Genomic DNA, 112,320 nt, shown 5'->3' on the forward strand with positions numbered 1-112,320 from the left:
AGCCCTTCCACCACCACGCCCGAAGCGGGTGTGGACAAAGTATGCGTCAAAGCGACAGCCGTCCCCTCTTCATCTATGGCGGAGACGGTGGTGGTGTGGGCAGGCTCGGCCACCACTGTGCCAGGCACCTCAAAGGGCAGGTTGCGGAGCACCTTCTCCCGCCACTGGGCGGCGTGGGCTTTGGACAGGAAAAGGTCTACGGGTACGGGCTGGAAGTCGGGGTCGCCCAGGTACAAGGCGCGGTCCACGAACGACGCCTTCTGGGCTAGGGCCATCGCCCAAACATAGTTGGAAGAACCAAAGGGCATATCGGCGGGATCAAGACCCTCCAAAATGTTCAACACCTCCATGACCTGGACTGGCGACGAGGGCGGGGTTGTCCCCGTGACGCGCATCCCCCGATAGGTGGATTCCACCGGTGTCCGCACCTTGACCTTATAGGTCTTGAAATCTTCTAGGGTGAGGAGGCCCCCGTTGCGGGCGAAGTCGTCTACTATCTTCTCGGCGATCCAGCCCTCATAAAACACCTGAGGGCCGTGCAGGGCCACCTCCCGCAGGGTGTTGGCGTAGTCGGGGTTGCGGAACCACTCCCCCGCCTCGTAAAGGCGTCCCTCTTTGGTGAACAGGCGCGCCGAGGCTGGAGTGGCAGTCAGGATGTCCCGCATCGCCAGAACGCCCTCCTGGGAGGGCGGGCGTCGCCACATCTGGGCCAGTTCGCCGGGGATGGCGAAACCCTGCTCGGCCAGGGCGATGGCCGGCTCCACAACAGCCTTCCAAGGGAGTTTGCCGAAACGTCGGTGTAGTTCCCAGTAGCCGGCGAGGTTGCCCGGCACCGTTACCGCCAAGTAGCCCACCTCGTTGATGTGCCCCTCCAGCTCCCAAAGGTCAAAGCGCAGGCGACGCTTCACTTTGGGGGCCCACATGTCAGGGGTGGCCTTGAGGGGGGCTCGCCCGCAGAAGTCCAGCGCCAGGTGTTGGCCCGAGGGGGCGTGAAACACCAGGGCCATTCCCCACCCGCCCAGAGAGGTCATTTGGGGGTCCACCACGCCCTGGGCGAAGGCCACGGCCACCGCCGCATCCACAGCGTTGCCCCCCTCGCGGAACACCTGGCGGGCCACCTCCACCGCCTCTACCTGGGGTGCAGCCACGACGCCTTTCATAGAAGCCTCCGAGGAGGGTTACAGCAGGTGGCGCTGGGGATCGGTGGTGGGGAAGATGGCCAGGATGCGGGCGGGGCGCGTCCCCACATTTTTCAGCATGTGCTTCACCCCTGTGGGGGCCAGCACCGTATGTCCCCCCGCAATCCGTTGGACGCTGTCGCCCAAGGTCGCCTCCACCTCTCCCTCCAGAATAACGATGGCCTCTTCATGCGTGGGGTGGATGTGCAGGGGGATGAACGCCCCCGGGGCGAGGGTGATCTCGTTGACGGTTAGGCGCTCCGCCCCCACCTCTTTGCGCACCACCCCCCGGCTGGAGACACCCTGCCAGGGCTGTTGGACGGGGCTGTCGGCGTGGCGTAGGATGGGCATATGCGCCTCCTCCTTTTGTGAGGCTATGGTAGCCTGTGCGTGCACAACGGGGCAAGGGGGACAGCTTAGGGCTCTACGACGGGGTCGGGGGCGTGTTGTGCCGCCCACATCTCCGCCACATCCCGACACCGTAGGAACGCTACCCCCGGGAAAGAGCGCATGTGGCGTATCAGGCGCTCCAGGAGCAGAAGACGCCCCGGTCGTCCGATGACTTGGGGGTGCATGGTGAGGCAAAAGGCCCGCCCCCAACGATACACCCCTTCAAAGCCCGCCGCCCATGCGGCAAAGACGGCATCGGGGCTGTGCATCGGCCCCCGAATGTTGGCCGAAGGCGCATAGGCGAAATAAGGGAAGTCGTCCCACTCCCAATGGACGGGGATTTCTATCAGGCGACGCCCTTCTCCGGCCGAGACCCAGTAGGGGGCGTCGTCCCCCATGAGGCTGGAGTCGTACAGGAACCCGCGGCTGGCCAGGAGGGGCAGGGAGCGTTCCGATAGTTCCCACGACGGGGAACGATACCCCAGGGGCTTCTGGCCTGTGAGGGATTCAAGAATGGTGATGCCCTTGTCCAGCACAGCCACCTCCTCCTCGGGAGTGCAAGTGGCGGGGGCCTCGTGCATATACCCGTGGTGGCCCACCTCGTGCCCGCGGCGGACGATGTCCCGCACTAGATCCGCGTGGGTCTCCGCCACGAAACCGGGGATGAAGAAGGTGGCCTTGATGCCGAAGGTGTCCAGCACGTCCAGGATGCGGGGGGTGGCCACCCGGGGGCCGTATTCCCCCATGGACATCAGGGACGGGTAGCGGGCGAAGGCGGGGTTGCGCCGTATCCACAACGCCTTGCCGTCCACATCAAAGGTGAGCATCACCACACAGCGGATGTCCTCTGGCCAGATACCGGCCATGCCCCACCTCCCAAAGCCCTGCAGGGGAGACGTGTTTGCGCGTGCGTTAGGTCTTGGCCGTTAAGGAGCCGTGCACCAGTTTCTGCACAGTATCCACCACCTGCTCCAAGCCGACCATAGTCGCTTCCCCCTTGCTGCGCTCCTTTACCTCGGCAGACTTCTGGCGCAGGGTGCGGGGGCTCACCACCACACGCACCGGGAAGCCTAGAAGGTCCGCGTCGTGCAACTTCACCCCCGCCGATTCCGCCCTGTCGTCGTAGAGCACCTCCATCCCCGCTTCGCGCAGAGCATGGTAGAGGTGCTCCGCCTGTTGGGCGACCTGGCTATCCTCCAGGTTCAGCCCCACCAGGTAGACCTGGAAGGGGGCCACCGACGGCGGGAAGCGCATCCCGACGGAGTCGTGGTTGTGCTCGATCACCGCCGCCAGCAAGCGCCCCACGCCGATGCCGTAGCATCCCATGACGATGGGGCGTTGCTGGCCCTCCCGGTCCAGGTAGAAAGCACCCAAGCGCTGACTGAAAAAGGTGCCCAATTTGAACACATGCCCCACTTCCACACCCCTCTCGGTGCGCAGGGGTGCGCCGCACTTTATACACCCGTGTCCTGTCTCGGCCAGGGCGATGTCCGCGATGGTGTCGGCGTGGAAGTCCCGGGGGTAGTTGGCGTTGCGGAGGTGATAGTGGGGGCGGTTGGCACCCACCACGAAGTTGCTCCCGCTGAGGATGGAGTCGTCAGCAACGATAGGAATACCCTTGAGGCCTATAGGGGAGGCGGAGCCGGCCACCAGTCCTGCCTGGGCCACCTCTGCATCCGAGGCCAGGCGCAAATCAGTGGCCTGCAACACCCGCTTCAGCTTCACCTCGTTCACTTGTAGGTCGCCCCGAATGACTACGAATACGATGCGTCCGTCGGCGTGGTAGAACACAGCCTTGAGGGTCTGGTGCGTGGGGATGCCCAGATAGGCGGCTAGAGCGTCTATAGTCTTGATGTTCGGCGTATGCACCTCTTGAAGGGGGAGGGCCTCGGCCACAGGGACTGGGGGCTTACGGCTCTGGGCGCGCTCGGCGTTGGCAGCGTAGCCACAGGCCCCGCACAGGATGATGGTGTCCTCGCCGATGGGTGTGGGGAGGATGAATTCGTGGGAGTCCTTCCCGCCGATGGCCCCGCTGTCGGCCTCCACCATGATGGCCGGAACACCACACCGATCAAAGATGTTCCTGTAGGCGCGCACCATCGCCTGGTAGGAGGTGTTCAGGCCGTCCTCATCGGCGTCGAAACTGTAGGCGTCCTTCATTTCGAACTCCCGCACCCGAATAAGGCCCCCGCGCGGGCGAGGCTCGTCCCGAAACTTGGTTTGAATCTGATACAGGTTCAGGGGGAGGTCGCGGTAACTGCGCACGAAGGCGCGCACTAGGAGGGTAATCACCTCTTCGTGGGTGGGGGCCAGCACCATCTCCCGCTCCCGCCGATCCTTAAGGCGAAAGAGGATGGGGCCGAAAGCGTCCGCTCGGCCCGTCTCTTGCCAAAGATCCAGGGGTTGCAGGGCGGGGAGGCGCACCTCTTGGGCACCCGCCCCGTTCATCTCTTCGCGGATGATGGCTTCTATCTTCTGCAAGGAGCGCAGGGCCAGGGGCATATAGGCGTACACCCCCGCAGCGAAAGGATAAATCATCCCCGCCTTCACTAGAAGGCGATGGCTTGGTGTTTCAGCATCGGCCGGGTCGGTGCGCAGGGTGCGTGCGAACAGCTGGGACATGCGCATAGGCCTCTCCTTGGGGATGTCTCTGCCCCCCATGATATCTGGGGGAGGAAGCCAACCTCCTGCCTGAGGGCCACCACAACTTGCGAGGACACTAACCTACGCAACCGATGGTCGCCTCAGATGACCCCCTCGGCCTGGAGCCCTTCCAAGGTTTGGGGTGAAAGGCCCAATAGGTTACAGTAGATTTCCTGATTATGCTGGCCCAGGGTCGGGGCCGGCTGACGCACGGAGCCTGGTGTGCTGGTGAGGCGTGGGGTGACCCCAGGGATGCGCACCTTTCCCACTACCGGGTCGTCCACCTCCACCAGGATGCCCCGCTCACGGATGTGGGGGTCGGCACAAATGTCCTCGGCGCTGTAGATGGGGCCGGCGGCGACCCCTGCCCTCTCCAAGATGGCCAAAGTTTCCTGGAGGGTATGTTGGGAGATCCACTGGGCCATCTGGGTGTTCAGTTCGGTCAGGTGTTGGCGTCGTCCTTGCAGGGTGGCGAAGCGGGGGTCGGTGGTCCACTCGTCTTTGCCAATGGCTTGGGCGAGACGGCGGAACTGGTCGTCGGTGGTGACGATGAGGCTCACCCACTTGCCATCTTGGGTAAGGAAATGGTCGCTAGGGGCGCCCGCGGGGTTCACATTCCCCTGGCGCTCCCGAACGATACCCAGCCGGTCGTAAAGGGGGATGGTGTGCTCGGAGACCCGCAGGATACTTTCGTAAAGGGCCAAGTCCAACATCTGGCCCTGGCCCGTCTTCTCGCGCCAGCGCAGGGCGATTAGACACCCGATGGTGGCGAAGCAGGCGGTAAGGTAGTCGGCAAGGGGGAAGCCCGGGCGTGTGGGGGGCCGGTCGGGGAAGCCGGTCACATAGGCCAGCCCCCCGAAGCCGACTGCCACGCGGTCGTAGGCAGCTCTGTAACGGTAGGGGCCGGTCTGCCCAAAGCCGGAGACGCGGACCATAATCAGCGTGGGGTTCACTGCCCGCAGGTTGTCCCAGCCTAGTCCCCAACGCTCCAAGGTGCCAGGGCGGAAGTTCTCCAACAAGATGTCGGAGATCTTGACCAGTTCCTTCAGGAGCGCCTGACCCTGGGGCTTGCGCAGATCCAGGGTAATGGACTGTTTGTTGCGTCCCTCCACTGTCCAAAAAAGGGAGGTGCCGTTGACCAGTTCCCCTGCCTGGCGGGCGATGTCACCGGTGCCGGGCATCTCCACTTTGATGACCTGGGCACCGAACTCGGCCAGGAGGGTGCCCGCCACGGGCGCCGCAATAAAGGTGCCGATATCCAACACCCGCAGGTCTGCCAAGGGCAGAGGGCTCGTAGACATACACTTCGACCTCGTGTGCTGGTTTCCCCTCTATGATAGGGGCGCGCCGGAGGCGGCGTCTACACGCCGTGCCCGGGGTATCAACCGTGCAGGAGGAAGTCCAACAGGACGCGGTTGACCTCGTCGCTCCGCGTCCACAGGATGCCGTGCCCCCCTCCGGAAAGGATTTCCAGGCGCGCGCTCGGGATGCTCTGGGCCAGCAGGCGTGATTGCTCCAGAGGTGTTACCAGGTCCTGGTCGCCACACACTACAAGAGTGGGGGCGGTGATGCGCTCCAGAAGACGCCGCGTGTCGTGGGCCAAAATGGCCTCTCCCTGGCGGAAGAAGGCGTCCAGGGGCATGGGGTTGGGGTTGGCGGCGGCACGTCGGATGGTCTCCTCTATAAGGGAGGGGTTCTGGTAGTCCTGGGGAGAGTAGATCCAGGGAAAGGTCACGCGGTAGTACTCTTCCAGGGAGAGGCGGGCCCGCAGGAGCCGGCGCATCTCCATCAAGGCGCGGTCATAGGGCGTCATGAAGACGAAGGATGAGATGAGGACGAGTTTGCTGACCCTTTGAGGGTAGTGGATAGCCACCTGTTGGGCGATGGCCCCGCCCATACTATGGCCAACTATGTGGGCCTGAGGGATGTGCAAGGCATCCAGCAGGCCCACCACATCCTGTGCCATGTCGAGTGTGGTGTAAGAGGTGGGGGCCTTGCTGGACTGGCCGGCGTCGCGGTTGTCCAGGGAGATGCAGCGGAAGTGCTGGCGCAGGGCGGGCACCTGATAGGCCCAGCCCCGGTGGTCCATCTCAAAGCCCTGAATCAGGACGAGGGGGAAGCCCTGGCCCGCCTCACGGTAGAAGATGTCCAGGCCGTTGGCACGGACATGGGGCATAGGCACACTTTTAAAGACTCAAGGGACTTTTAGCCATTCAATCTTGGTACCACGGAGCATCCGGCGCTCCGCCACGGGCCGATCGTGCGGGTCTCCTCTGTTTCCAGCGTAACGTAGCCGGCAGACTTGAGAAGTGTTTGCACCTGCCAGGAATTAAACGACCCTCTCAATCGTACAGACGATAAGGCGAATTTGCGCCCGGCGGGATAAACCTCCCTTGGGCTGATGCACAAAGATGACATTTATACGCGCCCTCTGCAAAGCCTCGGCGTGGGCTTTCCGAGCCTCTTCGTCGCTGGTGATCCATACTCCCCCGAAGGAGGCCATCCATTGGATAACAGCGGAATCAGGCTCACTCGGCTGGACCGCACGGGCATCAAAGGCCATGGCTTGAAGGACGGTAACAATTTGCGGGGCAGCAAGGCTTTCGTCCACCACCAGGGGCGGTTCACGATACTTTGGCAAGGCGCTTCTCCCATTCCACCGCCGCTTGCACTTTGTGCAAGGGGATGCCGTAGGCCCTGGCAACGGATTCCTCGCTATCGCCTGCGCGCACCATAGACCACACGGCGCTGGTAGGAATACGGGTGCTTTCAATACATGGGGAGCCGAACTGCACCTGTGGGTCAAGAACGATGCCTGGACAGGGCCGCCAGCGGGAGGCCACATGCTTGCCATTCACCTTGCGTTCAAAGGCCATGTCCGCAATCTCCAGCCGGGGCAAGTGCCGAAGCCACGCGCGGACTATCTCAAAGGCGTATTGACCCTCCCGACTGGCAGAGACCAGGCTCTGCTCCATCTGGATAAAGATTTCGGTTTCGCCGAGCCACAAGTCTTGTAAGGCGAAAGGTCGAGGATACCGTGAGGCCTCCTCTAGCCAGGCGTGGACGCGGCGAATGTGTTGAAGGGAGAAACCTGCTTGTCGTAGAGCCACGAGCATGCGGAGAGAGATGAGGTCTTCAAAAGTGACCCACCGCTCCCTTCCGGACTGTGTTGTGGCTAGGGGACGGAGGAGCCCACTGGTAATCCACCGCAAGAGGGAGCGATAGGAGGGCCGACGCATCTCTGGGCCTGTAGCCCACAGGTAGCGAGCCACCTCGGGGATGAAGTAGACGCCGGCGAAGGTCTCCATAGGCTCCCCCGTCAGCCGTTTCTATCGTGGAGCGGAGGGTTACTTTTGTCAACACTTGGCCCTTTGCCCAGCCGAGGTGCACGGCGCGTTCACCGAGGCGGGCTGCGGCCACACGCCCCTATTCCACCTTCAACGCCAATGTGGCTGGCACATCCAGTTTGATGCCTGGCCCCATGGTGGAGGTGAGGGTAATACTGCGGATGAAAACACCCTTGATGTCTTCGGGCTTGGCCCGTTTGACGGCGTCTACAAGGGCGGCCAAGTTCTCCAGCAGGTGCTGTTCGGGGAAGGAGGCCTTGCCGATGGGGCAGTGAATGATGCCCAGACGGTCTAGGCGGAACTCCAGGCGGCCTTTTTTGGCCTCGGCGATAACCCGGGGGAGGTCTTGCGGGGGCACCACAGTGCCGGCGCGGGGGTTGGGCATCAACCCCTTGCGCCCCAGCACCCGCCCCAGACGGCCGATACGGCCCATCATATCAGGGGTGGCGAGGGCCACATCAAATTCGGTCCACCCCTCCTGGTCTATGCGCCGAATGACCTCGTCGTCGCCTATGATGTCGGCCCCCGCTTGACGGGCGATGTTGCCCGCCTCGCCCTGAGCGAACACCAGGACGCGCTTGGGTTTGCCGACGCCATGCGGGAGCACCACTACCCCCCGCACCATCTGCTCAGACCGCTTGGGGTCCGCTGTGGTGCGGATGTGCACCTCTATGGTTTCGTCGAACTTGGCGGTGGCGGTCTTCTTCACGAGGGCGACCGCCTCCTGAGGGGTATAGGTTCGGGTGCGGTCGACCAGGGAGGCGACCTGGGCGTAGCGTTTGCCGTGGCGCTTTTTCAGTGCTTGGACGGCTGGGGATGTGGTCATGCTAGCCCTCCACCACGTCAATGCCCATGCTTCGGGCGGTGCCCTCCACGATGCGTATGGCGGCGTCCAAGTTGGTGGTGTTTAGGTCGGGGAGTTTGGTCTGGGCTATTTGGCGGATCTGGGAGCGGGTGACGCGCCCCACCTTTTGAGCGGGGGTTGCCCCGCTCCCCTTTTCGGCCCCCGCCGCCTTTTTGAGAAGTTCGGAGGTGGGGGGCGTCTTGGTAACAAAGGTGAAGGAACGGTCTTCAAAGATGGTAATCTGCACGGGGATAATGGTGCCCTTCTGGCCGGCCGTGCGGGCGTTGTATTCCTTGATGAATTGCATGATATTGACGCCGTGCTGGCCCAGGGCCGGCCCAACGGGGGGGGCTGGGGTCGCCTCCCCTGCGGGGAGTTGGAGTTTGAGGATGGCCTTGATTTTTTTCGCCATGTGTCCTCCTGAGGAGATGGGCCTAGCGGCAAGGGAAAGGGCCTTGTTGCCGGGGATGGGGGTGTGCACTGCCAAAGCCGGCCGTGCCTGCCCTTCCCGCCTTGGGGGCGTGCGGGGGCGGTATGCGTGGTGCTAGGCGATGCGCTCCACCTCCAGCAGGTCCAGCTCCACAGGCGTCTCCCGTCCGAAGAAGGAGACAAGCACCCGCACCCGCCCCTTGTCGGGGTAGATTTCGTCCACAGTGCCGATGAAGTCCTTGAAGAGGCCACCCACAATTTTCACCTGTTGCCCTTTGGTGAAACCCACCTTCACGAGGGGGTGGCCAGACTCCATGCGTTTGAAGATGGCCTCCACCTCCTGGGGGCCCAGGGGAACCGGCTGGGGCTTCTCGGTCAGGGTATCGGCGGAGATAAAGCCGGTTACCCCCGGGGTGTTGCGGACGGCTGCCCAGGTGCGCTCATCCAAGACCATGCGCACCAGAATGTAACCGGGGAACATGGGGCGGGTCTTTTTAATGCGCTGGCCTTCCCGTATCTCCACCACTTGCTCTAAAGGCACCTTCACCTCCAACACCCGATCGGCCAGGTCTAGGGATTCCACCCTCTGGCGGATGGCTTTGGCCACCCGCTCTTCCTGGCCGGAGTAGGCGTGGACGATATACCAGCGCGCTTCGGCGGGCGCAGGGGAGGGCTGCTCCTTCTCCTCCGAGGGAGAGGTCTGGGTCTGGTCAATGCGGGGTGTGCTCATGGGTGCATCCTCTGCGTCCTATCCCCCCAAGGCGAGGCGTGTCACGAAGGAGAACACCAGGTCCACCACGCCCAGGGCCACACCCACGGCGGCCGAGAGGGCGAGGACTATGAAGGTCAAGCGGACGATATCCTCCCGGGAGGGCCAGGTTACTTTCTTTAGTTCCGCCCAGGTCTCGGCCAGGAAGCGCCACTGCAGGAGGCGCTGGCTGACGGCGGTAACACGGGAAGGGGCCCCACCCCCCGACAGGCGTGCCATGCTAGCGCACCTCCCGATGGGGTTGGTGCTGACGGCACCGTGGGCAGAACTTTTTGCGCTCCAAGCGGTCGGGGTCGTTGCGCTTGTTCTTGGAGGTGAGGTAGTTACGCTCGCGACAGACGGTGCACGCCAGAGTAATGAGCACCCGGTCGCCTTTCTTGGCCATGTGCGCTCTACTCCAGGATCTTGGTGAACACGCCCGCCCCGACGGTGCGCCCCCCTTCACGGATGGCGAAGCGCAAGCCCTGCTCCAGGGCCACGGGGTACATGAGTTTGATAGTCATGCGGGTGTTGTCGCCCGGCATAACCATCTCCACCCCCTGGGGGAGGATGATCTCGCCGGTGACGTCGGTGGTGCGGATGTAGAACTGGGGCTTGTAGCCGCTGAAGAAAGGAGTGTGGCGGCCCCCCTCTTCCTTAGAGAGCACATAGACCTCGGCTTCGGCGACGGTGTGGGGCTTGATGGAACCGGGCTTGGCCAGCACCTGGCCGCGTTCCACCTCCTCCCGGTCTATGCCCCGCAGGAGCACCCCAATGGCATCCCCCGGTTCGGCCTCGTCCAGGGTCTTATGGAACATCTCGATGCCCGTGGCGACGGTGCGTTTGGGCTCTGGGGTGAAGCCGACGATCTCCACCTCCTCGTTGAGGCGTAGCACACCCCGCTCCACGCGCCCCGTGACCACCGTCCCACGCCCCTTGATGGCGAACACATCCTCAATGGGCATCAGGAAGGGGAGATCCCGCGGACGCTGGGGGATAGGAATATATTCATCCACGATGTCCATCAGTTTGAGAATCTGCCCGCACCATTGGCACTCGCGCTTCCCGCATCCGCATTCCAGGGCCTTCAGGGCGCTCAGGCGCACGATGGGGGTTGTGTCCCCGGGGAACTGGTATTTGCTGAGCAGGTCGCGCACCTCCAGTTCCACCAGGTCCAACAGTTCCGGGTCGTCCATCGCATCCACTTTATTCAGGGCCACCACGATGTATGGCACGTTCACTTGGCGGGCCAGGAGGATGTGTTCCCGTGTCTGGGGCATGGGGCCGTCGGGAGCGCTGACCACCAGGATGGCCCCGTCGATCTGGGCGGCACCGGTGATCATATTCTTCACGTAGTCGGCGTGGCCAGGGCAGTCCACATGGGCGTAGTGGCGTTTGGCGGTTTCGTATTCCACGTGGGTAATGGAGATGGTGAGGCCTCGGGCGCGCTCCTCCGGGGCGGAGTTGATTTGGTCGTAAGTGGTCCACTTGGTGGAGTTGCCCGGCTGTTTGGACAGGACCAGGGTGATGGCGGAAGTGAGGGTGGTCTTGCCGTGAGCCACGTGGCCGATGGTGCCCACATTGACATGGGGCTTGGCCCGCACAAACTTCTGTTTTGCCACTGTGTCGCCTCCTTAGTTTTGTGCTCCTGGGGGTCAACCCAGGACGCTTGGTGTCGGTCGGGTATGGAGCCCACAGCCGGGATCGAACCGGCGACCCCGTTCTTACCAAGAACGTGCTCTACCGCTGAGCTATGTGGGCCCGTTGGCAAGTGGAGGGGGTAGGATTTGAACCTACGAAGCCCGACGGGCGCCAGATTTACAGTCTGGTGCGTTTGGCCGCTCCGCCACCCCTCCAGCAAATACCCAGTATACCAAAGGGGAAGGGAGGGAGCAAGCCCGGTGCACCCGGACAGGGCTTCACGCCCACAGCCCGAGGGGGGATTCGAACCCACCAACCTTCCGATTACAAGTCGGTTGCGCTACCGTTGCGCCACTCGGGCATACCTATCCGCCACCCCTCGGTTTCCCCTTGCGATTCGGGCCTGACGCTAGTGTAGAAAAGGGCGTCTGGTGTTGTCAAGGCGCTTACGTGCGGGGCTGATCCTTTGTTGACACCCCTTCCCGTTTGGGATAGCATAGCCCTAGATACATCTGCAGAAGGAGAACCATAGGCCGTTATGGTGCGTATAAGACTACGGAGGGTGGGCAAAAGACACCAGCCGACATACCGCATTGTGGTAGTGGATGCTCGCAACCCACGGGACGGGGCGTATGTGGAGATGATAGGTCTCTACAACCCCCGCACTGACCCTCCGCTCTACCAGGTGGATGCGGAGAAAGCGAAAATGTGGCTCCAACGGGGGGCTCAGCCCAGCCCCGCTGTGGCGCGCATTCTTACCAAACTGGGCATTATGGAGTCCCGCAGTGGCCATGAAAGATCTGATTGAGTATGTCGCTAAGTCCCTCGTCCACAACCCGGACGCCGTAAAGGTAAGCGAATCAGAACAGGACGGTCGGAAAGTGATCATCCTTGAAGTAGCACCCGAGGATAAAGGGCGTATCATCGGGAAGCAGGGCAGAGTAGCCGAAGCGATGCGCGTGCTCCTCCGGGTGGCTGCTGTCAAGGAAGGAACCAAGGCCGCCCTGCAAATCCTGTAGCACAGTTTTTTGCTGGTGTCTCACGGCGTTCCCCCTCCTGCCCCGCCGGAGCGCTTGGTGGTGGGGCGTATCCTGCGCCCCTGGGGGGTGCGTGGTGGCCTGCGCGTGGAAGTCCTTACGGAGCGCCCGGAGCGCTTCCGCGCTGGGGCGGAGGTCTTTATCCAAGGCAAGCCCTATCGCTGCCGCCGTGTGCGCCGCCAAAGGGACACCCTCATTTTGTGGCTCGCCGGGGTAGAGAGCGTTGAGGCAGCCCAGGCTCTTCAAGGCCATCTGGTGGAAGTCCCCTTTGTTACCCCTCCTCCCGGGCGGTTTTATCGTTTCCAGGTGCTCGGGATAGGGGTGTGGGCTGACACAGGAGAGTTCCTGGGGCATGTCCGCGACATTTTGGAGACTGGAAGTAACGATGTGTATGTCGTGCACGGCCCGAAGGGGGAGGTGCTTCTCCCCGCCATAGACACGGTTGTCCAGTGTATTGACCCCGCCCAGGGGCGGATGGTGGTGCACCTGTTGCCTGGTCTGCTGCCCAGCAAGGCGGGCTAGGTGTCCCGTCAGGGCCTTCGGGCAAGGCGGGGGCATGGGTCTGGTCTCGGACAAGACGCGCCCATTGCCAAGGGCGGGGTTTTTGTGTTTTGATAAGTGTGAGGGGCCTTCGCCTCGTGCCGAAGTGGCGGAATGGTAGACGCGGCGGTCTCAAAAACCGCTGGGGCTCCGCCCCATGAGGGTTCGACTCCCTCCTTCGGCACTTTGCGCTGGTGGCAGGGCGGTGAGTCCTGGTTTTGTCTGGGGATGGGGAGTGAGGCAGAGCATACTCCCCGCACATTGACTCCGCACTCGTATCGTGCTACACTGGGAAGGCGCCCAGGAGCGTGTATGCCTGCAGGGGAGAGCTTCCAGCGCTTCCAGGAGGCGGAAGCGCAGTGGCGGCAGGAGACGGCCGCTGCCCCCGAGGAGCCTCGCCACTACGTTACCTTGTCCAATCTGCCGGTAGAGCGAGCGTATACTCCCCTCCACCTCCGTAACACAGACCCCCTTCAGGACATTGGCCTGCCCGGGCGCTATCCGTTCACGCGGGGCATCCACGCCACGGGCTACAGGGGCAAACTGTGGACCATGCGCATGTTCGCGGGCTTTGGCACAGCGGAGGAGACCAATGCCCGCTTTAAGTTCCTTCTCCAGCACGGGGAGACTGGCCTTTCCACTGCCTTTGATATGCCCACCCTCTACGGCTACGACACCGATGACCCCCGTGCTTGCGGGGAGTTTGGTAAGTGTGGGGTGGCCGTCTCGTCCCTGGCTGATATGGAAATTCTCTTTGACGGGATACCTATTGACCAGATAACCACCTCCATGACTATTACAGCCCCTGCTGCCGTCATCTGGGCTATGTATCTGGTGATGGCGGAGAAGCGGGGCATCCCCTGGGATCGCCTGGGGGGAACCATTCAGAACGACATCTTGAAGGAATACATTGCCCAAAACGAGTATGTGTTTCCCCCGAAGCCATCCCTGCGCCTAGTGGTGGATACCATTGAGTTCGCTTCCCGCTATGTGCCCCGCTGGAACCCCATCAGCATTAGCGGATACCACATCCGCGAGGCGGGCTCTACCGCCGTGCAGGAACTGGCTTTTACTTTGGCAGATGGCTTCACCTATGTGGAGCATTGCCTGGAACGGGGCCTCAAGATAGACGAGTTCGCCCCCCGTTTGAGTTTCTTCTTCAATGTACACAACGACTTTTTTGAGGAGATTGCCAAGTTCCGCGCTGCCCGGCGCATCTGGGCGCGGGCCATGCGTGAGCGCTACGGTGCCCAGAACCCCCGCTCGTGGTGGCTCCGCACCCACGCCCAAACCGCAGGGGTGGCCCTTACCGCCCAACAGCCTGAGGTGAACATCATCCGTGTGGCCCTGCAGGCCCTGGCGGCGGTGCTGGGAGGAACCCAGTCCCTGCACACCAACTCCCTGGACGAGGCGTGGGCTTTGCCCACGGAGAAGGCAGTGCTGTTGGCCCTGCGCACGCAACAGGTCATCGCCTATGAGACGGGTGTCGCTCACACCGTTGACCCCCTGGGGGGCAGTTACTTCGTGGAGGACCTGACCAACCGCCTGGAGCAGGCCGCCCAAGACTACTTCCGCCGGATTGATGACCTTGGTGGGGTGTTGGCTTGCATTGAAAACGGCTTCTTACTGCGGGAGATCGCCGAGGCCGCCTACCGCTACCAGCGGGAGGTGGAGGAGAAGAAGCGCATCATCGTGGGGGTCAACGCCTACCAAATGAATGAGCGTCTGGAAATTCCCCTCCTGCGGGTGGATAAGGAGGGGGAACGCCGCCACCTGGAACGGCTACACACTGTTCGTGGTACCCGTTCCCAGCGGGAGGTGGGGCGCGCTTTGAGCGCTCTGCGCAAAGCCGCCCGCGGCTCCGACAACCTCATGCCGTATATCCTGGACGCCGTGCGCCACTATGCCACCTTGGGCGAGGTGATGCAGGTGCTCCGGGACGAGTGGGGCGAGTATAAGCCCCCCACCATCCTTTGACAGGTTCACAAGCACCCCCATACAGCGGGACACGAAAGCGACTTGCACGGCCGTCTGTGCAGTCCATTGGCATCAGAGGTAAGGAGGTGCTATGCGCATCACCCTGAGCGTTATCAAGGCCGACATCGGGGGCTATGTGGGGCACTCCAGCATTCACCCGGACCTGGTCAGCACGGCCCAGGAGATGCTGGAGCAGGCGCGGCGACGGGGCATTTTGGTGGACTACAAGGTCATGGCCTGTGGGGACGACTTGCAACTCATCATGACCCACACTCGGGGCGAGGACAATTCCGAGGTGCACCAACTGGCCTTTGATGTGTTTAAGGCGGGGACGGCTGTGGCTAAGCGCTTGAAACTCTACGGGGCGGGGCAGGATATCCTTTCCGACGCCTTCTCCGGCAACATTCGGGGGATGGGGCCTGGCCTGGCGGAGATGGAGATGGACGAGCGCCCCTCCGAGCCTGTCATCGTGTTCATGGCGGATAAGACCTCTGCGGGGGCGTGGAACTTGCCCCTCTATAAGATGTTCGCCGACCCCTTCAACACCTCGGGCCTTGTGATCTCGGAAAGCCTTCACAAGGGCTTCTCCTTCGAGATACAGGATGTCAAGGCCCACAAGAAGATTATCCTCCACGCCCCCGAAGAGATTTACGACATGTTGATGTTCATGGGCGCGCCCTCCCGCTATGCCGTGAAGCGGGTCTACAACCGGGCGACGGGGGAAATCGCTGCTGTGTCCTCCACCGAGCGTCTGACGGAGATTGCGGGGCGCTATGTGGGCAAGGACGACCCTGTGCTGGTGGTGCGGTGCCAGGGGAGTTTCCCCGCAGTGGGCGAGGTGCTGGAACCCTTCGCTCACCCCTTCATTGTGGAGGGGTGGATGCGGGGGAGCCACCACGGCCCTCTGATGCCCACCTCCTTCAAGGATGCCAACCCCTCCCGCTTTGACGGCCCGCCGCGGGTCATCGCCGCCGGCTTCCAGTTGGCCGAAGGAAAACTGGTCGGCCCCCGCGACCTGTTTGACGACCCTGCTTTTGACCAGGCCCGCCAGGAGGCCAATCTGTTGGCCACCATCCTCCGCCGGCATGGCCCCTTTGAGCCCCATCGCCTCCCCCTGGAGGAGATGGAGTACACGACCATGGCGGGCATTATGAAGCGCCTGGGGGCCCGGTGGGAGCCGATGTAGCCCAGGGTGCAGGCGTTACCACACCCGCTTCAGGCGGGGATTGGGTGTTAGCCCGGGGATACGCCCCCTTTTAGCGATGGGCTTGCCGTCCACCTCGTGGATGTCGGCGGTAAAGTCGTTGGGAGGGGCGGAGGTGATGTACCCCCCCACGCCGAAGGCGTTGACAGGAGCCTTGCTGTCCACAAAGGCGCGGATGCGGTCGGGGGTCAGCCCTCCGCTCACGACGATTTGCACTTGGGTGAAGCCGTGCAGGTCCAGGTGGGCGCGCACCTCCTTCACCAAGTCCACTGTTACCCGCCCCCGCTCCACTGGCGTGTCTAGTCGGATGCCTTGCAGGCGAGCGCCCAGGGCGCGGGCGACGCGCAGGCTCTCCTCTACTTCGTCTTTGAAGGTGTCCACCAAAGCGATGCGGGGCACATCGGGGGGGAGGTGCTGGTCAAATAACTCCACGGCGCGCACCGTATCACCCACACACAGGATGAAGGCGTGGGGCATAGTGCCGGCGGCCACTACCCCCGCCAGGCGTGCCCCCGCAATGGAGGAGCAGGCGACACACCCCCCCACTACAGCAGAGTAGTCCATCACTGCTGCCACGCGGGGGTGCACATGGCGTGCTCCGAAGGAGACGACGGGGATGCCCCGTGCCGCCTCCACGCACTCCCGCGCCGCTGTGGCCCACCCCGTGCAGTGGGCCAGAATGCCACAAAGCGCCGTTTCATAGATGCCGAACAGGGTATAGGGGGCCTTGATGCGCAACGCCACCTCTTTGCGGGCAACGGGTGTCCCCTCCTCCAATGCCCACACCTCGCTCTTGTCCTTTGGAAGCACCTGTTCCAGCAAAGCCAAGGCCTCCTTCATCCCGCACAGAATTCCGTCCCGTTGGGGGAAAAACTCCATCGTTACTATGGGGTTGATGCCCGCCTTCTGTAGGACAGTGACAGTGCGCACGAAGTAGACATCGGTCGTGTCGCCGGACACCACCTGGGGGTCAAGGGGAAAGGCGAATGTCATAGAGCCCTCCTCCTGGCATCGGAGAACGTCCCATAGACCCTCAAGTGTTATGATACGGGTTTTGCTCACGCGGGGAGGGCGTTCTGCTAGGATGGAAAGGAACTCGGCTATGCTGACGCATACGGCCAACTTGGGCACCACTGTTATTGGGGGCCGTCCCTTCCGTTGGGGGGCGCGCACCTACATTATGGGTATCCTCAACCTGTCGCCCGAATCCTTTTCGGGGGACGGCCTGGCGGATGTGGAGGCGGCCGTGCAGCGGGCACTGGCCATGGAGGCGGAGGGGGCGGACATTATTGATGTGGGAGGGGAATCGTCCCGCCCGCCCACGGTATATCCCGATGCCCGTCCCATCCCCCTGGAAGAGGAGCTGCGCCGCGTGATCCCCGTCATCCGACGCCTTGCCCGGGTGCTGCAGGTGCCCATCAGCATAGATACCTCTAAAGCCGAAGTGGCCCGCCAGGCCATCGCCGAGGGCGCTTCTCTGGTGAACGATGTGTGGGGCTTCACCGCCGACCCGAACATGGCACGGGTGGTCGCTCAGGCGAAGGTGCCCGCGGTGCTCACCCACAACCAGCACGGCTACGAGTACCAAGACCTTATACCCGATATCATTCGGGGCCTGCAGGAGCGGGTGCAGAGGGCTTTGGAGGCGGGAGTGGCCAGGGAACACCTGATCGTTGACCCCGGCTGGGGCTTCGGCAAACGGGCAGAGCAGAACCTGGAGGTGCTGAGGCGTTTGGGGGACATTCGTTCTGCTCTGCAGCGCCCCCTGCTCATCGGCACCTCCCGTAAGCACACCATCGGTCTGGTGTTGGGCTTGCCCGTGCACGAGCGTTTAGAGGGCACAGCCGCCACTGTAGCCCTCGCCATTGCGCAAGGGGCTGATATCGTGCGCGTCCACGATGTCAAAGCGATGGTGCGGGTGGCGCGCATGGCCGATGCGGTGGTGCGGGGGTGGCGTCGCCCGGAGGGGGGATGACCCTGGTCTATCTAGGGTTAGGCTCTAACTTGGGCGACCGGGAGGGGTATCTGCGTCAGGGCGTGCGGGGGCTCCACCAGCGCGCAGGGGATGTGATCGGCCTTTCGCCTATCTATGAGACGGCTCCTCAGGGATACGCCGATCAGCCCCGTTTCCTAAATATGGTTGTGTGCCTTCAGACACCGTTAGACCCCCTCGCTTTGCTGGACACTTGCTTAGCCCTGGAGAGCGCCGCGGGGCGCACACGCCCCTTCCCTAATGCGCCCCGCACTCTGGATATCGATATCTTGCTGTATGACGAACGGGTGTTCACATCTGAGCGTCTTACTGTGCCCCATCCTCGGATGGCGGAGCGGGCCTTTGTGCTGATTCCCTTGTCCGACCTGGCCGCCGATGTGGTGCATCCAACGCTAGGGATATCCGTTGGGGCGCTGGCTCGGCGGGTGGGGCATGAAGGCGTGCGCCCGTGGTCGCCTCCCCCGTTAGCATGGCTGGGGGATGATGATCAGGGCGTCCGTAGGGAGGGGGGCAGAAGGTTGGGGATGCCCTCCTCAATGGGGTAAGTCTCTTTGCACTGGGCGCACCACAGGCTTCCTGTCATGATGTCCTCCCCTTCTTGGAGTTCTACAGTCAGGGAGAGCGAGGCTTTACACACCGGACACACTAGGATGTCCATCAGGTCGCGCCGCATGGGTCTCCTTTCGAGGGAAGATGGTAGATGCTAGCAGGGCCAAACCCACAGCGGCTGCCCCCAGAGCAGCAGCCGGGCCCGCCCATGCCGGGGATGCCCCCCCTATTCGTGTAGGCGCCAACCATGCATCCAGAACAGCGTAGCACACCAGAAACAAGCCAGCTAGCCTTCCCGCGGGCTGGGGGCGGGCGCTCACAGCCAGTAACACACCTCCCAGAAGCACACTGCCCAGTCCTTCGTAAAGGTCGGACGGCCAGCGGGCAACGGCGCTCCCTGGGAGGAGTAGGCCCAAGGGGTTGGTGGTGATTTGGCCCCCACAGGAGCCGTAAAGCGGACAGGGGAGGTGCACAAGGGCGATGCCGAAGGGGAGGAACAGGCCATACCCGGAGGCGAGGGCCAAGGCCCACTGGGGCCGTTTGCGCCCCCAAAGGAGCAAGACCACGCCTCCCCCCGCGAGGGCACCGTACAACGACATGCCATCGGACAGGCGTAGCAGGCTCAACGGGTCAAGGAGGGTTGCTGGGCGTGTGAGGAGGATATGCCCCAAGCGGGCTCCCAGCAGGGCCCCTATGGCCAGGGGCCATTCCAGCCAGCGGCGGGGCACCCCCCAGCGTTCCCCTTCCCGCCGCGCCCAGTAGTCTACTAGCCAGTAGCCGACGAAGGCGAACACAACCCAGAGGGCGCTTTGCAGGGCGTCTAGAGTAACCATAGTCATCTGCCGCGTAAAGCCTGCTCCGCCAACACCTTGAGCAAGTCCGCTAGCAGGTATACTACGATGCCCATCAGAAGCAGAAGGGTGCCCCCCCGCAGGCCCGCAAGGATGCGGGGCACGGGTGTAGAGGCTTGTGTGGACGGGGCAACCCGCCACCAGCGACGTGCCAAGACGAACATCCCTAATCCTATCAACACCTTGAGCGCCAACACTACCACATAGGGCACAGAGGCCACCGGCGAAGTAAGGCGCTCGAAAGTCAGGACAATTCCTGTCAGGGCCAGAATAGCCGTGATGGGGGCTAGCATCTGGCGGAAGGCGTGGCGGATAGCCTGCCGCAAAGACGTTGAAGGGCTTTCACCCTGTCCCCGGAGGAGGACGAAGGCAAACAGACTTCCCCCTATCCACGCCACGGCCGCCAAACCGTGGAGCCACCGCACCACCAGCAGAAATATCTCCCGCCCGTCCATATCTATCCTCACCGCAGGAGATCTTCCACCAGCATCGTCAGACGCTCCTGGGTGATGGCACCCGTCCACCGGCGCACCACCTGCCCTTGACGATTAATGAAAACGGTGGTTGGAAAACCCACCACCCGATAGGCTGTGGTGATAGTGCCGTCGCTGTCGGGACCTGTGGGGAAGGTCACGCCCGCCTCCCTCAAAAAGGCACGGGCGGCGGCTTCGGTGTCCTGCACATTCACGCCCACCAGCACCAGGCCCTGGCTTTGGTAGGTCTCCCACACCTTTTGCAGAGCGGGCATCTCGGCCCGGCACGGGGGGCACCAGGAGCCCCAAAAGTTTATCACCACGACCTGCCCGTGATAGTTCCCCAAGCGAAACTGGCCCCCATCAAAAAGGGACAGGGTGAAGTCGGGGGCTGGTTCCCGCACCTTCTGCTCTCCCAGACGTGGGCTGCTAGTAACCGTAGGCGGTTGCACAACGGACACCACTACGAGAACGAGGCCTCCCAGGATGGCGAGACCCTGCAAGAGAAACCCCAGTCGAAGACGCCCCAGCTCCATAACGCCTCGACCTCCCAGGCTCGGTGCCCGGGCGCGTGCCTCCTACGACCTAGGGTAGCACATAAGGTATGATTCCCCCAGCACCTCAAGGGAGGCCGGCGATGAAGGTTGCCCAAGTGAAGACCTTTTTGGTGCACCCGGGGCGCGGCAAGAACCTCTTGTTCGTCAAGGTGGAGACCGATGCAGAAATTTACGGCTGGGGGGAGGCTTATACCCAATCGGACCGCGACAAGACTATCGAGCAACACATTCAGGCTATGGCTCGTTACTTGGTGGGCCGTAGCCCTTTCCATATCAAGCACTTCACCCAGGTGATGTTTATGGACTATGCCACACGGCGCGGCTCATTGGAGTTTTACTGTGCTTTGAGTGCATTGGAGCAGGCCATGTGGGACATCGTGGGCAAAGCGGTGGGCCAGCCCGTCTATAACCTGCTGGGCGGGCCGTGTCGGGACAGGGTGCGCGTTTATGCCAACGGCTGGTATGAGGGGGCCAAAACGCCCGAGGACTATGCCCGGGCGGCGGTGGCCACGGTGCGCCTGGGCTTTACCGCTCTGAAGTTCGACCCCTTCCCCCCTCCTTGGCGTCCCTACATCTCCCAACGGGAGGAGGACATGGCGGTGGAGACGGTGCGGGCAGTGCGGGAAGCCGTTGGTCCTCAGGTAGACCTGCTCATTGAAGTGCATCGGCGTCTGGCCCCCATGCACGCCATACGGGTGGCGCGCCGTTTAGAGGAGTTCCAGCCCTTCTGGTATGAGGAGCCCGTGGACTCGGAGAACCTGGACGCCTTGGCCGAGGTGCGTCGGCACATCTCTTTGCCGGTGGTTACGGGCGAGGCCCTCTATAGCAAGTGGGATTTCCGCGAGGTTTTGGAGAAGCGCTGTGCCGACATCATCAACCCCGATGTGTGCAACTGCGGGGGCATCTTGGAACTGAAGGAAATTGCTGCGATGGCGGAGCCCAACTTTGTGGTGGTCTCCCCCCATAACTACAACAGCACTACGGTGGGGCTGGCTGCCACCCTGCACGTAGCGGCCGTTATCCCGAACTTTCTCATCACAGAATACTTCGTCAACTTCACCGAAGTGGGGGAGGCCATTGCGCGCGTGCCCTTGCGTGTGGAGAGCAGTTACATCCGCCTCCCCACCACGCCTGGGTTGGGGATAGATCTGAACGAAGAGGCCCTGACTCGCTACGGGTACAAGCCCTTCCCAGCCCGCCCGATTCGCCACTATCACCAGGAAGGCCCCTAGCCCCGTGTGGGGGAGTGGGGGGTCTATGGCCCTGTGGTATCCGAGGCCCGCACGTCGGTAAGCACCTGCCGCCCGAGAGCCAGTGCCCGCTGGCGCACAGTGTCGGGCAGGCGCTCCTGCTCTAAGAACTTACGCAGGGCCTCCTCCGGAGAGGCGCGTGGGTCAATGGCCCGGCCTGACAGTTGTAAGTGCCGGTCGGTATACTCCCTCTGCATAACGGAATAGAAGGCCGGTTCCAGGGCCTGGCGCAGGGCGCGCTCGTCCAGCCTCCCCCCTAAAGCGAGGGGCATCCGCAGGCGTAGACGCACCACCGCGCCCTTCAGGGCAGTGCGCCGCAGGGCGGAGAGGGCCTGGGTGGTCGGGTCGTCGTCTGGGCCTATCTCCACCTGCACCGTCAGGAAAGGACGGGCGGGCACCTCGCGGAACTCCCAGCGGGCCCGTTGGCCGGCGGGCTTGCCGGGGTCAATATCCACCACCACGAACCCTTTCCTATCCTTCTCTTCACTGAAGTCCACGCGCTGCAGGCTCCCAGAGTAGACCACAGGCGGAGCCTCGCCCCAAGACTGGTGGCGATGCACATGCCCCAAAGCCAGGTAGTCCAGCCCCGGCAGGACGATACTACTGGGTTGGAGCACGTGGTCGTTGCCTAAGAGCATGGATTGCTCGGTGCTGGTAGTGGCAGTGGAGAGGGTCAGGTGGCCCACCAGGATAGCAGGGAGGGAGGGGTCCAGGCGCTGGGCAAGGGTGTGAATATGGGCCGTCAGGCGCTCCTCGGCCATTTGGCGCAGGGCCTCCGGGGATTTGCCTTGGCTCTCCTGGCGCTCCAGGAGCAGGTGGGGGCGTATCCAGGGCACGGTGAGAACCTGCAGGGGGCCGGAGCGGGTCTGCAAGGTGAGCACCTCTGCCCGTTCGCTCACCGTTACTTTCCGGATGTTCAAGGTGGGGAAGATTTCCAGGGCTGAGGCGCGGAAGGCGATGGAGGGAAGGTCGTGGTTGCCGGCCACCAGCAACACAGGGATATCGTGGTTGACCAGATGGGCGATACGGCGGGCGAACTCCCGCTGGTGTGTCTGGTCGGGGTTACGGCTCTTGTAGGCGTCTCCGGCGAAGACCACCAGGTCTACCTTCTCGGTGATGGCGGTGTGCACAACGGCGTCAAAAGCGGCAAGGAAGTCCAGCAGGCGCGTGTTGGCTCCCCGATAGTAGGTGCGGTCGTGGCCCGGGGGCACCAGAAAGTAGTCGGGGAGGGCGGCCAGATCCCCCTCCCGGGCCTCGCGCCCGTAGCTCTCTACCCCGATATGCAAATCCGAAAAGTGGAGCAGGCGCATCTGGCTAGCCGCCCCCAGCAGTCAGGTGAGCGAGAAGGTCGTGTAGGGCGGATAGGCGCGCCTGTGCCTGGCGGAGGCGCTCCTCCTCCCGCTCCACCACCTCCTCGGGGGCTTTGGCGCGGAACTCGGCGTCCTGAAGGCGTGCCTGGAGGCGCTGGAGGACGTGCTGGGTCTGCTCGACTTCTGCGCGCAAGCGGGCCACTTCCTTCTGGATATCCACAAGGTGTCCGATGCGAATGGCCACAGCCAAGGGGCCGACGGCCGTGCGCAGAGACTGGGAGTCGGTCGGTAAGGGTTGCCCGTCTTCTAGCAGGTGCAGGGGGTGGACGTGGGCCAAGGCTTGAATCGCCTCCCGCTCCCCTTCCAAAGTGGTGCGATGCGCCCCGGGGACGACCAGCACCTCCAACGGTTGCCGGGGAGGCAAACGGAACTCGGCGCGCGCATTGCGCACCGTGCGCACCAAAGCCTTCACCACATCCAGGGCTTGTTCAGCGTGGGTGTCTATGAGAGCCGTATCCACCTGTGGCCACGGTGCCACGATGAGCATCTCCGGAGCACCGTCCTCGTTGGGCAGACGGCGCCGCAGGTCCTGCCACACTTCTTCCGTGATGAAGGGCATAAAGGGGTGGAGCAGGCGCAGGATGCGCTCCAGGGTGTAGGCCAAAATCAGGCGGGGAGAGGGACTGACACCACGGCGCAGGCGCACCTTGCTCAGCTCTAGGTACCAGTCGCAAAACTCGTCCCAGATGAAATCGTAGAGGTTCTGCTGGGCGTCGGCGAACAGGAAGGTCTCCATCGCCCGATGCACCCGCCGGATGGTGTCCTGCAGGCGGGAGAGGATCCAGCGGTCTTCCAGGTGGACAGGACGGGGAGAGCTCCAGCCGGTGAGATCGGATGCCCCCTCCAAAGCCGACAGGACGAAGCGGGAGGCGTTCCAGATCTTATTGGCGAAGTTGCGCCCCGCCTCCAGGCGCTGGGGGCTTAGGCGCTGGTCGCTGCCGGGTGCGACCCCCGCTGTGAGGGTGAAACGCAAGGCATCGCATCCATACTGGTCCACCAGGTCAATGGGGTCCACCACATTCCCTTTCGTTTTAGACATCTTTTGCCCATAGGGGTCGCGCACCAGGCCGTGGAGGTAGACCGTGTAAAAGGGCACCTTGCCCGTGTTGGCCAGCCCCAGCATGACCATGCGGGCGACCCAGAAGAAAAGAATGTCGTAGCCCGTCTCCATAACGGTGGTGGGGTAGAAGTAGCGCAGGTCTTCGGTATCATCGGGCCAGCCCAAGGTGCTATGAGGCCACAGGCCCGAGGAGAACCAGGTATCCAGCACATCGGGGTCTTGCTGGATGCGGGGGCTCTGACACTTTTCGCAACGGCTGGGATCCTGCAAGGTGCAGGTCTGCCCCCCGCAGTCGGCGCAATACCAGACGGGAATCCGGTGTCCCCACCACAACTGGCGGGAGATGCACCAGTCCTTGATGGAGCGGAGCCAGTTCAGGTAGACCTTGCTGAAGTGCTCGGGGATAATGCGAAGGGTTCCCTCCTCGACAACGCGTATGGCCGGCTCGGCCAATGGCGCAGCGCGCACGAACCACTGACGGGAGAGGAGGGGTTCCACTGGGGTGCCGCAGCGTTGACAGTGCCCCAGGGCAAGGGTATGGGGCTGGACTTTCTCTAGGAGGTTCTGCTGGCGCAAGGCCTCCAGCACGGCGCGACGGGCCTGGTAGCGGTCCATCCCTTGGAAGGGGCCGGCGGAGGCGTTAAGGGTACCGTCGGAGTTCAGGATGGTCACTGCCGGCAGGTGGTGGCGCTGGGCGATCTCCCAGTCCACGGGGTCGTGGGCGGGGGTAACCTTCAAGGCCCCGGTGCCGAAGGAGGGGTCAATGGCCTCGTCGGCGATAATGGGCAAGCGCCGTCCCAGCAGGGGCAAGACCGCCATCTTGCCGACGAGGGAGGCGTAGCGGGCGTCTGCGGGGTGCACCGCCACAGCCGTGTCGCCCAGCATGGTTTCGGGGCGGGTGGTGGCCACGGTGATAAAGCCTGTGCCGTCTGCGAGGGGGTAGCGGATGAAGACCAGGTCGCCCTGTATCTCTTTATGCTCCACCTCCAGGTCGGAGAGAGCGGTGGCGCACCGCACGCACCAGTTGATGATGCGTTCCCCCTGATAGATAAGGCCCTTATGGTAGAAGGTAACAAAGGTGGTGCGCACGGCGCGGCTGGGGCCGGGGTCCAGGGTAAAGCGTTCCCGTGTCCAATCACAGGAGGCGCCCAGGCGCATATGTTGCTGGGAGATGCGGGCGCGATAGGTGCGCACCCATTGCCAGACCCGTTCCACGAAGGCCTCCCGCCCTAACTGGTGGCGGGTGAGGCCCTCTTTGGCCAGTTCCCGCTCCACCACCACCTGGGTGGCAATACCCGCGTGGTCCACCCCGGGGAGCCAGAGGGTGGGTTCTCCCAGCATGCGATGCCAGCGCACCATAATGTCCTCGATGGTGGCGGTGAGGGCGTGGCCCATGTGCAGGCTCCCCGTCACGTTGGGCGGGGGCATAATGATGACGAAGGGCTTGCGGGAGGGGTCAATCTTCGGGGTGAAATAGCCTCCCTCCAGCCACCTCTGGTAGATGCGTTGCTCAACAGCCTGGGGATTATACGCCTTGGGAAGGGCAGAGGCGCTGGCCTCGCTCATTATTGGCTCCCGCAGGGGTTTACGCTGTCTATTGTAACGCAGGATGGGGAAGCCCTATTGGCGCAGGCGCTCCCGATAGGCCTGATAGGCCTGGCGGATGGTGTCGTGTTTGAGGGCGAGGATGGCGGCGGCCAGGTAAGCGGCGTTGCGTGCCCCCCACGAGCCGATGGCCACACAGGCGACGGGCACTCCGGGGGGCATCTGGGCGATGGCTAAAAGGGCGTCTATCCCCTGCAGAGGGCTAGAGGGCAAGGGGACGCCGATGACGGGGAGGGTGGTGTGGGCGGCGACCGTGCCGGGCAGGGCGGCCGACCCGCCGGCGGCGGCGATGAACACCTCTACGCCCCGCTGGGGGGCAGTAACCACCATCTCCCGCAGTTTGTCGGGGGTGCGGTGGGCCGAGAGCACGTGCACCTCATAGGAGATGCCCAACTCGTCCAGCACCTTCACGGTCTCCTGCAGGGTGGGTTCGTCGGAGCGGCTCCCCATGACGACAGACACCAGAGGCATCAGTTCCCTCCTTTTGGCAGTGCGGCGATATCTCGCCTGTAGGTTATCCCTTCAAAGTGGATATGGGCAAGGGCGTGGTAAGCCTTTTCCCGGGCCTGGGCTAGGGTGGGCCCGAGGGCAGCAACTGTCAGCACACGGCCTCCATCGGTTACCACGGTCGGCTTCCCCTCGGCCAGGATCAGGCGGGTGCCGGCGTGGAACACCAGCGCCTCCTTTTCAGCCGCCTCCAAGCCCCTAATGGGATAACCCTTGCTGTAGTCCCCTGGATAGCCGCGGGAGGCGGCCACCACGCCCACGCAGGCGTCGGGGCTCCACGCCCACTTCTGGCCGTGCATCTCGGTGCGCACAACCGCCAGCAGGATGTCCAGCAAGTCGCCCTGCAAGCGGGGCAGAATGACCTGGGCTTCAGGATCGCCTAAGCGACAGTTGAACTCCAAGACCATCGGGCCGTCGGCTGTTACCATCAGCCCGGCGTAGAGGACGCCCTGGTAGGGACGGCCCTCGGCGGCCAGGGCGTGCACGACGGGTTCCAAGATGCGCTGGCGCACCGTCTCGGCCATGGCAGGCGTCCAAAACTCGGGGGGGCTGTAACTGCCCATGCCCCCGGTATTGGGGCCCTGGTCGCCGTCCAGCAGGCGCTTGTAGTCGCAGGCGGCCACCAGAGGGGACACATGCTGGCCATCGGTAAAGGTGAACACGCTCACCTCCCGCCCCACGAGGCAGTGTTCTATGAGGATGCGTTCCCCTGCGGGGCCGAACACCCGCTCCCGCATGGCGCGGGAAATGGCGTCCAGAGCGTCAGCAAAGGTGGCACACACGGTTACGCCTTTTCCTGCAGCGAGGCCGTCGGCTTTCACCACCACAGGAAGAGGCTGTCTTTTGACATAATCAATCGCCGATTGATAGTCCGTGAACACTTGGGCGGGGGCAGTGGGGATACCCCAGCGCTGCATGAGTTGCTTAGCGAACGCTTTGGACGCCTCAATCTGGGCGGCGGCGCGGGTGGGGCCGAAAATGGCCAATCCCTCCTGGCGGAAGCGATCCACGATGCCCTGGGCTAAGGGCAGTTCTGGCCCCACGACGGTCAGGTGGATACGGTGATGGTGTGCAGCCTGCACCAGGGCCTCTATGTCCGTGGCGGGGATGGGGATGTTGGTGGCTATTTTTGCGGTGCCGGCGTTGCCGGGCGCGACGAAGAGAGACTCTACTTGGGGGCTTTGGGCCAGTTTCCACGCCAGGGCGTGTTCCCGAGCGCCGGAGCCGACAACCAGGACGCGCATTCCTGTCTCCTAGGCGCGCCACCAGGGGATGAGGTCTTCCCCGGCATCGTCCTGGGCGAGGTGGGGGATGTGGGCGGTGATCGTGTGGCGCAGGCGTGCCAGGGCTTTGGACGGGGTGGGCTCCCGAACGGAGCATCCCAGCAGAGGACAGAAAGCCTCCCACTGACCGTCGGGCAGGTGTTCCAGGCGGAAGGGGATGAGGCTAGCCTTCACGGCGGGGGCATCTTCAGGCCCTGGGCCTTGGCCCAGGCCTCCAAGGCCTGCCGACTGACAACCCATTGGCCACCTTTTTTGGTGCCCACCAGGGTTCCCTCCCGCAGAGCACGGCGCAGGTGCTCAGGGGAGACGCCCAACAAACGCGCCGCCTGGGGCACGGAGAAGGTGTCAGGGAGTGCGGCCATATCAACCTCCACGATTATATCATGCCACAGGGAGGTTTAAGAATGTATCTTGTGCCAACGGGTGCGCCAAAGGGCGGTGTCGGCAACACAGGCGAACTCTGGAAAACGAATGGTTCACAGAACTCTCGTCAAGGGCAGGGGAAAGGCGAAAAAAGCAGAGGTGATGTGTCGGATTAGACTCATCAGACTCGTGGTGGATGACTGGGGGCCACGGAGGCCTGCTAAAGTGTTGGCGTATCGCTTTTTTGCGTATCACTTGGGAGGAGTTGAAGGGGCGCTCTATAAAGAAACAATACAAACCCCAGGATACGAGGTCTTTCTCATCTGCGGCGGCGGTTTTTTAGACCTATCCTAGTTATTTGCCCTATTCCCACTCGATTGTCCCCGGCGGTTTGGAGGTGATGTCGTAAACCACCCGGTTGACCTGGGGCACCTCGTTGACGATGCGGGTGGAGATGCGGGCCAACACCTCATAGGGCAGGCGCGCCCAGTCGGCCGTCATAGCGTCTTCCGAAGTAACAGCGCGAACGGCCACCAGATACCCATAAGTGCGATAGTCGCCCATCACCCCCACGGTGCGCACATTGGTCAGCACCGCGAAGGATTGCCACAACTGCCGATACAGGTTGGCCGCCTTGATCTCGTCCATCACGATCCAATCGCACGCCCGCAAAATCTCCAGTTTTTCTGGGGTAACTTCACCAATGATGCGGATGGCCAGCCCGGGCCCGGGGAAAGGCTGACGAAAGACGATCTCCTCCGGCAGGCCCAGGGCCAGCCCCACTTCCCGCACCTCGTCTTTAAACAAGTAACGCAATGGCTCCACCAAGCGCAGGCGCATGGTGGCCGGTAACCCCCCTACATTGTGGTGGGTCTTGATTTTGGCAGCTGCCTTGGCGTCGCCTTTGCTTTCAATGATGTCAGGGTACAAGGTGCCCTGTGCCAGGAAGTCCACCTTTCCCAGGGCTGCCGCCTGCTCCTCGAAGACGCGGATAAACTCCTCCCCCACCACACGGCGCTTCTCCTCGGGATCCACTACCCCTCGCAGGCGCTCCAAAAAGCGTTGTGAGGCGTCCACATAGAGCACCCGCAGGCCCATCTTGGTGCGAAAAGTATGGAGCACCCGTTCCGGCTCCTCCCGCCGTAACAGGCCGTTGTTGACGAACACGCAGGTGAGTTGGTCGCCCACTGCTTGATGCACGAGGGTGGCTGTAACGGCGGAATCTACCCCACCCGACAGGGCGCACACCACTTTGCCGTCCCCGACTTGGGAGCGGATGCGCTCTGTCGCCTCGGCGATGAAGTTACGGGGTGTCCACAGGCCCCGACAGCCACACACGCGGTACAGGAAGTTGGCCAGAATTTGGCGTCCATAGGGGGTGTGGGCCACCTCGGGATGGAACTGCAGTCCATACAAGCCCCGCTCGGGCGAGCCAATGACAGCCAGAGGGGAGTTTTCCGTATAGGCGAGGGCTTGAAAACCTGGGGGCATCTCCACCACCTGGTCTCCGTGGCTCATCCAGACGGGCATCGCGGGGGGGAGGTCTGCAAACAGGGGGGTCTGGGGCACGTTCTGATGCAGGACGGCGTGGCCATATTCCCGCTTGGCGGGCGCCACCTTGCCCCCCAACTGGTAGGCCAAGGCCTGCATCCCATAGCAGATCCCCAATACGGGCACGCCCCACTCCAACACAAAGGGCGGAATTAAGGGTGCCCCCGGTTCATACACGCTGGCGGGCCCTCCCGAAAGGATGAAGCCCTTGACCTTGAGGTGGGCCAGCGCGTCAGGGGTAACATCAAAGGGGTGCAGTTCACAGTACACCCGACACTCCCGCACCCGGCGGGCGATGAGGCGACTGTATTGGGACCCAAAGTCGAGGACGACGATGGCCTCGTCCGCTGTCTTGGGGTGCTCGGGGGTCTGGTCAAGGGTCTCACCTTGGCGGTGGCGCGAAATCTCCAAGTAGGTGGATACTTCCAGGTGGTCGCTGGCGGCCACACGCCGCCCGCTCTTCCCAAGGGGACCCTCAGGGCTCGGCTCGTGGCTCATCTTGGCCCAAGGGTAGCACGCTATGCTATACTAGTCAAGGAACAGCGGGGCAAGTTCCCGCCCCCAACGGGAGGAGGGCTCCCCTGCACGACCGATCTTTTATCACAGACCTGCCCCTTGCCCTGGCGCGCCAGGTGGACGAGGCGGTGGCGATGCTGACCCGGGGGGGCATTGTGGCTTACCCCACCGATACGGTTTATGGCTTGGGTGGGGATGTCTTTTCTGAAAGCGCTGGAGAGAAAGTGTTCGCCGCCAAAGGACGCCCTGTGGGCATGCCCTTGCCGGTGTTGTTGGCCTCTGTGGAGGATGTGGAGAGGGTGGCTGTCTCCATTCCGCCAGTGGCCTATCGCCTGATGGAGCGCTTCTGGCCGGGGGCGTTGACGCTGGTGCTCCCCAAGGCTCCGAGTGTGCCGGCGGTGGTAGCAGCACGGGGATGGACGATCGGGGTGCGCGTGCCGGCGCATCCCGTGCCGAGGGAACTGGCGCGGCGCCTCGGCAACCCGATCCACGGCACCAGCGCCAACCCTAGCGGACTCCCCTCCGCCCAAACGGCCGACGAGGTGCGCCGCACCCTCGGGCACGTCGTGGATTACATCGTCGATGGAGGGCCCACACCCGGCGGGCAGAGCACGGTGGTGGACTTGACCGGCCCACAGCCCCGTTTGGTGCGCTCCGGCAATGTGCCCCGTGAGGCCATTCAGGAGGTCCTGGGACAGCCCTTGATAGGGGGTGGGTAGCGTGGAGGCCCAGAGCACACCCCGTCGCATCGCCATCGGGTGCGACCATCACGGCGTAGCCCTGAAGCAGGCTCTTATCGCCTTTCTGACCCAGGCAGGCTATATAGTTCAGGACTTCGGCACCCACGACCCGACGCCAGTGGACTACCCCGATGTGGCGGTGCAGGTGGCGGGGGCAGTGGCCCAGGGCAAGGTGGAGCGGGGCATCCTCATCTGTAGCACGGGAATTGGGATGAGCATCGCCGCCAATAAGGTACCCGGTGTGCGGGCTGCCCTGTGCCATGACACCTTTTCGGCCCAGCGGGCGCGGGGACACAACAACGCCAATGTGCTGTGCTTGGCGGGTTCGGCACTCCAGCCCACCCAAGCCCAAGACATCCTCCAGGCCTTCCTCACAACCCCCTTTGAAGGGGGACGGCACGCCCGCCGTGTGGAGAAGATCGCCCATCTGGAACGCTCGCACATCGCCTGTTGTTAGGGTGTTGCCGTGGCTGTGCCTCCACCCGTCCTGGACGCCTCACCCGTAGTAGAGAGAAGTCTGCGAGCATATCTTGAAGGGCGTGGGGAACTCCTATATCGGATGTTGGAATATCACTTGGGATGGCGCGATCCCCAGGGCGACTCCACTCCTACGGCTCCTGTGCATCCCTATGGGTCTCTGGCGGTGTTGGCCGGACAGGGGTTGGGCCTTCCTGCGACCGCCGTGGCGGTCTGTGGGGCAGCGGTAGAACTCCTCGCCCATTTCCACGCCGTGCACCGGGAGATTCAGGATGGCACCCCCGGCTCGTCCGAGCGGCCGGCCCTCTGGTGGCTGTGGGGACCTGCCCAGGCCATCAATGCAGGGGATGGTTTCCACGCCCTGGCCCGCCTCACCCTGGTGCAGGGTATGCAGGCGCAGGGGTACTCCTCGGAGCGCCTAGTTGAAGCCTTGCGTTTGCTGGATACCACGGCCCTTGCCCTGTGTGAGGGGCGCTATGAGGACCTGCAGCTGCAGGAACGCCTAGAGGTAACCGTAGCCCAATGCCGGCGCATCGCTCAAAGCCAAACGGGGGGGGTGGTCGGGTGTGCCTTAGCCCTACCGGCTATACTCGCGCACCGCCCTAGCGAGGTGCAGAACTTGTGTCAGGAGGCAGGGCGTCGGTTGGGCGAGGGGGTGCACTACTGGCACGACGTGCGCCGCTGGCGCCGTCCCGTGAGCGAGGGGGTAGCAGGTCCTGTCCTCAACAAGAGTAAAACCTTGCCCCTGGCTTTGGCTCTCCAACGGGCCAGCGTGCGGGAGAAGCGGGAACTGGGCGTTGTGTATATGAAGCGGGTTTTGGAGCCTGCGGATATTCCCGCATTGACAGCCCTTTTAGAGCGTTTGGGGGCATTTACCGAGGCGGAAAGCATAGCCCAGCAGGCCATAGAGGACGGTTTGCGCCTGTGGACAAGTGTTACCGGCGACAGGGGCGATACTTTGCGGGAAGCGGTGCACTATCTAGCCCACGAGGCCCCGATATAGAGGTATCCTTCACATCCCCTGCAGGAGGTGCCCCGTGCAAAAGGCGACCATTCGCCACCTGCCCGTAGCGGGCAGGCGGGTGCTGGTGCGGGTGGACTTCAATGTGCCTATGGAGGATACCCGTATAACCGACGACACCCGCATTCGTGCCGTCCTGCCCACCATCCGTTATTTGGTGGAGCAAAAGGCGAAGGTGATACTCTGCTCCCATTTGGGACGGCCAGGGGGCAAGGTGGTGGAGAAGGAGCGCCTGCGTCCCGTTGCCCAACGCCTGTCGGAGGTGTTGGGACACCCCGTGCAGTATGTTACCGATTGCATCGGCCCTGTGGCGCAGCAGGCGGTGCAAGCCCTTACGCCAGGCCAGGTGCTTCTGCTGGAGAACCTACGCTTTTACCCCGGTGAGGAGAAGAACGACCCGACCTTCGCCCAGGCGTTGGCTTCCCTGGCGGAGGTGTTTGTGAACGATGCCTTCGCTGCCTCCCATCGTGCTCACGCCTCGGTGGTGGGCGTGCCCCGCTACCTGCCCAGTGTGGCAGGCTTCCTGATGGAGAAGGAACTGCAGGCGTTAGGGACGGTGCTCACCGCTCCCCAGCGCCCCTTGGGTCTGCTGTTGGGCGGGGCCAAGGTGAGCGATAAGATGCAGGTGTTGGGGAACCTTCTCCCGCGTGTGGATGTGCTGCTCATCGGCGGGGGGATGGCGGCCACTTTCCTCAAGGCCCAGGGTTTGGAAGTAGGGCGCTCGTTGGTGGAGGAGTCCCTGCTCCCCTTCGCCCGCCAGGTGTTGGACGATACACGCCGGCGTGGGGTGGAGGTGAGTCTCCCTCAGGATGTGGTAGTGGCTCCCACCCTTGAGGCGGGTGCCCCCTATACCATTCTCCCTGTAACGGCCATTCCCGCCGACTGGCGGATTGTGGATGTGGGCCCCAGCACCGTGGCCCTTTTTGCCGTGCGCCTCGCACGCTGTAAGACCGTCGTCTGGAACGGCCCTGTGGGGGTGTTTGAGGTGCCCGCTTTTTCCCACGGCACCCGTGCCCTGGCCTATGCCCTGGCTGATCTGACCCAACGGCAAGGCCTGGTGAGCATTGTGGGGGGCGGGTCTACCGCTGAAGCCGTTACCCAGGTGGGCCTTGTGGAGAAGATGTACCATGTCTCTACGGGCGGGGGGGCATCCTTGGAGTTCCTGGAGGGTAGGGAACTCCCCGGCGTGAGCGCCTTGTGGACAGTTGAGCAAGTGGCGAGGGGGCGGCGTGATTGATTTCCCCGGCCTGGCAGACCTCCTCCTGGACTCGCCGAGCAAAATCTTGTTTCTGGTGGTGGACGGGTTGGGGGGGCTTCCCCATCCCGAGACGCGCCGTTCCGAACTGGAGACAGCCCACATTCCCCATTTGAACGCTTTGGCTAAGCAGAGCGCGTGCGGTCTGACGACTCCTGTCCTGCCCGGCATCACCCCGGGCAGTGGGCCGGGGCATTTAGCCTTGTTCGGCTATGACCCGCTGAAGTACACCATCGGGCGGGGGGTGTTGGAGGCATTGGGTATTGGCTTGGAGGTGCGCGCGGGTGATCTAGCGGCGAGGGGCAACTTCTGCACGGTGAATGCCCAAGGCATCATCCTGGACCGACGGGCAGGGCGCATCTCTTCCGAGGAGAGCGCCCATTTGGTGCACCGTCTGGCGGGCATCCGCCTCCCCGGGGTATACCTGGAGGTGCATCCCGTCAAGGAGCATCGCTTTGTGGTGCTCCTGCGGGGGGATGGCCTCTCCGAGGAGGTGTGCGATACAGACCCGGGACGCACCGGTGTTCCCCCTCGGGAGCCGACGGCCCTGTCCCCGCAAGGGGAGCGCACCGCCACCCTCGTGCGCACCTTCGTGCAGGAGGCGCGCCACCTTCTCCGCCACGAGCCAAAGGGGAATATGGTGCTCCTGCGGGGATGGTCGCGCCTGCCGGCTTTCCCCAACTTTGCCGAGACTTATCGCCTGAGAGCGGCGGCGGTGGCAGCTTATCCGATGTATCGGGGTATTGCCCGGGTGTTGGGGATGCAGGTGCTCCCCACGGGAAACACCTTCGCCGAGGAGGTGGCCACTGTGCGGGAGCATTGGCACGCCTATGATTTCTTCTTCCTCCACTACAAGCCCGCCGATGCTGCGGGCGAGGATGGGGATTTTGCCAGTAAGGTGCGGGCATTAGAGGCTTTGGACGCCCATATCCCCGACCTTTTGGCGTTGCGTCCCGAGGTGTTGGTGGTGGCGGGCGACCACGCTACGCCGGCCCTGGTGGGAGGGCACTCGTGGCATCCCGTGCCCTTGCTCATTCACTCCCGCTACACAGTGGGCGAGGGAGTAGAAGGGTTCAATGAGAAGGCGTGTGCCCTGGGGTCTTTAGGGCGGTTGCCGGCCACAGCCGTTATGCTGCTCGTCTTGGCCCACGCCGGCCGCCTAGCCAAATACGGGGCGTAGGAGGCAACGGTGCCCATCCCTATGCTGGTTGGTAATTGGAAGATGCATACCACTGTTGATGAGGCGGTGGCCCTGGCTCAGGCCATCCGCTCTCAACTGCATGACCCTCCCCATGTGCTGACAGTGCTGTGCCCGCCCTTTATCTCCCTGGTGCCGGTGGCTCAACTGCTCCAAGGCTCCACCATCGCCCTGGGGGCACAAAACATGCACTACGAGGCCAAAGGGGCTTTTACAGGCGAAATCTCTCCGGCGATGCTGAAAGACTGGTGCCAGTTTGTGATTTTGGGCCATTCGGAGCGTCGCCACATCTTTGGGGAGAGCGATGAGGTGGTCAATCGCAAGGTGAAGGCGGCTTTGGCGTGGGGGTTACGCCCCATTTTATGCGTGGGGGAGACCTTGCCTGAGCGCCAGGCGGGGCAGGCGGTGGCGGTGGTGCGCCAACAGGTGGAGCGGGCATTAGAGGGGGTGGCCGATTGTAACGGGCTGGTGGTCGCCTATGAGCCGGTATGGGCCATCGGCACAGGGATGCCCGCTACCCCCGAGGCGGCTGAGGAGATGATGGTGGAAGGGGTGCTGCGTGGCTTGGCGAGCCTTTTCGGGGAGCACAATGCTGTGAAGGTGCCGCTCCTCTACGGGGGGAGCGTGACACCGGAGAACCTGGAGGGGTTTGTACGCCAGCCGGCCATTCACGGAGCGTTGGTGGGGGGGGCCAGTCTGCGGGCCGACGCCTTTTGTGCGATGGTGCGGATCGTGGAGCGGGTGCGGGGGTAAAGGGGGTGCCGGCTCCCGCCAGTAAGCCTCCGCTTCTGGCCATCGTCGGCCCCACGGGCACAGGGAAAAGCGCTCTTGCTGTGGTTTTGGCCCGCCACTTCCGAGGCGAAATTGTTAACGCCGATAGCGGGCAGGTCTATCGGGGATTGGACATCGGCACCGCTAAGCCCCCTCCCCAAGTGCGTCAGGAGATTCCCCACCACCTTTACGACCTGGTGAATCCCGACGAGCCCTTCAGCCTGGGCCTGTATGTGCGCCTGGCGCGGGAGACGATCGCCGATATCCACTCTAGGGGTGCCCTGCCCATTTTAGTGGGGGCGTCGGGGCAGTATGTATGGGCGCTTTTGGAGGGCTGGGAGGTGCCTGAGGTGCCGCCCCAGCCCTCCCTGCGCGCCGCACTGCTCGCGAAGGCTCAACTGGAGGGCCCCGACGCCCTTTATGCCCTGCTGCAACGCCTGGATCCCCACGCGGCGCAGCACATTGACTCCCGCAACCTGCGACGCGTCGTTCGTGCCTTGGAGGTGTGCCTCACCTCGGGCAAACCTTTCTCGGCGTTGCGGCGAAGGGGGGAGGTGCCTTGGCGCTGGCTGGCCCTGGGCTTGACCTATCCGACCCGTCAAGCCCTCTATCAGGCTTTGGACCAGCGGGTGGAAGCCATGTTGGAGGGGGGCTGGCTGGAGGAAATCAGGGGCCTTCTGGCGCAGGGTTATAGCCCTGACCTCCCCGTATTGGCCCGCCTGGGGTATCGCCCTGTTATGTTGGCGGTGCAGGGGCGCATGTCCCTAGAGGAAGCGGTGGCACAGGTGAAACGGCTCCACCGGGTTGTGGCGCGGCGGGCTTACACCTGGTTCCGCCCTGATGATCCTCGCATCCGTTGGCTTGTGGTGAGCCCTGAGCTAGCCCAGCAGGCCCAGGATGTGGTGAGGACCTTTCTCGGCCAATAGGTGCATTCGTGTCCGTGCCCCAAGGCGACGGCTTAGGGGAGGCGCAGGCGCTCTTCCAGGTGCTTCTCCAGGTCGGCGATGGGCAGGCGCACCTGGGCCATACTGTCCCTATCACGGATGGTAACCTGCTGGTCTTCTAGGGATTGGAAGTCGATGGTGATGCAGTAAGGGGTGCCGATTTCATCAAAACGGCGATAGCGCCGTCCGATGCTTTGGGCATCGTCGTAGGCCACCGTCCAGCGTCCCAAGCCTTTCAGGGATACATAGATTTGACGGGCCAGGGGCACCAGGCGTTCGTTGCGACTGAGGGGCAAAACGGCGACCTTGATGGGCGCCAAGGCGGGATGTAAACGCAACACCACTCGTACCTCGTCCTTGTCCGGCTCCTCAGTGTAGGCGTCGATCAGGAAGGCCAGAGCGGCGCGGTCCACTCCGCCCGAGGGTTCAATGATGTAGGGGACGAGGTGCTGTTTGGTCTCTTCATCAAAGTAGGTGAGGCGTTCCCCACTGAACTGGGAGTGGCGCTGGAGGTCAAAGTCGGTGCGGTTGGCGATGCCTTCTAGTTCTGCCCAGCCCCAGGGGAAACGGTATTCGATGTCCACAGTGGCCTTGGCGTAGTGGGCCAGTTCCCCTTGGGCGTGCTCCCGCAGGCGCAAGTTCTCCCGGCGGATGCCGTAGCGCAGATACCAGTTGTACCGCTCCTCCACCCACCGCCGGTGCCACACCTCGTCTTCACCTGGCTTCACAAAGTACTCGATCTCCATCTGCTCAAACTCACGGGTGCGGAAGGTGAAGTTGCCCGGGGTGATTTCGTTGCGAAAGGCCTTACCTATCTGGGCGATGCCGAAGGGGAGGCGCTTCCGAGTGGCATTCAGCACATTCAGGAAGTTTACAAAAATGCCTTGCGCCGTTTCCGGGCGCAGGTAGACCACATGGGCAGAGTCTTCTACGGGCCCCATGAAGGTCTTGAACATCAAGTTGAACATGCGCGGCTCGGTGAGGGGGCCACCACAATCGGGGCAGCGCTGCGGGTCGGCCAGGTCAGAGGGACGCCAGCGGGTGTGGCAGGCCTTGCACTCGGCTAGGGGGTCAACGAAACTCTCTAGGTGGCCACTCGCCTCCCAGACCCTGGGGTGCATCAGGATTGCGGCGTCCAGGCCCACCATGTCGTCCCTTTTGAGCACATTGTCCCGCCACCAGAGGTCTTTAATGGCCCGCTTCAGTTCCACCCCTAGGGGGCCGTAATCCCATGTGCTTCCCAAGCCCCCGTAAATTTCACTACTGGGGAAGATGATGCCCCGCCGTTTACACAGGGAGACGATTTTCTCCATGTCCACGGCTGGAGGGGGATGGTGGGTCATCTTCTAGCCTCCGGAGGGAGCACACCTAGGGTGAGGGTAGCAAAGGGCCTCTCCCCTGTCAAAAAGTGCGTGTGTGGTGTAGGACACCTGCGCCTGACGCCTTTCAGGCCGACGCGGGGCGCCGCTGGCGACGGGCAGGGGTCTGGGGCGTCTCGGTGCGTTGCTGGGGTGTGGAGGCCGAACAGTCGTCACAGAGGCGATAGGTGGTCTGGCGCTGAAGGCCGGGCAAAAGATATCGTCCTAGCACCTTGTGGCAGTTGTGGCACACCACCGTCCACCACACCTTGCGGTGGGGGGCGCGCCAACCCGAAATGGCTGGCATATCCCTTCCTCGCACGAATTTGTCTGGTTTTAGTATATCCCAGGGGGGCCACAGACAGGCAAGGGCTGTATAATCCTCTGAAGGGGGTGTGGCATGCCGACGGCGCGGATCAACGGTATCCAGCTCTACTATGAAGTGCACGGGCAGGGGCCAGCGGTGGTGTTCGCCCACGGGGCGGGGGGGAACCACCTGAGCTGGTGGCAACAGGTGCCCGTCTTCTCCCAACGTTATACCTGCATTACCTTTGACCACAGATCCTACGGACAGTCCGTGGATGACCCGGCTGGGGTGGGCATGCGGGGCTTTGTGGACGACCTGCGGGCGTTGCTGGACCACTTGGGTATTCGGGATGTCTACTTGGTGGCCCAGAGCATGGGGGGCTTCACCTGTTTGGGGTTTGCCGTGCGCTGGCCTGAACGGGTGAAGGCCCTCGTGCTGGCTGACACTACCGGGGGGATTGCGGATCTGCAACTCTTGCGTCAGCAGCGGGAGAGGCGGCAGGCCCCCGATTACCCCAAAGACCTCCTAGCGCGCGTCTTATCGGCTGGGTTTCGCCGGCGCTATCCTGAGCGGGCCTTTCTTTACGCCCAGGTCTCCGCCCTCAATCCGCCGCGACCAGAGAACTTTTTAGAGCCCCTTTGGAATGGGGAAGGGCCCACGGCTGAGGAGGTGGCCCGCCTCCGGGTGCCCGTGCTCCTGATCGGGGGAGCGGAGGATCCCCTGACCACACCCGATATCATGCGCCTGGTGCACAAACTTATCCCCTCCTCGCGGTTAGTGCTGGTGCCAGGAGCAGGCCATTCAGTCTACTGGGAGAAGCCAGGGATATTCAATCGCCTGGTGCAAACCTTTTTTGACCGTGTTACCTAAAAGGAGGCGCCCATGTTGTTTGAGGCGGAAGGGCGGGACTTCGCCTTCGCCGCTACAGGCGATGCCATGATCACCCGCCCCTTGCGGGTGCACCGCGAAGATCGTTTCTTGGGTTTGGTGAACCTCCTCCGGAGCGCCGACGCAGCCTTCACCAACTTGGAGATGTTGTTCCACGATTACGAGGGAAGCCCCGGCTTTCAGACGGGCACCTATACTCGCTCCGACCCTGCCAACCTGGAGGAGCTCAAGTGGATGGGCTTCCAGATGGTCTCCTGCGCCAATAACCACGCCTTTGACTACGGGGAAGTAGGCTTGCTGACGACGCGGGAGCATCTGCGCCGGGTGGGGCTGGTGGCTGCGGGCACCGGGCGCAACCTGGCGGAAGCCCGCGCTCCTGCCTACTTGGAGACCCCTAAAGGACGCGTCGCCCTCCTTTCGGTTACTTCTACCTTCCCCGAGCACGCCCGCGCGGGCGACCAACGCCCCGATATGCAGGGACGGCCCGGGGTCAGCGCCCTCGGCTATCAGGCCATCTACACGGTGGATCGTGAGGCTATGGCCCACCTTCGGCGTATCAGCCAAGCGCTGGGTTTTGAGGAGGAGAAGGAGTATCAGCGCCAGTTCGGGTTCACGGGGAATATTCCCCAGGATACGGACACCGACTTCCACTTCCTGGGGCGCAAGTTCCGGGTGGGGCAAGGCTTCGCCGTCCACACCCTGCCCCAAGATGGGGATGTGCAGGACATCCTGCGCTGGGTGCGCGACGCCCGTCGGATGGCCGACTGGGTGGTGATGAGCCTGCACAGCCACGAGAGCGGGGCCACCCGCGACGAGCCGGCCGAGTTCGTGCGCACCTTCGCCCGCCTGTGCATCGATAACGGGGTGGACATCTTCGTGGGGCACGGCCCCCACTTTCTGCGGGGTATCGAAATTTACAAGGGTAAGCCTATTTTTTACAGCCTGGGCAACTTCATCTTCCAGAACGACACGGTCTATAAACTCCCCCAGGACGCCTACACACGCTTCGGGTTGGGCTACGACGCCACTCCTGCGGACTTCTTTGAGGCCCGCACCGCCGGCGATACCCGGGGGTTCCCCGCCAATCCTGTCTATTGGGAGACGGTCGTGGCAGTTACCCACTTTAGGGCGGGGCGGTTGGAAGAGGTGCGCCTGTACCCGTGCGAACTGGGGGTGGGACGCCCCCGCTCCCAACGGGGACGGCCCCTGCTGGCCTCCCCCGAGGCGGGTGCCCGATGCCTGGAGCGGTTGGCCCGCCTGTGCCAGCCCTTGGGCACCGACCTGCGCCTGGTGGACGGGGTGGGTATCGTGCGCCCCTAGACGGGGAAATGGCCCGGCTGAGATCCTCCTAGAAAGGGTTATTGATTGGGACGCGCTTCACACCGCTCAGGGGGAGGTTGTCATCTTTGCTGGCCCTGGGAGCATCCTCACCCTCTTCTCTGGGACAAGGGTGAGGGAGAGGCCCTATTAGCGCGTCAGGGCGCAGAAGGCCGGGGCGCTCTGTCCAAGCCTTTGGTGTGTCCTTGACCGTCTCGGGGGGGGCTGGTAGACTAGTGGCAATACCATATGCCAGCCCTGACGGAATGGGGGTGGGCATGTTCCAGTTCAAAGAAATCCGTCGTGCCTACGGGTTTGATGAGGTGGCCATCGTCCCCGGCCAGGTTACCATCAACCCCGACCAGACCAACATTGAGTTCCAGTTGGGCCCCCATCGCTTCGCCATTCCTTTCCTGGCATCCTCTATGGATGCCGTGGTCAGCCCCTCCTTTGCCATTGCTATGGGCAAGGCGGGGGGACTGGCCGTTTTGAACCTCGAGGGGGTGTGGACCCGCTACGAGGATGCCGATGCGGTGCTCCAACAGATTGCCGAGGCTCCCCCGGGGGAGGTAACAACCCTCCTCCAGAAGATTTACAGCGCTCCCCTGAAAGAGCACCTAGTCGGCCAGCGCATCCGAGAGATCAAAGCGGGGGGTGTGGTGTGCGCAGTGGCGGTAACACCCCAAAACACCAAGCGCCTTGCCCCCCTGGCCGTTGAGGCGGGGGCGGACATCTTGGTGGTGCAGGCCACTGTTACCACGGCCCGCCACATCTCCAAAAGTTATCGGGGGCTTATCTTTTCCGAACTGGTGCAGCAGGTGAACATCCCTGTCCTGGTGGGCAACTGCGTTACCTACAGTGCTGCCCTGGAACTGATGGAGACGGGGATTCACGGCATCTTGGTGGGGGTGGGACCGGGGGCAGCCTGCACCACACGGGAGGTGGTGGGTGTGGGAGTCCCCCAGGTAACGGCCACGATGGATTGCGCTGCTGCCCGGGAGGAATACTATCGCCAAACGGGGCGGTATGTGGTGGTCATCACCGACGGGGGCATGCGCACGGGTGGGGAGGTGTGTAAGGCCTTTGCGTCGGGGGCCGATGCGGTGATGCTGGGCACCCCCTTCGCCCAGGCCAAGGAGGCCCCAGGCAGGGGCTATAACTGGGGGATGGCGACTTCTCACCCCGCCCTCCCGCGGGGCACGCGGGTGAAGGTGGGGACGAAGGGCACCTTGCAGGAGATCCTGTTCGGCCCCTCGCGGGTAACCGACGGCACCATGAACCTGGTGGGGGCGTTGCGGGTGGGCATGGGGATGGTGGGGGCTTTCACTATTCGCGACTTCCAGAGGGCGGAGCTGGTCTACGCCCCCGACATCAAGACCGAGGGGAAGGCCTACCAGTTGGCCCAGCGTGCCTAACCCAAGGAGGTGCCTGTGCTCTATGAACTGCGCATTTACGAGGCCATGCCCGGCAAACTGCCCGCCTTGAACAATCGCTTCGCCACCATCACCATCCCCATGTGGAAGAAGCACGGCATTCGCCCTGTGGCCTTCTGGACAGAGGACATCGGCACCAGTAACCAACTGGTCTACCTTCTGGCTTGGGAGAGCCTGGCCGAGCGGGAGCAGAAGTGGACGGCCTTCCAAAACGACCCCGAATGGCAAGCCCTCCGTGCCCAAACGGAACAAGACGGTCCCCTGGTGGCCCGTATTCATAACCGCATCCTGCACCCCACGCCCTATTCCCCCATGCAGTAGGCCCCTATGGAGCCTGCGGAGCGGTGGGTCACCGCCAACGGCTTGCGTGTGCATCTTTTGGAGTGGGGGCGAGGGCCATCTACGGCCCTCTTGGTGCACGCCACCGGCTTCTGTGCACTGACGTGGGCACCGGTGGCTGAGGTGTTGGCCCAACACAGGTGGCGTGTGCTGGCCCCCGACCTGCGGGGGCACGGCCTCACCGAGAAAGCCGTCGGCCCCGACCTACGGTGGAGCCTACTGGCTCAAGACCTGGCCTGCTTGATGGATGTTCTGGACTTGCGGGATGCCTTTCTGGTTGGCCATTCCCGTGGAGGGGGTGTAGTGCTCCTGGCGGGTCCCTGGATAGGGCATCGGGTGCGGGCTATGGTTCTGGTGGAGCCGTCGGCCATCATGCGGGGCAACGCCTCCCAGGTCAACACCTTTCTGGCAGCCCAGGCGCGTCAGCGGCGGGCGGTGTTTGGGAGTTTGGCCGAGGCTTTCGCCCACTATAAAGGGCGGGGGGCTTTCCGGCGCTGGCCCGATGCCAGCCTGTGGCTCTACCTGAAGGGAGGATTTGCCCCTCAAGCGGATGGAAGTGTGGCCCTCTTGTGCACCCCCGACACGGAGGCCAGGTTTTATGAGGCGGTAATGGATGTGGATAAGGATATGGCCTTCCATTCCATCCGTTGGCCGGTGCTTGTGGTGCGGGGGACTGAGAGCGACCGCTTCCGCTTTGACATGCCCGCCTTCCAACACTTCCTTCAGCAGGTGCACGGCCCTGTGCGCACGGCCGAAATCCCCGGCGCTGACCACTTCGTCCCTATGGAACAGCCTGAGGTGCTAGCACGGCTCATTCTGGATTTCTTTAAGGAAGTGGGCGCACCGGTATGACCATCCTCATCACGAATACCACCATCGTTACCTGCGACCCGGCGCGCACCATCCTCTCTAACGCCGCCCTTGCTGTGGAGAACGACCGTCTCGTCGCCTTAGGGCCTGCGGGGGAAGTGGCTCGGGCCTTTCCCCAGGCGGAGGTGGTGGACGGACGGGGTAGGGTGGTGTTCCCTGGCCTGATCAACTGCCATGCCCACCTCCTTCTGACGGTGGGCAGGGGCATTATGGACGACTTCGGTTTCCCCTCGCGCCTGCGCTTCCCCTCCGTCCCCTTTCCCCTACGCCTACCCCCTGGCCCCCTCTTAGGGGGGCTTTACCCCTTGAAGGTGTAGGGGATACCCAGTTCCGCACTGATTCGGCGGAAGTAGGCTAGGGTCTTGCGCGGGATAGGAATGCCCTTGGCCCGACGCTCTTGCTCCGTTTCCCATTCGGGCAGGCCGGGGTAGAGCACGCGGGAGTAGCCGGGGGCTGGGGGAGTCTCACGCAACGTGCGTAAGAAGGTATCCATATCGCGTTTGAACTCGGCCACGGGGCGAAACAGGTCAATACGCCATGCGGCGAAGAAGTGGCCTGCCGCCCCCTGGGGGTGGAGGGCCACGCTATGGCCCGCGCCGGACAGCACCCCTGTGAGGATGTCCACCATTGCCCCCAAGCCGTAGCCCTTATGGCTGCCGTGCTCGGGCGTTCCCCCCAGAGGGGTAAGGCGGCGCGCCGCCCGAGCCTTCTGGGGATCGGTGGTGGGGATACCGTTTTCGTCGGTGGCCCACCCCAAAGGGATGGAGCGTCCCAACGCCTCGGCGATAACCACCTTGCCCATGGCCACCGTGCTGGTGGCTATATCCAACACAAAAGGCGGTTCCTTGCCGGCGGGGACGGCGATGCTGAGGGGGTTGGTGCCAAGGCGGGGCTCTCGGCCGAAGGTGGGCACCACAATGGGTGAGGCGTTGGTCATGGAGAGGCCGATAAGGTCATGCTCCAAAGCCATAAGGGCGTGGATTTGGGCGGCACCGTAGTGGCGGCTGTTCTGGACGGCTACCATCCCCACCCCCGCGGCCAGGGCCTTCTGGATTGCTAGGCGCATGGCGAAGGGGCCGACCACCAGCCCTAGCCCGCCATCGCCGTTCACCAGGGCCGAGACTGGTGTCTCTCTCACTACCCGTATCTGCGGGCGGGGGTTGATGCGTCCTTGCGTCAGACCCGGCACATAGATGCTCTCTATATAGTGCTGGACGCCGTGCGAGTCGATACCGCGTAGGTCGGCCAGCACCAGCACGTGGGCGGCCGTCTCGCTATCGGCTTTGGGGACGCCCAAACGCTGAAAAAGGGTGGCGGTAAATTCCAAAAGAGGCTCAGCGGGTATGCGAACACTTTCGTCCTCTCTAACCTTCAGGAACTCCACCACGTCGCCTCCTAGAAGGGGGACTCGTGAACCCCTGATGCTGGTGGTAAGGATACTTTCTGCACAGGTCCCACGCAAGGGGTGAGGAGGCCAAATATGTGTTCCCTTTGGAAAAGCGGCGGGGTCAACCTCGCGGGTCGGGACTAAAGGCCCGACAGTTCGTCGCCCACTACCGGGGTGGTGATTGGCCCACCTCGTTTTCTTGAGACCGCCGTCGCGTCTCATCCTGCGCGATGGAGGGAAAGCGTATGGGGGGCGACCTTCGCTCAACGCCTCCGAAAAAGGTGAGGGCAACCTCTAGCCCTCTAGGGTGGCAATGACCTCGGCCACACTGGGGTGCAGACGATAGCCTGGCCCTTCGGGGAGGGACACCTTTTCCACTGGGCGCGGGAGGCCCGGGAAGCCCCGCATGCGGTGGCCCACAGACGAGAGGGTGCCTCCGATCTCCCGTGCCCGCATGTTCAAAGCCTGTTGGAGGGCTGTCCACCCCACACCCTCGGGATGCTTAGCTACCTCCTTGAGGATGCGACGGGCATCGGGGGAGAGGCGCCCCCAGAACCGACGCACTTGCTGTGGAGTCCACCTCTGCTCGCCCGCAGGCTTGACAGGCGGAGGTGGCGAGACTTCTTTCACCGTGACCGCTGCTGGCGTTTCTTTTGCAGCGCCTTCGGCAAGACGAGCAAGAATTGCCTGCACCTCATCCCACTCCCCTTCTAGGGTTACTGTTATACGGGCCATGTTCCCTCCTTCCCAATTGACACTGACCATAATAAGTGTAACAGTTCGAATCCAATGTGTAAAGGGTATAGGAGCAAAAAAGCGGTGTTTTAGGGTTTGCTCTCACACACTCAAAACAGATGGCCGAGGACATGCAGGGTGGCACATGCCAGCTTTGTCAGGCAGACGGGATGCACCGATGTGGTCAAGATGGGGCACGCAATACAAGGAGGCGAAAATGTGGGGGAGACGCAGGAGGTGTGCGAGTAACCACTCCCAGGAGTTTGGCCTGCGAAGCGGGAGCGTTGGCTGCGGATGTGTCCTAGCGGGCAACGGCGCCTGCCCGATCCCTGCATACTGTGTGGCGGCGCATAACGAGGGTATGGCAACTATGATTACGGTGCTCCCGATGAGCCTCCTTTCCAGTGTAGATGCCGATGCCGAGAGAGGTCTTCCGCTTTAGAACCGCCCACCGTCAATGACCACGTCCACTAAAGCGGGCTTGTCCAAGCTCAGGGCCTTCTCCAGGGTGGGGCGCAAGTGGTTGGGGTCTTCCACGCGGAACCCCGCCACGCCGTAGGCCTCGGCCTGTTTGCGCAGGTCCACGTCCAGATCCATGCCGATGAACTGGCTCTGGCGCTTCTGACCCAGCAAGGGGTAGTAGTAGCCCGTGAGGTATTGTTTGAGGATGCGGTAAGAGCGGTTGTTGCAGATGACATAAGTCACGGGGATGTTGTAGCGCGCTGCCGTGTACAGGGCCTGGATGGTGTACATGGCCGCTCCATCCCCCACCACGGCGATGACGGGGCGGTCAGGCTTGGCCAGTTTGACGCCCAAGGCGCCGGGCATGCCCCATCCCAAACCTCCTCCGCGAATGCCGAACAGGCAACCGGGCTCGTCAAAGTCCAGAGCATTGTTCAGAACGGCTCGTGTGGTGATGGACTCGTCGGCCAGGATGGCGTTGCGAGGCCAGACCGCCTTCAGGTCAAGGGCGAGGCGCTCGGGGGCGATGGGCTTCTGGTCCCACACCTCTTTGGCCCGCTTGAGGAAGGCCTCTTTACGGGCCTGCTTCTCCTGGGCCAGGGAGCGGGCGCGCAAACGGGCCGCCTCCTGGGCAGAGCCAGGCATCTCCTGCTGCAGGGCGTCGGCCAGGTCGACCAAGCCCTCCCGTATATCGGCCCATATCCCCACAGCGGTGGGGTACATCTTCTCGATATCCCAGACATTGCTGTCCAAGTGTATCAGGCGATGCTTGCTGGTGAGGAGGGGCTCGGTGTAAAGGAATTGGGCGTAGACAGGTGCGCCCACCGCCAGAATGACATCGTGCTGGTCGGCCAGGTCGCGGGCCTGGGTGGAGTTGAGGTTGACACTACCCTGGTACTGGGGATGGCTGGTGGGGAAGTTCACCTCGGAGAAGGCAAGGGCGTGCACCCGGGCTCCCACCAGTTCCGCCACCCGCACCGCCTCGGCCACCGCCCCCGACTGGGCGATGCGGTCGCCCACAAGCATTAGAGGGCGTTGAGCGCGGGCGAGCATGTGGGCCGCCTGCTCTACGGCCCGCTTATCGGGGCGAATACGGAAGTAGGTGGTCTGGGCGGGGGTGATCTCCACCTCTGCCTCCCTGTCCAGGGTGTCCCAGGGGAGGGAGAGGAACACTGGCCCTGTGGGGGGGGTGGCGGCCACCTTGAAAGCTCGGCGCACGGCCGTGGGGATGTCCTGGGGATGAAGAACTTCGTAACTCCACTTACTGAACTGCCGGCACATTTCAACGAGGTTGCCGGAGAGGACAGGTTCCTGGATGAGCATGCGGGTATCGGACTGGCCTGCAGTGAGCACCAGAGGGGTGCCTCCCCGATAGGCGTTGTAAAGGGCGGAGATGCCGTTGGCCAAGCCGGCGGCGATGTGCAGGTTCACGAAGGCCGGTTTGCCGGTCGCACGGGCGTACCCATCGGCCATGAAGGTGGGCGTGGCCTCCTGCAGACCTAGGATGTATTTCACCTGGGGGTAGTCCTGCAGGGCGTCCATCAACGGGAGTTCCGTGGTGCCGGGGTTGCCAAAGATGTATTCCACGCCGTGCGCCAGGAGCATCTGTAGTAAAGCGTCTCGCCCGCGCAGACGCGCCATGCTTCCTCCTTTCACGCAGGTGCCCACTGCACCCTGGGGGTATTATACGGAAAAGCCCTCTCCGGCCACCACTCTGGGCGGTCGCACAGGTGGTGCGAGGATCTGAGCATTTCGGCCCCTTACGGGCAAGTCTAGGGCAGGAGCAAGCCCACGCTCCGGAAGGCCCCGACACCCTCCCTTTGAATGGGCAAGCCGAGTACTAATCGACCTTGCATTAGTCCTTCTACCGTCGGATACAGGGCGTCCCAGCGGGCCAAGTAGCGGCGGGTGTAGGCGTCGGCGTGTTCGGGGGTCAGTGTAACTAGGTACAGAAAGGCACCGCGGAGGTCAGCCACCCCCAACCTCCCCTCCACGAGCAAACTGGTGCGGGCCTTTCTCAGGTTGTCGTCCGTCAGCAGGGCGCTCCACAGAAGGGCTATGCCACGGGCGTATTCATCGTTTTCCCGCTGGAGGTGGATGCCGGACAAGGTGTCTTGCAGCCATTGGGCATAAAGGGGCGTGCGGGGGTAAAGGGTAAGGTCTAGGCCCGTGCGCTCCTCCAACAGGCGCACAAAAAGGGCTTCGTGGAGGAAGCCCTGGGCCTCCCGCACAGCGCGCAGGTTGAGGGTATCAGGGGCCTCGCCCAGGCGGGGGTTCACCACCATCTGACGGAAGTGGCCCAGTTCATGCCCCAGGTCGCGCACCACCTCGGCGGGAGGGCGTTGCGCCATCACCCCTATCCGCAGACGGCCTCTCCACGAAGTGGTGAGGGCATGGGCAGACTGCAAGCGCAGGCACGCCGCCACATAGGCTTCTCGCTGAACAGGGGGGAGGAATGCCGCCTGGTCCGCGCAGACCATCCCCACCCAGCGCACGAACTCTCGGCGGGGAAGGAGGAGAACATCCACCGCCTCGGCCTCCAAAGGTTTCCCATATAGGAGCATGTAAAGGGCTGACGCCAAAGCAAGGATGTCCCTGCCCATGGCCACGCCGTCTTGACCGTGAGAGCCGTCGGCCTGAAGGAGGGTGGTGATCAAAGCGAGGCGGCGGCGCACCTCCTCGGAGGTCAAAACGGAGGGGGGCTCCGGCGGGTGTGCGAGCCACTCCACCTGGCGTTCCACCCGGAGCAGCACTTGCCCCATCTCTCCCGAAGTGTCGGCAGCCAGCCCCACCAGGAGAACCACCTGGTGCACACCCAAAGGTAACAGGGCGAGGGAGGACGGCAGAACCTGATCTAGGAGCACATCCACCTCCCCCGCCCCCAGGGGCGGGCGTGTCCATCGGGCCACCGGGGAACCGTCTATCAAAAGCACTGCGTGCAGACGCCCTGGGAGGGGAGCATCCCCCTGGTTGGCCACCCCCCAGTGGGCCCATACCCCTTGTCCCCGCACCACTGCGCTATGGCCGAAATGGCCCTCCTGGGACGAGAGAACCAAAGCGTCTGCCATACCCGGGAAGGCGTAGGGCACCAGGCGGGGACCCTCACCAGGAGGGCTCTGGGCAGGGGGCCATGCAAAGGTCAAAAAGTATGCGTTGTTGTCCTCTTCTGCCTCATCTAGCCGATTCGTGGCGTCGGCTCTCGCCACAACGCGGTGCACACCTGGGCGAAGGGGGAGAACCTCCAATAGGCCATCCCATTCCAAACGCGTCTCCTGCCCCGGGAGGAGGGGAGGGATGGCCCAGCGGGTTGCGACAACGCCATTCACCTCCAGGTCGGTAACAGTGCGGACAGTAGAGGCCGAACGCCCGCGGTTGCGCAAGGCCACTTGCACTTTCACACGCCCGTCCATTGTGGGCGACACCGTTACCGGGGCAGACCAGTCGGGCGGTGTGAAAAAGACGAGGTCCGGTAAGTAGGGGTGCTCTTCCGTGCTTGGACGGGCAGGCGCAGGCCCTGTCCACAGGAAGGAGAGGGAGACGGCGTTGTTAGTTTGACTTGCCTCCTGCAAGAGACCTGTGGGGTCGATGCGGAGGGTGAGGGTATGAGGTCCTGGGGTGAGCCTGACGCGCTCCAGCAGTTCCCCCCAGTCGAGGACGCTGAAGCGTTCCCCCGCTCCTAAAGGGGGGATACGCCAGCGCTCCACAAGAATGCCGTCCAGGTAAAGGTCTACCAAAGCGGGCGTTGGCAGGGGAGCCGGCCCCAGGTTAAGCACCCACCAACTGATGAAGGGGGCTTCCGGCCCCAGGAAAGGGGTGTTGGAGCGTGCGTTGCGGAAGGGGCTGGCGATGAGCGCGCTTTCCCAGCCCGGGGGTGCCTGGATGGCCAGGTCGTAGACTAGGGGCGGTGGAGGCGCCATCGGGGGGTTTGGTGTGGGGCGTGGGACAGGTGTGGGGGTTGGGGTGGGAAGTGGTGTAGGAGTGGGCGGACCGGGGGTCAAGGGGGGCGATGGGAGGGGAGGGCGCGGACTGCGGAGCCACTCACACCCCGCGAGCATTATGAGCATGACCAGCACCGCGAGGAGGGAGATGCGCATGCCCCACGGCTACCCCAAACGCTTCTGCAAACAGGCGAAGAAGGTGTCCAACAGTAGACGAGCGACGCCTCCCGCCACGCGCTGGCCCAGACCCGCGAGCAACCCCCCCAGGGTTACCCGCCCCTCCACTTCCACCCAGGTGCTCTCCCCCCGCTCGTGGAGGGTGAGAACGCCCTCCCCCCGCACGAACCCCCCCGCTCCTTTCCCCTCCACCTGCAGGCGATAGCGCTGCAGGGGTTCCACAACAGTCAGCACCACCTTGCCCGTATAGGTGCCCTTAATGGCCGACACCCCAACCCGCATCACCACATCATACTGATCGGGCACCGCTGAAGGAGTGAGGCGCTCACACCCGGGGATGCACGCCTGCAGGGTGCCTGTGTCCAGCAGGTGCTCCCACACCCGCTGGCGCGGAGCCTTGAGTTCATACTGTGCCTTTACCTGGAGCAACGGCTTCTCCGACCATTAGGTGTCAAGGCGCACGCCTTTGTGCCCTCTGCGCGCAGGCACAGAGCCTGGAATGGGGCAGGGCCGACGACCCCCAAGGGTCTGGCCTTCACGCCCGTCTCGGGAAGAGGATAAATGTTCTCCCATAATCGGGAAAAACGCTCACGTCGTCCGATACTCAGGGCAGCCCCGCCAACATGGGCCGTCCCAGAAACGACTTGGGTTGACAAAGCTCTCTTTGCTATTCTAGCATTACCGCAAAGGGCACGGGGCTTACGGGCGCTTTGAGCCCTACGGGCTCTAGAACCTATATCCGGGGGAGGCCCGGCTAGGGGTTTCTCCCAAAAGGGGAGGTGCACGGGTGCTCTACAATATCCAGGTTACTGTCAACGGCAAGAGTTATGCCCACACTGTCGAGCCGCGTCTGCTGTTGGTGCACTACCTCCGGGATGTGCTGGGCCTCACCGGCACGCACATCGGCTGCGATACCAGCCAATGCGGGGCGTGCACCGTGGTCCTCAACGGCAAGGCCGTCAAGTCCTGCACCGTGTTCGCCGTCCAGGCCGACGGAGGCACCGTCCTCACGGTGGAGGGTTTGGCCAAGGACGGGAAACTGCACCCTGTGCAACAGGGCTTCTGGGAGGAACATGGGTTGCAGTGCGGCTTCTGCACCCCAGGGATGATTATGGCGTCCTACGCCCTTCTGGAGCGCAACCCCAACCCGACCGAGGCGGAGATCCGCCACGCTCTGGAGGGTAACTTGTGCCGATGCACAGGATACCAGAACATCGTGCGGGCGGTGCAGTGGGCCGCCCGGCAGATGGCTGAATCCGCTTCCGCCGCCCCTGTGCGAGGACCGAGGCGGCGGGCCCGCTAAAAGCCACTTGTTACCCAGCCTGGAAAGGGGGAGCACATGGTCATCTCCAAAATGGTCGGGGCACGCATAAAGCGTAAGGAGGACCCGCGCCTGATTACCGGCAAAGGCACCTACACCGACGATGTGCGCCTCCCGGGCACCCTCTATATGGCCGTCCTGCGCAGCCCCCATGCCCACGCCCGCATCCGCAAGCTGGATGTGAGCAAGGCTTTGGGGCATCCGGGGGTTGTCGCGGTCCTCACAGGTGCCGAGGTGAAGCAGATGTGCGGCCCCCTCCCAGCCCAGGGGCCGCTGGAGGGGATGAAACTAGCCCTCCGCTACCCTCTGGCCGTGAACAAGGTTACGCATGTGGGGGAGGGGGTAGCCGCGGTGGTAGCGGAGAGCCGTTACTTGGCCCGGGATGCCCTGGACCTCATTGAGGTGGACTACGAGCCGCTCCCCGCCGTTGTGGACCCCGAGCAGGGCATGAAGCGCACCGCCCCTGTGATCCACGAACATTTGAAGACCAACTTGGCTTATTCCATTAAACAGTCGGTGGGGGATGTGGAGGGGGCCTTCCGGCAGGCGGCAGGGACGGTGAAGGCTCGCTGGGTGGAGCAACGCCTTATCCCCCTGGCGATGGAGTGTCGGGCTGTGGTGGCCCACTACGAGCCAGGCCCTGGTACCTTGACCATCTGGAACACCACCCAGAACCCCCACATTCTGCGGGGGGTGCTGGCGGGGATGTTGCGTCTGGCGGAGAACCGCATCCGTGTCATCGCCCCCGATGTAGGCGGGGGGTTTGGGAGCAAGATAGACGTCTACCCCGAAGAGGCCTTAGCTGCCCTGTTCTCTCTGCGCTTGGGGCGTCCCGTCCAATGGGCTGAGGAGCGCACGGAGAACTTTGTGGCCACTATCCACGGGCGGGGGCAACTCCAAGAGGTGGAGGCGGCCTACGACGCCGAAGGCCACATCCTCGCCCTGCGGGTGCGTATCTGGGCCGACCTGGGAGCCTATTGCCAACTGTTCACCCACGCTATACCCACCCTGACCCTCACCATGCTCAACGGCACCTACCGCTTCGCCAACGCCGCATGGGAGCTCTACGGCGTGTACACCAACAAGACCCCCACCGATGCCTACCGAGGGGCAGGGCGCCCCGAGGCCACCTATCTCTTGGAGCGCACGATGGACTTGGTGGCCCACCGTTTGGGATTGGACCCCGCCGAGGTACGCCGCCGGAACTTTATCCCTAAAGAGGTTTTTCCCTATCAGACGGCGGTGGGGACAGTGTATGACAGCGGGGATTACGAAGGGGCGCTGGATAAGGTTCTTGCCCTGGCCAACTACAAACACCTGCGTCAGGAACAGCAGGAGCGCCTCAAGCGGGGTGACCGTCAACTCCTGGGTATTGGCTTCTCCACCTTTGTAGAAATTTGTGGGTTCGCCCCCAATATGCCCGAAAACGCCACCGTGCGGGTGGAACCTAGTGGAGCCGTTACCGTGTTCACCGGCACCTCTCCCCACGGGCAAGGGGAGGAGACCACCTTCGCCCAAATCGTGGCGGAGGAGTTGGGCGTCCCCATAGATGATATTACGGTGGTGCACGGGGATACCCTGGCCATCCCCCACGGCAACGGGACGCTGGGGAGCCGCACCCTGGCCCTGGGGGGGACAGCTGTGCTCCAGGCGGCGCGCCAGGTCAAGGAGAAGGCCCGCACCCTCGCTGCCCACCTGCTCAAAATGCCCCCCGACAAGGTCAGCGTGGCGGGGGGACACTTCTTCGTGGAGGACATCCCAGATAAGAAGATCTCCTGGAAGGAGGTAGCCGAAAAGGCCTACACCCCTCCGCCCGACCTCCCCGCCGAGTGGGAGCCGGGCTTGGTGGCCACCTCCTACTTCAAGCCCCCCAACTTTACCTTCCCCTTCGGTGCCCATATCGCTGTCGTAGAGGTGGATCGGGAGACAGGGGATGTGCGCCTGCGGGACTACTTCGCCGTGGACGATTGTGGGCACCGCATCAACCCGCTCCTAGTGGAGGGCCAACTGCACGGGGGTCTTGCCCAGGGCATCGCCCAAGCCCTCTATGAGGAGGTGATCTACGACGAGAACGGGCAACTGCTCACCAACAACCTCATGAACTACGCTGCCCCCAACGCGGCCATGCTTCCCTCGTTCACTCTGGAGGCTATGGTGACCCCCACACCCACCAACCCCTTGGGAGCTAAGGGGGTAGGGGAACTGGGCACTATCGGGGCCACCCCGGCCGTAGTCAACGCCGTAGCCGATGCCCTGCGCCATATCGGGGTTGACCCGGCCCAGGTGCAAATGCCCACCACCCCCGAGCGGGTGTGGCGTCTCATCCGGCAGGCCGAGCGCCGAAGGAGGTAGGGTATGGTGTGTGCCCCCTTCACCTATCACCGACCCGCTTCTGTGCGCCAGGCGGTCGCCTTACTGCAACGCCTGGGCGACGATGCCAAAGTGTTGGCGGGCGGACAAAGCCTCATCCCTACGATGAAACTGCGCCTGGCCCAGCCCCAGCACCTCATTGACCTGGCGGGTATCCCCAGCCTGTCCTATGTGAAGGAGGGCAGAGGGATTATCCGCATCGGGGCCCTTACCACTCACGCCGAGGTGGAGTCCTCGGAGGTGCTCAAGAGGCGCCTGCCCGTGCTCGCGGAGACGGCCAGCCTCATCGGCGATATGCAGGTGCGCAATCGGGGCACCATCGGCGGAAGCGTTGCCCACGCCGACCCCGCTGCCGATTACCCCGCGACCCTGCTGGCCTTGGATGCCCGTTTTAGGGTGGTGGGGCCGCAGGGCACCCGGTTCATCCCCGCTAGCGCTTTCTTCAAGGCACCCTTCACCACCGCCCTGGAGGCGGGGGAAATCCTCACGGAGGTGCAGGTGCCCGTGCCTGCTCCTCGCACTGGGGCATCCTATCAGAAGTTCGCCAACAAGGCCTCGCGTTTTGCGGTGGTGGGCGTCTGCGCTTTCCTGGCTCTGACGGCGCGGGGCACCATTCGCCAGGTGCGCATCGGTGTAACGGGTGCCGCCGACCACGCTTTCCGTGCTACCGCCGCCGAGGGGTCTTTGGTGGGCCAGCGCCCTACGGGGCGCGCCTTTCAGCAGGCCGCCCGCGTGGCAACCGAAGGCGTGGAGTGTATCAGTGACGTGCACGGCTCAGCGGAGTACCGGGCGTGGTTGTGCCAAGTATTGACCCGCCGAGCCCTGGAGACTGCCCTTGCACGGGCCAGCGCCTAACCCCGAAGCCTATGGCCTGGACGGAGGATGTGGCTCATCTGTTCGGAGGTGCTTTCCTGGCCAATGCTATACCCCATTTGGCGAAGGGCCTAGCGGGCGAGCGGTTCCCCACTCCCTTCGCCCGTTCCCCAGGGGTGGGGACATCCCCGCCGTGGGTGAATGCCCTGTGGGGTCTGGTCAATCTGGGAGTGGGGTACTTGCTGGCCTGTGGGATGGGGACTGTCTCTCTCGGCTTGACCCGCTGGACGATAATGGTAGGCGTGGGATTCTGGATTACGGCCTTGGGCCTGGCCCTGTGGTTCGGCCGTGTGCGCAAACGGTAAGAGCAAGGTAGGAGTGTCGGTATGGTAGGGACCCTTCCCACACGCAGTCATCCCATTTATGCCGAGCGCGACCCGCGACGGGTGCGGGCCTACATTCGGCGTAAGGAATGGCGGTGGGGCACATCGGGGTTAGTGCCGGGATATACCCAGGCCAACCTGGTGCTCATCCCGAAGGCAGATGCCTTTGACTTCCTCCTGTTCTGCCTGCGCAACCCCAAGCCGTGCCCGCTTCTGGAAGTAACGGAGCCCGGCAACCCCGAGCCGGTCCTGATGGCCCCGGGGGCTGACCTGCGCACCGATGTGCCTCGCTATCGGGTCTTCCGCAACGGGAAGGTGGTGGATGAGCCCTACGACATCCGCTCCTGGTGGCGGGACGACTTGGTGGGGTTTCTGCTGGGGTGCAGTTTTACCTTTGAGCACGCTCTCCAGCAGGCGGGCGTGCCCGTGCGAGGAATAGAGGGCGACTGCCCCACCTTCACCGCTTATATCACGGGCGTCCCTTGCACCCCCGCAGGCAAGTTTCACGGGCGGATGGTGGTAACCATGCGCCCCATGACACCCGCCCACGCCATTCAAGCAGTGCAGGTAACGAGCCGTTTCCCCAAAGCCCACGGCGCCCCCGTCCACATTGGCGACCCCTCCGTTATCGGCATTCCCGACTTAGGTCGGCCCGACTTCGGCTCCCCTGTGGAGGTGCGGGCGGGGGAGGTGCCCGTGTTCTGGGCGTGTGGTATCACCCCCCAGGTGGTGGCCCTGGAGTCTGGTGTGGAGTTCATGATCACCCACTATCCCGGCCATATGTTCATTACCGACAAACGGGACGAGGAGATTGCCCTATCCTAGTAGGGCCCCAGCCACCTGACATAAATGGGGGGCACAGGCTTTGGCCCGTGCCCCCCGTGCCTTTGTGCCCCCCGCTCCCTAGATGAAGATGGGAGCCATGACCAGGGTGATGGTGCTGAGCAGTTTGACCAGCACATGGAGGGACGGGCCCGCTGTGTCCTTGAAGGGGTCGCCCACTGTGTCGCCCACTACGGCGGCAGCGTGTACCGGGGTGCCCTTGCCCATTTTCTCGCCCGTGGGGTTGGTCAGGGCACCCGACTCGATCAGTTTTTTGGCGTTGTCCCAGGCGCCGCCGGCATTGTTCATATAGGTGGCCAGCAGGATGCCCCCGATGGTTCCGATCATCAGGAGGGCGGCCACCGCCTCAGCCCGCAGGATGACCCCCACAATAATGGGCACGCCTACCGCCAACAAACCCGGAGCCACCATGCCCCGCTGGCCGGCACGGGTGGTGATGTCCACAGCACGGGCGTAGTCGGGGCGGGCCTGACCGGTCATAATTCCCGGGTTGGTGCGGAACTGGCGACGCACCTCCTCAATCACACTGCTAGCGGCCGTCTGAACAGCGCGGATGGCCCAGGCGCTGAACAGGAACACTAGCATCGCCCCGATCAGCCCTCCCACGAACACCTCGGGCTTCGCCAGGTTAACGGCCTCCAGGGGAGCGCCCCGCACCTTGGCCACTTCATCCAGGTAGGCGCTGAACAACAGGAAGGCTGCCAGCCCCGCCGAACCCATGGCGTAGCCCTTGGTCAAGGCCTTCGTCGTGTTGCCCACGGCGTCCAGACGGTCGGTAACACTGCGCACCTTATCCCCGGCCCCTGCCATCTCCACGATGCCGTTGGCGTTATCGGTGATGGGGCCAAAGGTATCCATCGCCAGCACATAGGCGGCGGTCATGAGCATCCCCATAGTGGCCACGGCAGTGCCGAACAGTCCCCCGTGGGGAATTTCCGAGCCGTCGGGCAGGCGCAGTTGGTCGCCCATCCAATAGGCCAGTAGGATGGCGACGCCGATAGCCACGGCGGTGGAGAAGGTGGTCTCGAAGCCCACCGAGGTGCCCGCCACGATGTTGGTGGCCGGCCCTGTGCGGGACGCCTCGGCGATGGACTTGACAGGGCGGTAATAGACCTCGGTGTAGTACTGGGTGATGAACACGAAGGCCACGCTGGTGGCGATGCCCACCAGCCCCGCCAGGAACAGCCAGATGGGGTTAGCCACCGCATCGCCCATCATGCCCCAGGTGGCAATGGCCAGGAACACCACCGACAAACCAATGGAAAGGAAGTAGCCCCGGTTCAGGGCGCGCATGGGGTTCTCGTCCTCCCTGCCCCGCACCGCCAGCACGCCGAGGGCGGTGGCGATGAGACCGAAGGCGCGAATCACCAGCGGAAATAGCACCCACACCTCGGGGCGGGGCAGGTTGGCACGGGCGGCGGCGGCATAGGCCGCAACGCCGAGGATCATCGCCCCGATGTTCTCGGCGGCGGTGGACTCAAAGAGGTCGGCACCGCGCCCGGCGCAGTCCCCCACATTGTCTCCCACCAAGTCGGCGATGACGGCGGGGTTACGGGGGTCGTCCTCGGGAATCCCCGCCTCTACTTTCCCTACCAGGTCGGCCCCCATATCCGCCGCTTTGGTGTAGATGCCCCCGCCCAACTGGGCGAACAGGGCCACGAAACTAGCCCCAAACCCGAAGCCCACGATGAGGAAGGGGGCAATGGGCACCTCGGCGCGATAGACGGGGTCAAAGACCAAGCGGGAGGAGCCCCCATAGGCATAAAAGATGGCCAGGATACCCAACAGGCTCAGGGCGACGATGAGGAATCCCGACACTGCTCCACCCCGCAGCGCCACGGTAACAGCCTCCCTCAGTCCGCCACGGGCGGCAGCTGCGGCGGCGCGCACATTGCTCTTCACAGAGATGTACATACCGATGAAGCCCGCCAGGCCCGAGCAGAAGGCCCCTAACAGGAACGCCACGGCGGTGCGCCAACCCAATCCCAAGGTGTCGGCCAGGTCCACACGGCGGTCGCCGGTGATGTCGGTGCGCCCCAGGAAGGCCAGGAGCAGACCCATCAGCAAAGCCACCGCCACTGATAAATAGGCGATGGTGCCATATTGACGGCGCAAAAAGGCCATAGCCCCTTCTAAGATGCGGTTGGCGATGTCCTGCATCTCGGGGGGGCCGGGGTCACGACGCAAGACATCCCGGGCGAGCCAGAAAGCGAAGAGGACGGCTGCTACGCCCGCAATGGGGACCAGCCAGAATAAAGCCATGCACGCCTCCTGAGCAGTTGTGGCTGGGCGCTTGTGGCCCGCATCACTAGCAAGATATGATAGCACACCCGCTACGGCCCCCTCCCGTGCGTGCCCGCGCCCTCCCTATTCCAATCGATGCCCCCAACCTGGCAGATTGACAGAGGGTGAAGGGGTCTGGTATGGTGAGGAGTAGCACACACCCCCGCAATGTCCCCCCGGGAGGGTAGGGGTGCTCGATGCCCCAGGCTTATGCCATCAACTACACGGTGGTCGTCCTGGCGGCCATCGTGGGGGCCATTGCCATTGGCATCCTGTTCCTCCTCAACGCCCTTTTAGCCCCGCGGCGTGCCTCCCCCCTGAAGGCTGATCCCTTCGAGTGTGGCATCCCCCCTGCCCCCTTCTCGTGGTCGCAAATCCATATCCGCTACTATGTGTTCGCTATCCTGTTCTTGGTTTTTGATGTGGAGGCGGTGTTCCTGTTCCCCTGGGCTGTAGTGTTCCTGCAGAGTGCGCCCTTTGTGTTCTATGAGATGCTGGTGTTCATCGCCATCCTTTTGTTCGGTCTGCTGTATGGCTGGCGTAAGGGGGCGTTGCAATGGCAATAATCGTGCGGCCCAAGCGGAGTGAGCAACCCCAGCCCAATCCGCGCCACCCCTTCCACGCCCAACCGTGGACGCCCGCCTCGGGTATAGAGCGGGCGGAGCCGGTTCCCGTTGCCAAAGGGAACCTGCACCCGCCTCCTCCGCTCCTTAAAGGTGCACCGGGGGTGGTGCTGGCCCGTTCCGAGGAACTGTTCGCTTTGGCGCGCAAGAACTCTTTGTGGCCCCTCACCTTCGGCTTGGCCTGTTGCGCCATTGAGATGATCTCCACCTATATGGCCAACCACGACTTTGACCGCTTTGGTGTGGTCACGTGGCCCTCGCCCCGCCAATCGGATGTGATGATCGTAGCAGGCACGGTGGTCAAGAAGATGGCCGAGCCGATACGGCGTCTTTACGAGCAGATGCCCGAGCCGAAGTGGGTGATTGCTATGGGCTCCTGCGCCACCAATGGAGGCCCCTACTATCGCTCCTACTCGGTGGTGATGGGGGTGGACCACATCATCCCGGTGGATGTGTATGTGCCGGGGTGTCCACCCCGTCCCGAGGCGCTGTTGGACGGTATCCTGCGCCTGCAGGAGAAGATCACCCAGGACGCACGCAACCGTGTCCGACGCTCGCCCGACGCCTCCGCCTAGCCACTCCCCTGGGGCTGGGGGTGGGCATGCCCCCAGTGCCCCCCAGCGCCTGGACGCCCGCGCCCAGGCCTTGCAGGCTATCCTTCCTGAAGTATTGCGCCCCTTCTCCATCGCGTTGTCTGTGGCCTTGGACGAAGTGGTGGCCCTGGTGCCCGCGGAGCAGGTTGTGGAGGTGTGCCGCTCTCTGCGGGATGACCCCCGCACCCGCATGGACTTTTTGCGCTGTCTGTCGGTGGTGGACTACGGCGACATCCTGGAGGTGGTCTACCACCTGTGGTCTATGGAGAAGCGCCACAAGATGGTGGTGAAGGTGCGGGTGCCTGCCGATAAGCCCGAGGTGCCCTCGGTTACCGGCGTGTGGAAGGGGGCCGACTGGTTTGAGCGGGAGGGGCGCGACCTCTACGGGGTGGTGTTCATCGGTCATCCGAACCTGGCTCCCCTGCTCCTGTGGGAGGGCTTCCCCGGCTTCCCCGGACGGAAGAGTTACCCTTTCTACGACTACAAGGAGTGGTGAGGATATGGCCGAGGCCCATCCCCTTGAGGTGCGAGAACTCCTGATCAATATGGGGCCGCAACATCCGAGCACCCACGGCGTGTTCCGCATGGTGCTGTGGGTGGATGGGGAGCGCATCGTACGGGTGGAGCCCCATATTGGTTACCTGCATCGGGGGTCGGAGAAGCTGTGCGAAGGGGAGACCTATCTGCAAATCCCCACCCTCTTCGACCGCCTGGATTACCTGTCCAACTTCAATAATGAGCTGACCTTCTGCATGGCCGTGGAGAAATTGATGGGCCTGGAGGTGCCCGAGCGGGCGCAGTATGTGCGCATCATTCTGTGCGAACTCAATCGCATCACCAGCCACCTGATGTTTTACGCCGCTTTCGGCTTGGATGTGGGGGCCATGACTCCCAGTATGTATGCGTTCCGGGAGCGCGAGCGCGTTCAGCAGGTCTTTGAGGCGGTATCGGGGGCACGGATGATGCACGACTACTTCCGGGTGGGCGGTCTGCGCCAACCGCCGCCCGACAACTTCCGGCAGAAGGTGCAAGATATCTTGCCCATTGTAGAGAAGGGCATTCACGAGTGCGACACCCTGTTGAGCCGTAACGAAATCTTTCTGGCTCGCACCCGCGGCATCGGCATCATCAGCGCCCAAGAGGCCATCGCTTGGGGGATGACCGGCCCTTGCCTGCGGGCGTGTGGGATCCCTTACGATATCCGCGTGGTGGAGCCGTATTCCCTGTATGACCGCTTTGATTTTGACATCCCCGTGGGGAGCCGGGGGGATTGCTGGGACCGGTATATGGTGCGGGTGGAGGAGATGCGCCAGTCCTTGCGCATTATCCGTCAGGCCCTGCAGCAAATGCCCGACGAGGGGCCGGTGCTGGCGCAAGGGGCTCGGCGCCTCCCCCGTCCACCCAAGGGGGAGGTCTATATGCGCACCGAAAACCCCCGGGGCGAGTTCGGGGTGTATCTTGTCAGCGACGGCTCGGAGCGCCCCTACCGGGTAAAAATCCGCGCCCCATCCTTCGCCAACTTGCAAGCCTTGCCCGTTTTGATGCGGGATTGCTATGTGGCCGATGCCGTGGTGATATTGGGGTCGTTGGATATTGTGTTAGGCGATGTGGACCGTTGAAGCGAGGGGGAGTATGCCTGAGCTGGCTGTTCTTGCATTCGTGGCGGGGGTAGTTGTGGCGCTGGGGATGAGCGCCTGGCTGGCCGTCTCCCTGGTGCCGGTGGTGGGTGCCGATTGGGCGTGGGGGGTGGGGATAGGGGTGGCAGCCCTGGTGGGGGTGGGGGTTATCCTTATCCTTGCTTTGGTGGGCTTGGGCTGGCCGGCGTTGGCCTATATTGGTGGGTTATTGGCTTTAGTAACCTTCCTCTCCCTGGTAACCTTCGCCCAGGTGTGGCTGGAACGCAAGTACCTCGGGCGGCTGCAGCAAAGGCTCGGCCCGACGCGTGTGGGCCCCTTCGGCTTGCTCCAACCCGTTGCCGATGCCGTCAAACTCCTCCTCAAGGAGGACATCCTCCCCTCTTGGGCTGATAAGGTAGTCTATTGGACTGCGCCCCTGATCGCTTTCGTGCCCGCCTTCATGGTTTGGGTAACCATCCCCTTCAGCCCTACCCTTGTCCTGCGCAATCTGGACTTGGGGTTGCTCTACGTCATTGCCTTCTCAGTGCTGGGCATAACGGGGTTATTGGTAGCGGGTTGGGGGTCTGCCAATAAATATGGTGTGCTGGGGAGCCTACGCTCGGCCGCCCAACTAATCAGCTACGAAATCCCTATCGTGGTGGTGGCTTTGACGGTGGCCATGCTGGCGGGCTCGCTGAACTTGGTGGAGATAGTGGAGAGGCAGAGTCCTATCTACGCCCTGGTGCAACCGTTGGGTCTGGTGCTGTTCCTGTTGGCAGGCCTGGCCGAGGTGGGGCGCACGCCTTTTGATATTTATCACGCCGAGTCGGAGATTGTGGGGGGGCCCTTTGTGGAATACAGCGGTGCCCACTGGGCTGCGTTCTACCTGGCAGAGTATGTGAACACCTTCCTTGTGGGGGCTATGACCACCCTGCTCTTCCTCGGTGGGTGGAAGGGGCCTGTGCTTCCGCCGGTGGTCTGGTTCCTCCTGAAGACCTTTGCGGTGGTGCTGGTGATGTTTTGGTTCCGGGGCACCTTTCCGCGTTTGCGCATTGACCAGCTGATGGCTTTGGGGTGGCAGGTGCTGGTGCCCCTCAGTTTCCTGACCATGGTGCTGACGGGCGCGGCGTTGTACTGGGGCTGGCCGTGGTGGGTGCTATCCCTGGTATCCCTGGCGATGATGGGGGGTGTGGGGTGGGCTTGGCACTGGCAGGTCCACCGGCACCGCCCGTCCATCCGTCTTGTGCCCGCGCGGGAGGTGCGCCGTGCTATCTAGTTTGAAAGGTCTGTGGCTCACGCTGCGCACTACTTTTCGGCGTCCTGTCACAGCTCAGTACCCTAAGGAGCACCTCCCTATCCAGCCCCGCTATATGGGCTTTCCCGCCCTTACTTGGGATGAGAAGGTGGGGGAGCCCTATTGCACGGCGTGCATGGTCTGTGTCCGCATGTGTCCCACACAATGTATGAAGGCGACCATGAAGGACAATCCCCTCTACAAAGAGGGGAAAAGCCCCCGTCGCAAGATTGTGGACACTTTTGAGATCAACCTCAATCGGTGCATCCTGTGTGGGATTTGCGTGGAGGTATGCAACTTTGACGCCATAGTGATGAGTTACGAGCACGAGTTGAGCACCTACCAGCGCAACGGGCGGCGGGTGAACCTGCAGCAATTGCTGGAGATGGGGAAGCGCTACCAGGCTCTGACGGGGTGGCGTCCGGAGTCGGAACTGAAGGCGGAACAGGAGAAGGGGCGTTTGCCTGCCTCCTCCTCCGCATCGGCACCGGAGCGATAGAAGCCGTGAGCATCCCGCTCCTTGCCCTGGCCCTATTGGCGGCGGTGGTGCTGGGAGGCGGGATAGGCGTGGTGGTGGCGCGCAATGTGGTGCACGCCGCTCTCTTTCTTCTGCTGACCTTGGCGGGTGTGGCGGGGGTGTTTGTGCTCTTGTTGGCCGAGTTCCTGGCCCTGGTGCAGGTGCTCATTTACGGGGGGGCGGTGGTCATCGTTCTGGTGTTTGCTCTGATGCTCACCCGCGCCCAGGACTTCGCCGGCGTCCAAGACAACCCCCAGTGGGCCCTCGGGTTGATGGCGGCCATAGCGGTGCTGGGGGTGCTGACAACGGCTTTTGTGGCCTGGAGGCCTCCTACCCAACCGCTGGAGCGCGTGGGGTTTGAGGCGTTGGGGCGGGAACTGTTCCTGCGGTGGGCTATCCCCTTTGAGATCATTTCCCTGGTGCTTCTGTTAGCCCTGATCGGGGCCATGCTCATCGCCCGCGAGCGCAACGGCGGGGGGCGCCGATGAACCTGCTCCACCTGGAACTGCTGAGCGCAGCGCTTTTTGTCATTGGCCTGTATGGGGTGTTGGCCCGGCGCAACGCCGTGATGGTGCTGATGGCCATTGAACTGATGCTTAACGCTGTCAACATCAACTTGGTGGCCTATGCGCTGTTCTTAGACCCGTCCCGCGTGGTGGGGCAGGTGTTGACGGTGTTTGTCATCACGCTGGCGGCGGCCGAGGTGGGTTTGGCATTGGCCATCATTTTGCGGATTTACCGCAACCGCGGCACAGCCAACCTGGATGAGATCAACTTGATGAAGTGGTAGGTATGGCTCAAAGGGCGATGGACTGGTTCCGCCAGGCGCAGCGGGACTTGGAGCACGCTGAGGAGTCCCGTCGGCTGGGCCGGCACGAGTGGGCGTGCTTCGCTGCTCATCAGGCGGCCGAGAAGGCGGTGAAGGCTTTGCATTTAGCCCTGGGACAGGAGGCGTGGGGGCATGTGATCGCACGGCTTTTGAGCCAGTTGCCCAGCACGGTGCCCGTCCCGTCGGACCTGGTGGATAAGGCGCATGTGTTAGACGCGTTCTACATCTCCCCCCGGTATCCCAACGCCTATAGCGAAGGTGCACCCTTTGAGCACTTTGGGCCTCTGCAGAGTGAGGAGGCGGTGCGCTATGCCCGTGAGACCCTTGAGTTCGTCCGTGCTCGTTTGGCCCAAGCGGCAGGAGGTTGACCGCGCGGTGCGCGTATGGGCGCATAGGGTGGCCCAACAGCGTTCCGATGTGCTGCGTATCGGGTATTTCGGCTCTTATGCCCGAGGGGATTGGGGTGTGGGCAGCGACCTGGACGTGGTGGTCGTGGTGGAGAGCACCACCATACCCCCGGAGCGCCGGGCAGCCGAATGGGATACCACCTCCCTGCCCGTGCCTGCCGATGTGGTGGTTCTGACACGGGAGGAGTGGGACGCCCTGCAGGGGCGGGGGGGGCGGTTCGCCCAAACCCTTGCACAGGAGACGGTCTGGGTGTATCAGAGGGGGGTGTGGTGAAGACCTGGGAGGGGGGGCTGCACCGAGGGGACTGGAGGGGCCGGGGGTTCTCGGCCCCTTCCGTTGAAACAGCGTGCCTATGCAGGAGGGTTAGTGTATGCAGTGGGCTTGGCTTGCACCAGCCCTAAGCGCTATCGCCTTCCTGGTCATTGTCCTTTTTCGTCGTCTACTGCCCCGTGAGGGCGCGTGGCTGGCACCCTTGGCCATCGCGGGCGGGTTTGGGGTGTTTTGGGTGGTGCTGGGGGATTGGGTGGGGGCGGGTGGTGGCCTCCACACCTTCGGTGTACCTTGGCTGGAGGCGGGGGATATCCGCATCAGTTGGGGGATGATGGTAGACCCCCTTTCCCTAGTGCTGATGGGGCTGGTTACCTTCGTGGCCCTGCTGGTGCAGGTGTATTCCTGGGCATATATGGCCCACGAGCCTCGCTTCGGATGGTATTTCGCCGCCCACGCCCTGTTCGCCGCCTCCATGCTAGCCCTGGTGTTGGCCGACAGTTTTCTGCTCCTCTACATTGCCTGGGAACTGGTGGGCTTGTGCTCCTACCTGCTCATAGGCTTCTGGTATGAGAGGCGGCCGGCGGCTGAGGCGGCGAAGAAGGCTTTCATCACCACCCGTATAGGGGATGTGGGGATGTTGGTGGGCATCCTGCTCCTTTTCCAGCAGACGGGAACTTTTGACATGCCGACCATTTTGGCCCTGGTGGAGCAGGGCGGTCTGTCGTCGGGAGTGGTTACCTCGGCGGCGCTGTTGCTGTTCATGGGTGCGATGGGCAAGTCGGCGCAGTTCCCCTTGCATGTGTGGCTCCCCGATGCCATGGAAGGCCCTACCCCTGTGAGCGCTCTTATTCACGCCGCCACGATGGTGGCGGCAGGGGTGTATCTCGTGGCGCGGGTGTTTCCTCTCTTTGAGGCTTCGGGGTTAGCGCTACTTGTGGTAGCCATCATCGCCATCATCACAGCGCTGATGGCGGGTAGCATGGCCCTGGTGATGACCGATTTGAAGCGGGTACTGGCTTATTCCACCATCACCGACCTGGCGCTCATGATGCTTGCTCTGGGAGCGGGGAGCGTCACGGCGGCCATCTTCCACTTGGTGGTGCACGGTTTGAGCAAGGCCTTGTTGTTCCTGGGGGCAGGGTCGGTGAGCCACGCCACGGGGAAAACGGACATCCGGGATATGGGCGGTTTGGCTCGCCAGATGCCTCTCACGGCGTTCACCTTCGCCCTGGGGGCTTTTTCCCTGGGGGGGATTCCGCCCTTGGCCGGGTGGTTCAGCAAGGATGAGGTGTTGGTGGCTGTGGGGAATGGACGGGGTGCCCTGTGGCTGGGATTGGCGTTTGTGGTTTCTTTGCTTAAGGCCCTGTATATGGGGCGTCTGGTGTGGATGGTCTTTTTCGGCAAGCGCAAGGTTGCCCATGTGCACGAATCGCCCCTGCTTATGACCCTGCCTCTGGTGATGTTGGGGGTCGGGGCTTTGGGGGCGGGTATCCTCCTTCTGCCGTTGGGGGATGTGTTTGGCGGATTTGGCACCTTCCTCTACACGCACAAGCCCGAGAAGTTCCACTTTGTCCCCGGGATCGCTTTGCCGTCCGCGCTGGTGGCGCTGGCGGGATTCGGATTCACCTGGATGGCCTACCATGCAGGGCGCATACCTGTGGACGCTTTGCGGGAGCGTTGGGCGGGGGTGCATCGCCTCCTAGTGCGCAAGTTTTTCCTGGATGACCTTTACCAATGGGGTGTGAACAGTATCGTGCTGGGGATGGGGCAGGCTATCGCTGTGTTTGACCGGGTGGTGGTCAACGATGCGGGGGTCAATGGCACTGGGGTGTCGGTGCTCTTGACGGGGCGGGCGCTGCGCTGGCATGTCACGGGGTTTGTGTATACCTATGCCCTGGGGATGGTGCTGGGGTTTTTGGTGGTGGCGGTGGTGTGGTGGACGGTTCTGGCACGCCTGTAGGGGGGTGGTCCGATGGACTGGCTGCGCGAGAACATTTTGCTGTTGGTCGTGCTGGTGCCCTTTGGGGGGGCATTGGCATTGGCCCTGATACCCAATGAGCGGGTGGGGGTGGTGCACTGGGGGGCGCGTTGTTTGGCGACAGTCGGGTTGGTGCTGGCGGGTCTGGCCTTCATCCTCTACGACCGGGGGCAAGGGGGGTTCCAAATGGAGCGCCAGTTCCCTTGGCTTCCGTCGTTGGGTGCTTCGTTCCATGTGGGAGTGGACGGCATCGGGGTTGCGCTCATTCTTTTGAACGGCATCGTGATGTTCACGGGAACGCTGGTGTCGTGGAACATTCGGAACCGCCCCAAGGACTTTTTCGTGCTTTTCTTCCTTCTGGGGACGGGGGTATATGGCGTGTTTGCCTCTTTAGACCTGTTTTTCCTGTTCTTCTTTTACGAATTGGCCGTTCTGCCCATGTTTTTGCTTATTGGGGTGTGGGGATCCAGCACCGACTTTGGCACCTTCATTCGGACCAAGGAATACGGCGCGCTGAAGTTGACTTTATATCTGGTGGCGGGGAGCATCCTGGTGTGGGTGGGGTTGTTGGGGCTGTGGGTGGAGGCGGGGCGCACCTCCTTTGACCTGGTGGTTCTCCAAGAGGTGTCCTTCGCCCGCACCTTCCAGCTGGTCTTTTACCCGATGCTGATGGTGGGCTTTGGGGTGCTGGCGGGACTGTGGCCGTTCCACACCTGGTCGCCTGACGGGCATGTGGCCGCTCCTACGGCGGTGAGTATGCTTCACGCCGGGGTGCTGATGAAACTAGGGGCGTTCGGCATCCTGCAAGTGGGGATGCGCCTCTTGCCCGAGGGAGCACAGGCATGGGCACCTGTGCTGATTGCGCTGGGGACGGTGAACGTGCTCTATGGGGCGGTGAGTGCTTTGGCTCAACAAGACTTGAAGTATGTGGTGGGCTACTCGAGTGTGAGCCATATGGGATATGTGCTGATGGGGTTGGCCACCCTGGACCCGCTGGGCATCAATGGAGCCGTGCTGCAGATGTTTTCTCACGGGATTATGACGGCCCTGTTCTTTGCCTTGGTGGGGGTGATTTACGACAGGGCCCATATACGGGATATCGGGGTGTTGGAGGGGTTAGCGAAGCGCATGGGAACCACAGCGAGTTTCTTCGCCGTGGCGGGATTGACCTCTCTGGGGCTCCCGGGGCTCAGTGGGTTTGTGGCTGAGTTGCTGGTGTTTCTCGGAGCGTTTCGCACCTACCCCGCGTTGGCGGTGTTAGGGGTGATCGGGGCGGCGGTAACGGCGGTGTATATCTTGCGCCTGTTGGGCAAGGTGTTTTTCGGTCCTCTGGGTGAGCGATGGAGGGACTTGCCCGACGCCAGCCCCCTTGAGGTGGGGGCCACGGCCCTGTTGGTGGCGGTGCTGGTGATCGTGGGGCTTGCTCCCTTTACCCTTCTGGACACCATAGATGTGGGGGTTACAGAAGTGCTCCAGCGAGTGTTCGGCTAGGGGGGTCGCATGCCTAGCGTGAACTGGAGCCTGCTGTGGCCGGAAGGTTTGGCTACCGCTTTGGCCTTTGTCATCTTTCTGGTGGATCTCTTTTTGCCTCCAGCACGCAAGCGGGCATTGCCGTGGCTGACGGCTTTGGGTCTCGGGGGTGTGCTGGCCTTCACGCTGGTGTTCCTGTGGGGGCGGCAGGAGACCCTGTTTGACGGGCTATACCGTGTGGATGCGTATGCACTGCTGTTCAAGGTGGTTTTCCTGGGGGTGGGGCTTCTGGTGGCGTTAGCCTCGATGGAATATGTGCAGAAGTACTTGGAACATCCGGGGGAATATTACGCCATTTTGGTGTTGGCGGTGGTGGGGATGATGGGCATGGCCTCGGCGGGGGAGTTACTCACGGGCATCATCGCTTTGGAGCTAGAAAGTTTTGCTCTGTATGTGCTGGTGGCGTATGCGCGAGGGGACGCCAAGTCCAACGAGGCGGCTATGAAGTTTATCCTGTTGGGTGCGTTCGCCTCGGCCCTGATGCTGTATGGAGTAAGTCTGGTGTATGGAGCCGTAGGGACGACCTTTTTTGCCGAGATGGCCCAACGCCTGCCCCAGGTGGAGCAGACGCCTGTGCTGGCTCTGGGGTTGGGGCTGGTGCTGGTGGGGTTCGGGTTCAAACTGGCGGCCGTGCCTTTCCATATGTGGGCTCCCGATGTTTATGAGGGGGCCCCTCTGCCCGTAACGGCCTTTATTGCGGTGGCCTCCAAGGCGGCGGTGGTGGCGCTTCTCTTACGGTTTCTGGCGGAGGGGGTGCTGCCCACCCAGGGGCAATGGGAGTGGGTTTTGGCAATCCTTGCGGCCCTGACCATGACGCTGGGGAACCTGGTAGCCCTGGCGCAACGCAATCTTAAGCGTCTGCTGGCCTATTCCAGTATCGGTCAGGTGGGTTACCTGTTGGCGGGGCTGACCGCGCTGTCTCCGATGGCATCCACGGGGGTGGTGTATCACCTGATCGGATATGCGGTTACCAATTTGGCGGCTTTTGGGGCCCTTATCTTCTTCTACAATCGCACGCAAGGGGATGATATCGCCTCCCTGGCGGGTGCGGCCCAGCGGGAGCCGTTCGTCGCGATGGCGATGGCGGTGGCGTTGTTCTCTCTGGCTGGATTGCCATTCTTTGTGGGTTTCTCCAGCAAGTTCTACCTGTTTACGGCAGCGGCCCAGGGGGGCTGGCTGTGGCTGGCGGCATTGGGAGTGGTGAACAGTGTAATCTCCCTCTACTACTATTTGGTGATTATTCGGCAGATGTATATCGAGCGTCCCCGAGAGGAGGGGCGTTTCTCGCTGTCGCCCCTCTGGGGAGCCACTTTAAGCCTCCTCGTGGCGGGTATCTGTGTCCTGGGGGTGTATCCGGGGCCGCTGGTGCGAGTAGTGGAGATGGCCACTCAAGCCATTTTGCCCTAGCAAGGAAGGGTGTGTGCGCGGGCCAGCACAGATTTCGTGGCCGGCGCACCATGAGACGATTTTCGTCAACATTTCGTTTCCTGCGATTGCACAAGATTATGCTTGTAAGGCCCTTGACAAAATGAAAGGTAGTATGTATGGTCTTGGCGAGGGGTCGCCCTTCCTTATCCCGTCTCACGGGGGCTGTGGCCCTCTCACACACTCGGCGTAAGGAGGAAGCATGGCGGTGGGACGGCTCTGTGCATTCGGGTTAGTAATGGTTTTGCTGGGTTTTGCCACAGCCTGTCGAGCGGCGCCGGCGCCGACGGGCCCTACCCCCACCCCAACCTCTGTGGTCCGCCCTGCCCCCCAGCCCACGCCCACGCCCTTCCCCACTCCCACACCTTTGCCCCTTGCCACTCCTGGCGCGGGCGTCCTCCCCACGCCCACACCTATCCCTACGCCCACCCCTGGGGTGGAGGGCAAATACGGGGGCATCCTCATTTGGGCGCAGGAGCGGGATGTGGTGTCAGCCGAGATCTCCATGTATGAGGGCCTCAGTTACTTGAGCCAGCACCCCACACGCCCCCTGTATAGCCAGATCGTCATGAACGACCCTCAAGACGCTTATAAGGTCATCCCTGACTTGGCGGAGCGCTGGGAGATGCGCCCGGACGGGATGCAGTGGACTTTCTACCTGCGGCGCAATGCGGTGTGGCACGACGGCAAGCCCGTGACCGCCCACGATGTGAAGTTCACCTTTGACCGCATGTTCAACCCGCCCCCCGGCCAGGTGCGGGGACGCGCCGCACCCGTCCTTGACTATATGGACGGCCCCGCTTCCGTGGTGGTGAAGGACGACTACACCGTCCAGTTCAATTTAAAGTTTCCGGCTGCCTCCTTCCTTGCTCTGATGAACAATCCCTACCTGGTAGTGATGCCCAAGCACTATGTGGAGGCTCGCCCGGACAAGCAGGTGCGGGTGTGGAAGGATGTCATCGGGAGTGGGGCGTTCCGAGTGAAAAGCATGACCCCCGGCTCGTCCTATGAGATGGTGAAGTTTGACAAGTTCTACATTCCGGGACGGCCGTATCTGGATGGCATGCGTGTGCTGGTGATGCCAGACCCGGCGACCCGTTTCGCAGCCCTGCGGGCGCGTCGTCTGCACATCATCCCCCAGAGCGTTACCTATGCCCAGGCCGAGGTCATCGCCAAGGAGATGCCCCACATCGTCCTCCAGCGGGTGCCCCGCATCGCCGGCGATACCATTCAGTTGAATGTCAAACAACCGCCTTTCACCGACCCGCGTGTGCGGAGGGCGGTGTCCTTGGCTTTGCCGCGTGCGTGTCTGAAGGACGGGCCGTGCTATGCTGTGGAGCCTGATGGCTACATGGGTGGGGTGCTGTTCCCCTATGGCCCCTGGGCATTGCGCCCGGAGGATTTGGCCGACAAAGTGCCCGGCTATGCCTCTACGGTGGCGGGCAAGGAGCGGGAGCGGCAGGAGGCGCGCCGCCTTCTGGCAGAGGCCGGATTCCCCAACGGGTTCAAGATCGTTATGGACACCCGCGAGCTGCGCTCATACATTGACTGCGCCCAGTGGGCCATTGAAGAACTGCGCAAGGTGGGTATAGAAGTTACCGACCTGAAGATTCACGACTCTGCCTCTTACTACGAACTAACCCTGGAGGGACGGCATAAGATCATCGCCCACGGGCACGCCTTTGCCCTGGACGACCCCGACCTGGTCATTCCCGACCACTACCTGTGTGGTGGGGCGGAGAACCACCCCAAGTTGTGCATGAAGGAGATTGAGGATCTCTTTGCCAAGCAACAGCGCACCCTGGATGTGGGCGAGCGCATCCGCCTCCTGAAGGACCTCCAGCGCCTCATTCTGGACCAGGACGCCAAAATTTGGATCGCTTGGGAGGTGTCGCGCGTGCCCCACTGGCCTGAGGTGAAGGGCTGGTATGCCGTCAACAGCCTTTATATGAGCCAGCACTTCTGGGATGTGTGGCTCGAGCGGTAGGGGAGCCGACAGGCGCGGAGAAGGGGGATGCGCGACTACTTGATTCGGCGGTTCCTGCTCCTCATCCTCACGGTCTGGGGGGTGAGTGTCGTCATCTTCCTCATTATGCGGGTGGTGCCCGGGGATCCCATTATGGCCCTTATGGGCGAGGGGGGGGCCACCAAGGAGCAGATCGCCAAAATTCGCCGGGACCTGGGGTTGGACCGCCCCCTGGTGGTGCAGTACTTTGATTGGCTCTGGGATACAGTGCGCCTAGACCTGGGGAAGTCCCTATGGAAAGGGACGGAAATATCCTATGAACTCAAGACGCGTCTGCCCGTAACCCTGCAACTGGCCATTATGAGCCTTATCCTCTCGGTGGTAATCGCCCTGGTAACGGGGATTGTGTCGGCCCTCAAGCAGGATACCTGGTGGGACTATGCCTTCCGAGTGTTCACCATTGCGGGGCTAGCCCTGCCCGCCTTTTGGGTGGGCATCCTCGTGATCTTGATGCTGGCTTTGTGGTTTAACTGGCTGCCCACCATCGAGTATGTCCCGTTCTTTGAAAACCCGCGGGAGAATTTACTGCAGTTCATCTTCCCCGCCCTGGTGATCGGATGGCGTCAGGCGGCGGTTACAGGGCGTATGGTGCGCTCCTCCATGCTGGAGGTGCTGCGGGAGGATTATATCCGCACGGCGCGGGCGAAGGGGTTGGCGGAGCGTATCGTTATCTTCCGCCACGCCCTAAAAAACGCCTCTTTGCCTGTGGTAACGGTCATCGGCATTGAGGCGACCCTGCTCCTGGGTGGGGTGGTGGTGATAGAGCAGGTGTTCAGCATGCCGGGCCTGGGACGGGCGCTGGTGAGCGCCATCTATTATCGGGACTATCCCATGGTGCAGTTCCTGGTTACCTTTTTCGCCTTTGTAACAGTAGTGATCAACCTGATTGTGGACTTGACCTACGGCTGGCTGGACCCGCGCATTCGCTACGAGTAGGACGGAACACGAGGAGGCATAGGTGGCGCTGGGCTCCTCTTCCCCGGTTGGCGCGGTGCACACTTCCACCGAGGTACGGGCTCTGCGGCGCAGTCCTTGGAAGGGTGTGGTGCGTTTCATCGTCCGCAAGCCCCTGGGAGCAGTGGGGGCGGGGATGATCCTCTTTTTGGTGCTGTTCGCCTATGTCGGGGTGTTTTTTATGCCCTACGGCAAACTGGAGCAGAACGTCTTGGAGGCCCTGAACGCCCCTTCGCTGCGCCACCCCCTGGGCACCGACCAGTTTGGGCGCGACATGCTCACCCGCATTATGTACGCCTCCCAAGTCTCTCTGTTCATCGGTTTTGCCACCGTTCTGGTGAGTGGCGTGGTGGGTGGGATTATCGGGGTAGTCAGCGGATACTTGGGGGGGAAGGTGGATCTGTTGTTCCAGCGTGTGGTTGATGTGCTCATGTCCTTCCCCTTGCTGATTTTAGCCATGGCCATCGTGGCAATGCTGGGGGCGTCCACCTACAATGTCATCATCGCCATCGCCATCTCCTACGCCCCCCGTTTGGCGCGGGTGGTGCGATCGGTAGCCTTATCGGTGCGGGAGAAGCAGTATGTGGAGGCGGCACGGGCGATCGGGTGCTCCGATGTGCGGGTGATGGTCTACCATGTTGCCCCTCAGTGCGTGGCTCCCACTTTAGTGCTTGTTACTGCCCAGTTGGGGGCTGCCATTCTGGTGGAGTCGTCCTTAAGTTTCTTGGGCCTGGGCACGCAAGAGCCCAATCCCTCGTTGGGCAATATGCTCAGCGGAGCAGCGGCGGGCTACTTCGAGTTGGCCCCGTGGATGGCCATCTTCCCCGGCTTGGCCATCGCTCTCGCCGTGTTTGGATTCAATGTGTTTGGCGATGCCTTGCGGGATGTGCTGGACCCCCGCCTGCGGGGTGCAGGACGCTAAAGGGCTTGACACACCCCTCCCCTTGTGGCTATCATAAAAGCCAACAATAAAGCGGAAAAGGCGACGACCGGGACGAGTAGCCCCCCAGCGAGGCTCCAGAGAGCCGGGGCAGGTGGAAGCCGGCGCTAGCGCAGGGGGTGAATGGCCCCGCGAGCCGCACCCCGAACGGGTCAGTGCCCTAGTAGGCGGTGCCGGGCAGGCCCCGTTACCACGGCCTGGGTGGCTCTGTGGCGTGCCTGCCACGCCACCCGAGAAGATGAGGCCTGCCCAGAGGATAGGGCAGGCGAAGAAGGGTGGCACCGCGGTGTGCCTGTGTGCCCCGCCCCTTTATGGCGGGGCTTTTTTGTTGGAGGCGACGACGGGGAGTGGTTACACGCCCCTCAGGAGGAGGTGCCTATGGCCGAGGAGACCAAAATCATCCTGTCAGAGAAGGAAATTCCCACCCAGTGGTACAATGTGCAGGCGGACCTGCCCAAACCCCTTCCGCCGGTAATTCACCCCGCCACCAAACAGCCCATCGGGCCCCAGGATTTGGCCCCCATCTTCCCCCAAGCCCTGATTCTGCAGGAGGTAACACGGGAGCGCTGGGTGCCCATCCCCGAAGAGGTGCGCCGGGTGTATGCCCTGTGGCGTCCCACGCCCCTGTACCGTGCGCACCGATTGGAGAAGGCTCTGAATACCCCCGCCCACATCTACTACAAGTATGAGGGCGTCTCCCCGCCAGGAAGCCATAAGCCCAACACGGCTGTGGCCCAAGCCTACTATAACAAGGTGGAGGGGGTGCGCCGCCTCACCACCGAGACAGGAGCCGGCCAGTGGGGCAGTGCTTTGGCCTTCGCCTGTCGCCTGTTCGGACTGGAGTGCAAGGTGTATATGGTGAAGGTCTCTTACTTCCAGAAGCCCTACCGCCGGGTGATGATGGAGACATGGGGTGCGAAGGTGGTGCCCAGCCCCAGCCCGGACACCAACGCCGGGCGGAGCATTCTGAGCAAGGATCCCGAAAACCCTGGCTCCCTGGGCATCGCCATCAGCGAGGCGGTGGAGGACGCCGCCACCCACGAGGATACCAAGTACTCCCTGGGCTCGGTGCTCAACCATGTGCTCCTGCACCAGACGGTCATTGGGGAGGAGGCACGCCTGCAGATGGAAAAGGCAGGGGAGTATCCCGATATCGTTATCGGGTGCATCGGGGGAGGTTCTAACTTCGCTGGCTTGGCGTTGCCATTCGTGCGCGACCGCCTGCAGGGGCGCACCAAGACCCGCTTCATCGCTGTGGAGCCAGAGGCCTGCCCCTCGGTAACTCGGGGGGTATACACCTACGACTTTGGCGATACCGCTGGCATGACGCCCCTTCTGAAGATGCACACCTTGGGGCATACCTTTATGCCTCCACGCATTCACGCTGGGGGCCTGCGCTACCACGGAATGGCTCCCATTATCTCCCTGTTGGTGGAGGAGAAGGTGGTGGAGGCGGTAGCAGTGCACCAGAACCCCACCTTTGAAGCCGCCGTAACCTTCGCCCGTGCGGAGGGCATCATCCCCGCCCCTGAATCGGCCCATGCTATTCGTGTGGCCATTGACGAGGCGCTAAAGGCGCGGGAGGCGGGTCAACGGCGGGTAATTCTGTTCAACTTGTCGGGGCACGGCCACTTTGATATGCAGGCCTACGACGAATACCTGTCGGGACGCCTGCAGGATTACGCCTATCCGCGGGAGGCGGTGGAGCGGGCGATGGCCCAGCTTCCCAAGGTGTAGAGTGTAGGGGAAGGCTCGGTATGGCGGGGCGGGTGCCTCTTCCCGGGAAGCGGTGGCGCAGGGGTTGGGTGTTGCCACCCCCCGTTTCCCCACTGGCCCGAGGAGGAGAGCATGTATTACCCCACCTTAGACGAAGTGAAGAGCCTCGCCCATCACGGCAACCTGGTCCCTATTTATCGGGAACTGAACGCCGACCTGGAGACGCCCGTCTCGGCTTTTCTCAAAGTGGCGCGCCCTCCGTACGCCTTTCTTTTGGAGAGTGTGGAGGGGGGCGAGCGCCTAGCTCGGTATAGTTTCCTGGGGACCGAGCCCCGCCGTGTCATCCGCACCGGCCCCAACCAACCCGACGGCGCCCGCGACCCCCTGCAGGTGATTCAGGCCGAACTGTCCCGCTATCGGCTCGTGCCCGTGGCGGGGTTGCCCCGCTTCCACGGGGGGGCAGTGGGCTACCTTGCCTATGAGGTGGTGCGCTACTTTGAGCCGCGCGTCCCGCCGCCAAAAGCGGATGTGCTGGGCCTGCCTGAAGCGGTGTTCATGCTGTGCGATACCCTCCTCGTGTTTGATCACCTGCGCCACACCATCAAGGTGGTGAGCCACGCCTACCTGGACGGCTCGGTGGAGCGGGCCTATGCCCACGCGGTGATGCGCATTGAGCGCGTGGTGCGTCGTCTGGGGCGCCCTCTTTCCCTCCCCCGCCGTCCCACCAGCCCCTGGGCACCCACCCGACGGGAAAGCATCGTCTCCCCTGCGGGGGGCCTGGATTATGGCTCATCCGCCCGCGGCGAAGGCCCCCGCTGGACCTCCAACATCCCCAAGCCCCAATATTTAGATATGGTGCGCAAAGCCCAGGAGTACATCCGCGCGGGAGACATTATCCAGGTCGTCCTCTCCCAGCGGTTCTCGTGCCCCACCACAGCCCGCCCCCTAGACCTCTACCGTGCTTTGCGGGCCATCAACCCCTCGCCTTATATGTTCTTCCTGGCTTTGGACGGCTTTTACCTCATTGGGGCGTCGCCCGAATTACTAGTGCGGGTGGAGGGGGATGAAGTGGCCACCCATCCCATCGCCGGCACCCGCCCTCGCGGGCGCACTCCCGAGGAGGACCAGGCCCTGGAGGAGGAACTGAAGTCCAGTGAGAAGGAGCGTGCCGAACACTTGATGCTCCTGGACCTGGGGCGCAACGATATTGGACGGGTGAGCCGGCCGGGCACGGTGCGGGTTACCCAGATGATGGAGGTGGAGCGCTATAGCCACGTCATGCACCTTGTCTCTCACGTGATGGGGCGGTTGCGCCCCGACCTGACCTGTTACGATGCTTTGCGGGCCTGCTTCCCCGCCGGCACCGTGTCCGGAGCCCCCAAGGTCCGCGCTATGGAGATCATCGCCGAACTGGAGCCCGATGCCCGCGGCCCCTACGCCGGCGCAGTGGGCTATTTCAGTTTCTCGGGCAACATGGATACCTGCATCACTCTGCGCACCATCCTGCTGAAGGATGGCGTTGCCCATGTGCAGGCGGGCGGGGGCATCGTATACGATTCCACGCCCGAAGGGGAATACGAGGAGTGCCACCATAAGGCCCGTGCCCTTCTGCGCGCCATCCAGGAGGCCGAGGTGGGGCGGTAAAAGGAGCGCACGATGTTGGTGCTCATAGACAACTACGACAGTTTCACCTACAACCTGTATCAGTACCTGTGTGAGCTGGGAGCCGAGGTGCGCGTGGTGCGCAACGACCAGGCCACCTTGGAGGACCTAGAGGCCACGCAGCCCCATGGGCTTGTAATCTCCCCTGGCCCGTGCACCCCGCGGGAGGCGGGCATCTCCAATGACGTCATTCGCCATTTCGGGCAGCGCATCCCCGTGCTAGGGGTATGCCTGGGGCACCAGTGCATTGGGCATGTGTTCGGAGCGCGGGTGGGGCGGGCTCCGGAGATTGTGCACGGCAAGACCTCCCTCATTTATCACGATGGTAAAGGGGTCTTTCGTGGTTTGCTCAATCCCTTCCCTGCCACCCGTTATCACTCCTTGGTTGTCTACGAGGAGGGCCTGCCGGAGTGTCTGGAGGTGAGCGCCCGCACCGCCTCCGGGCTTATCATGGGCCTGCGCCACCGCACCTGGCCCATTGAAGGGGTGCAGTTCCATCCCGAATCCATCGCTACTCCCGCGGGGAAGGACCTGCTGCGCAATTTCCTGGATATGGTATACTCTAGGCAGGGAGGCCGGGGAAAGCCATGAACCTGAAAGAACTGGTCTCTGCCCACCGAGCCCACAGCCCCCGTTTGTCCGGGAAACCGCTGGAGGCGGTGCTCTTGTGGTATGCGGACTTGGGGCTAGAGGTGTGGGACGAGGAGGTGCGCTACCATTGTCCCTCCTGTGGCATCGTGCTCACGGTCCCCGTGGAGGAGTTTGTGGTCCGCGATTCCAACGAAGACTTGCGGTGCGACGCCTGCCGAGGGGAGTTGGAGGAGCGGGGTGGCCCAATGGCGTAGCCCGGAAAGGAGCCGGCGTTGGCAGTGAAAGCCTACATCCTCATCACGGTGGACACCGCTCTGACAAAGCAAATCGTCGCTACGCTGCGACGCAACCCACGCCTCAAAGAGGTGAACGAGGTACTGGGGCCGTTTGACATTATCGTGGAGATGGAGGCCCCCGATTTGGATGGGGTCACAGCTACCCTGAGGGAGGAAGTGCGCCCCATTCCCGGCATCCGCAATACCCTCACCTGTGTGGTGATGCACTCCTGATCACGCATGCCCTTCCTCTGCACCCCAATCGGGGTGGTGCGCAATGGCATCAGCGAGCCGCAAGGGGTCATCTGGGAGCAGGTGACCTCGGAAGTTGTGGTTGATGCCCAGTGGGAACCCGCCCTGGAGGGCATAGAGGCCTTCTCCCATATTTGGGTTATCTTTTGGCTCCATCGTTCCGAACCACCCGCTTCTCTGCACATCCACCCCATGGGGCGGGAGGACTTGCCGGAGGTGGGGCTGTTTGCCACCCGCTCGCCACGCCGCCCCAACCCCATCGCCATCACCGCAGTGCGCCTGCTGGAGCGGCGCGGGCGCGCCCTGGTGGTGCGGGGCCTGGACGCTTTGGATGGCACGCCTGTGTTAGATATCAAGCCGTACCTCCGTGGTGATAAAGTGGTTCACTTGCGGGTGCCCTCTTGGCCCTCCAAACTTGGCGATCGGGTCAAGACCATTTAACTTTCCGAACCTCGGTTGCCAGCCCGGCGGGAGCGTGGGGGTATATCCCTGGTGAGGGTGGCTTGGCTGTTCAATCCCGCCACCTGTTCCGAGCATTGAGCCCATCGTCCTATTGACAGCCCCCTCCTTGGCGCCTAGCATGGGGTTACCCCTCGCACCGGCGACGCAGTGGGCAACGGAGGTAAGCCATGACCAAGGCGTACATCCTCATTGAGACCGCCGTGGGGAAGACCCGGGATGTGGTACAGGCTCTGCGCACCATTTCAGGGATGCGCTCCGTGGACGCCGTGACGGGCCCCTACGATGTCATTGCGGTTTTGGAGGCGGATGACCTCAACACCATCGGCCAGACCGTTACGGAGAAGATTCACACCGTCAGTGGGGTCTTGCGCACCGTTACCTGCCTTTCGGTAACCGTCCGTTAGGGCGCCAGCAGGCAAGTAACAGGGAGGGGGGATGGAGTATCGTTTCACTCCACAGGAAGAGGCGTTTCGCCAGGAGGTTCGTGCCTTTCTGCAGAGGGAACTGCCCCCTGGGTACACCGGCCCTGTCACGCTGGGGGACGAAGAGGATGAGGCCCTACATCGGCGCATGCAGCGCCTCCTGGCCCAAAAGGGCTGGCTTACTATCGGCTGGCCTAAGGAATACGGGGGACAGGCTGCCTCCCAAATCACCCAGACCATTTTTGCCGAGGAGGTGGCCTACTTCCGCGCCCCGGGGGTGGACACCAGCGGGATCAAGATGCTGGGGCCGACCCTGATGCTTTGGGGGACCGAGGAACAGAAGCGGGAGTTTTTGCCCCCCATCGCCCGTGGCGAGGTGAACTGGTGCCAAGGGTACTCGGAGCCGGGCTCGGGCTCCGACCTTGCGTCTCTGCAAACCCGCGCTGTAGCCGACGGTGATGACTTCATCATCAATGGCTCCAAAATCTGGACGAGCCGTGCCCACCGCGCCGATTGGATGTTCCTGCTGGCCCGCACCAATCCCGATGCCCCTAAACATCGGGGCATCACCTTCTTCCTGGTGAGTATGCGGAGTCCCGGCGTTCAGGTGCGTCCCATTGTGAATATGGCCGGGGTGCATCACTTCAATCAGGTGTTCTTTGACAATGTGCGCGTGCCCAAGCGCCAAGTGGTGGGGGAGGTGGACCGAGGGTGGTATGTGGCGGTAACTCTCCTGGACTTTGAGCGTTCGGGTGTGGAATATCCCACCCAAGCCCGCAAATACACGGAGGACCTGGCACAGTTCGCCCGGGAGGCCGATGGGGGCCGGTTGGCCAAGGACCCCCGCTGGCGCGCCCGCCTGGCCGAGTTGTACTTAGAGGCCCAGGTGGGGCGCCTGCTGGCCTACCACGTGGCATACCTGCAGAGCCAAAAGCAGGTGCCCAACAAAGAGGCATCTATCAGCAAGGTGTTTGGCACCGAATTGCTCCAGAGGGTGGCCCACACAGGGATGGAGATGCTGGGGGTGTACGGCCTGCTGGATAAAGGCGCGCCCAAAGCACCTTTGGGGGGTGTGATCAGTCGTCTGTGGCTATGTGCGCGTTCCACCAGTATCGGTGCCGGCACCAGCGAAATCCAGCGCAATATCATCGCTCTGCGAGGATTGGGTCTGCCCAGGGGGTAAGGGTCGCCTTGCGCCTGGCTTGGGGGGCTGCGCCTCTGGGGAGACGGGTTGGGTTGGTGGTGGGGGTCGCCCTCCTGGCCCTTGTCGTAGGACTCGGCTGGGGCTGTCGAGCTGTCCAGGAGCGGGTGGAGGCGGCCAAACCCCGGGTGGAGGTATCCGGGGCACGCCTGCGGAGCATTAGCCCCACCAGCATGCTGGTAGAGGCCCAGGCCACGGTGGATAACCCTAACCCCATCGGGGCGCACATTGAGAGTGTTACCTACGATATCTTTTTCCGGCGGGGGGAAGTCTGGGTTGTGCTCGGCCGAGGGGAGAAGCGAGACTTTCAGATACGCCCGCAGGGGAGCACCGCCTTGGAGTTACCTGTAACGGTGGATAACCTTGCTCTGGTGCAAGCCCTCGCTACCGCCCTCGCCCAAGGGGGGGTGGTGCCGATAAAGATAAGCGGAACGGTGCGGGTGAAGGTTGGCCCCACTGCCTTCACCATCCCTTTTGAGCAGGAGCGGACGGCCTTCCTGCTGCGCTAACCGCAGCACATTTGGGGTTGTCTCTTCTTGACACCTGTTCGCCACTTGCTAGGATGAGGCTGAACCGCGCCCCAGGAGGGAGCCGTGCTGGAGATCACCAAAGAGCGTTTGCTGTGGATGTACCGCACCATGTGCACCATCCGTGAGTTTGAGGAGCGGGCCATGGCCGAGGTCAGCGCCCGCCGCACCTTCGGGGGGATGCACTCCTCGGCAGGGCAGGAGGCGGTGCCGACCGGTATCTGCGCCCACCTGGGGCCCCGCGATGCCATCGCCAGCACCCACCGGGGGCACGGTCACTGCATCGCCAAGGGGGTGGATCCCCGCCTTATGATGGCCGAACTGTTCGGGCGCAGCACAGGAACGAATAAGGGCAAGGGCGGTTCCATGCACATCGCCGATATGGGCAAGGGGATGTTGGGGGCCAATGGCGTTGTGGGGGCCAGTGTGCCCCTGGCTGTGGGGGCGGCTCTGGCCGCCCGCCTGCGGGGGGAGGACAGGGTGGCCGTGGCGTTCTTCGGGGACGGTGCGGCCAATCAGGGTGTGATTCACGAGAGTATGAACTTGGCCGCCATTTGGAGGTTACCTGTCATCTTCGTCTGCGAAAACAACCTGTATGCCGAGTCGACCCCGGTGGAGTACTCCTCGGCAGTGCCTGACCTGGCACGCCGTGCGGCCGCCTACAACATGCCGGGTGTCATCGTTGACGGGATGGATGTGCTAGATGTGTACGACAAGGCGGGCGTGGCCATCGGTCGGGCACGGGCCGGGCAGGGGCCAACCTTCCTAGAATGCAAGACCTATCGCTTCTACGGCCACTTCAGTGGCGATAACCCACGCACCTACCGCACCGAGGAGGAGGAGCGCGCCTACCGCGCCCGCGACCCCATCCCGACCTTTCGGCGACGCCTCCTGGAGGAGAAGGTCTGCACCCCCGAGGAACTGGACTCTATCCAGAAGCAGGTGGTGGACCTGATTGAGGAGGCGGTGCGCTTTGCTGACCAAAGTCCCTTACCGCCCCCCGAAGAGGTGCTGACGGATGTCTATGTAACTATCCCGCGGGACTGGCTAGTACGGGGCACGGGTTTGACCATATAAGAGGGGAGCTGATAGCGCCCCCAGGGAGGGTGCGATGCCCAACATCCTCGCCAACGGCATACGCATCTTTTACCAAGAGTGGGGTGGAGGTCCGTTCATCGTGTGGCATCACGGTTTGTTCGGCACCTCTGACCAGTGGCGCGAGGTGGCCGACCATCTGCAGGGCAGGTATCGTTCCGTGGCCTATGATGCACGTGCCCACGGGCGCTCCGAGGTGCCCTCCCGACCGGAAGACTACGCGCAAGACCTGCTGGTGGAGGATGTGCGGGGTGTCTTGGACGCCCTGGGCGTTCCACAAGCCGTTGTGGGGGGCCACTCTATGGGGAGCAATGTGGCCTTGCACTTCGCCTTCCGCTACCCTACGCGGTGTCGTGCCCTTGTGCTCGTAGGTATAGGCTCCGGCTCCACCGACACCGAGGGGTGGCGCGCCCGCATGGGTCTCTTGGCCGACCTGGCCGAGAAAGAAGGGATGGAACGGGTGCTGAGGGAGATTCAGACTCTCCCTGCGTGGAAACCCGCTTTTTCCCATCCCCAGTTGGGGCCACGCCTCGCCCGAGAGGTGCTGGCCTGTTCCCCCCAGGGCATCGCCCGCACCATTCGGGGTGTGCAGATGCGCCGTCCCACCATCTTCCAACTCGAGCCCTTCCTGGTGCGGTTGACGGTGCCCACACTAGTAGTCTATGGCGAGTTGGACGAGCCCGTGGTGGAGGCATCGCGCTTCATCGGGCAAAAGGTTCCCAAGGCCCAGGTGGTGGCGGTGCCCGGTGTGGGGCATTGGACGCATCTGGAGGCCCTACCCACATTCCTGCACACTCTGGACGCCTTCCTGGAGCGGGTGGAGCGGGGCCAATAGGGGATGACACCTATGCCATACCCCGCTGTCCATCTAATTGGGATTAGCGGAATCCCGGAAGTGCGCCCCGGGGACGACCTGGCGTATCTTATCGTTCAGGCCAGCCACGCGCAAGGCACCCCCCTCCACAACGGGGATGTGGTGGTCATCACCCAAAAGATCGTTTCCAAAGCTGAGGGGCGGCTAGTGGACTTGGGGACGGTGGAACCCTCTCCCTTCGCGCGCCATATTGCCCAGCAGTGGGACAAAGACCCCCGCCATGTGGAGGTGGTGCTGCGGGAGAGCAGACGCATCGTGCGCATGGATCGGGGCGTTATCATCTGCGAAACCCATCACGGCTTTATCTGCGCCAATGCGGGGGTGGATGCATCCAACATTCCTGGGGAGGGAGTGGTCTCCTTATTACCCCAAGACCCTGACGCCTCGGCACGACGGGTGCGTCAGGGTATCCGCGCGCGCGCTGGGGTAACGGTGGCGGTCATCATCAGCGATACCTTTGGGCGTCCGTGGCGGGAGGGCACCACCAATGTGGCCATTGGGGTAGCGGGGATGGAGCCTCTGGTGGACTACCGCGGGCGCAAGGATACCTATGGCAAGGAACTGCGGGTGAGCATCGCTGCTGTGGCTGATGAGATCGCCAGTGCTGCGGATCTGGTCATGGGCAAGACAGGGTTGGTGCCGGTGGTCATCGTGCGGGGATACCCGTACCAGCCCACAGAGGGGTCGGCCAGGGCCCTTCTACGGGAGCCGTCCCAGGATATGTTTCGCTGAACCTGGAACGCCCTTGTGGGCGTAGCGTCTTTACGCTATGATAAAAATGCGTCGGGGAGTGGCGCAGGGGGAGCGCGCACGGTTCGGGTCCGTGAGGTCGCGGGTTCAAATCCCGCCTCCCCGAGAGGCCGGTGTGGGAGAGGGTCGGATGCCTCCCCGTCGACAGGATCCCCTGTATGCCCAGGCCCGCCAGTTGGCCAAGGACTGGGCGGAGTTGTATCAGCAGTTCCAGCAGGTGCAGAAGCAGGCCGAAGCCCTCAACGCCCTCCTGAACGCCCGTATAGAAGACATCCAAGCTTTGCGCCGACAAAGCGAGGAGGCCGAAAGCGCCTATCGCTTTGTGCGTCAACGCCTCGAAGGCCTGCTGGAGGCTCTGGAAAAGGTGTTGGCCCGCCCCTGGCCGCCGGAGGCGTCTTTTCTACGGGAGGAGGTGGCGCGGGCCGTCGCCACCGCGCGCCAAGACCTGCCCACCCTCGGCTAACCCTTATCCCAACGCCGGTTGCCCCTCCATAGGAATATGCACTATGCGGCCGTCTGCACCTGCCCAGACGCCTGGAATGGGCCGTCCGCAGGAGGGGCAGGTGCCGTGGGGAGTAAGGGCATATTCTAGAACAGTGAAGCCCCAGCGGGCGATTAGGCGTCGCCCACAGCTGGGGCAGAAGGTGTGCTCATAAGGTCCCACGCGGCCGGGCAAGTTCCCCGCATACACGAAGCGCAAGCCGTGCTGCCGTGCGATGCCACACGCCCACACGAGACGGTGAGTAGGAGTGGCTGCGGTATCTTGCATCTTATAATCTGGGTGGAAGGCGGTGATATGCCAGGGTATGTCCGGGGAGATGGACGCCAGGAAACGGGCGGCGCTATGCAGCTCCTCCTCCCCGTCGTTGAAGCCGGGCACCAAAAGAGTAACCACTTCCACCCAGTACCCCATCTGGAAGGTGCGACGGATAGTGTCCAGCACCCGCTCCAACACGCCCCCCAGTCTGCGATAGGAGCGGTCGTTGAAGGACTTCAGGTCAATCTTATAGGCGTCCAGGTGAGGGCGCAGATAGGCCAGCACCTCCGGGGTTGAGTTGCCGTTAGAGATATAGGCGGTGCGGAGGCTGCGTTGACGCGCCTCCTTGAACACGGCTACTGCCCATTCGCTGGTGATCAGGGGCTCGTTGTAGGAACTGGCCACCACCCGGGCCCCTTCGTGAACGGCTATCCGCACCAGAGTGGCTGGGGAGACCTCGTAGGGCTGGGCGCGTGCGGCAGGGTCGCGCAGGGCTTGAGAAGTGATCCAGTTCTGGCAGTAGGGGCAGTGATAGTCACAGCCGAGCATACCGAAGGTGAGGGCGACGGAGCCGGGAAGGAAGTGGAACAAGGGCTTTTTTTCAATGGGATCGGCCTGCAAGGCTGCCACATACCCCCATGGCACCCGGAGGCGTCCATCCTTATTAAAGCGCACCTGGCAGATTCCCCGATGCCCCGGCAGGATGAGGCACCGGTGCCCGCACGCCCAGCAGCGAACTTTGTTCTCCTCCAGACGCTCGTAGCATTCCCCCTCACGGGTGAGGGTGTCCAACACCTCCGCCAGCGGGCGCACCTCGGCCTTGAGCAACGGCATACCCCACCTCCCCTTTTTCAGTGTAGCATGGGGGGAAAGGAGAGATATCCATGCGTGCTTTGGTGAGCGTCTCCGACAAACGGGGGGTAGTGGACTTGGCGCGCCGTCTACATCAGGCGGGGGTGAGCCTCATCAGCACGGGGGGCACGGCGCGCCTCCTGTCCCAAGAGGGTATCCCTGTTCAGCAGGTCTCGGACCTCACCCGCTTCCCTGAACTTTTGGACGGACGGGTGAAGACTCTGCATCCCGTCATTCACGCCGGCATTTTGGCCCGTCGGGACAAGCCTGAGCACATGGCCGAACTAGGGCGGCGCAATCTCGTCCCCATTGACATCGTCGTTGTCAACCTATACCCCTTTGAGGCGACCATCCAGCGCCCGGATGTGCCACTGGACGAGGCCCTGGAGCAGATAGACATCGGCGGGCCGACTCTGCTGCGGGCCGCCGCTAAGAACTTCCCCGCCGTCGTGCCCTTGTGCGACCCCACCGACTACTCCTGGGTGGGCGAGAAGGTCGTTGCCCGCACCCTGACCCTTGCCGAACGGCGCGCCCTCGCAGCCAAGGCGTTTCAGCATGTGGCTCTTTACGATACAATCATCGCCCGTTGGCTGCGCGGGGATACCGAACTGTTTCCCGCAGAGATGACCTTTGGAGGGCGTCTTGTGCAGCGTCTGCGTTACGGTGAAAACCCCCACCAGCAGGGTGCTTTGTATGCGTGGGCACCCGTTCGGGGAGGCATCGCCCAGGCTCGCCAATTGCACGGAAAGGAACTTTCGTATAACAACATTCTGGACGCTTCGGCCGCCTGGGAGGCGGTCAATGAATGGACCGAGCCGGCGTGTGTCATCGTCAAGCATACCAATCCCTGTGGTTTGGCCGTGCACGCGGACCTGGTTGAAGCCTATCGGCGGGCTTATGCGGGCGACCCCGTCTCCGCCTATGGAGGGATTGTGGGGTTCAACAGGGTTGTGTCCAGTGCGGTTGCCGACGCAATGCGAGGGGTGTTCTATGAGGTGGTGGTGGCTCCCGGCTACACCTCCGAAGCCCTCGCCATTCTTACCAAACGGCGCGACCTACGCATCCTGGAGGTGCCTACGGGAGGCGAAGGCTTGGAGGTGCGCACCGTAAGCGGGGGATTCCTCGTCCAAACTGCCGATACCCTCCGGGAAGACACGGCCACCTGGAAAGTGGTAACTCAACGCCCTCCCACCCCGGCCGAATGGGAGGACTTGACCTTTGCCTGGGGAGTGGTCAAGCACGTCAAGTCTAACGCCATCGTTCTCGTCAAGGACAAAGCTCTCGTGGGCATGGGGGCGGGCCAGCCCAACCGGGTCACCAGCGTGCGTCTGGCGGTGCAGGTGGCGGGGGCGCGTGCGCGGGGGAGTGTTCTCGCCAGCGACGCTTTTTTCCCTTTCCCCGACGGTGTGGAGGCGGCAGCCGAGGGAGGTGTAACGGCCATCATTCAGCCGGGTGGCTCTATTCGGGATGCCGACGTCATCGCCGCCGCCGACCGATTAGGTTTAGCTATGGTATGCACAGGCGTCCGCCACTTCCGTCATTGACAAGACTGCCACAAAAAGGAGAACGGGGTCTAAAGGGACTGGAGAATGGCTGGGGGAGAATTTCCCCTTGCGCATAGGTCTTCGCTGCGTATCTGGATGCCAATGCGTTGCCCGCCACGCAAGGGCGTGCGGCAAGAGGAGTAGATGCTCTATGGTTTCTGAAATCCTCCACGACGGGCAACAGTACCCCCTTATTCCCTCCCCACGCTATCCGCGCCGCATTTATCCCCTCGATGAAAGAGATCTTACTCCTGAACAGCTAGCCGTCGTTTTTGCTATGACTTCGCGGCGCCCCGAGGCCTTTGACGAGATCGCCCGGCAAGTGAGCGAGACCAAAGCCAGCGAGTTCCACGAGAAGTGGGTGCTGGGATATGGTCATGCCTCAGTAGCCGAGCATGCCGTTTTGCATTTCGCTGTAGAGAACATCTCCCGTTTGGCTTGCGATGCGTTAGAGGACAATCGTTTGGCGTCCTATACCGAGAAGTCGTCCCGCTTCCAGGTCATGCCTTCGGATGCCTTTTTTATTCCGCCCGAGTTGGACACGCACCCCGCCTTGCGGCGGGCCTATGTGGAGGCGTGCCAGGCTTTGTTCGGGGCCTACGAGCGCATGCTCCCTGCCTGTGTGGACTATCTGAAGAGCGTCCGCCCCCCAAAGCCTCAGGAGAAGGAGACTGCCTATGCCCTTCGCTTGCGGCGGGAGGCCATCGATGCCTGCCGGTTCGTTTTGCCCGCTGCCACCCTTACCAATGTCGGCGTTACGATGAATGCCCGCACCCTGGAACACGCTATAACAAAACTCTTATCGTCCGACCTTCAGGAGGAGCGGGACATCGGTCAGACCCTAAAAGAGCAGGGGCGCCGCATCACGCCCACTCTGGTGAAGTATGCCGAGGCCTCCAAGTATCTGCAGGGTCTGCGCCAGGTAGGTGCCGAATGGCCTGCGGGCGTGGGGACGGTGGAAACCTCTAGCACGGTGCGCCTGGTGTGGGCCGATCCTAACGGCGAGGAGCGCATCTTAGCGGCGTTCCTTTACCCCGCCCTGGGCCAATCCTATCACCAGGTGGCTGAAACGGTGCGACGCCTCTCGGCCGAGGAGCGTCAGGCTCTTTTCGCCCGCGTGCTGGGCACTTTGGGCGACTTTGACAGCCCACCCCGCGCTTTGGAGATGGCCTCGGTAACCCTGGAGGTGGTTCTGGACTATGGAGCGTATCGGGAGTTCAAACGCCACCGCATGCAGACCTACATCGCTCAGCCCCTGCGCGCGGATTTGGGGTATGTGGTCCCCGAACTCCTGTGGCAGGCGGGGTTAGAGGGGGTGTATCATCAGGCCTTGCACACCGCGGAACGGGTGTGGCGGGAGGTGGTCCAGTGGAACCCCCGTGTGGCGGAATACCTGGTTACCCACGCCCACCGGCGACGGGTTCTGGCCCATATGAACCTGCGGGAGGCGTGGCATATCCTGCGCCTGCGCACCGGCCCCCAGGCCCACTTCTCCCTGCGAGAGGTGATGGAGCAGGCATTAGCCCTCCTCCACCAGCAGTATCCGAGCATTTTCCGCTGGTTCCGTCGGCGCACACGGTGAGAGGGGTGCCTGTGCCTTCTTGAGAGGCTACAATCGGCGCACACTGGGCAGGGCAACCGCAGCTGCTAACCCCAGAAGCAACAGGCACCCGCCCATGCTCACCACAGCCCACGGTGCGGTAATGTAGGTCGCCAACACACCGGCCAACAGGCTCCCCAAAGGCACCAGCCCCTGGTCAAGACTGTAGATACTCATCACCCGCCCCCGATAGTGGTCGGATACCACCATTTGGATCAGAGTGTTGTTGCTGGCCATAAAGGTCATTTGCCCCGCGCCTACAGTAATCAACAGCGCAATGGACAGGGGGAGCCAGCGGGAGAAGCCGAACAGCACCAACCCTGCCCCCATCATCGCCAGGCCAAGGAAGGCCACTAACCCCTTACGACGCACATTCCCCATCGTCGCCAGCATCAGGGAGCCTAACAGCGCTCCCCCCCCGAGGGAACTTAACAGTAGTCCTAAGCCCTCTGGCCCCATCCCCAGCACATCCTTGGCGAAGATCGGCATCAGGCTGTTCACGGGCATAGCCAATAGGAAGGGGAGCAGGCCGATCACGATAAGGGAAAGAAGCTGCTTATCCCGTTGCACATACCGCACGCCTTCCAAGAAGGAGCGATGGATGGGCTGGGTGCGCCCCTCTCCGCCGGGAGGCAAGGGGGTACGGATGCTAGCCATGCTCACTGCCGACCAGACATAACATCCCGCTTGGATGAAGAAGTTGCCGGCCATCCCCACCAGGGCGATGAGGGCGCCCCCCACGGCCGGCCCCAAGATACGGGTGAAGTTGAAGGCCGCCGAACTGAGGGCGATAGCGTTCATCAGGTCAACGCGGGGAACGGTGCTCGGCACGGCGGCCTGACGGAGGGTCTGGTAGAAAGAGGTGCCACACCCCATCAAAAAGGCAAAGGTATATACATGCCACACCTGCACCCACCCCCGCGCCACATCCAACGCGAATAGGAACGCTCCCACTGCCAAGATGGCCTCCACACCGATGAGCAAAGGCCGGCGGTTCCAGCGGTCGGCCAACACCCCGGCCAAAGGGGCCATGAACCACACCGGCAGGGTACGCATGCCGTTGATAAGCCCCAACTGAATGGCCGAGCCAGTAAGGGTGTAGACCAGCCACCCCAGGGTCACTTGTTGGATCCATAAGGCTGCCCCAGCCGAGAGGGTGCCCATCCACAGGAACCGAAAGTCCCGATGGCGCAGGGAAAGGAAGGTGCGGGCGAGGCCTGCGGTGCGTGCACCTTCAGGGTGGGTCGACGAGGGTGCGGAGTCAACCGCTTTGTCTGTCGCTTTATCCATAATGCTAACGCCCTCTATTGTAATCCTGTCCTAGTGGGTGCACCAGAGGATGAGCTTGCGCTGGGTGTGCTGGTCATCCTCTGTTCACACATCGGCAAACATCACATCAAAGCGACAGGGTCTATGTCCACGCTCCATCCCAGGGGGATGGGGACATCCCGCAGGATGGGCACAGGGTCAGGGGCACGGACGAGAATGTGCCAGCGGTAGTGCCCCTTCTCCCTCGGGGGATAGGCGGGTGCAGGCCCCACAATGTCCACCTGGCTCAGGCCCTGCGACGCTTTGGCCTCCCGCAGCACAGTAGCCAAACGGTAAGCCTCTCTTTGAGCCCGCTGGGGATTAGTGTGGCGGAAGCGGAGAAGGGCTAGGCGGCGGAAAGGAGGATCCAGCCACCGTTGCCGTCGGGCTATCTCCTGTGTATAGAACGCCAAAAAGTCTTGCCGTGTGGCTGCCGCCAGGGCGTAGTGGTCGGGGCGGTATGTCTGAATGATGACCCGTCCCGGCTCCTCTTCCCGCCCGGCTCTGCCAGCGACTTGGCAGAGCACCTGGAAAACCCGCTCCCCTGCAAAGGGATCGGGGAGGGTTAGGCCGACATCGGCCAAGATAACTCCCACCAGCGCCACCCGGGGCAGATGCAGCCCTTTGGCCACCATCTGGGTTCCCACCAAAATGGGGGACTCCCCCCTTTCCATACGTGCCAAAATGTCCCAATGTTCTTGAAAACGGTGGGCCACATCCCGGTCCCAGCGTAAGGGGCGGACGCCAAAGCGGGCTTCCACTTCGCTGGCAACCCTCTGAACGCCTATGCCCAAGTGGCGCACACGGGTGCTCCCACAGGCGGGGCACTGCTCTATCACCCTGCGACGCCGTCCGCAATGGTGACACACCAGCGCGGGGGTCGGCTGATGGTGCAAGGTAAAAGGGAAGTCGCAGGACGGGCAACGCACGGTTTCCCCACACTCCCGACACTGGACCACGGGCACCGCCCCCCGCCGGTTCAAGAATAGGATGGCCTGTAAGCCTTTGGCCAGGGTCTCTTCCAGGGCCGTCTGCAGCGCGCGGCTAAAGATGCTTTTATTCCCGGCCTTGAGTTCCTCCCGCATATCCACCACCTCCACCCTGGGGAGGGGGCCGGGGCGGGCTTCGCCCCCTGCTCCTGTGCGGATACGATAGGGCAGGGTGAGGAACCCCCAGTCACCCCGTTGCGCCTGATAGGTGGATGTAACGCTGGGGGTAGCACTTCCCATTAGCACCACTGCTCCAGTCAGGCGTGCCAACTGCAGGGCTACTTCCCGTGTGTGGTAACGCGGGGGGAGGTCGTCCTGCTTGTAGGAGGGGTCGTGTTCCTCGTCCAGCACGATGAGGCCTAGGTGGGGCAGAGGGGCGAACACAGCGCTGCGCGCCCCCAGCAGGAGGCGCACCTGCCCCTGACGGGCGCGCCACCAGGTATCAAACCGTTGGCCCAGGGACAGACCGCTGTGAAGCAGTCCCAACCCTTCGGGGAAACGGCTCCCTACCCGCTCCACCAATTGAGGCGTCAACGAGATTTCGGGGACGAGGTAGATGGCTCTTTTGCCCAGGGCGAGGCAGTGCTCCAGGGCACGCAGGTAGACCTCGGTCTTTCCGCTCCCCGTAACCCCGTAGAGGAGAAAAACCCTTCGAGGTGAGCGCCCCTCCAAAGCCTCAGCCACCGCCATATACGCCTGTTGTTGTTCCGCCGTCAGGGAAGGCCGAGGATGCACTGCAAAGGTCAGCCCCGCCAAAGGGTCGCGCACCACAGGGGAGTATTCCACCGAGGCCAGTCCCCGGCGCAGCAAACCGTGCACCGCAGAGGCTCCGAACTCTTTGCGAGCAGATGCCAGGGGAAGGGGGCTGTGAGCACGCAGGTGCTCCAGCAGGGCTTGCTGGCGTGCGGAGAGGGTGTGGGTGGGTGGTTGGGTGGAGGCCAGGTGCAGAAGGGCGATATTTTTGTGCCGAACGCGGGGGCGCTCCATACACCACGCGCTTGCAACCAAACCGTGGGCCAACAGCCAGCGCAGGCCACGCACTCCCGCCCGCCCCAATCGCTCTTGTATCTGGGCCGTGGTGAAAGGGTGAGCGGCCGAAAGGAGGTTCCACACTTTGTGAGCCTCTTCGGGCATCTTTGGTGGAGTCGGAGTCTGCGTGGGGGCGAAGACTCTCCGCACACGCCGCCGATATCCCGGGGGCAGGCAGAGGGCCACCGCATCCATCAGTGGGGAAAGTGTGGTCTCGCTGAGCCACTGGGCCAAAGAGAGATAGGGTGGGGGCAAAAGGGGTTCAGGGTCTACCAGGCCAGCGATGGGCCGTGTGGGGAAGGGGGGAGGGCTGTCCAAGACCTCCATCGCCACACCGAAGGCCAGGCGCGCCCCCAAAGGCACCCACAGGGCGTGGCCCGGCTGGACATCCAAAGTTGCTGGCACAGAATAGGTGAGGCAACGCCCTGGTGCCAAAGGGGCGTCCACAGCCACTGACACAAACCGCACCCGGCACCGGCTCCTTAGGAGGAGGACGAAGGCGCAGGGGAGGGGGCGGGAGAAGTAACTTCAGCAGAAGTGGGGGAACGGCGCGCCCCTTCTTTAATGCGCGCCGCCTTACCCGTGAGGTTGCGAAGGTAGTACAGACGGGCCCGGCGTACGCTCCCCCTGCGCACCACATCTACCCCCGCAATCATGGGAGAGGCAACGGGGAAGGTGCGCTCAATCCCTGTGCCGTAAGCCATGCGGCGAACGGTAAATGTCGCCCCGGGTCCTGTCCCCCGTTTGCGTATCACCACCCCCTCAAAGGCCTGCACCCGCTCCCTGTCCCCTTCCTTGATGCGGAACAGGACACGCACCGTATCCCCGGGGCGAAAATCGGGCAGACTGGGAGCACCCTCCAAACGAACCAAGTGGTGGGCTTCAGGCATGGAACCGGCCTCGCTGTGTACACTCTCTGGGACTATATGCTATCACGCCACCTAAGAATGCGCAACGGGAGAAGAAGGGGACCTTTCGGCTCTAGCCTCCCCCTTGACGACTCACCCAATCCTCCAGGCGCAAGCCACCAATCCCCCCCAGCGGGAGCACCACCAGGGCCGGCTACCACTTCGCCTGTGGAATTCTCGTGTACCCCTTGTGCAAGAACCACTCGGCAGTGGGCCTGGGAATGCTCTCCTGCGAACAGGCCGATGGGCAGGCCAATGGAGCAAACAGACACGGCTCACACCAGCACCATTCCTCTGACCACCTTACCGTGGCCTCGGAACCGGTTACTCCTCCCCACATAGGATTCCCACCAATCCCACGGCCACATTGAACACGACGGCGAAGGTCATGCCGGTGAGTAATGCGCTCCACACCCGCAGCCCCATCCTCTGCTCCAGGGACCCCGAGGCGATGTCCAAAAGTACCAGAGTGGCCGCCCCCAGGGCGAAAGCCCCCACCGACAGCACACCTATGATAACGGGGTAATTAGGGTTGCGTTTTAGGCGGCGGTAGAATTGGCACATAATCCCCAGCGACCTCCTCTGCGGGCTATCGGTGCCAAAGGTAACCCGTTGCGCCCAGGATGTCAAGAGCGGAAAAATCTGAAAAAGCCTATGGGAGTGCGTCCCCCACTTTGTGTGTCACATTGGATTCGTCCCCTTGCGGAGGGGGCATCCCCTACCGAAGGCGATGCTATAATGGCCTGCGGAAGGAGGGGGCATGCCTTACGAGACCATCGTGCTCGACACATGGGGTGATGAGCGCATCGCCCGCATTACCCTAAACCGTCCCGATCGCTTGAACGCCATTAACAGCACGATGCTGGAGGAACTGGCGGATGCAGTAGAGCGGGTCGCCAACGATGACCGGGTGCGGGTGGTAGTGCTCACGGGGGCAGGGCGTGCCTTCTGCTCGGGTGCTGATGTGAGTGGCATGGCTGGTGGGGGAGGCCCTCACGACAGCCCCAGCGCCGAGGAACTCCGCCGGGGTTTCCGCTACCCCCAGCGTATTATGCTGGGGATACACAGGATGGAGAAACCCGTCATCGGGATGATCAACGGTCTGGCAGCGGGGGCGGGCTTTGACCTGGCTTGCGCCTGCGACCTGCGGGTGGGCTGTCCCGATAGTCGTTTCATGGTAGCCTTCGTGCGTATTGGCCTCTTCCCGGGGTATGGGGGCACATGGCTCTACCCCCGCGCTTTGGGGAGCATCCCCAAGGCGGCGGAACTCCTGTTCACCGGCGACTGGTTAGAGGCCGAGGAGGCCTTTCGCTTCGGCCTGCTCAACCGCCTGGTTCCGAAAGAGCGCCTAGAGGAGGAGACCTTGGCTCTGGCTACCCGTATCGCCGAAGGCCCGCCTATTGCAATTCGCCTGGCCAAGATGATGCTCTACCGGGGATTGGAGGTGGACCTGGAGACGGCAATGCTGATGGCCGCTGCCGCCGAGACCATCACCCTCACCTCCGAAGACCACCGCGAGGGTGTGGCCGCTTTCCGTGAGAAGCGGAAGCCGGTCTATAAGGGGCGCTGAGGGGCCTGTGCACAGACCCCAGAGGCATTACTCCTTGGAGTGAGGTCTTCTATGCCCATCTATGAGCCTCTCAGGGTGTTTAGTGGGCGTGCCCATCCCGAACTGGCCAAGGGCATCTGTGCCTATTTAGGCATCCCCCTGGGCCAAGCCACGGTGTTCAAGTTCAGTAACGATAACACCTTTGTCCAATACCTCGAGAACATCCGCGGGCGGGACGTGTTCCTCGTCCAACCTTTCGCCTACCCCGTGAACGATACGATTATGGAACTGCTTATCATGATCGACGCCGCCAAACGGGCGTCGGCGGGGCGCATCACCGCTGTCATCCCCTACTATGCCTATGGCCGCACCGATAAAAAAGACCAGCCCCGTGTCCCCATTACCGCACGCCTGATAGCCGACTTGGTTAGCACTGCAGGTGCTCACCGAGTGCTTACCATAGACCTCCACTCGGAGCAGATTCAGGGCTTTTTCAACATCCCGGTGGACGAGTTATCCGCCCGCCCTCTGCTGACGCGTTACATCGCCGACAAGGGTCTCACCAATATGGTGGTCGTCGCGGTGGACATTGGTATCAGCAAGGCGGCCCGCAATATGGCTCAGCGGTTAGGAGTCCCCCTGGCCATTATTGAGAAGCGACGGTTAGGTAACCTAGAGCGCACCGAGTCCCTGAACATCATCGGGGATGTGCGGGGGAAGATAGCCGTTACCCTGGATGATGAGATAGACACGGCAGGGTCGCTGCTGGCTGCCACAGAGGCTTTGCGTCGTGCCGGGGCGGTGGAGATTTACGCCTGCGCCACCCACGGGGTGTTTTCGGGACCGGCTTTGGAGCGCATCGCCGCCAGCCCTATCAAAGAGGTGGTCATTACCGATACCCTGCCCCTTCCGCCCGACAAGCGTAACCCGAAGATCACCGTGCTTTCGGTGGCGCCCTTGCTTGGTGAGGCTATACGCCGTATTCACGAGGGGCTCTCGGTGGGGGCTATGTTCGCCGAGTAACAAGGTGCCTCAAATGGTAGCCAGGGGGTATGCATGCAGGGGCCGACACTGGTGTAGCGCTGTCCTGGACGATGGCGTCACCCCCGCCCCTTTTCACGACCGAAAAGCCCGCCCACCGTCAGAAGCGGGCATCGCCTGCCTGGGAGCGGCGCCTGTGCGAAAGCCCGTGGCCCCTAGCCGCCCCCTGGCCTGGGGTTTTCCGCCAGTCAGAGCACAGGTGCGCTGGGCGCAATGCCTTGTGCCTGCAGGAGGGCGTTCCAGGCGTCCACCGTTGCGGGATGTAGGAGGTTGCCCTGCTCTACCAGGCGGACAATCTGCCGACGCAAATAGACTCGCATGGCCGTGTCCAGGTTGTGGCGGGCCAGACTGGCCACCTCGTCTAGGAAGGGGACGGCCTGGGCATATTTGCCCTCATCCAGTTTGTCGGCGAGGAAAACCACCTTGCCTAGAGGCGTCAAGAGGGGGTGGGCTGTGGTGTGCCAACGCACGGCGTCCAGCACCTCTGGGTGGGTGATACCCATCCCTTGCAAGCGCAGAGCCGCTACAGGGCCGTGCAGGAGAAGGGGGACGGCCTCCTCTACGGGATGCACTGTTAGCCCCTGCTGGCGCGCCTCCTGCAGCAACAGGTGGGGAGGTTCAGCACGGCATAAGTCGTGGGCGAGGGCAGCCAGGGAGGCCGTGTCCTCGTCCAGGCCGTGGTGGCGGGCCAGCTCCCGAGCCAGGGCTTGCGTGCGCCAGAGATGAGCCTGCAGACCGTCGGGGAGACGGCGCAGCGCTTCTTCCAGAAGGGGTGGGATGGCGCGCACGGTTAGCCCAAAGGCCCCAGGCGTTTGCCCCCCAAAAGGTGCAGGTGTAGGTGGGAAATCTCCTGCCCGGAGTTGGGCCCCTGGTTCACAATCAGACGGTAACCCGTCGCCCCCAGGCCCTCCCGTTTGGCCATCTCCTCAGCCACTGTGAAGAGGTGGCCCACCATCGGCTCTAAGCTTTCCGTGAGGTAGGTGAGGTAGGTGAAGTGGCGGGTGGGGATAATCAGGAGGTGCACCGGTGCCCTAGGGCGAATATCACGAATGACAAAGGCCTGACCGTCGTCATAGAGGATGGTGCTGGGAACCTGGCGGCGATAGATCTTGCAGAAGATGCAATCTTGGGGCATACGCCTTTGCCTCCTGGGCACTGGTGGGGATTATTGTAGCATAGACGGGGAGGAGCAGATGCCCCATGGCGGACTGGGCTGGCGACCCGGAGGGGATTCGAACCCCCGATCTCCGCCGTGACAGGGCGGTATGTTAGGCCGCTACACCACCGGGCCGGTCATGTCCTATCTTATGGGAGAGCAGGCCAGGTGTCAACAAGCTACACGGGCACACTCGGGGCGGAGCGTCGGGACAGGGTCTCCCAGATTCCCAGGCGCGCCCCCGCAAACAGGAGCACCGCCGCATACCCCTTCCAAGGGCCCCAGCGTTGGGCCAGTGCCTGTGCCCCCTCTGCGTCTAGGGGGGCGCCCCCCGTATACAGGCGTGCCAACAGGCGCTGAAGGGCTAAGTCGCCCGCGGGGAACACCCCCGGGTGCCCCAAGCCCCGCAGAAACACCCACTCCACTGTCCATTGGCCCACACCCCTCAGGCGGAGAAGGCGCTCCCGCATCTGCTGGGGATGCCCCAAGCCCATATCCTCCAGGGGCAGAAGGCCTTCAACCGCCTGGCGCGCGCACTCTAGGATGTACTCCACTTTGCGCTCGCTGAGGCCCACGCTGCGCAAGCCCCCTCTTCTGGCTTTCAGGATGCGCTCTGGGCTGGGGAAGGCTCTTCTCACCTGCCCGTTCCATTCCAGGCTCTCCCCGAACTGCTCCACCAGGCGGGTGCGAATGTGGCGCGCCACCCCAGCAGACACCTGTTGGCCACAGATGGCAAACACCAGGCTCTCAAAGAGGCTGGGCATGCGCGGGGGATGGAGGCCATACAGAAGGCCCAGGGCAGGCCCCAGCACGGGGTCGCTCCGGATGTGGGCATAGAAGGGCTTGAGGTCGGCGGAAGTGTTAAGAATCCATTCGGCCCGCTCCATAGCCCAGGCGGTATCCTGGGGGGAAAGGGTCGGCCCCACGACCTGGATGCCCAGGGAGGGGTGGTCGGGGTCTTCGGGGTGGGACAGGGTGGTGATGCGCACCAGGAGGGGGCGTGTGTGGCGCACCAGCAGGCGGGAGAAGACCCCGTTCTGGAAGGTATCGGCCCCCACCTGGCCCTGGAAGGCGGTTTGGTAGCCGGCGGTGAGGGCCAGGCTGAAGGGTGGGGTGGGGGAGATACACCCCTCCCAGTGCTCCACAGCCCTTACCCCTCCAGGAAGTCCCGGAGTTTCTTGCTGCGGGTAGGGTGGCGGAGTTTGCGCAACGCTTTGGCCTCAATCTGGCGGATGCGCTCACGGGTAACATTGAAGGCCCGTCCCACCTCCTCCAGGGTGCGGGCGCGGCCGTCTATCAGTCCGAAGCGCATCTCCAATACTCGGCGCTCCCGTTCGGTGAGGGTGCGTAAGGCCTGCTGGACGGCCTCGCGCATGAGTTGCTGAGCGGCAGCCTCCAACGGTTGGGGGATGGTGCGGTCTTCAATAAAGTCCCCCAGGTGCGAGTCCTCCTCCTCGCCGATAGGCATCTCCAGGGAGACGGGTTCCTGGGCGATGCGGAAGATGTCTTGCACCCGCTCCTGAGTAATATCCATCCGCTTGGCCAGGTCTTCTGCGGTTGGCTCCCGCCCCATCTCCTGAACGAGGCGGCGCTGTTCCCGTGTCATCTTGTTGATGGTCTCCACCATGTGCACGGGGATACGGATGGTACGGGCCTGGTCGGCAATGGCGCGGGTGATGGCCTGGCGAATCCACCAAGTGGCGTAGGTGGAGAACTTATAGCCTTTGCGATAGTCGAACTTCTCCACGGCGCGGATGAGGCCGATATTCCCCTCCTGCACCAGGTCTAAAAGGCTCATCCCCCGCCCGATGTATTTCTTGGCGACGCTGACCACAAGGCGCAGGTTGGCCTCTGTGAGGTGCTTTTTTGCCCTCTCCCCCTCAGCCACGATACGCCCCAGGTGGGCATCCAGCAGAGCCTCCAAAGGCTCCAATGCCTGACGCACCTGGTCCTGGTCCTCTACCCAATGGCGCAAATCCTCCAGAGTGCGCTCTTCGCCCACCGCTTCCACCACAGCTGGGTGCAACAGCCGGCTGTTGAGGGAGAGACGGATGATGGCCTGCTCCACATCCGCCTGGGAGACCTGGAGGATGTCCAAGGCGTAGCGGGCCACGTCGTCAGCCACGGCACGCGCCTGTTCCAGTTGACGGCGGCGGGCCTCCTGGGGCGGAGGAGGCTCTGCGGGGGGAGCGTCGGGTGCAGCTTGGGGCGGGGGCGCAGCGTTGGCCGCCTGGACACGCCAGGTGTCCAGCACCTTGCGCACTTTAGGGTGGCGGGCGAGGGCCTCGGGCACTGGGGGCATGGGCAGGTCAAGCACCCCCACCCACACGGGCACCACCTCTGGCCTGGCAGTGGCGATAAGGCTCATGACTTCAGCCAGAAGAACGGGGAAGGTTTGGGCCTTGTCCTGCTCCGGGTTCTTCCGAAAAGCCTGACGGATGCGTGCCTGGGCTTTGCGGGCGTCGGGGCCCAGGTCAATCTGGAGGGCCTGGGTCAGGGCTTTGACCACGGCTGTGGGCATAGTATGATCCAGCACATCCCTCAGGGTCGGATCAGCCACGATGCGCCCCACAGTGATGGGTGAAGGGAGGCCCAAGTGCTGGCCTAACGATGCTACCAGGGGTTGAGCCAGCGACAGGCGGCGGAGCATCTCCCGCACCACCTGCCATGCCGCAGGTGGACGCCCGTCGGGAGTGGTAAGGGTCTCTCGCAAAGACAGGATGTGGTTCTGGCTCTCCATGCGCTGGGCCAGTTCCTGCTCATCCTTAGCTGTGAGGAGGGATACCCGCCCAATCTCGCGCAAATACATGCGGACCGGGTCTTCCAGGGCCTCGGTGTCCTCAATCTCCTCTTCCACCTCCAGGCGGGCCTCCTCCTCCAGTTCCTCCTCGGTGGGGCCCTCCTCCCACAAGTCGCGTGGAGGGGTTTGGGGAACTTCGGGTTCCACACCCTCATCGGTTTGCGGGGTGGTCCCCCCCTGCGTCAAGGGGATGTGAGGAAGGGGAGCGACCTCTCCAAATAGCGGTTCCGAGGTGACGGAAACTCCCTGCTCCTCCAGAGCATCCTCCCCCTCGTCAAGGGGAGGGGGAATGGGAACAGGTTCGGGGTGGCGACGCTTCTTGCTGGGCATATCGGGCCTTCTCTACCTCTCTTTCCCCTGCTGTGCCGTCGTATGGAACACCTGACGCAGACGGCGGTTCACCTCCAAGGCGTCGTACTGAGCGGGCACAGGGGCGAGACCCTGGGCTTCGCCCTGCTTCATCTCGCGCAGGTGGCGCTCCTCCAGCCGGCGCACCGCTTCGGCCACTGCCCGTTGGCGTTCCTTCATAGGGGCAGGGGGGAAGTCCTTACGCAACAGGTCATGCACATAGGGATGCAGGGGTTCGGGGAGCACGGTCAGGACATCTTGTATTGTAGCCTTTTCCTGGAGGGCTGTGAAGAGTTCCCGATGTTCAGTGCGGTGGAAATGGTCGGGGGTGAGGCCCGCCGCCGCCACGCGCAGGTCGGGGTACTGGAGCAAAAGGGAAAGGAGGTAAACCTCCACGGGCTCTTCAACAGCTTGGGCAAGGACTCGTCCTTCTCCGGGGACGGGACGGGAGCCGGACAAGCGCCGCCCGCTACCGGCCGCCAGGAGGACATCCCTGCTCACCCCCAAGGTGCGGGCCAGGCGCTCCACAGCCCGCTCCTGTTCAAAGGGGTTGGGCAGAGCAAACACCAGAGGCAGCAAACGCTCGGCCACGGCTTGCTTCCCCTGAGGGGTGGAGATGTCCATGCGCTGGGGCAAGAAACGCATAAGGAAATCCAGGGCATTGTCTGCATCAGCCAAAGCGCGTTTCCAAGCCTCGGGATTATGCAGCACCAGTTCGTCCGGGTCCTGGCCTGGGGGAAGGAGGGCGATGCGAATAGTCTGGTGAGGGGCCTGGTAGAAGGTGAGGCCGCGGGCCGTGCCCAGGGTGGGGCGATCCAAAAGGTGCCAGGCGCCTTCCAGGGTGCGCAGGGTGGCCTCGTGCCCCGCCGTATCCGGGTCTAGGGCCAGCACCACCGTCGGAGCAAGGCCGTGCAACAGCCGTGCCTGCCCTTCGGTGAGGGAGGTGCCCATGCTGGCCACCACATACGTAAACCCCGCCTGGTGCAGGAGGAGCACATCAAAATACCCCTCCACAACAACCACCATCCCCTCTTTGCGGGCAGGCTCCACGGCCAGATGAAGGGCATACAGGGCGTTGCCTTTATCAAAAATGGGGGTGCGGGGGGTATTCAGGTATTTGGGTTCGGAGCCGTCCAGGCTTCGGCCACCAAAGCCGATCAGCCGTCCCTGGCGGTCGGCAATGGGGAAGAGCAAGCGCCCCACAAACAGGTCGCGGGTGTAGCCATCGTCCCGGCGGATAAGCAAACCCGCCTGCTCCAGCAGGTCTTCAGGGTAGCCCTTCTGCACAAGATGGCGTTTGAGGGCATCGCCCGTAGAGGGGGCAACCCCCACTTGGAAGCGTGCGATGGTGTCGGGCTGAACGCCCCGGCGTCGCAGGTAATCGCGCGCCGGCCCCGCCTCCACACTGGAGAGCAAATAGTGGTGATAGAACTGGCAAGCCTCAGCGTTGACCTGATAAAGGGGGGCGTGGGCCGAGGGCGGCAGCCCCCCTCGGGGAGGGATGGGCAACCCTGCCCGCTGGGCCAGCAAACGCAGCGCCTCCCCGAAGGAGATGCGCTCCATACGCATGACGAAGGAGAACACATCCCCCCCCTGAGCACACGCCCCGAAGCACCGCCAGGTCTGCCTGTCGGGGAACACGAAGAAGGAGGGCGTCCGCTCGGCGTGAAAAGGGCACAGGGCCTTATAGTTCTTGCCGGCCCTCTGCAAAGGGATGTAGGAGGAAATAACCTGCACGATGTCCAGGCGCTGGCGCAAATCGTCCAGAAAGGCCATGCCCCTCCCCTGTCGTCTACAACCGCATCCAACGTATGCCTTCCCCTATGCCCGGGCGTAGGCGCTCAGCCATCATAATAGCGAACTGGTCGGTCATACCTGCCACGTAGTCTGCGGCGCGTCGTTCTGGGGGATCACGGGGGGCACCGTCTTGAGGAAGCAGCTCGGGATGCCGTGCATAGTGATGGAACAGGAGGGCGACTATGTCCCGCGCCCGTTGGCTTTCCGGGGTGCGCCCCAAAGGAAGGTAGACGCGTTCAAACATGAACTCCCGCAGGGCAACAACTGCCCGGTGCATCTGGGGGGGCAGAGTAATCCGGGGGGACACTCCAGGGGGCAAAGGTATCTCGCCCGTTGCGCTCCATGAGGCCTCCACCACAGCCCCAATGAGGCGTTCGGTGCGTTGAGTGGGGTCGAGGCCCACTTGGGCGAGAGGTTCCGGGGGGATGTCCTCCAGGCGGAGCACGCCGGCTCGCAAGGCATCCCGCAGGTCGTGGTGAAGGTACGCCAAAGCGTCGGCCAGGCGGACAATCTGGGCCTCCAGGGTGAGGCCTGGGGCAATCTCCGTGAGGAAGTCGCCCCGGGGTTTGGAGTGGTGGGCGATGCCCTCCCGCACGGGACGGGTCAAGTTGAGGCCCTGCCCCTGGCGTTCTAAGTGCTCCACGATGCGTAGGCTCTGCTCGGCGTGACGGAACCCCCCGGGCAAGAGGCTATTCAGAACCTCCTCCCCCACATGGCCGAAGGGGGTGTGGCCCAGATCATGGGCAAGGGCGATGGCCTCCACAAGGTCCTCGTTCAGCCTGAGCGCGCGGGCGATGGCCCTCCCCATTTGGGACACCTCTAAGGTGTGGGTGAGGCGGGTCATGTAGTGATCTCCTATAGGGGCCAAAAATACCTGGGTCTTGTGCTTCAGACGGCGGAAGGCGTTGGTCTGAACGATGCGTTCACGGTCGCGCTGAAACTCGGTGCCCCAGGGGGGAGGAGGCTCGGGGCGGTCCCGCAGGGCTGCAGCGCTCCGACAGGCATACGGGGACAATCCCTCTTCTCGGGCTATCAGGTGGCGGCGCACACGCTCTTGGATATCCACAAGGCTATTGTAGCGTAGTGGGGGGCGAAGGGTCATGTGCGACACTCTGGTGCCTGGAGTCGCAGGAGTCTGCGATAAACGCAAAGGTCATCCGCATAGCGGTGCGCCCGCGCTACGCCCAGTGGGCACAGGGGGCGGAGCGCTGTGGCAAAGATGCCTCGGCAGGGGTGGCAGGCCTTTACCGCCCCCAAGACATTCAGGGGGTGCCGGGGGAGGTGCTGGCGGCGGCCGGCTGTGGCAATCCGACTACCAGCGGGGCATTGCACCGGGGGAGGTGGTGCTGGACTTGAGGAGCGGGGGTGGGATGGATTGCTTCCTGGTCGCCTGGCCGGTAGGGAAGGCAGGGCGGGTTGTGGGGGTGGACATGACGTCGGAGATGGTGGCCCTGGCGGAGCGCAACCGCAAACGCCTGGGGGTTGCGCATGTGGGTTTTGTGCGGGGGATTGTGGAGGCCCTCCCCCTGGCCTCGACCTCGGTGGATGTGGTCATCTCCAACTGCGTCATCAACCTGTGTCCCGACAAGGGGGCGGTGTTCCGCGCCGTAGCCCGCGATCTCCTGCCAGGGGGGAGGGTCTATAACGCCGACAGGGTGACACGCTGGGCCCCGCCCCGGCGATGCGGCGGGATATGACCGCATGGCGTGCTTGCATCGCCGGGGCAGAGCCTATGAAGGGTTACCTCACCCTGATAGAGGGAGCGGGCCTGCATATTGTGCACGCCCGTCCCCGGAGAACCGCGGGCGCCGCGTGTGCCAGCTTTGAGGAGGCCCCGTGTTCAGCCTGGGGTGGAGGCCCGCAAGGGGGGGCCTAGCGGGTAGCCGAGGGCACGGGGGTCTCCAGGGCATCCAGACCCCTGCGGACGGAGTTCAAAGCCCCGGAGAGGCTCTCCTCAAGGCGGTAGAGAACCTCCTGGGCGTAGCGGCTGGCCTCGGTCATACGTTGTTCGGCGGTGGCCTGAGTATCGGCGAGGATGCGCTGGGCCTTGCGCTGGGCCTCGGCCACAAGCATATCGGCCCGCTGTTTGGCCTCGGCCAATATCTCCTCGGCCTTTGCCTGGGCCTGCTTCACAATTTCGCTCTGCTCCAAACGGGCGCTGGCCTCCCGTTCGGCGTCGGCCTTGATTTTACGCGCCTCCAAAAGGGCGGCGTTGACCACCCCTTCCCGCCGGGCCAGGATCTCCTGGGCCTCCTGCACATCGCGGGGCACGGCTAGGCGCAGGTGGTCCACCAGTTCCAGCACCCGCTCAGTGTCCACGATGACCTTCTTCGTGGCGGGGACACGGGGGCTGGAAGTGATCAGGGTCTCCAGGCGGTCTATCAGGCTCAGGATTTCCATATCTCCTCCTTTCATCGCTGGCTGTTGCACAGCCCCTCTGCGGCCGCTTGTCGCGGCCGAACTTTCCCGACTGTGGCAAGGGCGTGGGAGGGAAGGCTCAGGCCCGTTTCGCGATGCGCTCCCGTAAAGCCCGCTCCACATGGGGAGGCACCAAGCTACTGATGTCTCCGCCGAGGGACGCTACCTCCTTGACGCGACTTGCGCTCAAAAACTGCCATTCCAGGGCGCTCATGAGATAGACGGCCTCGATCTCGGGAGCCAGTTTTTTGTTCATGAGGGCCATCTCGAACTCGTATTCAAAGTCTGACCCTGCCCGTAGGCCCCGCACCAGCACGGGTGTGCCCATGCGCCGGGCGCAGTCCACCACCAAGCCGCGGAAGGAGATGACCCGCACTGTGGGCATCTCGGCCACGGCGGTGCGCATCATGGCGACCCGCTCCTCGGTGGAAAAGAGCAGGGTTTTGGGAGGAGTATCGTAGACAGCCACAATGACCTCCTCAAACAAGCGGGCGGCGCGGGCGATGATATCCAAATGGCCATTGGTTACGGGGTCAAAGGTGCCAGGGTACAGGGCTTTGACCATACCTTACTCTCCCCGCGTGTATAGTGAAAGCATTGTATCGCCATAACGGCGCTGTTTCCAGACCCTAAAGGCCCCGAACTGCGTGGGGAGGGGGCGGTGTTTACTGTGTTCCACCACCACCAGGGTAGTATGCCCTACCACAGGGGAGGCGACTAGGGCCTCCAAAAAGGTCTCCAACGAGGGGTAATCATACGGGGGGTCAAGGAGCACCAGATCATACGGGCCGGGGAGAAGGTGCAGGGCCTGCTCCACCCGTAAGGTATAGACGCGGGTCCGCTCCTGCAAGTGGAGACGGGCGAGGCGCTGGCGCAAAGCGGCAGCCAGACGGGGATTGACCTCCACGAAGTGGGCTGAAGACGCTCCGCGCCGCAGGGCTTCTATGCCCAGGGAGCCCGTCCCGGCAAAAAGATCCAGAACACGGGCCTCGTGCACCCGCTCCCCCACAAGAGAGAACAGGGCCTGAACGACCCGGCCTGTCGTAGGACGGAGCCCACCACCGCGCAGGCGGCGCGGAGCGTGATCTTCAGCCACCAGCACCCATCTGCTCCCGGAAGGGCCCTTGGGGCGGGCCCTCCCTACCTTCCGACCCCACAGGGGGTGAACACATCGCCTCTAGACTAGGGCAAGGGCTAGATTTTTGTAAAGGCCTTTTCCCAACTTTTTTGTGGGAGTTAGCCACCCCTTATATACGCCCAATTGCCCCCAAAAGTGCCCCCATGGGCGGGACAAGCGGAAGGAGGATCGGTGATGCCCGAGTCCGGTATAGGCGCTAGACCCGTTTGGCCTGGTTCTCGGCCAGCAGCAAAGCCAGGTGCACCAGGGTGCGCACCCCGAAGCCCGTGCCTCCCTTGACATAATATCCGCTGTCCTTATCGGAGAGGAAGGTGCCGGCGATGTCCAGGTGCACCCAGGGTGTATCCTCCACGAACTCGCGGATGAAGTAGGCTCCCACAATGGAGCCTGCTCCCCGGCCACTGCTCACATTGCGGATGTCGGCCACGTCGCTGCGGATGAGGTCGCGATACTCGGTGTCCATCGGCATCTGCCACAGGCGTTCGCCACTGCGCTCGCTGGCCTTGAACACCATGTCAGCCCAGGCCTGATTGTTGGTGAACAGACCTGCCCGCAGGTTGCCCAAAGCCACCACGATGGCACCGGTGAGGGTGGCCAGGTCCACCAGGCGCTTCAGCCCCAAACGCTGGCGCGCATAGCACACGGCGTCGGCCAACACCAGACGCCCTTCGGCATCGGTGTTGATAATCTCTATCGACTTGCCGTTCATAGCCTTGACCACATCACCGGGTTTGGTGGCGCCTCCGCCGGGCATGTTCTCTGTGGCGGGCACGATGGCCGTAACATTGATGGGTACCTTCAAGGCGGCGATGGCTTTGACAGCACACAGCACTGCCGCCCCGCCGGCCATATCACCCTTCATCTCCTCCATGCGTTCAGCGGGTTTGAGGGAGATGCCGCCGGAGTCGAAGGTAATCCCCTTGCCCAAAAGGCCCAGGTTGTTGTCGGGGTGGGCAGGGTCGCCCTGGTAGGAGAGGATGATGAACTTGGGGGGCTGATGGCTCCCCCGAGCCACGGCCAAAAAGGATCCCATCCCCAAAGCCTCACACTGCTCCCTGTCCAGCACCTCTATTGTGAGGCCGTGCTGGGTGGCGATAGATCGGGCCACTTCAGCCAGGCGAGTGGGGGTCAAGTGATTGGCGGGCTCGTTCACCAGATCCCGGCATAGGGCCGTGGCCTCCGCCAAAACCTTGCCTAGTTCCACACCCTCTTGCACGGCAGGAATCTTGTCGGGGCTGGATTCCACGATGTCCAAGGACTGCAGTGTGGTCTCGTCCTTTGGCGGCGCTTTGAGGCGTGTGAAGGTGTAAGTGCCCAGCAAGGCCCCTTCGGTGAGGGCGGTGGCAGCGTCCTTGGAGGACAGCCCCCCAATACCCGCCCCGTGCACGACCGTCGCAGCGCGCCGCACCCCTTTTTCCTTCAGGAAACGGCACGCCTCGGCCGAGACCTGGCGGACCGTGTCCAGGGTGAACTCCTGCTGTTTGCCCAAGCCCACCACCAGCACCCGCTTGGCGGGGATGCGCCCGAAGGTGTGGACGAGGGTCATTTGGCCTTTCTTGCCTTTACACTCCCCCTCACTAATAAGGGTGGAGATAAGCCCTCCCAGGGCTTTGTCCACAGCACCCGTTGCGCCACTGGGCTGGGTTACCCCCTCAAAGAGGTTCACCACAATGGCGTCGGTAGCCTGCTGGGTAATGTCACCGCGCACGACACGAATGTCCATGTCTCCTCCCTAGTTCTCCTAGCGGATGCGGGATAAACGGCGCACCAGGCGAACAATTTTCTCCAGGGCAGGGGTAATATCACGAGAGGTGTCGACTGCTATATAAGGACGGCGCGGGCGTTCGGCGCTGGCCCGCATGCGCTGGTAGACCTCCCAGGTGGCGTCGGAGAGGTCGGTGGCGTCTTCCCGCCGTGCGCGACGCTCCAGGCGTTGACGCACCACCTCCTCCGGAGCCTCCACCCAGACCAGAATGAGGGGCACCCGTTGCCGTTCGGCGATGGCATAAAGGGGCTCGCGGTGCACCTCCTGCAGGTTGGTGGCGTCCAGAAGCACGGGGATGCCCTTTTGCAAACAGTCCTCAATAAGGGAATGGATGGCACGAAACAGGCGAGCACTTTCTTGAGGGGAGTGGGTCGGCGTGGGGAAGAGGGCCTTGCGCAGGGCATCGCTTTCCAGCAAGAGAACGGGGATGCGCTGGGCCAGCAAGCGACTGAAGGTGGACTTGCCCGAGCCGGGAAGACCACTGATGACGATCAGGTAGGGGTAGGCCAGGGGCATGGGGGCGGGGGGCAGACTGGCCCGTAGGATGTCCAGGTCTTCCGAAGGGAGAGTCGCCCTGACCATCTCAGAAGATATCATAGCAGGTCTTGCGGTGGGGCAAAACAGGTTGCGTGCGTTACCTATCGTGTGAGTCCTCTTGAGGAATATCGTCCTTATAGAAGGCGACCCCCAACAGCCCCGGCCCAGTGTGGGCACCGATAACTGGGGTGAACACGGTTACCAGCACCTGGCGGCAGAGGAAATGGTTTTCAATGCGCTGGCGCAACGTATGGGCCTCGTCAGGGGCGTTGGCGTGCATAATGTTCACGCGGAGGGGGCCTCTGCCCACCCTCTCCTCTATCAGGGTCAAGATGCGCTCCACCGCTCGGGCTTTCGTGCGGGGGCGATCCACCAGATGCACCTCCCCGTGGCGGATGTCCAGGATGGGTTTAATGGAAAGGAGATGAGTGGCCCACAGGGCGACTTTGGGGATACGCCCCCCCTTCCAGAGGTAATAGAGGGTCTCCAGAACGCCGAGGAAGTGCACCCGTTGGATGATCATCTGGGCTCTTGCGGCCACCTCCTCCAGGGATGCCCCACACCACGCTCGCTCGGCCGCCGCCAGGGCGACCAGGGCTTCACCCCCACCGGCCGTCTGGGTGTCCAGCACCTGAATGCGCAGGTGGGGAAAGGACTCCTTTGCCAAGTCGGCCGCTGCCAAAGCGGTGTAGTAGGTGGCGCTTAAACGGGAGGCCAGGGTCAGGCAGAGCACTGCCGGGGCGCGCTGAGCTGCTTGGCGAAAGGCCTCCAGGAAGGCCTCGGGGCGGGGGGCAGAGGTCTTAGGGGGTTCGGCCAGGGTCGGCATCATGCGATAGAGGTTTTCCGCCGAAATGTCTACTCCATCCCGGTAGACACGCCCGTTGATGGTCAACTCCAAGGGAACGGTCAGGATGCCCCAACGCTCCAGGAGGTCCTGGGGTAGGGAGACGGTGCTGTCGGCCACTACGACGACCTGAGGTGTGCCAGGCATGCGTACTCCTCTAAAACCCCCACCGCACAGAGAGGGCACAGGGATGTGCACACCTGCGGGGATTGCCTTGCCCAGGTGCGAGGGGCAAGCCCGAGGCTGCGGCGGGATACGCCACTGGGCGGAACCCTCTAGGCAGGGCGATGGCGCTCTTCACGGTTACGCCGCCACTCCAGCCAAGGTGGAAGGATAAGAACCAGAACTGCCAGCGCAAGAGCCAACATCCCGGGGGCGGAGAGCACGTGGGTGGAGTAACTGGTGGCGACAAAGATGGCCAAGAAAGGAAGACCTAGGGCGATGACCCCAATTTTTGCCTGGCGCTGGCCCAGGCGATACACCGTTGTGGTAAGGCCGGCGACCCCCAGGAACACCAGGGCTGTGGGGCCGTTAGACCAGCGCAGAGGGGTGGGGTCGTAGGCGAAAGGCCCCCCGTGTTCCTGGAGGAAAACCCCCCACGCGGCCAGGAAGGGGAAGGGGAGTAGGGCTAGGGTGAGGTACAGCCAGTCCCGGGCCAGTAGACGCCGGATAAGGTGGGCCAAAAACCAAATAATGCCCGGCAGGAAAGCTGCCGATGCCCAAAAAGTTGGACGGCCCCATGGGGCTACGCGCCCCTGGAAGGCCTCGATCATCCCCCCTGCTAGCGCCAAGGTCGCCGCCAGGCCCGCTGCCAAGGGTATGGCGAGGGCGTATCCAATCCAGGGATACACCCATTCAGGTTGGCCTCTGCGCCAGGCCAGCATACTGATGATGGTGGCTCCACCCACAAGCGCCGCCACCACCCCTGGGGACGTCCAAGCGTGGGTCAAAAAGACGAGGCTGGCCACCACGTGGGGTAGGGCGGCGAGGGCAGTGGTCGGCCAAGGCGCACGGGCGTGAACGGCGTAGAACTCTTTGGCTAAAAGGTTGGTATGGCCAAGTTCGTCCAACGCGCGGCGCACCGCCTGTTCCCTGGGGAGGCCTTTTTCCATCCACTCGGCGGTGCGGTCCTCCAAGTGGGCCTCCAGTTCGCGGAGGATGTCTTGGGCCTTGCCCGGAGCCAGGCGCAAACGCTTGCGCAGGTCTTGCAGATAGGCGCGCGCCTCGGGCAGCATCTCCCCTCCCGGTTAGGCCTGCTCGGGCAAAATCACCAAAGAGACGGCACGGGCAAAGGCGTGCCACTCCTGTTGGAGGGTCTGCAGGTGCTTACGCCCCTTATCGGTGATATGGTAGTAGCGGCGCATCTGGCCGGTGGGGGAGGGTTCCCAGCGCCCCTCTATGAGCCCTGCCCGCTCCATGCGGTGCAGGGCGGGGTACAAAGTCCCCTCGCGGAAGGAGAAGTAGCCGTGGCTGCGCTGCTCCATCTCCTTGACGATCTGATAGCCGTATTTAGGACCACTTGCTAACAGCGAGAGGAGCAGGGTTTCGGTGCTCCCCTTAAGCAGTTCTCGTCGGGACACGCTCTCCTCCTCACGCTCGTGCACCTAGTCCAGGCTCTACCTCGCCATATTATGCCCTGTGTAATGCGATGTAGTCAAGGCGGGGCTCATCGCCCCTGCGCTGATCGGGAAACAATCACCCTATATCATTGACCTTGACATCACCCGTATCAAATGCTAATTTTGAGGGTGCAGGCTCTGTTAGGGCCTGGGAGACCATGTGTCGGGAGGCGAGGGTGCAGGATCCCATACTCCATCGGCTGGGCGTGCGCCGTCCTTCCGAGGCATCCTTCCAGCAAGGGGTGTATGTGATGCGGGTGGCTGCCCAACTTTTGGACATGCACCCCCAGACCCTGCGCAAATATGAACGGCTGGGGCTGGTGCGCCCAGTGCGCACCGGGAGTAATCAGCGCCTCTATTCCGAGGCCGATATCCTGCGTCTACGTCTCATCAAACACCTGGTCGACGAGGTGGGTGTCAATCTGGCAGGGGTGGAACTGGCTCTGAACCTGCTCCAGAACCTCACCGTTCTGCGAGAACACCTCTTATCCCTGGAGGCCCAGGAGACGCGCCAGCACCTTCTGCAGTTGCTGGACGCCTGCCTACAGCAACTGGCCCCCTATTCCTTTTACTCCCAAAAGTCCCAGGAGGAGGTATGACCACCCTCAATCAACAGCCCGGTCCCGAGTCCCATCCCGCCGGGCTTCCCCCCGGACCCCAGGCGAGTGAGGTGGACCGCCTCCGAGCCGACCTGGAGGAGGCCCAACGGGAGCGCGCCCAGTTCAAGGCCCTCCTTCAGCGGGTGCAAGCTGACTTCAGTAACTACCGTAAACAGGTGGAGCAGGAGCGGGAGGCTTTCCAGCGGCAGGCTGCTAGCGCCTTGCTCCTGCGCCTGCTCCCTGCCTTGGACGACCTGATGCTGGCCGTGGACGGTCTACCCCAGGATGCCACCAGCCCCTGGGCGGAAGGGGTGCGCTTGGCTGTCCGCAAACTGTTGGCCACCCTGGCCCAGGCCGGCTTGGAGCCCCTGGAGCCGGTGGGCAAGCCCTTTGACCCCTGGGAACATGAGGCCGTGGGGCAGGAGACCAGCGAGACCCTGCCTCCCGGGAGTGTCCTCAAGGTGACCCGTAGGGGCTACAAGTTCCAGGGACGGGTTCTCCGCCCTGCTTTGGTCATCGTCTCCACTGCACAAGAGACGCCCGTGACCTCAAGCGGAGGGGAGCATACCCACCCCCCACAGTAACCACAAAGGAGGAAGCATATGGGCAAAGTGCTTGGCATTGACCTGGGTACAACCTTCTCGGTGATGGCCGTCGTTATCGGCGGCGAACCGGTGGTATTGGAGAATGCGGAAGGCCAGCGTCTGACACCCTCGGTGGTGGCCGTCAACCCCAAGACGGGGGAGCGGTTGGTGGGCTGGCCCGCCCGCCGTCAGGCCATCGTCAACCCCGAGAACACCATCTTCTCCGTCAAGCGCCTCATGGGCCGCAAATATGATGACCCCTCGGTGCAGGAGGATATTAAGCGTCTGCCCTACAAAATCGTTCGGGCGGCCAACGGCGATGCCTGGGTAGAGATGGGGGGCAAAGCCTACGCCCCGCCGGAGATCTCGGCGATGGTGCTCATGAAACTCAAAGCCGATGCCGAGGCGAAACTGGGCGAGAAAGTTACCGAGGCGGTTATCACGGTCCCCGCCTATTTCAATGACGCCCAGCGCCAGGCTACCAAAGACGCGGGACGCATCGCTGGCCTGAATGTGCTCCGCATCATCAACGAGCCTACCGCCTCCGCCCTGGCCTACGGCCTGGACAAGCGGAAGGAGGCCACCATCGCCGTGTTCGACCTGGGTGGAGGCACCTTTGACATCACCATCTTGCGTCTGGGTGACGGCGTGTTTGAGGTCCTGTCCACCGCCGGCGATACCCACCTGGGCGGTGACGACTTTGACCAGGCCATTATGGACTGGCTCATTGAAGAGTTTCGCCGGGAGACGGGGATAGACCTGCGCAAGGACCGCATGGCCTTGCAGCGTCTGAAGGAGGCGGCTGAGAAGGCCAAGATTGAACTGTCCAATCTCACGCAAACGGAGATCAACCTGCCCTTCATCTCGGCCGACGCCAGCGGTCCCAAGCACCTGGTGCGCACCCTCACCCGCGCCCAGTTGGAACGGATGACCGCCCACCTGTTAGAGCGCCTGAAGGCACCTTGCCAGCAGGCCTTGGCGGATGCCAAACTGCGCCCAGAGCAGATTGACGAGGTCATTCTGGTGGGCGGCATGACCCGCATGCCTGCTGTGCAGGCCCAGGCGCGTAACATCTTCGGCAAAGAGCCGAACCGCTCTGTAAACCCCGACGAGGCGGTGGCCATTGGTGCTGCTCTCCAAGGGGCCGTGCTCAAGGGTGAGGTGCGGGACATCCTCCTGCTGGATGTAACCCCCCTCTCCTTAGGCGTGGAGACTTTGGGCGGGGTGTTCCATGTCCTTATCCCCCGTAACACGACCATCCCCACCTCCAAGTCGGAGGTGTTCACCACCGCCGACGACAACCAGCCGAGTGTGGAAATCCACGTGCTCCAAGGGGAGCGTCCTATGGCTCGGGACAACAAGTCCATCGGACGGTTCATCCTGGACGGTATCCTCCCTGCGCCCCGGGGCGTTCCGAAGATCGAGGTCACCTTTGACATCGACGCCAACGGCATTCTGACGGTATCGGCCAAAGACATGGCCACAGGCCGTCAGCAGAAGATGGTCATTCAGCCCTCTTCCGGCCTCACTAAGGACGAGATAGAGCGGATGATTCAGGAGGCCCAGCGTTATGCTGAGGAGGATCGCCGCCGCCGGGAGGAGGTGGACCTGCGCAACCAGGCCGATCAAACGGCCTATCAGGCCGAAAAACTCCTCAGGGAGCACGCTGAGCGCATCCCCAGCGATCTCGCCAAGCAGGTGCAAGACAAGATCAACGCCGTGCGGGAGGCTCTCAAGGGCCAGGATATCGCCTCCATACGGAGCCGTCTGGCCGACCTCTCGGCGGCTATGCAGCAGATCGGCCTCCGGATCTACCAGCAGGCGGGCACACCCCCACCGGGAGCTGGCCCATCGGGCCCTGGAGGTCCGCAGCCCCCGCCCAGTGGGACGGTGGAGGGGCAATGGCGGCCGGTGTAACTCCACCCCATTGACAGGCCTGCAGGCCTGGGCTATACTTGCCCCAAACAACTGAAGAGCGCCCTGCCGAGGGGGAGCCTGGTAGAGCCAGGCTGAGAGGGCGGCCCGTAATGCCGCCGACCCCACGAACCTGATCTGGGTAATGCCAGCGGAGGGAACCGGCTCGGATGAGGGGCTATTCCCATGCGCCGCTCGCCTCTGCTTGGCGGGCGGCGTTTTTGTGTGCCTGCGTCGGGAGGTCGTCCCTGGACAGTGCCTCTACACCTGTGGTGGCCCTTCACGAGGTCACCAAAACCTACGCCGTCAACGGCACACTGGTGCCCGTTCTGGACAAGGTCTCCTTCTCCGTCGCCCCGGGCGAGTTCGTGGCCATTTTGGGCCCCAGCGGATGCGGCAAGAGCACCCTCCTCAACATCATCGCCGGCCTGGAGGAGCCCACCGCGGGCACCATTGCCCTTTATGGTTGCCGGCCGCGCTCACGCCTGGGGCTGTCGGCCTATATGCACCAAAAAGACCTCCTTCTTCCCTGGCGCACCGTGGTGGACAACGCCATTTTGCCCCTAGAGGTGCAGGGGGTGCCCCGTGCCGAAGCCCGCCGCCGCGCCCTGGCGCTTCTGGAGACCTTCGGGCTGAAAGGGTTTGAGAAAGCGTATCCCTTCGCCCTATCGGGGGGGATGCGCTATCGGGTGGCATTTCTGCGCACAGTGTTGGCGGGGCGCTCCCTGGTGCTGCTCGATGAGCCGTTTGGCGCCTTGGATGCCCTCACCCGCGCCAGTTTGCAGGAATGGCTGGCGGATCTGTGGGAGACCTTACGCTTGACGGTGCTCCTCGTAACTCACGATGTGGAGGAGGCTC

117 protein-coding genes, 6 tRNA genes, 2 pseudogenes and 1 riboswitch (1 of these 126 only partly in view) are annotated in these 112,320 nt (G+C 63.0%); of the genes and pseudogenes, 67 read left to right on the top strand and 58 right to left on the bottom strand.

Annotated elements, in window-relative coordinates; all coding sequences use genetic code 11:
- From NZ951_00005 to NZ951_00085, 17 genes are all read right to left on the bottom strand, one after another.
- Positions 1-1,160 (bottom strand): gamma-glutamyltransferase (locus tag NZ951_00005; GenBank protein MCS7206319.1); only part of this gene is annotated, 1,160 nt, incomplete at its 3' end.
- An 18-nt stretch (positions 1,161-1,178) separates the two neighbouring features.
- Positions 1,179-1,529: a cupin domain-containing protein gene (locus NZ951_00010; protein ID MCS7206320.1), complete on the bottom strand. Its 351-nt coding sequence runs from the start codon at positions 1,527-1,529 to the stop codon at positions 1,179-1,181.
- A gap of 65 nt (positions 1,530-1,594) precedes the next feature.
- Positions 1,595-2,434 carry a polysaccharide deacetylase gene (locus NZ951_00015; protein ID MCS7206321.1) on the bottom strand — a complete coding sequence of 280 codons (840 nt, stop codon included), beginning with the start codon at positions 2,432-2,434 and terminating at the stop codon, positions 1,595-1,597.
- 46 nt (positions 2,435-2,480) lie between these two features.
- Positions 2,481-4,196, bottom strand: coding sequence for a proline--tRNA ligase (locus NZ951_00020; GenBank protein MCS7206322.1), 1,716 nt, complete (start codon positions 4,194-4,196; stop codon positions 2,481-2,483).
- A gap of 116 nt (positions 4,197-4,312) precedes the next feature.
- Positions 4,313-5,512, bottom strand: coding sequence for a CoA transferase (locus NZ951_00025; GenBank protein MCS7206323.1), 1,200 nt, complete (start codon positions 5,510-5,512; stop codon positions 4,313-4,315).
- 80 nt (positions 5,513-5,592) lie between these two features.
- Positions 5,593-6,387 carry an alpha/beta hydrolase gene (locus NZ951_00030; protein ID MCS7206324.1) on the bottom strand — a complete coding sequence of 265 codons (795 nt, stop codon included), beginning with the start codon at positions 6,385-6,387 and terminating at the stop codon, positions 5,593-5,595.
- Between the two features lie 153 nt (positions 6,388-6,540).
- Complete coding sequence (locus NZ951_00035; protein MCS7206325.1) at positions 6,541-6,852, bottom strand: hypothetical protein; 312 nt, start codon at positions 6,850-6,852, stop codon at positions 6,541-6,543.
- On the bottom strand, positions 6,836-7,519 hold the full coding sequence (locus NZ951_00040; protein MCS7206326.1) for a DUF433 domain-containing protein: 684 nt from the start codon (positions 7,517-7,519) through the stop codon (positions 6,836-6,838). Before NZ951_00040 ends, NZ951_00035 begins: the two co-directional genes overlap by 17 nt.
- Before the next feature lie 118 nt (positions 7,520-7,637).
- Entirely contained in the window at positions 7,638-8,384 is a 747-nt protein-coding gene (gene rplA, locus NZ951_00045) for a 50S ribosomal protein L1 (protein MCS7206327.1), read from the bottom strand.
- A 1-nt stretch (position 8,385) separates the two neighbouring features.
- Positions 8,386-8,814: a 50S ribosomal protein L11 gene (gene rplK / locus NZ951_00050; GenBank protein ID MCS7206328.1), complete on the bottom strand. Its 429-nt coding sequence runs from the start codon at positions 8,812-8,814 to the stop codon at positions 8,386-8,388.
- A gap of 132 nt (positions 8,815-8,946) precedes the next feature.
- A complete protein-coding gene (nusG, locus tag NZ951_00055) occupies positions 8,947-9,561 on the bottom strand; it encodes a transcription termination/antitermination protein NusG (protein MCS7206329.1) in 615 nt (204 codons plus the stop codon).
- A gap of 18 nt (positions 9,562-9,579) precedes the next feature.
- Entirely contained in the window at positions 9,580-9,819 is a 240-nt protein-coding gene (secE, locus tag NZ951_00060) for a preprotein translocase subunit SecE (protein ID MCS7206330.1), read from the bottom strand.
- A 1-nt stretch (position 9,820) separates the two neighbouring features.
- Entirely contained in the window at positions 9,821-9,985 is a 165-nt protein-coding gene (gene rpmG / locus NZ951_00065) for a 50S ribosomal protein L33 (protein MCS7206331.1), read from the bottom strand.
- 7 nt (positions 9,986-9,992) lie between these two features.
- Positions 9,993-11,201 carry an elongation factor Tu gene (gene tuf / locus NZ951_00070; GenBank protein ID MCS7206332.1) on the bottom strand — a complete coding sequence of 403 codons (1,209 nt, stop codon included), beginning with the start codon at positions 11,199-11,201 and terminating at the stop codon, positions 9,993-9,995.
- 64 nt (positions 11,202-11,265) lie between these two features.
- Positions 11,266-11,340: transfer RNA gene (locus NZ951_00075), tRNA-Thr, on the bottom strand.
- 11 nt (positions 11,341-11,351) lie between these two features.
- Positions 11,352-11,435, bottom strand: a tRNA-Tyr gene (locus NZ951_00080).
- Positions 11,436-11,508: 73 nt separating this feature from the next.
- Positions 11,509-11,581, bottom strand: a tRNA-Thr gene (locus NZ951_00085).
- A 177-nt stretch (positions 11,582-11,758) separates the two neighbouring features.
- On the opposite strand from NZ951_00085, the gene rpsP reads away from it, so the two are divergent.
- The 6 genes from rpsP (at position 11,759) to NZ951_00115 (ending at position 15,960) form a co-directional block, all read left to right on the top strand.
- Positions 11,759-12,028, top strand: a complete 270-nt coding sequence (gene rpsP, locus NZ951_00090) for a 30S ribosomal protein S16 (GenBank protein ID MCS7206333.1) — start codon at positions 11,759-11,761, stop codon at positions 12,026-12,028.
- On the top strand, positions 12,012-12,239 hold the full coding sequence (locus NZ951_00095; GenBank protein ID MCS7206334.1) for a KH domain-containing protein: 228 nt from the start codon (positions 12,012-12,014) through the stop codon (positions 12,237-12,239). The genes rpsP and NZ951_00095 overlap by 17 nt, the downstream gene beginning before the upstream one ends.
- A gap of 15 nt (positions 12,240-12,254) precedes the next feature.
- A complete protein-coding gene (rimM, locus tag NZ951_00100; protein ID MCS7206335.1) occupies positions 12,255-12,779 on the top strand; it encodes a ribosome maturation factor RimM in 525 nt (174 codons plus the stop codon).
- A gap of 118 nt (positions 12,780-12,897) precedes the next feature.
- Positions 12,898-12,981, top strand: a tRNA-Leu gene (locus tag NZ951_00105).
- Between the two features lie 128 nt (positions 12,982-13,109).
- A complete protein-coding gene (locus NZ951_00110) occupies positions 13,110-14,774 on the top strand; it encodes a methylmalonyl-CoA mutase family protein (GenBank protein ID MCS7206336.1) in 1,665 nt (554 codons plus the stop codon).
- A 91-nt stretch (positions 14,775-14,865) separates the two neighbouring features.
- The gene (locus NZ951_00115; GenBank protein MCS7206337.1) at positions 14,866-15,960 is read left to right on the top strand and encodes a fructose-1,6-bisphosphatase; all 1,095 of its coding nucleotides are present in this window, start codon (positions 14,866-14,868) and stop codon (positions 15,958-15,960) included.
- Between the two features lie 15 nt (positions 15,961-15,975).
- On the opposite strand, the gene NZ951_00120 is transcribed toward NZ951_00115, so the two are convergent.
- A complete protein-coding gene (locus NZ951_00120) occupies positions 15,976-16,971 on the bottom strand; it encodes a nicotinate phosphoribosyltransferase (protein ID MCS7206338.1) in 996 nt (331 codons plus the stop codon).
- 109 nt (positions 16,972-17,080) lie between these two features.
- On the opposite strand from NZ951_00120, the gene folP reads away from it, so the two are divergent.
- The gene (gene folP / locus NZ951_00125) at positions 17,081-17,953 is read left to right on the top strand and encodes a dihydropteroate synthase (GenBank protein ID MCS7206339.1); all 873 of its coding nucleotides are present in this window, start codon (positions 17,081-17,083) and stop codon (positions 17,951-17,953) included.
- Complete coding sequence (folK, locus tag NZ951_00130; protein ID MCS7206340.1) at positions 17,950-18,516, top strand: 2-amino-4-hydroxy-6-hydroxymethyldihydropteridine diphosphokinase; 567 nt, start codon at positions 17,950-17,952, stop codon at positions 18,514-18,516. Before folP ends, folK begins: the two co-directional genes overlap by 4 nt.
- On the opposite strand, the gene NZ951_00135 is transcribed toward folK, so the two are convergent.
- The 4 genes from NZ951_00135 to NZ951_00150 are packed head-to-tail and all read right to left on the bottom strand — an operon-like array spanning position 18,459 to position 20,380.
- Positions 18,459-18,644 carry a methytransferase partner Trm112 gene (locus NZ951_00135; protein MCS7206341.1) on the bottom strand — a complete coding sequence of 62 codons (186 nt, stop codon included), beginning with the start codon at positions 18,642-18,644 and terminating at the stop codon, positions 18,459-18,461. The genes folK and NZ951_00135 overlap by 58 nt on opposite strands.
- Complete coding sequence (locus NZ951_00140) at positions 18,601-19,353, bottom strand: prolipoprotein diacylglyceryl transferase (protein MCS7206342.1); 753 nt, start codon at positions 19,351-19,353, stop codon at positions 18,601-18,603. The genes NZ951_00135 and NZ951_00140 overlap by 44 nt, the downstream gene beginning before the upstream one ends.
- A gap of 2 nt (positions 19,354-19,355) precedes the next feature.
- On the bottom strand, positions 19,356-19,826 hold the full coding sequence (locus tag NZ951_00145; protein MCS7206343.1) for a urate hydroxylase PuuD: 471 nt from the start codon (positions 19,824-19,826) through the stop codon (positions 19,356-19,358).
- A gap of 8 nt (positions 19,827-19,834) precedes the next feature.
- Entirely contained in the window at positions 19,835-20,380 is a 546-nt protein-coding gene (locus NZ951_00150; GenBank protein ID MCS7206344.1) for a TlpA family protein disulfide reductase, read from the bottom strand.
- Between the two features lie 101 nt (positions 20,381-20,481).
- Between NZ951_00150 and NZ951_00155 the strand changes: the two genes are divergently transcribed.
- Positions 20,482-21,633 (top strand): mandelate racemase/muconate lactonizing enzyme family protein, encoded by a 1,152-nt coding sequence (locus NZ951_00155; GenBank protein ID MCS7206345.1) that lies wholly within the window; start codon positions 20,482-20,484, stop codon positions 21,631-21,633.
- A 23-nt stretch (positions 21,634-21,656) separates the two neighbouring features.
- On the opposite strand, the gene NZ951_00160 is transcribed toward NZ951_00155, so the two are convergent.
- The 7 genes from NZ951_00160 to guaA form a co-directional block, all read right to left on the bottom strand.
- Positions 21,657-22,961 (bottom strand): exonuclease SbcCD subunit D, encoded by a 1,305-nt coding sequence (locus tag NZ951_00160; protein MCS7206346.1) that lies wholly within the window; start codon positions 22,959-22,961, stop codon positions 21,657-21,659.
- Positions 22,962-22,965: 4 nt separating this feature from the next.
- Entirely contained in the window at positions 22,966-25,647 is a 2,682-nt protein-coding gene (locus tag NZ951_00165) for a valine--tRNA ligase (GenBank protein MCS7206347.1), read from the bottom strand.
- A gap of 54 nt (positions 25,648-25,701) precedes the next feature.
- A complete protein-coding gene (gene purE / locus NZ951_00170) occupies positions 25,702-26,157 on the bottom strand; it encodes a 5-(carboxyamino)imidazole ribonucleotide mutase (protein MCS7206348.1) in 456 nt (151 codons plus the stop codon).
- Complete coding sequence (gene purD / locus NZ951_00175; GenBank protein MCS7206349.1) at positions 26,157-27,437, bottom strand: phosphoribosylamine--glycine ligase; 1,281 nt, start codon at positions 27,435-27,437, stop codon at positions 26,157-26,159. The genes purE and purD overlap by 1 nt, the downstream gene beginning before the upstream one ends.
- A 9-nt stretch (positions 27,438-27,446) precedes the next feature.
- Entirely contained in the window at positions 27,447-27,650 is a 204-nt protein-coding gene (locus NZ951_00180) for a hypothetical protein (GenBank protein MCS7206350.1), read from the bottom strand.
- Positions 27,647-27,838 (bottom strand): helix-turn-helix domain-containing protein, encoded by a 192-nt coding sequence (locus NZ951_00185; GenBank protein MCS7206351.1) that lies wholly within the window; start codon positions 27,836-27,838, stop codon positions 27,647-27,649. Before NZ951_00185 ends, NZ951_00180 begins: the two co-directional genes overlap by 4 nt.
- A gap of 364 nt (positions 27,839-28,202) precedes the next feature.
- The gene (guaA, locus tag NZ951_00190; protein ID MCS7206352.1) at positions 28,203-29,888 is read right to left on the bottom strand and encodes a glutamine-hydrolyzing GMP synthase; all 1,686 of its coding nucleotides are present in this window, start codon (positions 29,886-29,888) and stop codon (positions 28,203-28,205) included.
- Positions 29,889-30,022: 134 nt separating this feature from the next.
- Between guaA and NZ951_00195 the strand changes: the two genes are divergently transcribed.
- From NZ951_00195 to miaA, 7 genes are read left to right on the top strand one after another with little or no spacing between them, the layout of a single operon-like run.
- Positions 30,023-30,625, top strand: coding sequence for an L-threonylcarbamoyladenylate synthase (locus NZ951_00195; GenBank protein MCS7206353.1), 603 nt, complete (start codon positions 30,023-30,025; stop codon positions 30,623-30,625).
- Between the two features lies 1 nt (position 30,626).
- Positions 30,627-31,103 (top strand): ribose 5-phosphate isomerase B, encoded by a 477-nt coding sequence (gene rpiB, locus NZ951_00200; protein ID MCS7206354.1) that lies wholly within the window; start codon positions 30,627-30,629, stop codon positions 31,101-31,103.
- A 9-nt stretch (positions 31,104-31,112) separates the two neighbouring features.
- Entirely contained in the window at positions 31,113-32,126 is a 1,014-nt protein-coding gene (locus tag NZ951_00205) for a polyprenyl synthetase family protein (protein MCS7206355.1), read from the top strand.
- A 34-nt stretch (positions 32,127-32,160) separates the two neighbouring features.
- Positions 32,161-33,381, top strand: a complete 1,221-nt coding sequence (locus NZ951_00210) for a phosphoglycerate kinase (GenBank protein MCS7206356.1) — start codon at positions 32,161-32,163, stop codon at positions 33,379-33,381.
- Entirely contained in the window at positions 33,377-34,579 is a 1,203-nt protein-coding gene (locus NZ951_00215; protein MCS7206357.1) for a 2,3-bisphosphoglycerate-independent phosphoglycerate mutase, read from the top strand. The genes NZ951_00210 and NZ951_00215 overlap by 5 nt, the downstream gene beginning before the upstream one ends.
- 9 nt (positions 34,580-34,588) lie before the next feature.
- Positions 34,589-35,350, top strand: a complete 762-nt coding sequence (tpiA, locus tag NZ951_00220) for a triose-phosphate isomerase (protein ID MCS7206358.1) — start codon at positions 34,589-34,591, stop codon at positions 35,348-35,350.
- Positions 35,351-35,355: 5 nt separating this feature from the next.
- Positions 35,356-36,294 (top strand): tRNA (adenosine(37)-N6)-dimethylallyltransferase MiaA, encoded by a 939-nt coding sequence (gene miaA, locus NZ951_00225; GenBank protein ID MCS7206359.1) that lies wholly within the window; start codon positions 35,356-35,358, stop codon positions 36,292-36,294.
- 32 nt (positions 36,295-36,326) lie between these two features.
- Here the strand turns inward: miaA and NZ951_00230 are convergent, their stop codons facing one another.
- Together NZ951_00230 and NZ951_00235 are read right to left on the bottom strand one after the other, a co-directional pair.
- Positions 36,327-37,625 carry a glycine--tRNA ligase gene (locus NZ951_00230; protein ID MCS7206360.1) on the bottom strand — a complete coding sequence of 433 codons (1,299 nt, stop codon included), beginning with the start codon at positions 37,623-37,625 and terminating at the stop codon, positions 36,327-36,329.
- Between the two features lie 133 nt (positions 37,626-37,758).
- Positions 37,759-37,977 carry a hypothetical protein gene (locus NZ951_00235; protein ID MCS7206361.1) on the bottom strand — a complete coding sequence of 73 codons (219 nt, stop codon included), beginning with the start codon at positions 37,975-37,977 and terminating at the stop codon, positions 37,759-37,761.
- A gap of 93 nt (positions 37,978-38,070) precedes the next feature.
- Between NZ951_00235 and NZ951_00240 the strand changes: the two genes are divergently transcribed.
- From NZ951_00240 to NZ951_00265, 6 genes are all read left to right on the top strand, one after another.
- Positions 38,071-38,847: an alpha/beta hydrolase gene (locus NZ951_00240; GenBank protein MCS7206362.1), complete on the top strand. Its 777-nt coding sequence runs from the start codon at positions 38,071-38,073 to the stop codon at positions 38,845-38,847.
- 12 nt (positions 38,848-38,859) lie between these two features.
- Positions 38,860-40,185: a CapA family protein gene (locus NZ951_00245; protein MCS7206363.1), complete on the top strand. Its 1,326-nt coding sequence runs from the start codon at positions 38,860-38,862 to the stop codon at positions 40,183-40,185.
- 269 nt (positions 40,186-40,454) lie between these two features.
- A complete protein-coding gene (locus NZ951_00250; protein ID MCS7206364.1) occupies positions 40,455-41,597 on the top strand; it encodes a GuaB3 family IMP dehydrogenase-related protein in 1,143 nt (380 codons plus the stop codon).
- Positions 41,598-41,612: 15 nt separating this feature from the next.
- On the top strand, positions 41,613-41,936 hold the full coding sequence (locus NZ951_00255; protein MCS7206365.1) for an NIPSNAP family protein: 324 nt from the start codon (positions 41,613-41,615) through the stop codon (positions 41,934-41,936).
- A 6-nt stretch (positions 41,937-41,942) separates the two neighbouring features.
- Positions 41,943-42,806 carry an alpha/beta hydrolase gene (locus NZ951_00260; GenBank protein MCS7206366.1) on the top strand — a complete coding sequence of 288 codons (864 nt, stop codon included), beginning with the start codon at positions 41,943-41,945 and terminating at the stop codon, positions 42,804-42,806.
- A complete protein-coding gene (locus NZ951_00265) occupies positions 42,803-43,141 on the top strand; it encodes a hypothetical protein (GenBank protein MCS7206367.1) in 339 nt (112 codons plus the stop codon). Before NZ951_00260 ends, NZ951_00265 begins: the two co-directional genes overlap by 4 nt.
- Here the strand turns inward: NZ951_00265 and NZ951_00270 are convergent.
- From NZ951_00270 to NZ951_00290, 5 genes are all read right to left on the bottom strand, one after another.
- Positions 43,123-44,208 carry an Ldh family oxidoreductase gene (locus NZ951_00270; GenBank protein ID MCS7206368.1) on the bottom strand — a complete coding sequence of 362 codons (1,086 nt, stop codon included), beginning with the start codon at positions 44,206-44,208 and terminating at the stop codon, positions 43,123-43,125. The genes NZ951_00265 and NZ951_00270 overlap by 19 nt on opposite strands.
- Before the next feature lie 297 nt (positions 44,209-44,505).
- On the bottom strand, positions 44,506-44,946 hold the full coding sequence (locus NZ951_00275) for a hypothetical protein (protein ID MCS7206369.1): 441 nt from the start codon (positions 44,944-44,946) through the stop codon (positions 44,506-44,508).
- Positions 44,947-45,384: 438 nt separating this feature from the next.
- Positions 45,385-47,049 carry a thiamine pyrophosphate-binding protein gene (locus NZ951_00280; GenBank protein MCS7206370.1) on the bottom strand — a complete coding sequence of 555 codons (1,665 nt, stop codon included), beginning with the start codon at positions 47,047-47,049 and terminating at the stop codon, positions 45,385-45,387.
- A gap of 131 nt (positions 47,050-47,180) precedes the next feature.
- Positions 47,181-49,502, bottom strand: coding sequence for a hypothetical protein (locus NZ951_00285; protein ID MCS7206371.1), 2,322 nt, complete (start codon positions 49,500-49,502; stop codon positions 47,181-47,183).
- A gap of 9 nt (positions 49,503-49,511) precedes the next feature.
- Positions 49,512-49,952: a carbon monoxide dehydrogenase subunit G gene (locus tag NZ951_00290; GenBank protein ID MCS7206372.1), complete on the bottom strand. Its 441-nt coding sequence runs from the start codon at positions 49,950-49,952 to the stop codon at positions 49,512-49,514.
- 358 nt (positions 49,953-50,310) lie between these two features.
- Between NZ951_00290 and NZ951_00295 the strand changes: the two genes are divergently transcribed.
- Genes NZ951_00295 through NZ951_00315 form a run of 5 tightly spaced genes read left to right on the top strand, consistent with a single transcriptional unit; the run spans position 50,311 to position 55,235 of the window.
- Entirely contained in the window at positions 50,311-50,826 is a 516-nt protein-coding gene (locus tag NZ951_00295; GenBank protein MCS7206373.1) for a (2Fe-2S)-binding protein, read from the top strand.
- A gap of 36 nt (positions 50,827-50,862) precedes the next feature.
- Positions 50,863-53,196 carry a xanthine dehydrogenase family protein molybdopterin-binding subunit gene (locus NZ951_00300; protein MCS7206374.1) on the top strand — a complete coding sequence of 778 codons (2,334 nt, stop codon included), beginning with the start codon at positions 50,863-50,865 and terminating at the stop codon, positions 53,194-53,196.
- Between the two features lie 3 nt (positions 53,197-53,199).
- A complete protein-coding gene (locus NZ951_00305; protein ID MCS7206375.1) occupies positions 53,200-54,069 on the top strand; it encodes a xanthine dehydrogenase family protein subunit M in 870 nt (289 codons plus the stop codon).
- A gap of 11 nt (positions 54,070-54,080) precedes the next feature.
- Complete coding sequence (locus tag NZ951_00310) at positions 54,081-54,392, top strand: hypothetical protein (protein ID MCS7206376.1); 312 nt, start codon at positions 54,081-54,083, stop codon at positions 54,390-54,392.
- A gap of 21 nt (positions 54,393-54,413) precedes the next feature.
- Positions 54,414-55,235 carry a putative hydro-lyase gene (locus NZ951_00315; protein MCS7206377.1) on the top strand — a complete coding sequence of 274 codons (822 nt, stop codon included), beginning with the start codon at positions 54,414-54,416 and terminating at the stop codon, positions 55,233-55,235.
- Positions 55,236-55,313: 78 nt separating this feature from the next.
- Here the strand turns inward: NZ951_00315 and NZ951_00320 are convergent, their stop codons facing one another.
- Positions 55,314-57,515, bottom strand: coding sequence for a sodium-translocating pyrophosphatase (locus NZ951_00320; GenBank protein ID MCS7206378.1), 2,202 nt, complete (start codon positions 57,513-57,515; stop codon positions 55,314-55,316).
- A 218-nt stretch (positions 57,516-57,733) separates the two neighbouring features.
- On the opposite strand from NZ951_00320, the gene NZ951_00325 reads away from it, so the two are divergent.
- The 30 genes from NZ951_00325 to NZ951_00470 all read left to right on the top strand — a co-directional run bounded on the left by NZ951_00325 (position 57,734) and on the right by NZ951_00470 (position 82,829).
- Positions 57,734-58,102: an NADH-quinone oxidoreductase subunit A gene (locus tag NZ951_00325; protein ID MCS7206379.1), complete on the top strand. Its 369-nt coding sequence runs from the start codon at positions 57,734-57,736 to the stop codon at positions 58,100-58,102.
- Positions 58,093-58,734 (top strand): NADH-quinone oxidoreductase subunit B, encoded by a 642-nt coding sequence (locus NZ951_00330; protein ID MCS7206380.1) that lies wholly within the window; start codon positions 58,093-58,095, stop codon positions 58,732-58,734. Before NZ951_00325 ends, NZ951_00330 begins: the two co-directional genes overlap by 10 nt.
- A complete protein-coding gene (locus NZ951_00335; protein MCS7206381.1) occupies positions 58,703-59,248 on the top strand; it encodes an NADH-quinone oxidoreductase subunit C in 546 nt (181 codons plus the stop codon). The genes NZ951_00330 and NZ951_00335 overlap by 32 nt, the downstream gene beginning before the upstream one ends.
- A 4-nt stretch (positions 59,249-59,252) precedes the next feature.
- Entirely contained in the window at positions 59,253-60,371 is a 1,119-nt protein-coding gene (locus NZ951_00340; protein ID MCS7206382.1) for an NADH-quinone oxidoreductase subunit D, read from the top strand.
- 13 nt (positions 60,372-60,384) lie between these two features.
- Entirely contained in the window at positions 60,385-61,644 is a 1,260-nt protein-coding gene (gene nuoH, locus NZ951_00345) for an NADH-quinone oxidoreductase subunit NuoH (GenBank protein MCS7206383.1), read from the top strand.
- A 94-nt stretch (positions 61,645-61,738) separates the two neighbouring features.
- Positions 61,739-62,161 (top strand): 4Fe-4S dicluster domain-containing protein, encoded by a 423-nt coding sequence (locus tag NZ951_00350; GenBank protein ID MCS7206384.1) that lies wholly within the window; start codon positions 61,739-61,741, stop codon positions 62,159-62,161.
- A 5-nt stretch (positions 62,162-62,166) separates the two neighbouring features.
- A complete protein-coding gene (locus NZ951_00355; GenBank protein MCS7206385.1) occupies positions 62,167-62,667 on the top strand; it encodes an NADH-quinone oxidoreductase subunit J in 501 nt (166 codons plus the stop codon).
- A complete protein-coding gene (gene nuoK / locus NZ951_00360) occupies positions 62,664-62,969 on the top strand; it encodes an NADH-quinone oxidoreductase subunit NuoK (protein MCS7206386.1) in 306 nt (101 codons plus the stop codon). The genes NZ951_00355 and nuoK overlap by 4 nt, the downstream gene beginning before the upstream one ends.
- Positions 62,970-62,971: 2 nt before the next feature.
- A complete protein-coding gene (locus NZ951_00365; GenBank protein MCS7206387.1) occupies positions 62,972-63,376 on the top strand; it encodes a HEPN domain-containing protein in 405 nt (134 codons plus the stop codon).
- 7 nt (positions 63,377-63,383) lie between these two features.
- Positions 63,384-63,689, top strand: coding sequence for a nucleotidyltransferase domain-containing protein (locus NZ951_00370; protein MCS7206388.1), 306 nt, complete (start codon positions 63,384-63,386; stop codon positions 63,687-63,689).
- Between the two features lie 97 nt (positions 63,690-63,786).
- The gene (gene nuoL, locus NZ951_00375; protein MCS7206389.1) at positions 63,787-65,646 is read left to right on the top strand and encodes an NADH-quinone oxidoreductase subunit L; all 1,860 of its coding nucleotides are present in this window, start codon (positions 63,787-63,789) and stop codon (positions 65,644-65,646) included.
- A 12-nt stretch (positions 65,647-65,658) separates the two neighbouring features.
- The gene (locus NZ951_00380; GenBank protein ID MCS7206390.1) at positions 65,659-67,155 is read left to right on the top strand and encodes an NADH-quinone oxidoreductase subunit M; all 1,497 of its coding nucleotides are present in this window, start codon (positions 65,659-65,661) and stop codon (positions 67,153-67,155) included.
- Positions 67,156-67,164: 9 nt separating this feature from the next.
- Positions 67,165-68,601 (top strand): NADH-quinone oxidoreductase subunit N, encoded by a 1,437-nt coding sequence (locus tag NZ951_00385; protein ID MCS7206391.1) that lies wholly within the window; start codon positions 67,165-67,167, stop codon positions 68,599-68,601.
- Between the two features lie 220 nt (positions 68,602-68,821).
- Positions 68,822-70,606, top strand: a complete 1,785-nt coding sequence (locus tag NZ951_00390) for an ABC transporter substrate-binding protein (protein MCS7206392.1) — start codon at positions 68,822-68,824, stop codon at positions 70,604-70,606.
- A 27-nt stretch (positions 70,607-70,633) separates the two neighbouring features.
- Positions 70,634-71,581 carry an ABC transporter permease gene (locus NZ951_00395; GenBank protein MCS7206393.1) on the top strand — a complete coding sequence of 316 codons (948 nt, stop codon included), beginning with the start codon at positions 70,634-70,636 and terminating at the stop codon, positions 71,579-71,581.
- Positions 71,582-71,603: 22 nt separating this feature from the next.
- On the top strand, positions 71,604-72,521 hold the full coding sequence (locus NZ951_00400; protein MCS7206394.1) for an ABC transporter permease: 918 nt from the start codon (positions 71,604-71,606) through the stop codon (positions 72,519-72,521).
- 396 nt (positions 72,522-72,917) lie between these two features.
- Positions 72,918-74,276, top strand: a complete 1,359-nt coding sequence (locus NZ951_00405) for a TrpB-like pyridoxal phosphate-dependent enzyme (GenBank protein ID MCS7206395.1) — start codon at positions 72,918-72,920, stop codon at positions 74,274-74,276.
- 111 nt (positions 74,277-74,387) lie between these two features.
- On the top strand, positions 74,388-75,899 hold the full coding sequence (gene trpE / locus NZ951_00410; protein MCS7206396.1) for an anthranilate synthase component I: 1,512 nt from the start codon (positions 74,388-74,390) through the stop codon (positions 75,897-75,899).
- Between the two features lie 12 nt (positions 75,900-75,911).
- Complete coding sequence (locus tag NZ951_00415) at positions 75,912-76,508, top strand: aminodeoxychorismate/anthranilate synthase component II (protein ID MCS7206397.1); 597 nt, start codon at positions 75,912-75,914, stop codon at positions 76,506-76,508.
- Entirely contained in the window at positions 76,505-76,762 is a 258-nt protein-coding gene (locus NZ951_00420; GenBank protein MCS7206398.1) for a hypothetical protein, read from the top strand. The genes NZ951_00415 and NZ951_00420 overlap by 4 nt, the downstream gene beginning before the upstream one ends.
- Before the next feature lie 24 nt (positions 76,763-76,786).
- Positions 76,787-77,017 (top strand): Lrp/AsnC ligand binding domain-containing protein, encoded by a 231-nt coding sequence (locus tag NZ951_00425; GenBank protein MCS7206399.1) that lies wholly within the window; start codon positions 76,787-76,789, stop codon positions 77,015-77,017.
- A 6-nt stretch (positions 77,018-77,023) separates the two neighbouring features.
- A complete protein-coding gene (gene tsaA / locus NZ951_00430) occupies positions 77,024-77,476 on the top strand; it encodes a tRNA (N6-threonylcarbamoyladenosine(37)-N6)-methyltransferase TrmO (GenBank protein ID MCS7206400.1) in 453 nt (150 codons plus the stop codon).
- A gap of 188 nt (positions 77,477-77,664) precedes the next feature.
- Positions 77,665-77,901 carry an Lrp/AsnC ligand binding domain-containing protein gene (locus NZ951_00435; GenBank protein MCS7206401.1) on the top strand — a complete coding sequence of 79 codons (237 nt, stop codon included), beginning with the start codon at positions 77,665-77,667 and terminating at the stop codon, positions 77,899-77,901.
- 31 nt (positions 77,902-77,932) lie between these two features.
- On the top strand, positions 77,933-79,102 hold the full coding sequence (locus tag NZ951_00440) for an acyl-CoA dehydrogenase family protein (protein ID MCS7206402.1): 1,170 nt from the start codon (positions 77,933-77,935) through the stop codon (positions 79,100-79,102).
- An 8-nt stretch (positions 79,103-79,110) separates the two neighbouring features.
- Positions 79,111-79,629: an LEA type 2 family protein gene (locus NZ951_00445; protein MCS7206403.1), complete on the top strand. Its 519-nt coding sequence runs from the start codon at positions 79,111-79,113 to the stop codon at positions 79,627-79,629.
- A 117-nt stretch (positions 79,630-79,746) separates the two neighbouring features.
- Positions 79,747-80,724, top strand: coding sequence for a thiamine pyrophosphate-dependent dehydrogenase E1 component subunit alpha (locus NZ951_00450; GenBank protein MCS7206404.1), 978 nt, complete (start codon positions 79,747-79,749; stop codon positions 80,722-80,724).
- A 34-nt stretch (positions 80,725-80,758) separates the two neighbouring features.
- The gene (locus NZ951_00455) at positions 80,759-81,577 is read left to right on the top strand and encodes an alpha/beta hydrolase (protein ID MCS7206405.1); all 819 of its coding nucleotides are present in this window, start codon (positions 80,759-80,761) and stop codon (positions 81,575-81,577) included.
- Between the two features lie 12 nt (positions 81,578-81,589).
- Positions 81,590-82,348, top strand: a complete 759-nt coding sequence (gene cofE / locus NZ951_00460) for a coenzyme F420-0:L-glutamate ligase (protein ID MCS7206406.1) — start codon at positions 81,590-81,592, stop codon at positions 82,346-82,348.
- Between the two features lie 52 nt (positions 82,349-82,400).
- A tRNA-Pro gene (locus NZ951_00465) sits at positions 82,401-82,472 on the top strand.
- Positions 82,473-82,496: 24 nt separating this feature from the next.
- Positions 82,497-82,829 carry a hypothetical protein gene (locus NZ951_00470; protein ID MCS7206407.1) on the top strand — a complete coding sequence of 111 codons (333 nt, stop codon included), beginning with the start codon at positions 82,497-82,499 and terminating at the stop codon, positions 82,827-82,829.
- Between the two features lie 3 nt (positions 82,830-82,832).
- Here NZ951_00470 and amrS read toward each other — a convergent pair whose 3' ends face one another.
- The gene (amrS, locus tag NZ951_00475) at positions 82,833-83,957 is read right to left on the bottom strand and encodes an AmmeMemoRadiSam system radical SAM enzyme (protein ID MCS7206408.1); all 1,125 of its coding nucleotides are present in this window, start codon (positions 83,955-83,957) and stop codon (positions 82,833-82,835) included.
- Between the two features lie 50 nt (positions 83,958-84,007).
- Here amrS and purH point away from each other — a divergent pair, with 50 nt between their 5' ends.
- Together purH and NZ951_00485 are read left to right on the top strand one after the other, a co-directional pair.
- Positions 84,008-85,519 (top strand): bifunctional phosphoribosylaminoimidazolecarboxamide formyltransferase/IMP cyclohydrolase, encoded by a 1,512-nt coding sequence (gene purH, locus NZ951_00480; protein MCS7206409.1) that lies wholly within the window; start codon positions 84,008-84,010, stop codon positions 85,517-85,519.
- A 151-nt stretch (positions 85,520-85,670) separates the two neighbouring features.
- The gene (locus NZ951_00485; GenBank protein ID MCS7206410.1) at positions 85,671-87,101 is read left to right on the top strand and encodes an FAD-dependent thymidylate synthase; all 1,431 of its coding nucleotides are present in this window, start codon (positions 85,671-85,673) and stop codon (positions 87,099-87,101) included.
- A gap of 27 nt (positions 87,102-87,128) precedes the next feature.
- Here the strand turns inward: NZ951_00485 and NZ951_00490 are convergent, their stop codons facing one another.
- From NZ951_00490 to NZ951_00505, 4 genes are all read right to left on the bottom strand, one after another.
- Positions 87,129-88,409 (bottom strand): MFS transporter, encoded by a 1,281-nt coding sequence (locus tag NZ951_00490; GenBank protein MCS7206411.1) that lies wholly within the window; start codon positions 88,407-88,409, stop codon positions 87,129-87,131.
- A gap of 101 nt (positions 88,410-88,510) precedes the next feature.
- Entirely contained in the window at positions 88,511-90,904 is a 2,394-nt protein-coding gene (priA, locus tag NZ951_00495) for a primosomal protein N' (protein ID MCS7206412.1), read from the bottom strand.
- A 23-nt stretch (positions 90,905-90,927) separates the two neighbouring features.
- Positions 90,928-91,335 (bottom strand): 50S ribosomal protein L19, encoded by a 408-nt coding sequence (gene rplS / locus NZ951_00500; protein ID MCS7206413.1) that lies wholly within the window; start codon positions 91,333-91,335, stop codon positions 90,928-90,930.
- A gap of 342 nt (positions 91,336-91,677) precedes the next feature.
- Entirely contained in the window at positions 91,678-91,917 is a 240-nt protein-coding gene (locus tag NZ951_00505) for a hypothetical protein (GenBank protein MCS7206414.1), read from the bottom strand.
- 196 nt (positions 91,918-92,113) lie between these two features.
- Here NZ951_00505 and NZ951_00510 point away from each other — a divergent pair, with 196 nt between their 5' ends.
- Positions 92,114-92,923, top strand: a complete 810-nt coding sequence (locus NZ951_00510; GenBank protein MCS7206415.1) for an enoyl-CoA hydratase — start codon at positions 92,114-92,116, stop codon at positions 92,921-92,923.
- Between the two features lie 51 nt (positions 92,924-92,974).
- A complete protein-coding gene (locus NZ951_00515; GenBank protein ID MCS7206416.1) occupies positions 92,975-93,925 on the top strand; it encodes a ribose-phosphate pyrophosphokinase in 951 nt (316 codons plus the stop codon).
- Positions 93,926-94,131: 206 nt separating this feature from the next.
- Here NZ951_00515 and yqeK read toward each other — a convergent pair whose 3' ends face one another.
- The 8 genes and pseudogenes from yqeK to NZ951_00555 form a co-directional block, all read right to left on the bottom strand.
- Complete coding sequence (gene yqeK / locus NZ951_00520) at positions 94,132-94,731, bottom strand: bis(5'-nucleosyl)-tetraphosphatase (symmetrical) YqeK (GenBank protein ID MCS7206417.1); 600 nt, start codon at positions 94,729-94,731, stop codon at positions 94,132-94,134.
- Positions 94,732-94,733: 2 nt separating this feature from the next.
- Complete coding sequence (locus tag NZ951_00525) at positions 94,734-95,078, bottom strand: histidine triad nucleotide-binding protein (protein MCS7206418.1); 345 nt, start codon at positions 95,076-95,078, stop codon at positions 94,734-94,736.
- Between the two features lie 79 nt (positions 95,079-95,157).
- Positions 95,158-95,234 (bottom strand) — tRNA-Asp (locus NZ951_00530).
- A 44-nt stretch (positions 95,235-95,278) separates the two neighbouring features.
- Positions 95,279-96,244 carry a hypothetical protein gene (locus tag NZ951_00535; GenBank protein ID MCS7206419.1) on the bottom strand — a complete coding sequence of 322 codons (966 nt, stop codon included), beginning with the start codon at positions 96,242-96,244 and terminating at the stop codon, positions 95,279-95,281.
- Between the two features lie 5 nt (positions 96,245-96,249).
- Positions 96,250-96,981, bottom strand: a pseudogene (gene rpoD / locus NZ951_00540) (RNA polymerase sigma factor RpoD).
- 852 nt (positions 96,982-97,833) lie between these two features.
- Positions 97,834-97,926 (bottom strand): annotated as a pseudogene (locus tag NZ951_00545) (hypothetical protein).
- Between the two features lie 315 nt (positions 97,927-98,241).
- Positions 98,242-100,023, bottom strand: coding sequence for a DNA primase (gene dnaG / locus NZ951_00550; protein MCS7206420.1), 1,782 nt, complete (start codon positions 100,021-100,023; stop codon positions 98,242-98,244).
- Positions 100,024-100,039: 16 nt separating this feature from the next.
- Entirely contained in the window at positions 100,040-101,146 is a 1,107-nt protein-coding gene (locus NZ951_00555) for a deoxyguanosinetriphosphate triphosphohydrolase (GenBank protein ID MCS7206421.1), read from the bottom strand.
- 65 nt (positions 101,147-101,211) lie between these two features.
- Between NZ951_00555 and NZ951_00560 the strand changes: the two genes are divergently transcribed.
- Together NZ951_00560 and NZ951_00565 are read left to right on the top strand one after the other, a co-directional pair.
- Positions 101,212-101,400 carry a hypothetical protein gene (locus tag NZ951_00560; GenBank protein ID MCS7206422.1) on the top strand — a complete coding sequence of 63 codons (189 nt, stop codon included), beginning with the start codon at positions 101,212-101,214 and terminating at the stop codon, positions 101,398-101,400.
- A 14-nt stretch (positions 101,401-101,414) separates the two neighbouring features.
- Entirely contained in the window at positions 101,415-101,741 is a 327-nt protein-coding gene (locus NZ951_00565) for a methyltransferase domain-containing protein (GenBank protein MCS7206423.1), read from the top strand.
- Between the two features lie 175 nt (positions 101,742-101,916).
- Here the strand turns inward: NZ951_00565 and NZ951_00570 are convergent, their stop codons facing one another.
- The 8 genes from NZ951_00570 to NZ951_00605 all read right to left on the bottom strand — a co-directional run bounded on the left by NZ951_00570 (position 101,917) and on the right by NZ951_00605 (position 108,326).
- Complete coding sequence (locus NZ951_00570) at positions 101,917-102,444, bottom strand: hypothetical protein (GenBank protein MCS7206424.1); 528 nt, start codon at positions 102,442-102,444, stop codon at positions 101,917-101,919.
- Between the two features lie 97 nt (positions 102,445-102,541).
- On the bottom strand, positions 102,542-103,027 hold the full coding sequence (gene coaD / locus NZ951_00575; protein ID MCS7206425.1) for a pantetheine-phosphate adenylyltransferase: 486 nt from the start codon (positions 103,025-103,027) through the stop codon (positions 102,542-102,544).
- 3 nt (positions 103,028-103,030) lie between these two features.
- Complete coding sequence (gene rsmD / locus NZ951_00580; GenBank protein ID MCS7206426.1) at positions 103,031-103,564, bottom strand: 16S rRNA (guanine(966)-N(2))-methyltransferase RsmD; 534 nt, start codon at positions 103,562-103,564, stop codon at positions 103,031-103,033.
- A 232-nt stretch (positions 103,565-103,796) separates the two neighbouring features.
- Positions 103,797-105,323, bottom strand: a complete 1,527-nt coding sequence (locus tag NZ951_00585) for a leucyl aminopeptidase (protein MCS7206427.1) — start codon at positions 105,321-105,323, stop codon at positions 103,797-103,799.
- A gap of 18 nt (positions 105,324-105,341) precedes the next feature.
- The gene (locus NZ951_00590; protein MCS7206428.1) at positions 105,342-105,962 is read right to left on the bottom strand and encodes an ATP-binding protein; all 621 of its coding nucleotides are present in this window, start codon (positions 105,960-105,962) and stop codon (positions 105,342-105,344) included.
- 37 nt (positions 105,963-105,999) lie between these two features.
- Positions 106,000-106,893, bottom strand: a complete 894-nt coding sequence (locus tag NZ951_00595) for a DegV family protein (protein MCS7206429.1) — start codon at positions 106,891-106,893, stop codon at positions 106,000-106,002.
- Between the two features lie 128 nt (positions 106,894-107,021).
- Positions 107,022-107,981 (bottom strand): permease prefix domain 1-containing protein, encoded by a 960-nt coding sequence (locus tag NZ951_00600; GenBank protein MCS7206430.1) that lies wholly within the window; start codon positions 107,979-107,981, stop codon positions 107,022-107,024.
- 12 nt (positions 107,982-107,993) lie between these two features.
- Positions 107,994-108,326: a helix-turn-helix transcriptional regulator gene (locus NZ951_00605; protein MCS7206431.1), complete on the bottom strand. Its 333-nt coding sequence runs from the start codon at positions 108,324-108,326 to the stop codon at positions 107,994-107,996.
- Positions 108,327-108,541: 215 nt separating this feature from the next.
- On the opposite strand from NZ951_00605, the gene NZ951_00610 reads away from it, so the two are divergent.
- From NZ951_00610 to NZ951_00625, 4 genes are all read left to right on the top strand, one after another.
- Positions 108,542-108,964: a MerR family transcriptional regulator gene (locus tag NZ951_00610; GenBank protein MCS7206432.1), complete on the top strand. Its 423-nt coding sequence runs from the start codon at positions 108,542-108,544 to the stop codon at positions 108,962-108,964.
- Complete coding sequence (locus NZ951_00615; protein ID MCS7206433.1) at positions 108,961-109,548, top strand: nucleotide exchange factor GrpE; 588 nt, start codon at positions 108,961-108,963, stop codon at positions 109,546-109,548. Before NZ951_00610 ends, NZ951_00615 begins: the two co-directional genes overlap by 4 nt.
- An 18-nt stretch (positions 109,549-109,566) precedes the next feature.
- Complete coding sequence (dnaK, locus tag NZ951_00620; GenBank protein ID MCS7206434.1) at positions 109,567-111,465, top strand: molecular chaperone DnaK; 1,899 nt, start codon at positions 109,567-109,569, stop codon at positions 111,463-111,465.
- A 60-nt stretch (positions 111,466-111,525) separates the two neighbouring features.
- A riboswitch (TPP riboswitch) is annotated at positions 111,526-111,640 on the top strand.
- A 91-nt stretch (positions 111,641-111,731) separates the two neighbouring features.
- Positions 111,732-112,320 carry the 5' portion of an ABC transporter ATP-binding protein gene (locus NZ951_00625; protein MCS7206435.1) on the top strand. It continues 185 nt past the right edge of the window, so 589 of the gene's 774 nt are visible here — the first part of the coding sequence; it begins with the start codon at positions 111,732-111,734; its stop codon lies off the right edge, out of view.

The sequence above is a fragment of the Dehalococcoidia bacterium genome, assembly GCA_025060295.1.
Lineage (GTDB): Bacteria > Chloroflexota > Dehalococcoidia > Lucifugimonadales > HRBIN23 > HRBIN23.

Bases quoted from the DNA above. Each gene is read 5' to 3' on its own strand.
- NZ951_00010 (MCS7206320.1), bottom strand. From the start codon at position 1,529: ATGCCCATCCTACGCCACGCCGACAGCCCCGTCCAACAGCCCTGGCAG.
- NZ951_00015 (MCS7206321.1), bottom strand. From the start codon at position 2,434: ATGGCCGGTATCTGGCCAGAGGACATCCGCTGTGTGGTGATGCTCACC.
- NZ951_00020 (MCS7206322.1), bottom strand. From the start codon at position 4,196: ATGCGCATGTCCCAGCTGTTCGCACGCACCCTGCGCACCGACCCGGCC.
- NZ951_00025 (MCS7206323.1), bottom strand. From the start codon at position 5,512: ATGTCTACGAGCCCTCTGCCCTTGGCAGACCTGCGGGTGTTGGATATC.
- NZ951_00030 (MCS7206324.1), bottom strand. From the start codon at position 6,387: ATGCCCCATGTCCGTGCCAACGGCCTGGACATCTTCTACCGTGAGGCG.
- NZ951_00040 (MCS7206326.1), bottom strand. From the start codon at position 7,519: ATGGAGACCTTCGCCGGCGTCTACTTCATCCCCGAGGTGGCTCGCTAC.
- rplA (MCS7206327.1), bottom strand. From the start codon at position 8,384: ATGACCACATCCCCAGCCGTCCAAGCACTGAAAAAGCGCCACGGCAAA.
- rplK (MCS7206328.1), bottom strand. From the start codon at position 8,814: ATGGCGAAAAAAATCAAGGCCATCCTCAAACTCCAACTCCCCGCAGGG.
- nusG (MCS7206329.1), bottom strand. From the start codon at position 9,561: ATGAGCACACCCCGCATTGACCAGACCCAGACCTCTCCCTCGGAGGAG.
- secE (MCS7206330.1), bottom strand. From the start codon at position 9,819: ATGGCACGCCTGTCGGGGGGTGGGGCCCCTTCCCGTGTTACCGCCGTC.
- rpmG (MCS7206331.1), bottom strand. From the start codon at position 9,985: ATGGCCAAGAAAGGCGACCGGGTGCTCATTACTCTGGCGTGCACCGTC.
- rpsP (MCS7206333.1), top strand. From the start codon at position 11,759: ATGGTGCGTATAAGACTACGGAGGGTGGGCAAAAGACACCAGCCGACA.
- NZ951_00095 (MCS7206334.1), top strand. From the start codon at position 12,012: ATGAAAGATCTGATTGAGTATGTCGCTAAGTCCCTCGTCCACAACCCG.
- NZ951_00110 (MCS7206336.1), top strand. From the start codon at position 13,110: ATGCCTGCAGGGGAGAGCTTCCAGCGCTTCCAGGAGGCGGAAGCGCAG.
- NZ951_00115 (MCS7206337.1), top strand. From the start codon at position 14,866: ATGCGCATCACCCTGAGCGTTATCAAGGCCGACATCGGGGGCTATGTG.
- NZ951_00120 (MCS7206338.1), bottom strand. From the start codon at position 16,971: ATGACATTCGCCTTTCCCCTTGACCCCCAGGTGGTGTCCGGCGACACG.
- folP (MCS7206339.1), top strand. From the start codon at position 17,081: ATGCTGACGCATACGGCCAACTTGGGCACCACTGTTATTGGGGGCCGT.
- folK (MCS7206340.1), top strand. From the start codon at position 17,950: ATGACCCTGGTCTATCTAGGGTTAGGCTCTAACTTGGGCGACCGGGAG.
- NZ951_00135 (MCS7206341.1), bottom strand. From the start codon at position 18,644: ATGCGGCGCGACCTGATGGACATCCTAGTGTGTCCGGTGTGTAAAGCC.
- NZ951_00140 (MCS7206342.1), bottom strand. From the start codon at position 19,353: ATGGTTACTCTAGACGCCCTGCAAAGCGCCCTCTGGGTTGTGTTCGCC.
- NZ951_00145 (MCS7206343.1), bottom strand. From the start codon at position 19,826: ATGGACGGGCGGGAGATATTTCTGCTGGTGGTGCGGTGGCTCCACGGT.
- NZ951_00150 (MCS7206344.1), bottom strand. From the start codon at position 20,380: ATGGAGCTGGGGCGTCTTCGACTGGGGTTTCTCTTGCAGGGTCTCGCC.
- NZ951_00155 (MCS7206345.1), top strand. From the start codon at position 20,482: ATGAAGGTTGCCCAAGTGAAGACCTTTTTGGTGCACCCGGGGCGCGGC.
- NZ951_00160 (MCS7206346.1), bottom strand. From the start codon at position 22,961: ATGCGCCTGCTCCACTTTTCGGATTTGCATATCGGGGTAGAGAGCTAC.
- NZ951_00165 (MCS7206347.1), bottom strand. From the start codon at position 25,647: ATGAGCGAGGCCAGCGCCTCTGCCCTTCCCAAGGCGTATAATCCCCAG.
- purE (MCS7206348.1), bottom strand. From the start codon at position 26,157: ATGCCTCTGGTGTCTGTCGTCATGGGGAGCCGCTCCGACGAACCCACC.
- purD (MCS7206349.1), bottom strand. From the start codon at position 27,437: ATGCGCGTCCTGGTTGTCGGCTCCGGCGCTCGGGAACACGCCCTGGCG.
- NZ951_00185 (MCS7206351.1), bottom strand. From the start codon at position 27,838: ATGGCCGCACTCCCTGACACCTTCTCCGTGCCCCAGGCGGCGCGTTTG.
- guaA (MCS7206352.1), bottom strand. From the start codon at position 29,888: ATGAGCCACGAGCCGAGCCCTGAGGGTCCCCTTGGGAAGAGCGGGCGG.
- NZ951_00230 (MCS7206360.1), bottom strand. From the start codon at position 37,625: ATGGAGAAAATCGTCTCCCTGTGTAAACGGCGGGGCATCATCTTCCCC.
- NZ951_00235 (MCS7206361.1), bottom strand. From the start codon at position 37,977: ATGCCAGCCATTTCGGGTTGGCGCGCCCCCCACCGCAAGGTGTGGTGG.
- NZ951_00240 (MCS7206362.1), top strand. From the start codon at position 38,071: ATGCCGACGGCGCGGATCAACGGTATCCAGCTCTACTATGAAGTGCAC.
- NZ951_00245 (MCS7206363.1), top strand. From the start codon at position 38,860: ATGTTGTTTGAGGCGGAAGGGCGGGACTTCGCCTTCGCCGCTACAGGC.
- NZ951_00260 (MCS7206366.1), top strand. From the start codon at position 41,943: ATGGAGCCTGCGGAGCGGTGGGTCACCGCCAACGGCTTGCGTGTGCAT.
- NZ951_00265 (MCS7206367.1), top strand. From the start codon at position 42,803: ATGACCATCCTCATCACGAATACCACCATCGTTACCTGCGACCCGGCG.
- NZ951_00275 (MCS7206369.1), bottom strand. From the start codon at position 44,946: ATGGCCCGTATAACAGTAACCCTAGAAGGGGAGTGGGATGAGGTGCAG.
- NZ951_00280 (MCS7206370.1), bottom strand. From the start codon at position 47,049: ATGGCGCGTCTGCGCGGGCGAGACGCTTTACTACAGATGCTCCTGGCG.
- NZ951_00285 (MCS7206371.1), bottom strand. From the start codon at position 49,502: ATGCGCATCTCCCTCCTCGCGGTGCTGGTCATGCTCATAATGCTCGCG.
- NZ951_00300 (MCS7206374.1), top strand. From the start codon at position 50,863: ATGGTCATCTCCAAAATGGTCGGGGCACGCATAAAGCGTAAGGAGGAC.
- NZ951_00305 (MCS7206375.1), top strand. From the start codon at position 53,200: ATGGTGTGTGCCCCCTTCACCTATCACCGACCCGCTTCTGTGCGCCAG.
- NZ951_00310 (MCS7206376.1), top strand. From the start codon at position 54,081: ATGGCCTGGACGGAGGATGTGGCTCATCTGTTCGGAGGTGCTTTCCTG.
- NZ951_00315 (MCS7206377.1), top strand. From the start codon at position 54,414: ATGGTAGGGACCCTTCCCACACGCAGTCATCCCATTTATGCCGAGCGC.
- NZ951_00320 (MCS7206378.1), bottom strand. From the start codon at position 57,515: ATGGCTTTATTCTGGCTGGTCCCCATTGCGGGCGTAGCAGCCGTCCTC.
- NZ951_00325 (MCS7206379.1), top strand. From the start codon at position 57,734: ATGCCCCAGGCTTATGCCATCAACTACACGGTGGTCGTCCTGGCGGCC.
- NZ951_00330 (MCS7206380.1), top strand. From the start codon at position 58,093: ATGGCAATAATCGTGCGGCCCAAGCGGAGTGAGCAACCCCAGCCCAAT.
- NZ951_00340 (MCS7206382.1), top strand. From the start codon at position 59,253: ATGGCCGAGGCCCATCCCCTTGAGGTGCGAGAACTCCTGATCAATATG.
- nuoH (MCS7206383.1), top strand. From the start codon at position 60,385: ATGCCTGAGCTGGCTGTTCTTGCATTCGTGGCGGGGGTAGTTGTGGCG.
- NZ951_00350 (MCS7206384.1), top strand. From the start codon at position 61,739: ATGGGCTTTCCCGCCCTTACTTGGGATGAGAAGGTGGGGGAGCCCTAT.
- nuoK (MCS7206386.1), top strand. From the start codon at position 62,664: ATGAACCTGCTCCACCTGGAACTGCTGAGCGCAGCGCTTTTTGTCATT.
- NZ951_00365 (MCS7206387.1), top strand. From the start codon at position 62,972: ATGGCTCAAAGGGCGATGGACTGGTTCCGCCAGGCGCAGCGGGACTTG.
- nuoL (MCS7206389.1), top strand. From the start codon at position 63,787: ATGCAGTGGGCTTGGCTTGCACCAGCCCTAAGCGCTATCGCCTTCCTG.
- NZ951_00380 (MCS7206390.1), top strand. From the start codon at position 65,659: ATGGACTGGCTGCGCGAGAACATTTTGCTGTTGGTCGTGCTGGTGCCC.
- NZ951_00385 (MCS7206391.1), top strand. From the start codon at position 67,165: ATGCCTAGCGTGAACTGGAGCCTGCTGTGGCCGGAAGGTTTGGCTACC.
- NZ951_00390 (MCS7206392.1), top strand. From the start codon at position 68,822: ATGGCGGTGGGACGGCTCTGTGCATTCGGGTTAGTAATGGTTTTGCTG.
- NZ951_00395 (MCS7206393.1), top strand. From the start codon at position 70,634: ATGCGCGACTACTTGATTCGGCGGTTCCTGCTCCTCATCCTCACGGTC.
- NZ951_00405 (MCS7206395.1), top strand. From the start codon at position 72,918: ATGGCCGAGGAGACCAAAATCATCCTGTCAGAGAAGGAAATTCCCACC.
- trpE (MCS7206396.1), top strand. From the start codon at position 74,388: ATGTATTACCCCACCTTAGACGAAGTGAAGAGCCTCGCCCATCACGGC.
- NZ951_00415 (MCS7206397.1), top strand. From the start codon at position 75,912: ATGTTGGTGCTCATAGACAACTACGACAGTTTCACCTACAACCTGTAT.
- NZ951_00420 (MCS7206398.1), top strand. From the start codon at position 76,505: ATGAACCTGAAAGAACTGGTCTCTGCCCACCGAGCCCACAGCCCCCGT.
- tsaA (MCS7206400.1), top strand. From the start codon at position 77,024: ATGCCCTTCCTCTGCACCCCAATCGGGGTGGTGCGCAATGGCATCAGC.
- NZ951_00435 (MCS7206401.1), top strand. From the start codon at position 77,665: ATGACCAAGGCGTACATCCTCATTGAGACCGCCGTGGGGAAGACCCGG.
- NZ951_00440 (MCS7206402.1), top strand. From the start codon at position 77,933: ATGGAGTATCGTTTCACTCCACAGGAAGAGGCGTTTCGCCAGGAGGTT.
- NZ951_00450 (MCS7206404.1), top strand. From the start codon at position 79,747: ATGTACCGCACCATGTGCACCATCCGTGAGTTTGAGGAGCGGGCCATG.
- NZ951_00455 (MCS7206405.1), top strand. From the start codon at position 80,759: ATGCCCAACATCCTCGCCAACGGCATACGCATCTTTTACCAAGAGTGG.
- cofE (MCS7206406.1), top strand. From the start codon at position 81,590: ATGCCATACCCCGCTGTCCATCTAATTGGGATTAGCGGAATCCCGGAA.
- NZ951_00470 (MCS7206407.1), top strand. From the start codon at position 82,497: ATGCCTCCCCGTCGACAGGATCCCCTGTATGCCCAGGCCCGCCAGTTG.
- amrS (MCS7206408.1), bottom strand. From the start codon at position 83,957: ATGCCGTTGCTCAAGGCCGAGGTGCGCCCGCTGGCGGAGGTGTTGGAC.
- purH (MCS7206409.1), top strand. From the start codon at position 84,008: ATGCGTGCTTTGGTGAGCGTCTCCGACAAACGGGGGGTAGTGGACTTG.
- NZ951_00485 (MCS7206410.1), top strand. From the start codon at position 85,671: ATGGTTTCTGAAATCCTCCACGACGGGCAACAGTACCCCCTTATTCCC.
- NZ951_00490 (MCS7206411.1), bottom strand. From the start codon at position 88,409: ATGGATAAAGCGACAGACAAAGCGGTTGACTCCGCACCCTCGTCGACC.
- rplS (MCS7206413.1), bottom strand. From the start codon at position 91,335: ATGCCTGAAGCCCACCACTTGGTTCGTTTGGAGGGTGCTCCCAGTCTG.
- NZ951_00505 (MCS7206414.1), bottom strand. From the start codon at position 91,917: ATGTGCCAATTCTACCGCCGCCTAAAACGCAACCCTAATTACCCCGTT.
- NZ951_00510 (MCS7206415.1), top strand. From the start codon at position 92,114: ATGCCTTACGAGACCATCGTGCTCGACACATGGGGTGATGAGCGCATC.
- NZ951_00515 (MCS7206416.1), top strand. From the start codon at position 92,975: ATGCCCATCTATGAGCCTCTCAGGGTGTTTAGTGGGCGTGCCCATCCC.
- NZ951_00525 (MCS7206418.1), bottom strand. From the start codon at position 95,078: ATGCCCCAAGATTGCATCTTCTGCAAGATCTATCGCCGCCAGGTTCCC.
- dnaG (MCS7206420.1), bottom strand. From the start codon at position 100,023: ATGGCCTTTCTGGACGATTTGCGCCAGCGCCTGGACATCGTGCAGGTT.
- NZ951_00555 (MCS7206421.1), bottom strand. From the start codon at position 101,146: ATGACCCTTCGCCCCCCACTACGCTACAATAGCCTTGTGGATATCCAA.
- NZ951_00565 (MCS7206423.1), top strand. From the start codon at position 101,415: ATGGATTGCTTCCTGGTCGCCTGGCCGGTAGGGAAGGCAGGGCGGGTT.
- NZ951_00570 (MCS7206424.1), bottom strand. From the start codon at position 102,444: ATGGAAATCCTGAGCCTGATAGACCGCCTGGAGACCCTGATCACTTCC.
- coaD (MCS7206425.1), bottom strand. From the start codon at position 103,027: ATGGTCAAAGCCCTGTACCCTGGCACCTTTGACCCCGTAACCAATGGC.
- NZ951_00585 (MCS7206427.1), bottom strand. From the start codon at position 105,323: ATGGACATTCGTGTCGTGCGCGGTGACATTACCCAGCAGGCTACCGAC.
- NZ951_00590 (MCS7206428.1), bottom strand. From the start codon at position 105,962: ATGATATCTTCTGAGATGGTCAGGGCGACTCTCCCTTCGGAAGACCTG.
- NZ951_00595 (MCS7206429.1), bottom strand. From the start codon at position 106,893: ATGCCTGGCACACCTCAGGTCGTCGTAGTGGCCGACAGCACCGTCTCC.
- NZ951_00600 (MCS7206430.1), bottom strand. From the start codon at position 107,981: ATGCTGCCCGAGGCGCGCGCCTATCTGCAAGACCTGCGCAAGCGTTTG.
- NZ951_00615 (MCS7206433.1), top strand. From the start codon at position 108,961: ATGACCACCCTCAATCAACAGCCCGGTCCCGAGTCCCATCCCGCCGGG.
- dnaK (MCS7206434.1), top strand. From the start codon at position 109,567: ATGGGCAAAGTGCTTGGCATTGACCTGGGTACAACCTTCTCGGTGATG.